Raw genomic sequence first — 110691 nt, 5'->3', positions numbered from 1 at the left:
CTGCGCGCCTGAATCAACTTGCAAGGAACTTCAGCTTCTTCGGTGCGCCCGTCGGTCTGTTTTTTGCCATTGATCGCCAGATGGAGCCCGGGCAATGGGTCGACCTTGGCATGTACATGCAATCCATCATGTTGCTCGCATTAGAAAAGGGGCTGAGCACCTGCCCGCAAGAAGCCTGGGCGCTCTGGCACAACACCGTTGCAGAATTCATCGAGTTGCCGTCCCACCTTATGCTCTTCTGCGGCATGGCTCTCGGTTACATGGATCGAGCACATCCGATCAATAGTCTGCACGCAGATCGTGCCGATTTGTCGGAATTCGCGACCATCAGCGGCTTTTGACTGTGAGTGGAGCCGAGTCATGGATCCAATCGCAGTTGGGAGGCGCTAAATTCGACGTGATTCAAATAAAGCAACCCGAAGATGCACCTGGTGCGTTCCAAACTGCCTGGAACGCTCACGACATGCAGGCTCTTGGAGAACTGCTTGGGCGCTGCAGATGACGGAACATGAACCGCCCTAATTGCCGGAGCTGCAACCAGGTCACCGACGTGTATCCTAAGCTCGTGCCTGAGCGAGACCCGTTCTCGTACCGCAGCGCCGCAACAATAACTTAGAAGATACTCAGCGCTCGGCCCTAGCGCTCAAAGATCCCCCGTTCTATGGGGCAAGACTTGTCCAATGAAACGTCCAACAAAACGTCCAACGTCAAAAGCTGTATATCCATCTAAGTAGTTGATTTTGCAAACAACGATAAATTTGGATCGGAGCGCTTCACCCGCTCCAATCATTTCAGGCACTTGGTATTTCCATTCGGACAGGCGGGCTTTTGTCAGCCGATCAGCGTGCCGCATTGACCGGACGGCATCGTCACTTCATTTCGGAAGGCATTCCACGTTGTACGCAATAATGATCTGCGCTGGGTCTCCCTTACCGATGCTTTTGAGGTCTTCCAGACCACTTCTCAGCTTGGCTCCCGCCTCGCTCAAGCTGGCTTCGAGCGTTGCCTTGGCCTTCTTGCACCGTTCTTCATCGGAAAACTCCTGAAACACCACGGTGGGGAGAAGCCTCCATTCCGCGCGGTCGCTCGTAGCGGCAGGACTGACCGAGTAGGAGAAGACGTACATCAACACCCACATCGGTTCCTCCGCTAACTATTCGATCCATCGAGCGGTCCGCACCCTTACTGACAGACCAGTACGGGGGTTTTCGCCTGCGTCAGCACCTTGTTTGTCACACTGCCGATCAGCAGCATCGAAAGTCCGCTGCGTCCGTGCGATGACATGACAATGAGATCGCAGCCTTTGTCCTCGGCTGCCGCGATGATGGCTTGATGGGGTTGCCCGCTCTCCGCTTGAATCGTCTCACAGGAGACCCCGGCCGCCTTGGCTGCATTTGCCGCGCGATCCAACACGCTCTCGGCCTGCTCCTTGCGCAGCTCGGCATAGGTCGCGACTGCTTCAAGGAACCGCCCCGACAATTCTGCAAACGGTTCCACAACGAAGATGACAGATACCTTGGCGCCAAGGGATTTCGCCAGCGCCAACCCGTGCGTCACCCCGTGCTCCGCCAGCTCAGACCCATCTGTCGGAATGAGAATATGCCGGTACATGCTTCACCTCCCGATTGTCCGGACGTATCGCTGCCCTTCGAAGGCAGGTTGGGCCGACGTTCCGGATACAACCTTGAGATAGATCAATCTATCGGCCCATCGCGCTGCGCGACCCGATGTGCGCAATCGGGGGCAAAGCGGATCAAGACTCGGGGATTGTCCATAACAGCCGAACCCGCTCGAGCTGGAGCCGACACGGACGCGGAGCCGCAACGACCGTCGCGGTGAGCTTCTAGCCAGTGTTCCTGACCGCCTCAGCCAGAATGGCGTAAAGCTGCCGTTTGCTGAGTTCCTGAGGCTGCTGTCTCTCTGTCACCTTTCGCGACACCTTCTTTGCCACTGGGTGGTCGCAGGCAGCCGACGATGCCGGCCTCAGCTTCGGGGCCGGCCTTATCTTGGGTCGCGCTGTTGGTGGCTTGTGGCCTCGCTTCAGGCCCGAACGGGTCAGCATGCCGCAGACCGCGTTGCGGCTACACCCGAGACGACGCGCGATCTGCGCCGCGCTCTGTCCTGCGGCCCAGAGTCTTTTGAGCAGTGCTACGTCTTCCGCATCCCAACCCATGGCAGACATTATAGCGCCGACTGCAAGGCTCACGCTAGTCTAGTCTTCGTCCGGCTCGCGCACGACCGCCGGTTCGTCGGCGTCATCCTCCTCTTCCTCCTCTTCGTCCTCCTCGTCTTCATCAGGATCGCGGGGCGGCATCGCGTTGCCCATGAGCACGAGCGACGTCCCGTCGATCGGTGCGGTGGAAAATGTTTCGGAGGTGTGTTGCTTCATGTCGTTGCTCCTCGAAAAATACGAGCAGTTGAACATTCCGGACGGACCACTGCGGATGTCCAGGGCGCGATCGCTCCAATGCGACGGCGATCGGGTCGTCTGCATGAGCAAAGGGGCGGCATCCCACGTAACCGGCGGCGTCTACGGGCACCTCATGCCGGAGGAGGCATCACGTTCGATGTTGACCAGAATTTCGCCGGCAATGATTTCGGGATCTCCAAGATCGAGGTCATGCAGGCTTGCTTGAACGAACTCCAGGACCTTGGCGTTCGCCGCGCTGGCGCTTTCGCGGTCCTCGAATATCATCACGGCGACGCCAACGCCGTCGCCCCCATCCAGCACATAGTAAGATCTGAACCCGGGCGATTGGCGTAGGATCTGTCCGATGCCGCTCTTGGCGCGGCGAGCAGCGTCCGCAACCGAACGAACCCTGGTGTACTTGCGAATGACCATGTACATGAGGCCACCACGCGTCAAAGTTCCTGTCCCCACGCATCAAAGCACATCGGATCCCTGCTGGACTAGGGCCTACTTCCGAGATGGGTCACGAGCGATGGGGCCAGCTCGTGTTCGGGACCGGCCCAATGAGCGATCCTCGCCCCGCAAGCGGGGCGAGGTGCTGAGGCTCAGGAGCCCTCGAACTTGAACGATACGTTGAGCTTGGCGCGATAGGCCTCTATTTTTCCCTTGGCATCCAGTTGCAGATCGAGTTTGACGACCTCTGCAACGCGAAGATCTCGGAGAGATTTTGCAGCTTGCTCGACCGCATTGGCGGCGGCCTTTTCCCAAGAGTCGCTGCTGGTACCGACCAGTTCAATGACCTTGTAGACGCTGTCAGGCATGTCGTTCTCCTGTCCGGTATGAAGCAGGAAGCAGGTGCTTCCTGCCGTCGCGGAATCTAGCATCAGGATATCGGCGCCGATACGGTCTGAGGGGCATCCCCCGGAGCCGAAGGGCTAATCGCCTTTGGCGGGGAGAGCGGCTCCTGGCATGGCTCAAGAATGCCCTGCCGGTTGTCCTGAGGGAAAAGGCTTGATCCATGTCAAGCTACGCGCCCAGCCGCGCGCCATCATGAGATCACGGTTGGCATGCCTCGAAATTCGGCGCCATGGATCAATGGTCGGGAATAAGGAAGGATGCCGTCAAGCTGCCGATGTGGCTTCGCATCGCAGTAGTCGCGGCCGTGGTTGTCCTTGGCGCAGGCGCAAGCCTGTTCGCGTACCGCTGGTATCTCCGGCCGGTGACGCTTTCGATTGCGGTCGGATCCTTCGACGGCGATGCCCCCAAGATTGTATCGGCGCTTGCAAGCAGGCTTGCGCTGAACAATGCGCCGGTGCGACTAAAGCTGGTTGAGACCTCCGGCCCCATCGAATCCGCGGCGGCCTTTTCATCGGGCAAGACGGACCTTGCCGTCGTCCGCGGAGACGTCGGCGACCTGTCGCAGGCGCAAGCCATCGTCGTCCTGGCCCAGGCCGTGGCCCTCCTCGTCGCACCGCCGGGATCGGCGATTACGGACATGGCTGGCCTGAAGCGCACGACGGTGGGGGTCGTCGGAGGCGACACCAATGAGAAGATCGTCGCCGTTTTGAGAGCGGCATACGACCTTGATCGCGCCAACGTCGTATTCAAGAACGTTGCGCTCGACCAGGTCCGCCATGCGCTCGAAACCAAGGAGATACGTGCCGTCCTCTTCGTCATGCCACTGAGCGACAAATACCTGTCGCTGGTGCGAGGGCTTTTCCCCCAGAATGCAAAGACCGCTCCGATTCTGATCCCGATCGAGAATGCCGGGGCGATTGCTGAGAAGGAGCACGCTTACGAAAGCTTCGACATCCCCAAGGGTACGTTGCGCGGATCCCCTCCCGTTCCCGACGATGATGTGACCACGCTGCAGGTTTCCTTCTATCTGGTCGGCAAGAAGAGCCTCGACAACGACCTGATTGCCGGCTTCACACAAGCCATAACGAGCGCACGCAGAGACATTTCGGCCGAATTTCCGATTCTTGCGCAGTTCAAGGCGCCCGATACCGACGCGGGCGCCTATCTTCCCGTTCATCCCGGCGCGGCAGAGTTCTACAATGGTAACCAACAAACGTTCCTGGATAAGTGGAGCAACGCGATCTTCCTGACGCCAATGGCGCTTGGCGCACTTGCCACGGTCCTCGCGGCGGCCTGGAAGTTTCTTCGATCCGGCGAGTTCAAGTCGAGCGAGCCGGCGCTGGATTCACTCTATGCCTTGGGACGAAGAATAAGGCACGCCGAAAACGAAACGGAGTTGTCGGAGATCGAAAATCAGATCGACGAGGTGCTGCGCGCGCAACGCAAGAGGGCGGACGAAGAAGAACACGCTCTTGATGCCGCGACCCTCAATGTCGCAGCCCACCGGCTTGAGAACCTGATCCATGATCGCAGGGCGGCGCTCGCCGCTCCAGGCTCCGAAGCGCCGCTCAAAGCAAAGTCGTGAGCGGTAAGAAACCGCACGCGGAGCTTGAGGCGCCGCGTGCGTGTGTTGGTCCGTGCCGGGCTAAGCGCCGCTGGGCGATTCGGTCGAGCCCGTTCCGCTCAATCGACCTTGATCGCGGCCTTCTCGATCACGCCCTTCCAACGCGTCGTTTCCGAGGCGATGTAGGCGGAGAATTCCTGCGGGTCCTTCGCGACCGCGATGGCGCCGAGCTCGGCCATCTTTTGCACCGTCTCCGGCTGCTTCATGAAGGCGCGGATTTCGTCCGCGAGCTTGTCGACGATCGGCTTCGGCGTGCCAGCCGGCACCAGGAAGCCGTGCCAGGCCACGGCCTCGAAGCCTGGCAGGAATTCGCTCATCGCCGGCAGCTGCGGATCGAAGGCGGCGCGCTCCGGTGTTGCGGTCGCCAGCATCACGAGATGTCCTTCTTTCGCCTGCGGCAGCAACAGCGGCACGTTGTCGAAGGCAAGGTCGATCTGACCGCTCAGCAGGTCGGTCAGCATCTGGCTCGATCCCTTGTAGGGCACGTGAACCATCTGCGTTCCCGTCATCTGCTGGAACAGCTCGCCGGCGAGATGCTGCGAAGTGCCGACTCCGGCCGAACCGAACGAGACCTTGTTCGGATTGGCCTTGAGATAGGCGATCAATTCCGGCACCGACTTCACCTTGAGCTTGGCCGGATTGACGACGAGAACGTTTGGCACGACGCTGATCTGCGCGACCGGGATCAGGTCCTTGTCGGGCCGGTACGACAGCTTCTCGCCATACAGCGTCGGGTTGATCGACAGCGCCGAGGTGCTGGCAAGGCCGATCGTCGCGCCGTCAGGTGCCGCGCGCGCCAGCCGGGTCACGCCCAAAATGCTTCCGGCGCCGCCGACATTCTCGACCACGAACGTGCCGCCCCAGGTCTTCTGCAGATGGGCTGACACCATCCGCGCGAAGATGTCGGCGGTCCCGCCCGCGGAAAACGGCACGATGACCGAGACCGGCTTGCTCGGATAACTCTCCTGCGCCTGCACCGGTGCAATCGCCGTCATCACACATAGCGACACTGCCGCCAGAAAAGCTCTGCGTTTCATCGTCTCTCCCTTGTCTTGATAGTTGGAAAGCTCGTACGCGCCGCCGTTCAGAACGCGGCTTCGTACATGGCAAGGATTTCGTCCTTGCCGAGATCGCGCGGATTGTTGTCGAGCAGGCGGCGAATGGCGTGCGCTTCGTTTGCCATCGTCGCAAGATCCTCGCGTGGCACGCCGAGCGTGGAGAGCCGCATCTGGACGCCGAGTTCCGCGCAATAGCGGTAGGTGGCGTCAAACGCCGCGCGCGGATCGTCGGTTGCCTCCAGCCCGAGCGCCTTCAGCACCTCGCGCGTCTTGTCGCGCACCGCCGGCATGTTGAAGGCAAGGGTATGCGGAAAGATCAACGCGCAGGCGAGGCCATGGGCGATGTGGTGGCGCGTCCCGAGCGGGTAGGCGACGGCGTGTCCGGCAGTGGTGTTCACCGGACCGAGGCAGAAGCCGCCATAGAGCGAGGCCAGCGACAGACCGGCGCGCGCCTCGCGATCCGAGCCGTCCGCGACGGCGCGGCGGAGATAGCGGCCGACGAGGCGGATGCCTTCGATGGCATAGAGATCGATGGCGGGATGCGCCTTGCGGCTGGTGAACGCCTCGACGCAATGGGCAAGCGCATCGACGCCGGTCGCCGCGGTGACCTGCGGCGGGACGGTCATGGTGAGGTCCGGATCGACCACCGCGAGATCGGCAAGCATAAAGCGGCTTTGCACCGCAAGCTTGTTCTCGGTGGCGGGGTCGGTGACGAGGGCACGGATGCCGCCTTCGCTGCCGGTGCCCGACGTGGTCGGCACCTGCACCAGCAACACCTCGCGGGAAGCAACCTGGTCGGGGCCGACGACGTCGTGGAGCTTCTGCCGGCCGCCTCCGAGCACGGCGACGAGTTTGGCAAGGTCCATGGCACTGCCACCGCCGAAACCGACCACGAGATCGGGGTTGGCCGTCTTCGCGACCGCCAGCGCCTTCTCCAGGTTCGGAATGTCCGGCTCCGGCTTGACTTCACCGAATACGACGACATCTCCGGGCAGGCCGAGCAGGTCGACACGCGCTGCGTTGAAGGCGTCAGCGACGACCAGCGGACGCTTGGCGCCCTTCTCACGCGCGAACTGCGCCACGCGCGCGATCGCTCCAGAGCCGAACGCGACGATCTCGGGCTGGATGAGTTCGATGGGGGCGGCAAGGGTGGTCATGGTGTCTCGTTTCGAAGGTGTGGTGGTGGCTTGGTGCGATCACGCCTGCGCAGCGCCGGCGGCAAGCCGCTCGGCATATTCGATGGCCTCGATCAGGCTGCGCTCGTTGGCGATGCCCTTGCCGGCGATATCGAAGGCGGTGCCGTGATCGACGGAGGTGCGGATGATCGGCAGGCCGAGCGTGATGTTGACGCCGGACAATTCCTGCCAGCGGCCCGTGGCGGGATCCACCTCGAAGCCGAGCAGCTTGACCGGGATGTGGCCCTGGTCGTGATACATCGCGATCACGGCATCATACTGGCCGGCGCGCAGCTTGACGAAGACGGTGTCGCCGGGAACGGGCCCGAGCACGTTGAGCCCGTCGGCGTTGGCCTTCGCGATGGTCGGCTCGGAGACGTCGATGTCCTGCCGGCCGAACAGCCCGCCTTCGCCGGCGTGCGGATTGAGCGCGGCGACGGCGATCTTCGGCTGCTTCAGGCCAAGGCCGCGCAGCGCCTTGTCGGTGAGATCGATGACGTAGCGTAAGCGCTCCGGCGTCAGCCGCTTCGGTACGTCCTGCAACGCGACGTGGGTGGAGACATGGCTGACGCGCATGTTGCCGTGGGCCAGCATCATCACCGAGCCCTTCACGCCGGTCAGCTCGGCCAGCATCTCTGTGTGACCGGGATAGTGATAGCCGGCCTTGTTGAGCGCTTCCTTGTTCAGCGGCGCCGTAACGATACCGCCAATGCGCCCGGCCTGCGCAAACCGCACGCCGTGCTCGACCGCCTTGAATGCAAAACGGCCGCCATCCGCCGACAGCACGCCGGGGCGGATCGGCTCGCCCTCGGCATCGGCCTGGAGGAAGCAGAGATTGGGCCAGCTAGCGTCGCCGGCACGAACCTCGGGAATGTCGATGCCAGCGTGCAGATGCGCGGCCGCATTCTTCAGCGCGCCTCCGCTGCCGATGACGATGAGGCGCAGATCGCCGGCATCGATGCGCGCGCGCAGGCGCTGGCAGGCCTTGATGATGATTTCCGGTCCGATCCCGGCGGGATCGCCCATGGTGATGGCGAGATGGCGAGCGGCGGTCATGAGGCGTCTCTCTCGATGAGCAGATGATTTTCCTGGAGCAGATGGCGCCAGAGGTCTGGTGCGCCGAAGGCGCCTGATTTCGATATCACCTCGACGCCGTCCCAGCGTCCGCCTTGAAGCACCGAGCGGGGAAGACCGGGCACGATGCGTCCGGTGACCCTGAGCGCGCTGGCGCCGAGCGCAAGGCAGGCCGCCTTCAAGGTCTCGCCGCCCGCCACGATCAGCGTGCCGGGTGGGTCGAGCGCCGATGTCAGCGAGGTGAGCTCGCGCGCGATTCGCTGCGCCGCTTCGCCGCGGGAGAGACCCTGCGCAAGGTCGAACCGCACCATGGCCACACGGTCATGCGTCAGCTTGCGGCGGACGATGCCGGCATTTCCGGCGTCCTGGTCCTGCAGCGTCACGACGGCGGGAGCGCAGGCTTCGAGCTGCGCCGCGGTTGCGGCCTGATCCGAGCCGAACAATCCCAGCACCGGCGCGCGCAGTATCTGCGGGGCGATGGCGGAATGGCCGCGCGTGAGCGCGCCGGCAAGGCCGCCGCTGCCGCACCAGAGGATCGGGAAGGGCGCCTGCCGGCCGATCCCGACCACACGCTCGAGATCGGCGTCGCTCTCGGCGTCGAAGACATGGATGCCGTCCGTCAGCGGCATATCCAGCCGTCCGGTGCGAGCCTCCAAGCCGTGCGCCGCAAGCTGCGCCAGCAGCGTGTCGCCGACGGGCGACCAGCGGCCGTCCTGTTCCAGTGCGTATTGCTGGCCGTTGCGGGTTCGTCGCCCCTGATAGGCGAAGGCGGGAGCAACGATGCAGGCTTTCCAGCGTCCGGTGCGCAAGGTTGCGGCGAGCTCGGCCGCCCATGCGCCGCGCAACAGGCTATCGACCTTCTTGTAGGCGATCTCAGCTTCGCCAAGCAGTGGCGCGAGCCGCTCGACGGTGGCGACGCTGTCGGCAAGGCTGCGCTCGCGGGTTCCGGTGTCGATCGCGAGGCACGAGGTCGCCTCGCTCGGCACCGCCGCGTCCCAAACCACATCGAACGGCCCACACAGGCCGACGAACTCGGCGGCCGTATCCAGCGCGCCGGTGAGATCGTCGGCAAGGAGGCGTAAGGATGTCATGTTGGACGACATGAGCGGTTCCGACATCTGTAGTCTAACCGTCCGCGAATATCTTGCCAGGGTTCATGATGCCAGCGGGATCGAGCAGGGTCTTGATCTCTTTCATCAGCTTGATCTCGAGGGGATCGGTCACCCGCGCGAGCCGGCCGCGATTGGTGATGCCGATGCCGTGCTCGGCGCTGATCGCACCGCCTTGCGCGGCGGTTTCGTCGTCGACGATCTCGTTGATCTCGCGTACCAGCGCCGCGGTCTCGTCAGTGTCCTCGCAGCGGGCGCGATCGAGGATCGCGACGATGTGGATGTTGCCGTCGCCGATATGGCCGTGCATGACGACGCGGGCGTGCGGCACCGCCGCCATGATCCGCCGCTCGACATTGGTGGCAAACGCGGCCTGCCGTTCCAGCGGAACGGCGCTGTCGTGCGACACCACATAGCCGCTGCGCTTATTGCCCTCGGAGACGCTGTGGCGCACGGCCCAGATCGCTTTGGCCTGCGCCTCGCTCGACGCCACGATGGCATCCTGGACCAAGCCATCCTCGAAAGCCTGCGCCAGAACAGCCTCCAGCGGCGCTTGCAGGTTGACGCCGGCAAGCGCGTCCGTGAGTTCGATGATGAGATACCAGGGCGTGTCGAGCGCGAACGGGATCGCGACGTCAGGCACGGTCTCGGCGATCACCTCGATCTGGCTGCGCGACATGATCTCGAGGCTGCCGAGCCGGTCACCGACGGTGCCCCGCAGGCGCTGCATCACCTGCAACGCCTGTTCGACGTCCTGCAACTTCAAAAGCGCCAGCGCCGAGCTGCGCCGCGGCGCGAACAGTTTCAGCACGGCGGCGGTGATGATGCCGAGGGTGCCTTCCGCGCCGATGAAGAGCTGCTTGAGGTCGTATCCGGTATTGTCCTTGCGCAGCGCGCGCAGGCCGTTGAAGACGCGGCCGTCGGGCAGCACGGTCTCGAGCCCGAGCACCAGCTCGCGGGTCGGGCCATAGCGCAGCACCGCGGTGCCGCCGGCATTGGTCGAGATGTTACCACCGATCTGGCAACTGCCTTCCGCACCAAGGCTCAAGGGAAAGTAGCGGTCGGTCGCGGCCGCTGCGGCCTGGATCTCCGCAAGAATGCAGCCGGCCTCGACCGTGATGGAATTGGCGAGCGGGCTGACGTTGCGGATGCGGCGCATCCGGTCGAGCCTGATCACGAGGTTTCGCGGGCCGGAGTCCGGCGTCGCGGCGCCGCACATGCCGGTGTTGCCGCCCTGCGGGACGATGGCGACGCCGCGCTCGGCGCAAAGTTTCACGACACCGGCGACTTCCTGCGTCGAGCCCGGCTTGACCACGGCGCGGGCCTTGCCACGATAGCGGCCGCGCCAGTCGACGAGATAGGAGTCCTGGTCGTGGCCGGGCGCGATGACGTGACGGTCGCCGACCACCGCTGCGAGATCATCCAGCAAGCGATCATCGGCCATATCCATCAGGCGGTTTCCTTGAGCGCGGGACCGGTCGCGAGCAGCTTGTCGATATTCTCCTGCGGCAGAGGCAGTAGCGGCGGCCGCACCCGGCGCCAGCCGTCTCGGCCGGTCTGATGGCCAAGGAGCACCTTGAGTGATGCGATTTGCGGGAACAGCGATGCACGCTCGCGCGCCTTGATGATGCGGTTTTGCGCGGCTTCGAGTGTTGCATCGCCGTCGTTGAAATGACGGAACACGTAGGCGAGGTCGCGCGCGACCAGGTTCGAGGTGGCGGTAATGCAGCCTGCGCCACCCTTCTTGAGTAGCGGCAGCAGCAGCGGATCGGCACCTGCAAGGACCGCGAGACCCGGGAACTTCTCGATCATCGCCGTCATGTTGGCGAAGTCACCGGAGGAGTCCTTGATGCCGACGAACACCGCCGGATACTGCGCGCGCAGGCGCGCGATCACGGCGTGCGAGATCGGCTGATGGGACATCTGCGGAATGTGATAGAGCACGACCTTGAGCCGCGGATCGGCGATGCGCTGCACGATCTCGCTGTAGGAGGCGTAGACGCCGTCGTCGGAAATGTCCTTGTAGTAGAAGGGCGGCAGCATCACGACGGTGGTGACCCCGAGCGACAAGGCGTGGCGGGTCAGTTCGATGGTCTCTGTCAGCGCCGTGACGCCGGTCCCCGGCAGCAGTTGCGAGGGCGCGACGCCGCTCTTGATGGCGCTTTCGAGCAGCGCCCGCCGTTCTGCGCCGGAGAACGAATTCGCCTCGCCGGTGGTGCCGAGCAACGCGATGCCGTCGCACCCTTGGTCGAGCAGATAGCGGCAATGACCGGCGAAAGCGCCGAGGTCCGGGGTCAGATCCGCATTGAGCGGCGTCAGCGCCGCGCAGAATACGCCTTTGGGCTGAAGCTCCACGAGGCTCCTCCAATGAGCCGCTTCCGTCTATTGATCGGAATGCGAACATTTGTTGCTGATTTCTTGATTTGTAGGGCGATCGCGCCCTTGCGTCAAGCGAGGGGGAGAATTCCGTTTCTCAGGAATCGTTGCGTCTGCTACCAATGCCCGCCGCGGCGGGAGCGCGGAGCCTGGCTCCAGCGCTCCGCCCGAACAACGCGAGTTTGCAGAATTGGCCAAGACCGCGGCTCCGGCCGACAATCCCAAGAACTTCGTCAATTCGGTCGGCAAGGCCTTTGCGGTCCTCAAGAGCTTCACGCCCGAGGAGTTCGAGCTCACCATCACCGAGATTGCATCGCGCGCCGGCATGGATCGCGGCACGACGTTCCGCCTGGTGCAGACGCTGGTCAAGCTCGGCTATCTCCATGCGATCGAAGAGACGCGCCGCTACCGGCTGAGCCTGGCCTGTCTCGATCTCGGCTACACGGCGCTCTCCGCCGGCAATCTGCGCGGGCAGGCCGAGCCGCTGCTGCGCGAGCTGGTGCCTGCCTTCGGCGATGCCGCTTCCCTCGGCGTGCTCGACGGCAGCGACGTCGTCTATCTTGCACGCGTGACCGCGGGCCTCGACCGGCACAAGATCGATCGCCGGCCGGGCAGCCGGATCAAGGCCTACGCTTCGGCATTGGGGCATGTGATGCTGGCCGGGCTGCCGAAGGAGGAGCAGGTCGAGCGGCTCGAGGCAAGCGAACGGATCAAGCTGTCCGAGCGGACCGTGACGGGGCTCAAGCCGCTGCTCGCGCGGCTGGAGCAAGTCCGCAAGCAGGGTTTTGCGGTGTCGGACGGCGAGAACGCCTACGGTTTGCGGACCATCGCCGCGCCGGTGTTCGACAAGGGCCGGTCGGTGGTCGCGGGCATCAGCCTGACCGTCGATGCCAATCGCATGGACATCAAGTCGTTCGAAAGGACTGGTCTGCCTGAAGTGCTGAAGATCGCGCGCGTGCTGAGCGAGACGGCCCTGAAGAGCGGTTAGAGATTTTCGTTGAGGACTGCCGTGGTCATCAATACCATGGCGAAGCATTGATGAGACAAGCATGCGACCGACGTGACCGGGATGGTGGCTGGTTCAAAGAGAGCGCGCGGAGGCAGCGGCCGCGTCAAGCTTGAGGAGGTCGCCCGCAAGGCCAACGTCTCGACCGCGACCGTATCGCGTGCCTTCAACGAGCCCGACAAGGTCTCTGAAGAGGTCAAGCAGCGGGTCAAAGAAGCAGCGCGCGCCCTGAACTGGATTCCGAATGCTGCCGGACGGGCGCTGGCCTCGCGCAGGACACATATTGCCGGCGCCATCATACCGACGCTCGACAACGAGATCTTTGCCCACCAGATCAGCGGCATGCAAACCGTCTTCAGTGCACGGGGCTTCACGCTGTTCCTGGGCTGCTCGAACTACGATCCGAACGAGGGCTTGCGGCAGGCCGATGCAATGCTGGCGCGGGGCGTGGAAGCGCTCGCCGTGGTCGGTGAGAATCATCCCCCCGAGCTCTTCGACGCGCTCAGCTCGAGGGGCATTCCCTACGTCGTGACATATTCCTACAACAAGCTGTCGCCGCACCCGTGCATCGGCTTCGACAATCGTGCCGCCTTCAATCGAATGACGGGCCACCTGCTGTCCTTGGGCCATCGTCGGTTTGCCGCTATTTTTCAGCCCGACACCAACAATGATCGCGTGAGGGAAAGGCTTCGCGGCGTACGCGAAGCGCTCGCGGCCGAGAGTCTGGAGATTGCCGCGCAGGATTTGATGATGGGCCCTTCGACGCTGGAATTCGGGGCGGCAAGCTTTGCAAGATTGATGGCGCAGGCGGACGACGCCCGGCCGACTGCAATTGTCTGTGGCAACGATAATCTGGCGCTCGGCGCATTGATGGCCGCGAAGGAATGCGGCCTTGAAGCGCCCAGGGATTTTTCAATTACCGGCTTCGACGATCTCGCGATTTCATCGCGTTTCTCTCCCACGCTCACGACGATGAAGGTCGACAACCAGCAGATCGGCGTGCTGGCGGCCAACGAGCTCCTCGCTGTGATCGCGGGCACGCAAGGGCAGGCGCAATCCCAGGAAATCATGCCTGTTCTGAAGATCCGGGAGAGTGCCGGCGAGGCGCGGGGCCGCTGAACCGCGAACGGCAACGGCCAGCGCCATCTCTTCGATAATCGCGCAAATTCTCCGGACGAGGGTCGCTTGACAGTCCGAATGTAAGCGCTTACATGCGTCCGCTTTGAAAGCCATGAAAGCAACCGGCGGTCCCATCGCCGGGATGGGACAGAGAGGAAGCAACAATGCGGAATAGCCTTTTTCAGTGGGTCAGAAACTGTTCGATGGCGGTTTCGCTACTCTTGCCCGTGATGGGGACGGCGAGCCCCGCAGCCGCTGAGGAGAAGCTCGTCGTCTGGTGGAACAAGGGCTACTACAAGGCCGAGGAAGACGCGCTGCTCGACGTCATCAAGAAGTTCGAGGCCAAGACCGGGGTCAAGGTCGAGCTGTCGCAATACGCGACGCAGGACATGATGCCGAAGCTGGTGGCGGCGCTCGATGCCGGCAGTCCGCCAGACGTCAGCTATGCGGACACCTATCATTTTCAGGGCGCCGGCAAGTGGGCCTCCGAAGGCAAGCTGGTCGACCTCGGCCCGGTCCTCGCCCCGATCAAGGGCGAGTTCTCCCCGCAGTCGCTCGAAACGGTCATGCTGTACAACGACAAGACCAAGGCGAAGGCCTACTACGCCTTTCCGTTGAAGCAGGCGACGCTGCATCTGCACTATTGGAAGGACATGCTCGAAGAGGGAGGTCTCAAGGAGACCGACATCCCGAAGGACTGGAAGGGCTTCTGGTCGTTCTGGTGCGACAAGGCGCAGCCGGCCGTGCGCAAGGCGTCCGGCAAGCGCATCTACGGCATCGGCCATCCCATGGGCGTCGACGCCACCGACAGCTTCATCTCGTTCCTGGTGTTCATGGATGCCTACAACGTCGTGCTCGTTGACGACAACGGCAAGCTCCTGGTCGACGATCCCAAGGTGAAGGCGGGTCTCGTTGCCGCCATGAAGGACTATGTCGAGATCGCCGCGAAGGGCTGCACGCCGCAATCGGCGACGAGCTGGAAGGATCCCGACAACAACGTCGCCTTCCACAACAAGACGACGATCATGACGCACAATTCGACGGTCTCGCTCCCCGGCAAATGGCTGGACGACGCCAGCAACGAGACGCTCACCGCCGAGCAGCGCGATGAGGCGAAGAAGAACTATTACGACCGCATCCGCACTATTGTCTGGCCCAACAAGCCGGATGGCACGCCGGTCCACACCCGCGCCTCCGTGGTGGTCGGCCTGATCTTCGAGCAGGCCAAGAACAAGGAGCGGGCCAAGGAGTTCGTCTCGTTCCTGCTGCGCGATGAGAACCTGCAGCCCTATGTCGAAGGCGCGCTCGGCCGCTGGTTCCCGGTCAAGACCGCGGCGCAGAAGTCCGCCTTCTGGGATGGCGACGTTCATCGCCGCGCCGTGCGCGACCAGTTTTTCGCTGGCGTTGGCAGCTACGAGATGAGCAAGAACTACAAGTTCACCACCCTCAACAACGAGAACGTCTGGATGAAGGCCGTGAACGCCATCGTCACCAACAAGGTGCCGGTCGAAAAGGCCGTCGACGACATGATCGCGCGCATCAAGGAAGTGGCCGGCAACTGACCGGTGGGGCGGGCATAAGGCTCTGACCTTCATCTCCGCCGTCATTCCGGGGCGATGCGACGGGACCACGCTACGCGTGGCCCGGAACATCGAACCCGGAATCCATCCAGCCACAAGATCCTTTCCTCAATGAATGCCGGCCTCGCGCCCAACCGGGCGCACCCGGAATGACGAACCGTGGAGATCGTGAGTCCATGTCTCTGATCACCGTCTTCGGCTCGATCAACGTCGACCTCGTCGCGCGCGTCGACACGATTCCGAGACCCGGCGAGACCGTTCTGGCGTCCGGTTACGCGACGCTCTGCGGCGGCAAGGGCGCGAACCAGGCGGTCGCCGCCGCGCGCGTGTCATCGGCGGGACGGGTGGTCATGGTCGGCCGGATCGGAGAGGATGCGTTCGGCGGGCTGTGCATGGACAACCTTGCGGCAAACGGGGTCATGGTCGATCGCGTCAGAGTAGGTGCAGAGCCGACCGGGTGTGCCTTCATCACTGTCAGTGCTGCTGGCGAGAACGCCATCACGGTTGCGAGCGGAGCCAACGCATCTCTCTCAGTCGACGCGATCCCTAAGGCCGAGTTTTCCGCGGCGACGACGCTCGTCCTTCAAATGGAGGTCCCGTTTGCAGCTTCCCTTACCGTTGCGCAACGCGTCCGCGCAAAAGGGGGCCGCGTGATCTGGAATCTCGCGCCAGTGCCGGACCGCCTGGGCGCGGCGGAGCTGCGCGCGCTGCTTGACGCGACAAGCGTTCTCGTCGTGAACGAGCACGAGGCCTGCGCCGCGGCAGCGCGATTGGGGTGGGTCGGTGACAGCTTTGAGGAGGCCACGGCCTTTCTCGCATCCACCGGCGGCGTGACCTGCATCGTGACGGCGGGAGCGCGAGGCGCGTGCGCCTTCCATCCGGACGGTGCGCGCCAGGCGGTCGCGGCGGACCGGATACGACCCGTCGATACGACCGGGGCGGGCGACACGTTCGTCGGCATTCTGGCGGCAGGGCTCGACGAGGGCCGCGACTGGAGCGAGGTGCTCGCGCGCGCCTGTCGCGGCGCCTCCCTGGCATGCCTGGAGCACGGCGCGCAAAAAGGCATGCCGACCGCCGAGGCCCTGTCGTGAGCGGCGCCGGCGGAGTTGCGCATTTGTCTTTCCGTGAGAGGCTTTTCACCGATTTCAAACTCTTGGGAGCTGACTCGTGACTGCAACCATCCAGGGCATCATTCCGGTGATGCTGACGCCGTTCACCGAAGCGGATGCAATCGACTATTCGGGACTTGAAAACCTCATCGAATGGTACATTGCGAATGGCGCCGATGCGCTGTTCGCCGTGGCTCAGTCGAGCGAGATGCAATTCCTGAGCCTCGAAGAGCGTATCGAGCTGGCTCGTTTCGTTGTCCGAAAAGCGGCAGGCAGGGTGCCGGTCATAGCCTCCGGCCACGTCAGTGAATCGCATGACGATCAATCGACCGAGCTGACCTCCATTGCCGCAACCGGCGTCGACGGATTGGTCCTGGTGACGAACAGATTCGATCCCAAGGGGCAGGGCGGCACAGTATTCATGGACAATCTGCGCAGCTTGCTCGATGCGCTGCCCGCCGATCTTCCGCTCGGACTTTACGAATGCCCGGCGCCCTTCCGCCGGCTCCTGAGCGATGAAGAACTGGCGTTCTGCGCCGAAAGCGGGCGCTTCGCGATCCTCAAGGATGTGTCGTGCGACCTTGCGACCGTGAAGCGCCGCGTGGCGCTGACCAAGAATTCCTCCCTCGCCATCGTCAACGCCAATGCAGCGATTGCCTTTGACGCCATGAGGTGCGGATCTGCCGGTTTCACTGGGGTGTTCACGAATTTTCACCCCGATCTCTACAAGTGGCTGCTGACGCACAGCTCCGAGCATCCGGCCCTGGCGGACGATCTCTCGGTCTACCTCGCGCTCGCCGCGATGGCTGAGCCGATGGGATATCCCAAGCTGGCAAAGCTGTATCACCAGAGGCTCGGCACGTTTTCATGCATCCGGAGCCGGGCCGTGGACTTCGATATTCGTGAGCGGTTCTGGGCACTGGACGCGCTCATCGACAAGATCATGCAGGGGCAGGCAGACTTCCGCGCAAGAATTGCAGCCGCGCGCTGATATGGCCGTTGCAAATCTCGATGATGTGAGGGCGATGGCCGCGCGACGGCTGCCAAAAGTATTCTTCGAATATATCGACGGTGCGGCCTTCAGTGAGGAGACGGCACGTCGCAACGTCGCGGACTTCCGGCGCATCGAGCTGCAGCAGCGCGTGCTCATTGACGTCTCGCGCCGCGATCTGCAGGTCGATTATCTCGGCCGGCGCCGGGCGCTGCCGATCGCGCTTGGCCCGGTCGGCTTCTCCGGCCTTTTCTCCGAACGCGGCGAGATCAAGGCCGCACGGGCTGCCCACGCGGCCGGCATCCCCTACTGCCTGTCGAGCTTCGCGATCACGTCCCTCGAGGAGCTGCGGGCTGCAACTCGTGGCACGCTCTGGTTCCAGCTCTATGTGCTCAGGGAGCGCGAGCTTGCCCGGCGGATGATCGAAACTGCGATTGCTGCTGATGTCGAGGCGCTGTGCGTGACCGTCGATACGCCCGTGGGCGGCTTGCGCGAAAAGGACGTGCGCAACGGATTCCGAAGTCTGACGAAGGTCACGCCGCGTCTCGCTCTCGCCTTGGCGCGCAAGCCGATGTGGTGCGCGCGGATTCTGCGCCATGGAATCCCTGAGATCGGCAATCTGGCCGGCCTGCCGGAGTATGGCAGCAACGCGCTCGAACAAGCCGCGCGGCTGGCGGCGCATATCGATGCCTCAATGACCTGGGAGAGCATCGCGTGGATTCGGAAGCTTTGGCCGCGAAAGCTCGTACTGAAGGGAATCCTGAATGCGATCGATGCGTCCGAGGCCGTTCGCGTCGGTGCGGATGCCATTGTCGTCTCCAATCACGGCGGACGCCAACTCGATTGCGCGTCGTCCACGATTGCGGCGCTGCCTCGCATCGCCGACGCGGTCGGGTCTGATATCGAGGTGCTGTTGGACGGCGGTATCAGGCGCGGGTCCGATGTTCTGAAGGCCCTTGCGCTCGGCGCGCGCGGAGTGCTGCTTGGCCGCGCCTACGCCTATGGTCTTGCCGCGGACGGCGAGCGCGGGGTCGCACGTGTGATCGAGCTGATTGCCACGGAATTGGACCTCCAGATGGCGCAGATGGGCCTATGTCACCTGCGCGACATGGCAAGCCGGCGCGACGAACTGTTGCGTGTTCGAGGCGACGTATCGGCGTGATCCTGACCGCTATGTCCGCTGGCCAACACTCTTCGGCACGGTGAGGACGATCGGCACTGCGAGGGCGAATATCGCGACTCCGACGATCCACACGAGCCCGGTCCAGTCCGGTCGCGACAGGGCGTAGATCCAACCGAAGATGAGTGGGCCGAAGATCGCGGCGAGGCTGACGAAGCTGGCGACGACGCCCTGCAATTGCCCCTGGCGCTCGCGATCGACCGCCTGCGACTGCAGCGATCGCAGCGCCGGCGCGCTGATTCCGCCGAATGCGATCAGTGGGATCAGGGCGTAGGCGATCCAGCTCACTTTCGCGAAGGCGAGGGTGAGGAGAGCGGCGGCTTCGCAGGCCATGCCGAGGAGGAGCGTGCCGCGCTCGCCGAGCCATCGTGTGACCGGACCAATGGCGAAGGCCTGGGTCACGGCCACGAGCAGCCCGAAAATGCCCAGCGAAAGACCGATATCGGTCCCTCGCCAGTGGAAGCGATCCGTGACGAAGAGCACCCAGACCGTGCTGTAGGTCTGGCCGACGAGACTGATCAGCAGGAAGACAGCTACTAGCGGGATGAGCGCGCGAAACGTGAGCGCCCAGCGCAGCGGTGCGAGCGGGTTCAGCGACCGCCAATCGAACGGCTTGCGCTCAGCTGGATGCGATTCAGGCAGAATGAACAGGGCAATGAAGAGATTCACGCCGCTCAACGCCGCGGCGGCAAGGAAAGGGGCGCGCAGCGAAATGTCGCCGAGCATGCCGCCGATGACCGGGCCGATGACGAAGCCGGCGCCAAAGCAGGCCTGGAACAGGCCGAAGCGGCGTGCGCGCATCATCTCCGGCGTGATGTCCGCGATGTAGGCGGTGATCATCGCCACGTTCGCCGCCGTCAGCCCGGCGATCGTCCGGCTTGCGAACAACAGCCACAGGTATGGCGTGAAGGTCATGACCAGATAGTCGATGGTCGAGCCGGCAAGGGCAAGGAGCAGCACCGGCCGGCGGCCAAAACGATCCGACAGGACGCCAAGCACCGGCGTGACGACGAATTGCGTGAGTGCGTGCAGCGCCAGCAGCACCCGGTACAGCGTGGACACGTTGTCCGCGCCAGCCATGGAGCGCAGCAGGTTTGGCAGGATCGGGAAGATCAGCGCGATGCCTGCGGCCTCGAGCGCGGTGCAGGCGAGGATCGCGACAAACGGCCGGCTCATGGGCTTTGCTCGATCAAGGGTGTTTGCGGCTTGTCAGGGTGTACCGGCTTGCTGCATGCGCACGACCGCGTGTCAGACGAGACTTTCCGCGAGCGCGGGCGATGAATGGAGCGGGGCATCCCGCCGAAGGTGATCGGCGATGCCAGATAACGTCCACTTCAAGCCCGCCTCTTCCACCGCCAGAGCCACGGCTTCGTCATCCCCGAGCACCGTCGCGGACAGGAGGTCCGGTCGCTGTCGTTGTGCGATCGCAAGGTAGGGATCATTGGGGATCGGGTGCCAGAGCCAATAGGCCGTAGGCAACTCGGCCGTGAACCCGTCAACAGAAACGGCGACCCTTTGCGTGAAGTCGGAAGCCGCGTCCCGAACGGGCATCGCTGCGCGGTAATCGATGGGGTCCAGGATGTTCATCGAAAAACCTTCGGCGTCACGGCGTGATGCAAAGGCGGGAAGGACCAGCGTTCCTGCGCGCGCATAGCGCGCCGGCCCAGGCGGATAGCGGAAGTCGGCGTCATGGGTCTTGACGGTTATTCCCGCGTATTTGGCGCTGGGATAGACATCCACGACCATGAACACGACGCCGTTGTTCTGAAGCACCCTGGAGATCTCGGCCCCGGTGTTCCTTCGCGCGAATGCAATCGGTGTGGCGCGCGTGGCACTCCGACCTCGATAGATCCATTGTTCGGTCGGTGTTGGCTTGTTGCCGATCGAATACACGAAGCCGACGTCGAATCCGCGGTCTTTGAGGTGTGCCGCGAACAGTTCGAGGCTTCCAATGTGGGGCACCGCAAGGATGCAGCCGTTGCGCGATTTCGAAAGAGCCTGAGCAAGACGGTCGAGCGCTTCGTCGGGGATCCCGGTCTTGAGGTCCATTGCCCTGTCCCGATCCTGCTGCAAATTGGCGAGATCGAAGAGGACAGTGACCCACGCGGCCAAACCGTCGACCACATGATCATGGGTCGCGGTGATACGGCGAATGATGCTTTGACGGACGAACATGTTGTTGCCCATCGAGCTGGGCATGCTTGCGATCACACTTGCGATGTCTCGCGCAACATCCGGCTGACGCGCGACGGGAACGACCGGCGCCACGCGGTCGACAAGGTTCACGACTGCCGTCTGGATGTCACCGTGCTCGCGAGGAAAGGAATTCTCTCTTGCGTCCCGTGACCCGATGTCGGCGACTGTTTCTTGAAATGTCACTTGAAGCCCAAAAACCGCATCTTAAGCTGGAAGGTTCGCGGAAATTCCATCATACAAGTATTGCTAGCTTCTATAGGTTGCCCACCAATGCTCCTTATGGGGTCGGTGGCAGAGACGTTCGCGACCCACCTAGGCAATTGCGTCAAATTGCATCGATCTTCGCGGTGGCGGTCGTCCCTGCGGCGGCCATGGTGTGATTTCCGTTAAGACCTCGCTGTTGTGTCACATTCTTGAAATGCTCCGCGGTGCTAGCTGATCCTCGATGCGACCGTGCGGGATCGCGTTCCGGACGGAGAGTTGACAGCGGCGGACGATGTGATGTTCGGGCAGACAGTATCCGGCCAGGTTGCCGACGCGCCGCCGGCGAACAATTCCCAACCCGACGTCGAAGGCGGATCCGGCCTGGGCCTCAAGGTCACGGCCGCTGCGATCGGCGTCCTCGCCGTTGCGGCCAGTGTCATGGTCGGTGCGGGGACGGCGGGCGTTCTTGGCGGCGGGCTGGCGCTGATCATGCTGGCGATCGCCATCACGGACGCCAGGTCATTCCTGATTCCGGATCCTCTCAACCTCGCCGCGGTCATGCTCGGCCTCGCCAGTGCAGCGGTTCTGGGACAGGGCGACCTCGCCGTGATGGCGGAGGCCGTGCTGCGTGCCGTTTTCGTTGCCGGCGCGTTCCTCGCCCTGCATCTCGCCTATCTTCGGCTGCGCCGGCGGCGTGGCATTGGTCTGGGCGACGTCAAGCTCGCAGCGGTGGCCGGCATCTGGCTCGACTGGCCAATCGTGCCGATCGCGATCGAGATCGCCGCTCTCTCGGCGCTCGCGACCTATGCGGTGCGCCGTTATGCGCTGCGCCACAGGCTGCGGCCGAGCACGCGTTTGCCGTTCGGACTGTTCTTCGCGCCGGCGATCTGGATCTGCTGGCTGCTTCAGACGACGCTGCCGAGCGGCTGGTGAGGGGCGGCTTTCGCTGTTCGCAGGGCTGTCAGAACGGCGATTCCTCGGGCCACCGCAGAGCATGCCACTGTCCGGCTGCGATCTGGCCGCGGCTCATCTTGGAGGCCACCGCATTGCGCAGCTTGGCAAAGTTCTCGCGCGTTCGCTTTGGTGCATGCGCGGCCGCGAGGTTGAGCCATTTATAGGCGGCGACGTCGTCCTGCGGTACGCCCTGGCCCTTGTCGTAGGCGAGGCCGAGCAGATATTGCGCCGTGGTGTCGCCTCGCTCGGCCGCGAGCCTGTACCAATAGCCCGCCGCATCATAGGACTGCGGAAGGCCTTGCCCCGTCGCGTACATGAATCCGACCATGGCCTGGGCGCGGGCATTCCCACGCTCCGCCTGCGGCAGCAAGAGGCGTGCGGCGCTGTTGTAGTCGCCGCGCGTGAACGCGGCGCTTCCTGCGCCGTCGGCACGGGCAGCGCCTGTTGCGGCCATTCCCAGGACCGTGGCGACGATGAGGAGGGCAGTCGGCCTGATCATGGTTACGCTCCTGCGCCGGTTGCGGCTCAGCGGTAGCTCGACGGCGCGCCCGGCTTCGGTCCGACCGCGTTGATGGTGCCGCGTAGCTTGGTCCGCAGCTCTTCGGCGACGAAATGCGCGTCTGCGCCGTCGCGGATGATCTGCGGACGGATGAAGATGATGAGCTCGGTGCGCTTGATCTGCTTGTCGGTCTGCCCGAACACGACCTCGCCGAGGCCAGGGATCTGATCGAGGCCCGGGATGCCCGAGCGGGCCCTGGTCTGGCTGTCGCTGATCAGACCTGCCAGTAGCACCGTCTGCCCGCTGGCGACTGCAACAGAGCTGCGCACCTTGCGGGTCGACACTGTCGGCGTCAGCGAGTTGGTCGAGGTCGAAGAGGAACCCGACGACGAGTTGCTGACGGGATTGGAGATCTCCTGCTCGACATCGAGCCTGACGTTTCCGTTGGCGTTGATCCGAGGCACCACGCGCAGGATGATGCCGGTGCTGCGATAATCGGTGGTGTTGGCGATCGTATTGCTGCCGGTCAAGACGGTCGCGCTCCCGGTCTGAATCGGGATCTCGTCGCCGACCTGGAGGGTGGCGATCTGGTTGTCGATCACCACGACGGACGGGTTCGACAGGACCTTGACGTCGGTGATCGCGTGCAAGGCGTTGAGCACCGCCCTCGGCGTCGAGGCGGAGCCGACGAGGAAGTTGAAGCCCGGGATCGCGCGCTGGAGCGCGACATCGGTCGCCGCGCTGAGCAGCGCGCTCGCGCCGTTGTAGCCGACGGAGCCGGTGTCGGGCTTGAGGCCAAGATCGCGGCTCATGATGTAGGACTGGACGCCGTATTGGAGATCGTCGGTCAGGGTCACCTCGGCGATGGTGGCGTCGATGGCGACCTGAAGCTGCGGCTGGTCGATCTCCTTGATGGTCTGCTCGATGATCCGGTACTGCTCCTGGCTTGCATAGATCAGAAGCGTGTTGTTGACGGTGTCGGCGGTGATGCGGACGCCATCAAGCACGTTGCCGGGACCCGCGCCGCCCCGTCCGGAGTTCTGCCCCGTGCCGGAATTGTCGAACAGGCTGCCGCCGCCCTGCGAGCCGGACGATGAACCGTAACTGGCCTGATTGCCGGCGGACGAATCCGTCGCGCCGCCGCTGCCTGTGGTCCGTCCGCTCGATCCGAATCCTCCGGTCGATTGATTGGGCGCAGCCGACAGGCGGCTGAGCGCGGAGCCGCCGCTCGAGTTGGACGACAGGCCCGATCCCGGCGCAACCTGTCCGCTCGGGCTGTCGAGCGGGGAGGAGGTCGAGCCACCCGAATTGCCGGCGCCGAAGACGTCATTGAGCACGCGCGCAATCTGCTTGGCGTCGCCGAACTTCACACGATAGACGTGGACGGCGGAGCGGCCGGTGTTGGTGGTGTCGAGGCGACGAATCCAGGTCTCGATCCGCTGCAGCAGCTCCGGCTTGCGCGTCACCGCGAGCACCGCGTTCATTCGGGCGATCGACTGGAACTTGATCAGATTCTGCGTCATGCCGCCTTCGCCGGAATCCACGATCTTCTCGAGCTCGGCGATGATCGGTCCGGGATTGCTGTTCTGCACCGGGAAGATGCCGACCGACTGCCCCTTCATGAAGTCTGCGTCAAAGCTCAGCACGAGATCGACCGCATTGCGCCGCTCGCTGCCCGAGCCCTGGATCAGGATCAGGTTGCGATTGGGGTCGGCGCGGATCATGCCGGGCCGGGTGGCAAAGCTGTCGACGAGCTTGATGACGGTCTGCGCGGAGACATATTGTAATGGCACAACCGTCACGCCGTAGCCCGGGGTCATGCGATCCGAGGCATCCGCTGCCCCGACGCCGACCGCATCGCCCTGGGGCATCAGCCGGTAGCCGGTATCGTCCCGCACCAATGCGACACCGCCGATCCGAAGCGCGTTTTCGAGCGCGAAGACCACGTCCGATTTCGGGATCGGCCGTCCCGAGGAGAGGCTGATATTGCCCTGGACGCGCGGATCGATGACGTAGCCGACGCCGAGGATGTCGCCGAGCACGACCTTGGCGACGGAGGCGACCGGCGAATTGTCGAAATTGAGCTCGAACCGGTCGCTGCTGACCGCGGCTTGCTGCGACGAGGTAGCTGGCGGAGCATCATCGCCGGGAATAGCGGCATAAACTGCATTTTTGGCGCGCGGGCCCGTGCTGAGCTCGCGCTGCGGCAACTGGTTCGGATAACGCGGCATGAGGTCGATCGACCGGACTTTGTCGAAAACGTCCGGATCCTTGGTGTCGGCGTCCGCAATGCCGCTTACCGTGTTGCACGATCCGAGCAGGGCGCAGACCATCGCGCATTGCACAACCAAGCCGATCCGGAACGCTGCTCGGCTCACTGTCTGCCCCACTCACGCGCCGCCCATTGTTGTCCCCGTCAATCCGGGTCGGGCCGAAGGCCGTTTGCTTAACCGCCTCATGTGACAGTCGTGTGTTACGAATGCTGCGAGACGCCTTCCGGCGCGCGAATGGAATTGTTGTTCCGATGCCGCGTGGCGCGATTAGCTCTGGAATCTCAACGCTGTTTTATCTCTGTCATGAAGCCGCGCAGTGCGGTCCGCAGCCGGCTTGGCAATTGCGTCACATTTCCAATCGGAGAACTAAGGTAAACGGCGCGCTCGCCGCGCTGCGGCCATCAGAGTTCTCCGGTCGACGTCCATGGCTTCTCCGAATGCGCACGAGTTTGCGGCTCGTTTCAGCCAGAAGGCCGGCCTGAAGACGGAAGTGGACAAGCTCGGCAGGCTGAACGGGACGGGCCCCGCCGAAGGCGGTCTGCGCAAGCTGTGGGAGATGAGCGAATTGTCGGCGAACGAGTTTGCCGACGAGGTCGCCGGCTTCTTCGAGCTCCCGCGTGTCACGCTCCAGGAGATGATGGCGGCGGAATCCCGGGTGCAGCAGTTTTCGCGCCGGTTTCTGCGGGAGATGGCGGTGTTTCCGTGCCAACCGGCAGGCGGATCGCCGGCCCTGATGCTCGCCGACCCGACCGACCGCGCCTCCATTCAGGCCGCCGCGATCGTGCTGGGGACGACGCCGGCGATCAAGGTCGCCTCATTCGAAGACATCGCCATCGCACTCGACCAGCGGCTCGGCGAGGAGGAGAGCGCCGACGTCGAGAACGCCGTCAGGGGCGGGGTGCAGGACGACGACATCGACAATCTGCGCGATCTCGCCAGCGGCGCCCCGGTCGTCCGGGCCGTCAACGACATGTTTGAAACCGCCGTCGAACTCCGCGCCAGCGATATTCACATCGAGCCGGGCCGCTCGTCGCTGGTGGTGCGGATGCGCATCGACGGATTGCTGCGCAATGTTCAGACGCCGAACGGCGTTCCACCGCAGGCCGTCATTTCCCGCATCAAGATCCTGGCCGGCCTCAACATTGCCGAGCGTCGCCTGCCGCAGGACGGCGGCGCGCGGGTGCGGGCCGCGCGCGCGGAGATCGACGTGCGCGTCGCGATCATGCCGACGCAATATGGCGAGTCCGCCGTCATCCGCCTGCTGCCGCGCGATCGCGCGTTGCTGTCAATCGACAAGCTCGGCTTCCTTGCCGGCGACCAGAGCAAATTGAAGCGCATGCTGGCGCTTCCGCATGGCATGGTCATCGTCACCGGCCCGACCGGCAGCGGCAAGACGACGACGCTCGCAACGGTCCTGTCGCTGCTCAACGAGCCGACCCGGAAGATTTTGACGATCGAAGACCCCGTCGAATACGAAATTCCCGGCGTCTGCCAGTCCCAGGCCAAGCCGTCGATCGGCCTGACCTTCGCCACCGCGCTGCGCGCCTTCGTCCGTCAAGACCCTGACGTCATCATGGTCGGCGAGGTCCGCGACTCCGAGACCGCCCATGTGGCGGTCCATGCCGCGCTCACCGGTCACCTCGTACTGACGACGCTGCATACCGAAACCGCGGCCGCCGCGGTGCCGCGCCTCCTCGATCTCGGGATCGAGGCATTCCTGCTGCGCTCGACCTTGCGCGCGGTGATCGCGCAGCGCCTGGTCCGCCAGCTCTGCGACCGCTGCAAGACCAGCCGGCCGCTGACTCACGCAGATATCGATGCCGACCCGCGCTATGCGGCGGTGGGCCTCGCGGTCGGCAACATCGTCTTCGAGCCGGTTGGCTGCGAACGCTGCGGCGGCGTCGGCTATCGCGGACGTATCGGTGTGTTCGAGATTCTGGAGATGAACGAGGACGTCCGCGCGCTCGTCGAGGAACAGTCCGACTGGGAATCCATCGACAAGGTCGCCATCCGCAACGGCATGACGACGATGATCGAGGACGGTCTGGCCAAATGCCTGTCCGGCATGACATCGGCGGCGGAGATTCTTCGCGTGACCACCGTACGGTGACGAGATGCCGAATTTCCGTTATCGCGCGCTGACGCAGAAGGGAGAGGTGGTCTCGGGTTCGATCGCGGCCGCTGACCTCGCCGAGGTGGCGCAGCGCATCGAATATCTCGGATTGGTCACGATCGATGCGGGCCCCGAGGAGGAAGCCAAGGGCTGGTCGCTGGCGTCGCTGACGCTGTCGAAACCCGGGCCGGCGGATGTCACCATCTTCACTCGCGACCTCGCCTTGCTGCTGAAGGCCGGTGCCCGTCTCAACGACGCGCTCGAGCTCCTTGCCAACGACATGGATGTCGGCCGGCTGCGCCCGGTCGTCAACGACATCAAGACGGCGATCCTGTCCGGAGAGAGCTTCGCTGAAGCGCTCGGACGCGAACCGGCGCTGTTTCCGGCCATGTATGTCGCACTGATCCGGGTCGGGGAGATGTCCGGTACGCTCGACCACATTCTGGAGACGATCGGGATCGAGCGCACGCGGGCCGAGGCGTTGCGGCGCAAGGTGACTGGTGCCTTGCAATATCCGGCCTTTGTGCTGCTCGCGGCCGGCGGCGTGCTGATCTTCTTCGTCACGTTCGTGCTGCCGCAGTTCTCGGCGGTGCTGCGCGACTTCAACGCGAAAACCGATCCGGTCATCGAAATCTTCCTCACGCTCTCGGATGTGCTGCGCGGTCACGGCTTCGAGGTCGGCGCCCTGGTCGCCATCGCAGTCATCGGAAGCTGGCTGGCCTGGCGAAGGCCCGCCGTGCGCGCGAGCATCGTGACCCAGCTCGCGCGGCTGCCGGTCATCTCGACCGTGGTGGAATTTCATCGGGCGGCACTGTTCTCGCGCAACCTCGGCATTCTTCTCGGCAGCGGCGTGACGCTGACGGCGACGCTGCGGATCCTGATCGACATCATGACCGCCACCGGCAACGTGACCGCCTGGGCGGCGATGGCCGACCGTGTCCGTCATGGCGGCCGGCTCGCCGACGCGCTTGCGGCCTCAGCCGTGCTGCCACCGGTCGCGGTGCGCATGCTGCGGCTCGGCGAGGAGACCGGCCAGTTGCCGACGCTGTCAGGCCGCGTCGCGGAATTCTACGAGGAGAAGCTGCAGCGGCAGCTCGATCGCGTCGTGGCCATCATCGGCCCGGCGGCGATCATCCTCATCAGTGTTGTCGTCGGTGGATTGATCGTGTCGGTCATGACGGCGCTGCTGTCGGTGACACAGGTTGTCGGATGAAAGGGGAAGGGCAGGTCATGGTCGGCTTTTCAAGGAAAGTGCCACGCAGCCGGCGCCGACGGCGCCACGGCGAGGACGGTTTCACGCTGGTGGAGATGCTGGTGGTCATCACCATCATCGGCATGATCATGGCGCTGGTCGGCCCCCGGGTGCTGAACTATCTCAGCGAGTCCCGTGTGAAGGCCGCGAAGATCCAGATCCAGAGTTTCAGCAGTGCGCTCGATCTGTTCTACCTCGACGCGGGTCGCTTTCCGACCAGCTCGGAAGGGCTCGATGCGCTCGCGCGTCCGGTCAGTGGTGTGGCGTCGTGGAACGGCCCATACCTGAAGGGCGGCAATGTTCCCAACGATCCATGGGGCAACCCTTATGTCTACAAGCAGCCTGCAGAACGCGCGCCCTACGAAATCCGCTCGCTTGGCTCCGACGGACAGGAAGGTGGCACGGGAACCTCTGCTGATCTCGTCTCCGGACAGAATTGACGCGGGCGAAGCCGGCTTCACCCTGATCGAAATGGTCTGCGTGCTCGCCATCGTCGCGATGATCGCGGCCGTCCTGTTACCGCGCTTTCCCTCGGCAACGTCGCGGCCGCGGCTCGAGGCCTATGCGATCGAGCTCGCGGCCTTGCTCAAGGCCGACCGCAACGCGGCACTGTCGCGTTACGACGCGGTGAACGCGGTGGTGGATGCACAGGCCCGCAGCGTTAGGTCAGGCTCGAGTCCCTGGATCATCCAGGTTCCGCAGGACGTGGTGTTCGATGCGCTGCTGCCGGAGCGCTGCAACGGCAGGCCGGCGCTGTCGACCATCAGCTTCTTTTCGAGCGGCATGTCATGTGGCGGCACGATACGCCTGACGCGGCTCGGCAATGCAGTCGAGGTGCGCGTGAACTGGTTGACGGGAGGCGTCGAAATTGTCGCGCAACAGGTCCTCTAGACGACGCACTGAGGCGGGCTTCACCATGATCGAGGCCGTGGTTGCGCTCGCGCTGGTGACGATCGTGCTTGCCGCGATCGGGACGCTGGTTGCGACCAACGCGCGCGGCGCTTGGAAACTCGAGCAGCGCGTTGCCTTGGTTGATACCGCGCGCCTGGTCGCATCCACGCTGCCGAGCGCCGGCGCGCCGATGTCCGAGGATTTGCGCGGACGCGTCGCCGGACATCGCTGGCAAATGCGTGTGACGCCGTTCCTGGACGACGTCCCGGTCGTGCCGGACTCGCGCTTCGTCCCGCAGCTCGTCGAGCTGCGCGTGCAATCGCCGAGTGGCGCCGTCCTGTCGCTGGAGACGGTGCGCCTGCAGGCGAGGAGCGGGGATCGATGATCCTGCGATACGTCGGGCAGCGCCGTGCGGAGCACGGCTTCACTCTGATCGAGGCGCTCGTCTCGCTGGCGCTCATGGGACTGATCCTCGGCGCGCTGGCCTCGGTCACGGGGCAATGGCTGCGAAACTGGAACCGCGGCATCATCCGCGCCCAGCGCAATGAGCAGGTCGCGGTCGCGCTGGATCGGCTCGCGGCGGATCTGTCGGCGGCCGACTATGTGACGCGCTCGGATAACATGCCGCTGTTCCGCGGCACGGAGCAGGGTGTGGTTTTCGTCCGTTCGGTGCTTGGCCCGAACGGCCGACCGGGGCTGGAGTTCGTCCGCATCTCCGAGGTGGCGGACAGCCGCGGTCCGGCACTGGTCCGCATGCGAGCACCTTTCATGCTGCTGCCGCCCGGCGATCCCAAGACTGATCTGATCCCCTTCGCCGATCCTGTCGTGCTTCTGCGTGCGCCTTACCGCATCAACTTCGCCTATGCTGCGGCAGATGGTAAATGGTTCAGCGCATGGCCCAGTTCGGGGGAATTGCCGACCTCGGTGCGCTTCGACATCAGGGATGTCGCGCGCGGAACCGTGATTTCGAGCGCAGCGCGGATTCGTATCGAGACCGGCGTGCCGCGGCCCGATCCGTCGGGCCAGCAGCAGGAAGCCACGCAGCCGCAGCCGGGTAAGGGGCCGACATGATGAGCGGTCCGAGGTCTCGACGTGACGGCAAATCGTGGCAAGACGGCTTCATTGTCGTCGCCACCTTGTGGCTGCTCGCCGGGCTGGCGACGCTTGCCACGGTCGCGTCCATCTATATCGCGCAATCGGCACATGCGATCGCGGCGCTCGACGTGGCGACGCAATGGGACATGTTGGGCTCGGCCGGCGTCGAGCTCGCCGCCTACGAGCTGTCTGCGCCCGCCACGGCTCGCCGTCCGACCCACGGCGGATTTGGCTTTCACCTGACGAATTCCACCGTACGCGTCGAGTACATGTCGGAGGCCGCGCGCATCAATCTCAACATGGCGCCGCGCCCGATGATCGCTGGCCTGTTCCAGGCGCTCGGTGCAGAGGCTGAGGCGGCCGACAGCTATGCCGAGCGGGTCGTCGCCTGGCGGCGCACGCCGAAGCAGGACGGGCAGGATACGGAGCAGGCGCTCTATGGCGCCTCTGGCGTGAGCTACGTCCCGCGGCAGGGGCCGTTCAGCAGCGTGGACGAACTCTGGCTGGTGCTTGGCCTGCCGGTCGCGCTCGTCGAGCGGGCGATGCCCTTCGTCACGGTCTATAGCGGCATGGCGGAGATCAACGTGCTGGATGCACAGCCGGAGGTGATCGCCGCGCTGCCGGGCATGACGCCGGCAAAACTCGACGCCTTCCTCAAGCAGCGCGCGGACCTTCCGCCCGACAATCCGGAATTCGTGATCGGTGCGCTTGGCGGAAAGCAGCCGGGTGCGACCGTCTCCGCGAGCGACGCCTACCGGATCCGCATCCGGATCACGCTTGCCGATGGCCGGCAGCGGACGCCGGAAGCGGTGATCCAGATTCCGGCGCCGGGCGAGAAGCAGGCATTCCGGATGCTGGCGTGGACGGACGAGATCGATCCGGAACGAGCAGGGCGGCCAAAGCCGATGGAGAGCCGATGAGTATTCCCAATCAGATCGCAACCGCGCTATCCCTATGGATCGACACGGTTGCACGCACGGTGACTGCGAGGCTCGACCGCGCGCGCGGCGCGCGGCAGATTGCGATCAGCGAGGATGATGAAGGTGTCCTCACCCTGCGGCTCGTCTCCAAAGCGAGTAAGGATGCCGATCTGCCGTCCTGCCGCATTCCCCTGGTCGAAGGCACGATCGGCGAGCCGTTGCCTGCGGAATGGTCCGCGGCCATGAAAGGGGCGATGGTCGATCTCGCGCTGAGGCCATCGCGCTTTGTGTTTCGGCCGCTGGAACTGCCCGGCCGCGCGGTCGAATTCCTCGACGGCATCATTCGCGCCCAGATCGATCGGCTCACGCCATGGTCGCCGGGCGATGCCGTGTTTCACTGGACATCGCCGCAGGCGACCGCCGACGATCATGTCGAGCTGACCGTGGTTGCGACGGCGCGCGCCGCGGTCACGTCGCTTGGGCAGGCCGTTCTCGATCTGGGTGCTGCCGCGGTCGAGATTTCGACCGTGGCTCCTAATGTGGAGCGGATTGCGGTCTACAACCAGCGCCTTGGTGGGCAAGCGGGCTCCAGCCGGCTACGGTTTGCGCTGATTGCGGTACTGGCGACGACCGGCGTGCTGGCCATGCTGTCGATCGGGCTCGGCGGGATCATCTCGGATTCATATGACTCCCAGCAACAGCAGATCCAGCGCCGGATCGCGGAGCGGCGAGCAATCGCGCGCGGCAGCCAGGGCGGTCCCGGCGGCTCCGCGCTGGAGCTGCTCGCGCGCCGCAAGCACACAATGCCGTCCGCCGTGGTCACACTGGAGGAATTGTCCGGCCTGCTGCCCGACCACACCTACGCGACCGAGCTGAGAATGGAGGGCGACAAGCTCCAGATCTCGGGCCTGACCCATGATGCACCATCCCTGATCCAGATCCTGGAGCAGTCGCCGCATTTCGCCAGCGCGGGCTTCTTTGCGCCGACGACGCGCGCCGCCAACGAGCCCGGCGAGCGCTTCCACATCGAGGCCCGGATCAAGCCGCAGTTCGGATCGGGCACATGATGAGCATGCAGAAGTTCGAGGGATATCTTGCCCGGTTTCCAATCGCCGCAGTCGCGGCTTACGTGGCGATGGTCGTGCTGTTCGCTTTCACGACGGTGCAGACCGTGGTCGAGATACTGAGCAGTCGCGACTCCGCGGCGTCGGCTGCGGAGATACTGCAAACCCTGGAAGCCCGGCATCCCGTGCAGCGTTCTGCGGCCCGAAGCGACGTCAGCGTGCCGACGGGATCGCCCTTCCTCGAAGGACAAACGGTGTCGGTCGCGAGCGCCATGCTGCTGCAAAGGGTGCTTGGGGCGACCAAGCGCGTCAATGGAAACACCTTGTCCTCGCAGGTCGATGTCCAGGGGCCGCTCGCCAAATCCGGCTTCGTCTCGGCGACGTTCAATATCGAACTCGCCGCCACATCCCTTCAGCCGCTCCTTTACGATCTGGAAGCCGGCATGCCGTTCCTGTTCATCGACGAGCTCGTGGTCCAGCCGACCGCAGGGAGCACCGACAATAGCAAGCTGCGCCTCGTGCTCGGCATCTCGGCGCAACGACAGAATACGAAGTAGCTGTCTGTCGCGGCTGGATCGCTGGCGCCGCACCTTTTGGATCCAGTGCTGCGTCCATCGATTCGCCTTGGGTTTCGGACTGAATTGTCGGGCGCCGGGACCTCGCGATCGGTGGCAAGCGAACGGCCTTCACCGATGCGAGTGCTGTTCAAAATATTCGAACATTCCGAATGTCTTACTTCCAGTTTGAAGCATCCGATGCGTGGCGATCGGCATTTGGCAGGGCCCGCGCGCGGTTTTTCGTGGGCTGAGCCGCCCCGCCGCCGCGTCCATCGGAAAAATTCCCGATCGCATTGCCGTATTGGGTTGACCCCGGCGGTCGATATGTCAAAGAAGGGCAAGGCTTTGAAGGGCAAGGCTTTGATTTGCAAGTAGAAGACAGCTCCCGTCGGAGAGCTGTCGTGGGAGCAAGTACTGTATATGGGTGAGCGCGTTGCTTTGATCACCGGCGTGACCGGACAGGACGGTGCCTATCTCGCCGAGTACCTGCTGTCGCTCGGCTATGTCGTGCATGGCATCAAGCGGCGCTCGTCGTCGTTCAACACCGCGCGCGTCGATCATCTGTATCAGGATCCGCATGTCGGCAACGTGCCGTTCCTGATGCACTACGGCGACATGACCGACTCGACCAATCTGATCCGGCTGGTGCAGCAGATCCGGCCGACCGAGATCTACAATCTCGCCGCCCAGAGCCATGTCGCCGTCAGCTTCGAGAGCCCCGAATACACCGCCAATGCCGACGCCATCGGCGTGCTGCGCCTGCTCGAGGCGATCCGCATCCTCGGCATGGAGAAGGAGACGCGGTTCTACCAGGCCTCGACCTCGGAGCTCTACGGCCTCGTGCAGGAGATCCCGCAGAAGGAGACCACGCCGTTCTATCCGCGCTCGCCCTACGGCGTGGCCAAGCTCTACGGCTACTGGATCACGGTGAACTACCGTGAGGCCTACGGCATGTTCGCCAGCAACGGCATCCTGTTCAATCACGAGAGTCCGATCCGCGGCGAGACCTTCGTCACCCGCAAGATCACCCGCGGCGTCGCCCGCATCGAGGTCGGGCTCGAGCAGACCCTCTATCTCGGCAATCTCGAGGCCAAGCGCGACTGGGGCCATGCCAAGGACTACGTCGAGGGCATGCACATGATCCTGCAGGCGGATGCGCCTGACGACTTCGTCCTTGCCACCGGCGAGATGCGCTCGGTGCGCGAGATGGTCGAGCTTTCCTTCGCGCAGGTCGGCCGCCGCATCGAATGGCGCGGCAAGGGCGTCGAGGAGACCGGCGTCGATGTCAAGAGCGGCAAGACGGTGGTGCGGGTCGATCCGACCTACTTCCGTCCCACCGAGGTCGAGCTTCTCATCGGTGACGCCAGCAAGGCGCGCGACAAGCTCGGCTGGAAGCCGAAGCGGACGTTTGCCCAGCTGGTCGAGGAGATGATGGCGAGCGATCTGGCCGAGGCCAAGCGGGACATCGCACATGGCAATCGTACCGTTTGAGCTGAGGGGCAAGAGCGTCTATGTCGCCGGCCATCGCGGCATGGTCGGCAGCGCACTGCTGCGCCGGCTGGCACGCGAGGACGTCAGGCTCGTCACGGTGGACCGGCATGAGGTCGATCTCTGCAACCAGGCCGCCGTGTTCGACTGGTTCGCGAAAATGCGGCCGCAGGTGGTGTTCCTCGCCGCGGCCAAGGTCGGCGGCATCGCCGCCAACGCCACGCTGCGCGCCGAGTTCATCTACGACAACCTCGCGATCGCGGCCAACGTGATCCACGCCGCGCATCAAAGCGGCGCCGAGAAGCTGATGTTCCTCGGCTCTTCCTGCATCTATCCGAAGCTCGCGGCCCAGCCGCTGCGCGAGGACTCGATGCTGACCGGCCCGCTCGAGCCGACCAACGAGCCCTATGCGATTGCCAAGATCGCCGGCATCAAGATGGCGGAGGCCTATCGCAGCCAGTACGGCAGCGACTTCATCAGCGTGATGCCGACCAACCTCTACGGCCCCGGCGACAATTATCATCCCGAGTACAGCCACGTGGTCGCCGCGCTGATCCGGCGCTTTCACGAGGCGAAGGTCGCCGGCGCGAAGACTGTCGCGGTCTGGGGCACCGGCACGCCGCGGCGCGAGTTCCTCCATGCCGACGACATGGCGGACGCCTGCGTGCACCTGATGAAGACCTATTCCGGCGCGGAGCTGATCAATATCGGCACCGGCGAGGACATCACCATCGCCGACTTCGCCGGCATGGTCGCCGATATCATCGGCTATCGCGGCGAGATCACTTTCGATACCGCGCGCCCCGACGGCACACCGCAAAAGCTGCTCGACGTCAGCCGTCTCGAAAGGCTCGGCTGGCGCGCGACGATCTCGCTCGAAGACGGCTTGAAGCGGGCCTATGAGGCCTTTCTGGCCGGCGCACCGGTTCCCGCGCAGTAGCCTTGCAGGGCTCGCGCCGCACTTGTCACATCTCTGATAAGTACGATGGCTATCGCTCGGGGTCGATCAGAGGCGGCCGGTGCCATGTCGATGCGCGTTTTCGTTGCTTTGCTCGCCAGCGTCCTTGCCATGGGAACTGTCCGGGCTTTCGCGGTCAGCGCGGCCGGGTCGATGGATCGGCTTCCCGCGGGCTCGCCCGACGACTTGTTTGAATCCAAGCCGGTCGCTCCGGCGCCGACCGTCGTATCACCGCCGCCTCAAGTCGAGCGGCCACCGGTTCCTGCATCCGCGCCCGGGGCGGTCAGCGACAATCCGCTGTGGGCGATTCCGCTCGGGCGTCTGACCGCGAGCCGCGAACGGCCGCTGTTTGCGCCGACGCGGCGTCCGCCTGCGCCCGCTGCGGTGGCAATGCCCGCCCCCGTGCAGGCGGCTCCGCCGCAAAAGCCGCCTGAACCCGAGAAGCCGCAACTGTCTCTGCTCGGCACCGTCGTCGGCAGCGAGAAGATCGGCCTGTTCATGGATTCGGCCAGCAAATCGGTAGTCCGGCTCAGGGCCGGAGAAAGCCACAAGGGATGGATACTTCGCGCCGTGGAGCGGCGTCAGGCGGAGTTCGCAAATGGGCTCGACACTGCGGTGCTGGATATACCGCCGGAGACGAAAGCGGGTGTGGCGCGGAGTGGCCCCATGCCGGGGGGGCCGTCGCCCGTTCCGGTCGCGCCTTCCCCAGGCGCGCCGCGGTCTGCCGCCAATATGAGCCCGCCGATCGACCGGGCGGCAGGCCCAGGAGGGCCGGGCACGCAGCCTGCCAATTTCAGGCTGCCTCCGGGGCTCGTCAATCCGCTTGAAAATTCGGGTTCGCGTTAGAACGTCCTTGCCACCACTTGTCGTGGCCCGTCGGCGATTATCGCGAGTGACGACTCTGCGCGTAATCTCAGCCGGTTCGCGCAATTACGATAATGCGATTCCTATTCTGCGCGGATCGAACGAAGTAAGGGTTCCCGGACTCTCTCCGCATCTGGAGGAGCAGATCTGCTTAGGAACCATCACTACGAGCACGAGTTGGCCGGTCGTGAGGGCGAGACATCACACGAGGCTGATCGTGCAAGAAGTTGTGCGCGTGCGCTCCACGGCGCAGATCGCAGGCCATCCCATTCATCCGATGCTGGTGCCGATTCCGATCGCATGCTTCATCGGCGCGCTGCTGACGGACATCGCCTATGTCGTCACCGCCGAGATGATGTGGGCGAATTTCTCCGCCTGGCTTCTGCTCGTCGGCGTTATCTTCGGCGTGCTGGCGGCCATCGCGGGCCTGACCGATTTCCTCGGCAATCACCTGGTCAGGGCACAGACCCCGGCCTGGCCACATCTGATCGGCAACGCCGTGGTGCTGATCCTGGCGATCTTCAACGCGCTGATCCATACGCGTGACGCCTGGACTTCGGTGTGGCCTTTGGGGCTCATCCTGTCGGTCCTCACCGTCCTCATCCTGCCCGTCACCGGCTGGCTCGGCTGGGCGATGGTCTATCGCCATGGCGTGGGAGTTGCGCAATGACGTCCACACTTGCCCGCCTATTGCTATGCGGTTCGCTGCTGTGTCTCGCCGGCTGCAATGACGGCAGCGGCGATCCCAAGGCGCAAATAGGTGCCAATCCGAGCCTGCCGGACATCCAGCAATATCTGCTGCCGCCGATGCACATCGCCCGCATCGTCGGGTGGAAGAAGGACGAGGCGCCGACCGTCGCGCAGGGCTTGCAGGCCAAGCCGTTTGCGACGGGGCTGCAGCATCCGCGCGTGCCCTACGTTCTCCCCAATGGCGACGTGCTGGTGGTGGAATCCAAGGCGCCGAAGGCCGCTGCGATCAAGCGGCCCAAGGAGATCGTGATGAACTGGGTCGAGTCCTGGGCGACCTCCGGCGGTGATACCGGCCCCAGCAACCGCATCACGCTGCTGCGCGACAGCAATGGCGACGGCGTACCGGATACGCAGAGCGTGTTTCTCGATCATCTCAATTCGCCGTTCGGCGTCGCGCTGGTCGGCAATGATCTCTATGTCGCCAACACGGACGCGATCGTCAGATATCCCTACACCGAGGGTGACACCAAGATCACCGCGCCCGGCACGGTGCTGACTCAGCTTCCGGGCGGCCCGATTGATCATCACTGGACCAAGAGTCTCGTGGCGAGCCCGGACGGTTCGACGCTCTATGTCGGTGTCGGCTCCAACAGCAACATCACCGAGAACGGCATGGAGGCGGAGCACAATCGCGCCGCGATCCTCCGGGTCGATCGTGCCACCGGCCGCTGGCGCATCTTTGCGAGTGGCTTGCGCAATCCGAACGGCCTGAGCTTCGAGCCGCAAAGCGGCGCTCTGTGGACGGTGGTGAACGAGCGCGATGAGCTCGGTCCGGATCTCGTTCCCGACTACATGACGTCGGTGAAGGACGGCGGCTTCTACGGCTGGCCCTACAGCTATTACGGCCAGCACGTCGATCCCCGCGTCAAGCCGGAACGACCCGACCTCGTCGCCGGGGCGATCGTGCCGGATTACGCGCTGAGCTCGCATGTTGCGCCGCTGGGCCTCGCCTTCTATACCGGCACCAGCCTGCCGGGCGCCTATCGCGGCGGCGCGTTCGTCGGCGAGCACGGCAGTTGGAACCGGCAAGTGCTGAATGGCTACAAGGTCGTGTTCGTGCCGTTCAGCGACGGCAAACCGAGCGGGCCGGCGCAGGATGTCGTCACCGGCTTCCTGAACAGCGACAACCAGGCCCGCGGCCGCCCCGTCGGCGTCGCCATCGACAAGTCCGGCGCGCTGCTGGTCGCCGACGACAGCGGCAATACCGTGTGGCGCGTCACCTCCGCGCAGTCGCAGGTCACGCAACGTTAAGCCCGATGCGGCGTTGTTGTGTCCAAAAGCCAAGCCAGGAGTTGGACAATGGGTCTCGCTCAATACGCCGTCGTGCCGATCCAGGATGAATGGGGCGTGCTGCACGACGGCAACGTCAACGGCAAATACGCAACCAAGGAATCCGCGTTCGAATCAGCGGTGGCAGCTGCCTCGCTGGCGCTTCGCCAGGGACACGAGGTTCACGTCAGCGTGCCCGGCCGCGAAATAGGCGAGAACGCGCTCGGCAGCTAGTGCGCCGAGATGTGCAGTAGGAGGCCGTGATGACCAAGCCCCGCGAGCCGAATGGCGTCGAGCCGGCCCGGTCCGAAGAGGACATTCAGCGGGACCAGCTCGGTCCGCGTGGCGTGCCCGGTGCGCCGGATCCCGCCAAGATGACCCCGCAGCGGGACAAGAAGACGCCCAGGCACATCGATCCCGGCCACACCTCCTGAGCGGTCCCGAAGGAGACATCGCTCGGCGGACCCGGTCTGCGGCTAACGCCGCGGTGCCATTCGGAACCGATATATTCCTGTTCGCCGAGTCTGCGGTTAGACATGCCTCATAGGCGTGATCTGCACCTTTGGGGCGGGCGACTGGCGGAATGCGGTTCTTGAAATCTGACGGCGGGCTCATCGGCGTCCTGCCGGTGCTCGCGATCACCCAACTCATCGGATGGGGAACGATAGGCCTTCCCGCGATCGTGGGCCGCGATCTCGCAGCCGATCTCGGCATGAGCCTGCCGACAGTCTTCTCCGGCACATCGGTCCTTTATGTCGCGATGGGGCTCTGTGCCCCCTGGCTCGCCAAGTCCTTTGCGCGGCACGGTGCGCGAAAGGTGATGATGGCCGGAACGGTCGTCGCAGCGCCCGGCTTCGTCTTGCTGTCCTTTGCGCGCGAGCCGATGCTCTATTTCGCGGCCTGGATCGTCCTCGGCATGGCAGGCAGTGCTACGCTGTCCACCGGCACCTACATCATGCTGAACGAGGTCGCCGGACGGCAGGCCAAGAGCGCCATCGGCGCGCTCATGCTGGTGACGGGATTGTCCAGCAGCATCTTCTGGCCGACCACCTCGTTTCTGAGCGGCCTCGTCGGCTGGCGCGGGACGTGCCTCGTCTACGCCGCGATGTTGATCCTCGTTTCGCTGCCGCTCTATGCTTTCGCGGCCCCGCGCCGGAGCGTCGCGAAGGACAACGGCGGTGAGCCGACGCAAGGCGTCGATGCGCCTGCGATTCCCCGCAGCACCTTCGGCCTCGTCGTCGCCGCGATCACGCTCAACGCCTTCGTCAATTTCGGCCTGAGCGCCGTTCTCATCGAGCTCCTTCGGGCGGAGGGGCTGGCGCCGGCGCAAGCCATTGCCTTCGGTTCGATGCTCGGCGTGATCCAGGTCAGCGCCCGCGGGCTCGATTTCCTCGGAGGAGGACGATGGGACGGGATCACGACCGGGCTCGTCGCAGGCACGGCGCTCCCGGTGGCGATGCTGCTGCTGATGGTGAGCGAGGGGGCGACCTGGGCGGTGGCGATCTTCATCCTGCTTTACGGCGCCGGCAGCGGCGCGATGGCGGTGGCGCGGGCAACGATCCCGCTCGTGTTCTACGACCAGGCCGAGTTCGCCAAGGCGATGTCGATGATCGCGCTGCCGCTCAATCTCGCCTCCGCCATCTCTCCGCCCGTGCTTGTCAGCTTGCTCACCCAGTTCGGCAGCCGCGGCGCGCTCGGTCTCACCTTTGCCTGTTCCTGTGCAACGGTGCTGATCCTTGTCCTGCTCAGTCGCCGGCGCCCGAGCATGGCTGCGGCAGCCGCGATCTGACGCACAGGCACGATATTCGCGGCGCGGAAATTCGGCGCCGCGAGAGCCGCTTCGGCTGCCGGGCTGGGGATGGTCGTATGCCGCCAGTGCAGTGCTCGGGACGCAAAAATGGTGTATCCGCAGAGAGTGCGGCCAGGGTTTCAGCTGCCGCGCCAAGATCAGTTCCCGGAGGAAACCTACATGTCGGCCTTGCCGCTTTCAGGCATCAAGATCCTTGATCTCACGCGCGTGCTCGCCGGGCCTTTGTCGGCCCAGATGCTGGGCGATCTCGGTGCGGAGGTCATCAAGATCGAGCGGCCGGGCACCGGCGATGACGCGCGCGCCTTCGGCCCGCCTTACCTGACCGACCCCGAGGGCAAGGCGAACAACAACAATTCGTTCTACCTCTGTGCCAACCGCAACAAGAAGTCAGTCACCGTCAACATCGCCAAGCCCGAAGGGCAGGAGATCATCCGGCAGCTTGCAAAGGACGTCGACGTCTTCATGGAGAACTACAAGGTCGGCGATCTCAAGCGCTACGGCCTCGACTACGAGACGATCAAGGCGATCAATCCCCGCATCATCTATTGCTCGGTGACCGGCTTCGGTCAGACCGGGCCCTACGCGCCGCGCGCGGGCTATGACGCTATCCTGCAGGCGATGGGCGGCCTGATGAGCGTCACCGGTCACATCGACGGCGAGCCTGGCGAGGGCCCGATGAAGGTCGGCCCGTCGATCGTCGACTACATGACCGGCATGAACACCTCGATCGGACTTCTCTCGGCGCTCTACCATCGCGACGCCAATGGCGGGGAAGGACAACACATCGACGTCTGCCTGTTCGATACCGTCATCGCATCGTTGTCGCACTGGCTGCAGATCTACCTCGTCAACGGCAAGACACCGCCGCGCCGCGGCACTTGGGGCAATGGTGGCATGCCGGCCGGTGTGTTCCGCTGCACCGATGGCGAACTGATGCTGGTGGTCGGCAATGACGGCCAGTTCCAGCGCACCTGCGCCGTGCTCGGCGAGCCCGAACTCGCGAGCGACAAGCGCTTCATCAAGAACAACGACCGCGTCGTGCACGGCAAGGAGATCATGGCGATCTTCGCTGGCCTGTTTCTGACGAAGCCGGTGGCCTATTGGCTGGAGAAGCTGGAGGAGGCCGGCGTGCCGTCAGGTCCGATCAACAATTTCGAGCAGGTGTTTAGCGATCCGCACGTGCAGTCGCGTGGCATGCGGGTGAAGGTCAACCATCCCTTCGAGCCCGATCTTTCGCTGATCCGCAACGCGCTGACCTTCTCGGAGACCCCAATCACGGACTACCGCGCGCCGCCGCTGCTCGGCGAGCACACCCAGGAGGTGCTCGGCGGCAAGCTCGGCTATGATGCCGGCAAGATCGAGGCGCTGAAAAAGCAGGGCATCATCTAGCGGCTCTCTTTTGCCCTCTCCCTCTGTGGGAAAGGGTGGCTCGCCGCATAGCGGCGAGACGGGTGAGGGGTCTGCTTCCGAAAATGAGATCGTGGTGAGAACCCCTCATCCGGCGCTCCGCGCCACCTTCGCCCACAAGGGCGAGGGGAAGGGGACCTGCGAAAACTACGGACAAGGGGCAACATCGCATGACCACCGGCAAGACCATCATCACCTGCGCGATCACCGGCAATCTCACAAAGCCCGAGCAGTCGCCATACCTGCCGATCACGCCCGAGCAGATCGCGACATCCGCGCTGGAAGCAGCCGAAGCCGGCGCTGCCATCGCTCACATCCACGTGCGCGATCCCGCGACGGGCCGTCCCTCGATGTCGATCGATCTCTATCGCGAGGTGATGGAGAAGATCCGCGCCCGCAACAAGAGCCTCATCATCAATCTCACGACCGGCCCGGGCGGCCGCTTTGTTCCGTCGATCGAGGATCCCCGCGTCGCTGGCCCCGGCACCACGCTGCTTCAGCCCGAAAAGCGTGTCGAGCATATCGAGCTCTTGAAGCCCGACATCTGCACGCTCGACCTCAACACCATGAACTCCGGCGGCGAAGTCGTGATCAACACCCCGCGGAACGTCCGTATCATGGCCGAGCGCATGAAGGCGGCCGGCGTGTTGCCGGAGATCGAGCTGTTCGATTCCGGCGATTGCCACCTCGCGCGCGACCTCTTTGCCGACGGGACGCTGAAGGGGCCGGGCCTGTTCTCGCTCGTGCTTGGGGTGAAGTACGGCTTCTCCGCAACGCCCGAGACGATGTTCTACGCCCGCGGCCTGCTACCGCCGGGCGCGATCTGGTCCGGTTTCGGCATCGGCCGCGCCGAGTTCCCGATGGTCGCGCAAGCTTACCTACTCGGCGGCCACGTCCGCGTCGGCATGGAGGACAATCTTTATATGTCGAAGGGCGTGCTGGCGAAGACCAACGCGGAACTGGTCACACATGCGGCAGGCATCTTGAAAAGCCTCGGTGCCTCCATTGCGACCGCACAGGATGCGCGGGCGCTACTCGGGCTTGCGTGAGGCTTGCCGGCAATCCCCAGATGAATCCGGTCCGTAGTCGACCCGGCTTCCACTTTTCGCCAGACTCTGATTCGATCTTGTCGTCTCTCGCATCAACGTTCGGGGGGAAGTCACGAATGTCCTACACGATCGGGTTCCAGGCCAAGAACCAGAAGGCGGTCCTCGCGACGGAGGCAGCCACGGCCAATCAGGCGGTCGCCGTTATCGCGGCGCTACAGAACAGCGCCAACGCCATCGAGTTCATCCGCTCGCCGCAGGAAGGCGACATGGGCATCGAGATGCTGCTGCTGCTCGCAAAGGAAGAGGCCGAGGAGATGCCGCAGCGGGTATAGCCCAGCGCGCGACCACAGTTCGAGCTCAAGCGAAGCATGCCGGGTGCATGACGACGTAGCCTGTTGCCATCTCGCTTGAACCGAGGGTGGCCGCCCATGAAACGCGAAGCGCTCCGCGTCGAACCGATCTCGACCTATCTCGATCGCTGGAAGGCGCCGGCCTCGCCCGTCACGCGCGCCGGCAACATGATCTTCGTCTCCGGCCTGCCGCCGTTCGACCCCGAGACGGGCGAGATCGCATCCGTTCCGATCGAGCGGCAGAGCGAATTGATCCTGGAGCAGATGAAGATGTGCCTTCAGACGGCAGGCGCCTCGCTCGACAACGTCATGAAGTGCAACGTCTACTGCACCTCGGCCCAACACTTCGCCGTCTTCAACGCGATCTATGCGCGCTACTTCCCGGAGCAGCCGCCGGCGCGGATCTTCGTCTGTATCCCCGAATGGACCGGGCCGTTCGACATCGAGATCGACTGCATCGCGATGGTCTGAGGTTTTAGCGCGCGTCGCGTGCGAGCGCGCGCGCCGGGGCCTTCATCTCCACCTTGCCGGCGGTCAATGCCATCGTTGCCACGCTGACCACACGCGCGATCACGTCCTCGACGTCGTCGAGATCGCATTTGCCCTCCGACAGTTTCGTCAGCCGCTCGCTCTCTCGGATGGTGTGGTGTGCCATCGCGAGCGCAAAATTCAGGCCCCAGTAGATTTCGACGTCGCTGCGGTCGGGAAGGGACCTGCGCATCGCGCCGACGAATTTCCGCAGATGGTCGATCTCGCGGTTCTTGATACGGCGGATCGGCGGCACGGATTCGATCGAGGCGCGGATCATGAAGCGCGCCGCGGTCGAGCGCTGGTTCTCAGGGCCAAGGCAGCCGCGCAGCGTCGGGCCGACGAGTGCGTGCAAGATCACCTCGATCGGTGCGATGCCGCCGCCTTGCTCTTCCGCCGCCTTCAGCTCGCGCAAGCGCTCGCGGTTGGTCGCGATCGAGCGCGTCACGAACAACTCCGCGATCAGTTCGTCCTTCGAGCCGAAATGATAGTTCACCGCAGCTAGGTTGACATTGGCGTCCGCGACGATGTCGCGCAGCGTGACGTCGCCGAAGCCGCGATCGGCATAGAGCCGTTCGGCGGCGGCGAGAATGGCGGTCCTTGTGTGATCGCTGGCCATGGTTGCCCTCGCAGGAGGGAGTTGCAATTCAAACAGTTGTATGAAACTATCGTTTGAAGGCCGGGAAAAGTCAATCCGCTTGATGGAATTGGGCCGCGCTCGCGGCGATGGTTCCGCGCCTCGCATCTGCAACTTGCCGAATGGCTTGCGGGGCGCGCGCGACGGGAGGACAGTCCGGCGCAAAACCGCTTTGCAAAGCAAAATCGCTTGGCAAACAAAGACGAGGAGCGTCCCATGGATTTCGATCTGTCGCCCAAGCAGAAGGAATGGCTCGATCGCGTGCAGTCGTTCATGACCAAGCACGTGCGCCCGGCGGTTCCGATCTACAACGAGCAGGATCACAGCGGCGAGCGCTGGAAGGTGATCCCGATCCTTGAGGATTTGAAGAAGAAGGCGAAGGCCGAGGGTCTGTGGAACATGTTCATGCCGCCGTCCGAGCATGAGGACGACGAATTCCGCGGCGCGGGATTGACCAATCTTGAATACGCGCTGCTGTCGGAGCAGATGGGCCACATCTCCTGGGCCTCCGAAGTGTTCAACTGTTCCGCGCCCGACACCGGCAACATGGAAGTGTTCATCCGCTACGGCACCAAGGAGCAGAAGCGGAAATGGCTGCGCCCGCTGATGGACGGCGAGATCCGCTCCGCGTTCCTGATGACGGAACCCGCGGTCGCTTCGTCCGACGCCACCAACATCGAGACCCGCATCGAGCGCGACGGCGATCATTATGTCATCAACGGCCGCAAATGGTGGTCGTCGGGCGTCGGCGATCCCCGCTGCAAGATCGCGATTCTGATGGGCAAGACCGATCCGAAGGCCGCAAAGCATCAGCAGCAGTCGCAGATCCTGGTTCCGCTCGACACGCCCGGCATCAAGGTCGAGAAGATGCTGCCCGTGTTCGGCTTCGATGACGCGCCGCATGGCCACGCCCAGGTGCTGCTCGAGAACGTCCGCGTTCCCGCGTCCAACATCCTGCTCGGCGAAGGCCGCGGCTTCGAGATCGCGCAGGGCCGCCTGGGACCTGGCCGCATCCATCACTGCATGCGCACCATCGGCAAGGCCGAGGAGGCGCTGGAGAAGATGGTGAAGCGGCTGACATCGCGCACCGCCTTCGGCAAGAAGATCGTCGAGCACTCCGTGTGGGAGCAGCGCATCGGCGAGGCCCGTACCAACATCGAGATGACGCGTCTGCTCTGCCTCAAGGCGGCCGACATGATGGACAAGGTCGGCAACAAGACCGCGCAGGCCGAGATCGCGATGATCAAGGTCGCAGCCCCCAATATGGCGCTGAAGATCATCGACGAGGCGATTCAGGCCTTTGGCGGCGCCGGCGTCTCTGACGAGGCCGGGCTTGCCAAGGACTATGCCGGCATCCGCACGCTGCGGCTCGCCGATGGTCCGGATGAGGTGCACAATCGCGCCATTGCCAGACTTGAAATCCGGAAGTATGCAAACTCTCCCGGTCATTAAGAGCGTTTTCCAGCGAAGTGGACACCGGTTCGCGCTAAGAAAACGCGTCAAAACAAGAATCTAGAGATTCCGTTCCGATTTGTCGGAACGGAATCTCTGGGAGGGAGAGCTCCTTTGGCGCTCCCGACTTGAAGATACGACAGGGCATGATCCGCTTCGGTGACCGCTTGACGCAAGTGCGTCAGGCGTGACCGGGTAGCATGCACCGAGTGAAGAGGGAGCGTCATCGTGGCTGACGGCGTCAGGAAAGACGAGGAGTTCTCGGGCACCAAGCCGGTCGAGGAGCGGCATCGTTTCGACGAGCTGCGCCTGGATGCCTGGATGCGCGACAACGTCGAAGGCTATGAGGGCCCGCTGGTCGTCCTGCAGTTCAAGGGCGGCCAGTCCAACCCGACCTATCGGCTGAACACGCCGAACCGGTCCTACGTGATGCGCCGCAAGCCGTTCGGCAAATTGCTGCCGTCGGCGCACGCGGTCGACCGCGAATACCGGGTGATTGCAGCGCTCGGCAAGCAGGGCTTTCCGGTCGCGCACGCCTATGCGCTCTGTCAGGACGACAGCATCATTGGCGCCGCCTTCTACATCATGTCGATGGAGGAGGGCCGCGTGTTCTGGGATCCGGCTCTTCCCAGCCAGGACCCCGATGCGCGGCGCAAGATTTTCACCAGCAAGATCGAGACGCTGGCGAAGCTCCACATGTTCGATCCCAACGCGATCGGCCTTAGCGACTTCGGCAAGCCCGGCAATTATTTCGCGCGCCAGATCGACCGCTGGACCAAGCAGTACCGGGCGTCCGAGACCCAGCACATTCCGGAGTTCGAGAAGGTCGCCGAATGGCTGCCGAAGACCGTGCCGGAACAGGCGCGCGTCTCGATCGTCCATGGCGACTATCGCCTCGACAACATGATTTTCCACGCGACGGAACCTCGCGTGCAGGCCGTACTGGACTGGGAGCTGTCGACGCTCGGCGATCCCATGGCCGACTTCACCTATCTGTTGATGCAGTGGATCATGCCGGGCCTGCATGGCGTCGACCTGAAGGCGCTCAACATCCCGAGCCTGGAAGAAGCGGCGCAGATCTACTGCAACGTCACCAAGATGAACGTGCCGGATCTCAACTGGTACTTCTCCTACAATCTGTTCCGGCTCGCGGGGATCACCCAGGGTATCGCCGGCCGCATCCGCGACGGCACCGCCGCCAACGCCAAGGCCCTCGAATCCGCCAAGCGCACCGTGCCGCTGTCGAAGGCCTCATGGGAATACGCGCAGAAGGCGGGCGCGGTTTAGGGAATGCAAAGGCGCGGCCGGTTGGGCCGCGCTTTTTTGTTACGCGCCTCTCGTGTCCCGGACGCGGTGCAGCACGAAGTGCTGCTCCGCAGAGCCGGGACCCAGTCACGTCGCCAGGGAATTCAGCTCATCAGTCAGATCGCGCCAATCAGGATTGAGCTCTTCAATCAGCTAGAGCTTCCAGGCGCGCCGCCAACGCTTAAGCGAATGTTCGCGCGCCCGAGCTTCAAGGACCGAGTCGAAGGTCTCTAAATAGACGAGCAACGTGACGTCGTACTGCCGCGTGAAGCCGGGTATGAGTTTGGCCTTGTGCTCCGCCATTCTGCGAGGAAGGTCGTTGGTGACGCCGACATAAAGCGTTCCATTTCGCTTGCTCGCGAGGATGTAAACGAAGAAAGGCATGTCCATGCAACCGGCGTTGACGAACGTCACGACCTAGGATTGCATATTTGGGCGGTGCCGCCAATCCCTCTGGGTCCCGGCTCTGCGGCGCGTCACTTCGTGCCGCACCGCGTCCGGGACACGCGATACTGCATACACCAAGGCTTCGTAGGTCGGGCACGGCTCGTTGTGCCATCTGACGGTCTAATCTGGCCAACGCAGAAGCGCCGCTTCGCGCGCTATAAGGTTTTGACAAGGGCTGGTTGCAAGGTCGCGCGCCCAAGCTTGGGCTTCGTCGATCTTGGGCCGCAAATCGGCCCGTGCCTGTGCCTGCCAGTGGATTCGATCGTGGCCGAGCGGGAGTGCATCGGTTTCCGAGTCAATTCCGACAAACGGCAGAATGTCGGCGTCGTCTTCGAGTTTCGCTTTGAACCGACACCCCGCGATGATGCGCGCCCCCTCGATCGCAGAAGCCTTTCCGGACAACACGCGCTTTGCCGTTTCAAGAATTTGCCAGCGCGCTCCAATAATTTCGGATTGGTTCCAACTCATCGGAGTTTTACGCGACGCCCTCAGCGCACTTTGCGATTAGCCTATCCACGAACCCCGCACACTTCTCCAGCTCCGCCATCTCCACGAACTCGTCCGGCGTATGCGCCTGTGCGATCGAGCCTGGGCCGATCACCACTGACGGCACGTCGGCCATGCTGACGAACAGGCCGGCCTCGGTGCCGAAGGCGACCTTGGCGTGGTCGTTGCGGCCCGCGAGGCTCTTGGCTAGCGTGACGATCGCGGCGTCAGCGCTGGTGTCGAGCGCGGGGTAGTCGAGGATCTCCTCGAAATCGATGCCGCACTCCGGATGCGCCTTCTTCATCGCTGGCTCGAGTTCGGCTCTCGCCCAGGCAATGATCGCGTCCGTCACCTGCTTGGACTCGGTGATGCCGATGCCGCGGCATTCGAACTCGACCGTGCAGTGATCCGGCACGATGTTGAGCGCGGCGCCGCCGTGCGCGATGCTGGTGAGCAGCGTGGTGTGCGGGACGTCGTAGAGATCGTCGCGCGCACCATCGCTCGCAAGCTTTACCGCGCGGCGGCGGATTTCGGTGATCAGCTCGGCTGCGTATTCGATCGCGTTGACGCCGTCCGGCGCGATCGAGGAGTGACGCGCAAGGCCGCGGAAGGTGGCGCGCACGCCGTGCTTGCCCTTGTGGCCGATGATCACCTGCATCTGCGTCGGTTCGCCGACGAAGCAGCCAAGCGGCTTGACCTTCTTCTTGGCGACCCCGCCGAGCATCGGCCGCACGCCGACGCAGCCGATCTCCTCGTCGTAGGAGATCGCAAGATGGATCGGTGTTGTCAGCTTGGCTTCCAGCATCTCCGGCACCATGGCAAGGCACACCGCGACAAATCCCTTCATGTCGGTGGTGCCGCGGCCGTAGAGCCTGCCATCGCGCTCGACCAGCTTGAACGGATCGTGGCTCCAGTCCTGGCCCACGACAGGGACCACGTCGGTGTGTCCGGACAGCACGAGGCCGGGGCGATCGGCGGGGCCGATCGTGACCCACAGCGAGGCTTTCTGCCCGGTGTCATCGACGATCCGCTCGAAGCTGACGCCGAGGGCCGCAAGGTAGCTCTCGATATGTGCGATCAGGGGCAGGTTGGAACGATCGCTGACGGTGTCGAAGGCGACGAGGTCGGCGAGGAGTTTGCGGATTCGGACGGGTCTTGGGCTTTGCATCATCAATTCACGGAACGGGAGGAGGTTTGCCGGCAGCGCGCAGCATAACAACAGCTTGTCCTGACGGGCAAATGTCAGCGCCTGGCCCTGGTCCCAGCGAGCTGTTCCACCGCGGAAAGATCGCGCGGCAAGATCTGCTTGAACAACGCGAGGGACCGACGGCCTTCCGGAGGCGGCAGGGTGATCGCATGACGTACCGCGGCTGCGATCAGCACCATGGTCAGTTGCGAGAACGAGGTGAGGGTGGCAATCGGTACCTTCGGCGCGATCCGCTGTAGTGCGTCGCCGACCAGGCCGGCGAGATAGGCGACATCCTCCTCGTCGATCTTCTGCACGATCGGATCGGCTTGCGTCGCCTCCACCATCGTCCGCAATAACATCTCCCTGTGGTTATGGGTCCTTGCTTTCGCCTGGACGACATCGGAGATGTTGCGGCGTGGTGCCGGACGTCGGGTGCATGAATGGCCGGGTCGAGTCCGGCCATCATCGATGCGGAGAACGCCCGTGTTAGACCGGCTTGCCCGTATACGGCATCGATGCCGTGAGGCCGCCGTCGACAGGAAACGCCTGCCCATTCACGTACGACGCTTCGTCGCTGGCCAGGAACAGGCCCATCGCCGCGAGTTCGTGCGGCTGGCCGGGGCGCTTCAGGGGATTGAGCTGGCCGATCTTGTCGGAGGTGCCGCGCTCCTTGGCGCGGTCGAAGATCGGTTTCGTCATCCCGGTTTCGATCAGGCCGGGGCACACCGCATTGATGCGCACGCCGGTGCCGGTGAGCGAATAGGCGGTGGTCTGCACCAGGCTGATCACGCCAGCCTTGCTCGCGGCGTACGGATGTCCGCTCGCGCCGGCCTTCAGGCCCGCAACCGAAGCGGTCAGCACGATCGCGCCGGACTGCTGCTTCACCATGTGCGGCATCGCGTACTTCACCGCGAGGAACGGTCCGATCAGGTTGACGCGCAGGATCTCCTGCCAGTGCTCCACCGTCTGCTCGGCCAGCGGAACGAGTCCGCCGGAGACGCCGGCATTGGCCCAGATCACGTCGAGCCGGCCATGCGTCTTCACCGCCTTGTCGATGACGGCGATGACGTCCGTCTCGGAGCCCGCATCCGCGATCATCGCTTCGGCGGTGCCGCCGGCTTTCCTGATCTCCTCGACGGTGTCCTTCACCGCCTCGGTGCGATCGACCGCGATCAGTTTTGCGCCTTCCCTGGTGAACAGCAGTGCAGCCGCGCGTCCGATGCCGCTGCCGGCGCCAGTGATGATGACGGATTTGCCTTGCAGGCGGCCCATGCGCTTCTCCCTTGTGCTTCGCGCGCGACGCCTGCCGCGCGACGGAATTTCAAACAGAATTTCAAACGGCCAAGAAGTCTTAAAACGGCAAAGTGTCTTGAGACACGTTCGCCACTCACGTACAGCGACATCACACGGGATGGAAGGGTTTCGATGATGTCCGACTCCGGCAAGTCCAAAGTGGTCACGACGCGGTGGTGGTGGGTCCGTCATGCGCCGGTGCGCAACGACGGCGGCAACATTTACGGGCAGAGCGACATCGCCTGCGACACCAGCGATACTTATGTGTTCGAGGCGGTCGCAAAGGTGCTGCCGCGCGATGCGGTCTGGTATTCGAGCAATCTGATGCGCACGCATCAGACCGCAGAGGCGATCTGGGCGGCCGGCTTTCCCAAGCCTGCGAACATGCCATGGGAGGCGGATTTCGCCGAACAGCATCTCGGTCGATGGCAGGGCATGAACCGCGCGGCGTTCGTCGCGAGCCGGCCCGCCGGAACGAGCTGGTTCGCCGACATCAACGAGCCGGCGCCGGGCGGTGAAAGTTTCATGGACCTTTACAACCGCACCTGTCGCGCGATCGATCGGATCAATCGTGAGCACGCGGGCCAGGACGTGATCGCGGTCGGCCATGGCGGTACCATCAAGGCGGCCGTGGGGCTCGCGCTCGGTGGTCTGCCGGAGCAGGGGCTCGCGTTCGACATCGACAACGTGTCAGTGACACGGCTCGATCATTACGCGACCGCGGAGCGGGTCGTCTGGCGCCTGCCGATGGTGAACCAGCAGCCATGGATCGCGGACCCTGCGCACGCCGCCATGCATCAGCCGGCGGGACCGGAAGTCAAGAAGCTCGCCTGACGCCGTTGTCGGCGCGCGCGAGCGCGGCATAAGCTTTGAGCCAATCAAATCGCACTCTGGGAGAGAAACATGACCTTGTTCGACATGAAGGGAAAAGTCGCCGTCATCACCGGCTCGACGCGCGGCATCGGGCTCGCGATCGCCGAGCGCATGGCCGAGCACGGCGCCAAGGTCGTGATCTCCTCGCGCAAGGCCGATGTCTGCGATGAGGTGGCGAAGGGCATCAACCACAAATTCGGGAAGCATACCGCCGTCGCGATCGCCGCGAACATCTCCTCGAAGGAGAACCTGCAAAACCTCGTCGACGAAAGCAATCGCGCCTTCGGCAAGATCGACGTGCTGGTCTGCAACGCGGCCTCGAACCCGTATTACGGTCCGCTCGCGGGCATCTCCGACGATCAGTTCCGCAAGATCCTCGACAACAACATCGTCGCCAACAACTGGCTGATCTCGATGGTGGTGCCGCAGATGATCGAGCGCAAGGATGGTTCGGTCATCATCGTGTCCTCGATCGGCGGCCTGAAGGGCTCGACCATCCTCGGCGCCTACGCGATCTCGAAGGCCGCCGACATGCAGCTCGCCCGCAACTTGGCTTGCGAATACGGCATGCACAACATCCGCGTGAACTGCATCGCGCCCGGCCTGATCAAGACCGACTTCGCGAAGGCACTGTGGGACAATCCGGAGAACCTGAAGGCCTCGACCTCGCGCTCGCCGCTGCTGCGCATCGGCATCCCCGACGAAATCGCCGGCGCCGCGGTGTTCCTGGGATCGAAGGCCGGCGACTTCATGACCGGCCAGACCATGGTGATCGACGGCGGCGCGACGATCAGTTGACGCGGTCGGGATGCCCCGGTCAAGCCGGGGCATGACAGCGAATGTGGGGACGCGGTGTTGCCTCAATCCACCGCCGCGTACACCAGATTCCGCACCAGCGTGCGCGTGTAGTCGCGCTGGCCCGGGCCCTGGCTCATGAACACCGCGAACAGATCCTCCCTCGGGTCGATCCAGAAGAACGTTCCCGCAATGCCGCTCCAGAAATACTGGCCGACGCTGCCGGGGAACGGCGCGATGCCGGCGTCCCTTCGCACCGCGAAGCCGAGGCCAAAACCATGGCCAGGGGAGAGCAGGGTGCCGTTGGCCGGAACGCCGGGGCCGAGATGATCCGAAGCCATCAGCTCCAGCGTCTTGCGGCCGATGATCCTGTTGCCGTCGAGCGTGCCGCCGTTGCGCAGCATCATGCAGAAGCGGGCATAGTCCATCGTGGTCGACACGAGCCCGCCGCCACCGGACTCCATCGCTGGCTGTTCCAGCATGTTGAAGAGCGCGACCTTGTCGCCGGTCCAGGGATCGGCCGGGAACGCCTCGGCGAGCCGGCCGGCATTGGCCTCATTGGTCGAGAACCCCGTTTCGGCCATCTGAAGCGGCGCAAGGATGCGGTCGGCGAGGTACGCGCCGAGCGACTTGCTGCTGATGACCTCGATGATGCGGCCGAGGATGTCGGTGGAGCGGCTGTAGTTGAACTCCGCGCCGGGATGACAGACGAGGGGAAAGCTTGCGACGAGGGTCGCGTGCTCGGCGTTGGTGATCTTGCGGCTGCGCACCCGTGAGTCCTGGTAGATCTTGTGCACGGGACCGTCGCCCTGGTGCTCATACGTCAGACCCGACGTGTGACGGAGCAGGTCCTGCACCGTCATCGCCCGCCGCGCCGAAACCAGTTCCAGCTTGCCGCCGTCGACGACGCCGACCTTCTGGTCGGCGAACTCCGGAATGAATTTTGCGACGGGGTCGCTAAGGAGGAGGTGCCCATCCTCGATCAGTGCCATCACGCCGACGGACACGATCGGCTTGGTCATCGAGAACAGGCGGAAGATCGAATCATGAGCCATCGGTGCGGAGCCGGCCGGGCTCTGCCGTCCCAGTGCCTCGAACCAGCCGACCTTGCCGCGCCGCGCGACCAGCACGGTGATGCCGGGCACGGTTCCCTTGTCGATCTCGCGCTTGAAGGCGTCCGACATCGCCTGCAGGCGGGGACGCGACAGGCCCAGCGTTTCCGGCTTCGCCTCGGGCAAAGGCGGCGCTTTCGGTGTGATCGCGGCGTGAGAAGCGGTTTGGGCAGTCATAGGCACTCCCGGTTGCTCTTTATTGTCGGGAATGAACTGTTGCCCAGAAGCCGCGGCACAAACAAGCGAAGCCAGCGCGCTTCTCCCTTGCAATCCGGCTGCCCCCTGTGCTTGAAAGCGCACCTGACCTCGCGGCGACGCGGGTTCGTAGGAGTGTAGCTCAATTGGTAGAGCACCGGTCTCCAAAACCGGGGGTCGCAGGTTCGAGCCCTGCCACTCCTGCCAGCGATTTCAAGCACTCACAGCCTTGCAGCGGAAAGATGCGGCAGGATTAGTCGCAGATGAGTCGCCGCGTGCAACTCACTAAAACCTGCTACATCGAACTCGCTCGTCGTGCACCATGCGGTACTCGATGGGACGCTGCACGACGGTTGCCGCCCAGATCAGCGCGCCGAGCCAACCGAAGAAGGTCCAGCCGAAGAACAGGTTGAGCAGGAAGATCGCCAGCGTATTGTGATGGCCGCGCAGCAGGGCGATGATCGCCGGGAAGAAATAGGCGGCGATCAGAATGCCGATCGCCATCAGGCCGGCCACCGCGTCGGCGCCATCCGACGGCGTTGCGGCAAGAGCGGGGTGCGCAACGAGCGTCACTGCGAGCGCGGCAGTCCAAGTTAGCAGTCTCATGGTAGTCCTCGCGGGGAGCAGATCGGGTAATCATTGCAGACCGGGCTTCTTGACCGGCGTCATCTCGAGTTCACGCCCATCCCTTGGTGTCACCCTTCCAACGGCCGGTTCGAAGCTCGGATCGTGCTTCATTCCGGCCGGATAAGTCCTTGATCCTGATTGGCTCTCGCGCGCAGGGCTGGAGAGCGGCGCTTGCCGGGGAGGGCTTGCCCACACCTTGACCTTTGGCCCCATCCGCAGTATCTACCCGACACCTGCAGCCGGCCCGTTAGACGCGGATTTCCGGCGCGGCTTTAAATCCCGAACACGCGAGCCCGGTTTCCGGCTCATCCTTCACGCGAGGGTTGGGCCAAAGGCGGCTGTTCGGATCCCTGAAATCTTTTCTCGTCTCACGACGGACTTTGGACATCAAACGATGGCAGTCAGCCCGTTCAAGTTCTTGCAGGAAGTGCGCTCGGAGACCGCCAAGGTCACCTGGCCGACCCGCCGCGAGACGACGATCACCACGATCATGGTGTTCGTCATGGTCGCCCTGGCCTCGATCTTCTTCTTCGCCGCCGACCAGATCATCCGTTATCTCGTCACCCTTCTTTTGGGCATTCACTGATGGCAACAGCCACCGCAATTCAATCGTCCGACAAGCGTTGGTACATCGTCCACGCCTATTCGAACTTCGAGAAGAAAGTCGCCGAATCCATTCGCGAGCAGGCCAAGCAGCGCGGGCTCGAGGAACTGTTCGAGCAGGTCCTGGTTCCGATCGAGAAGGTCACGGAAGTGCGCCGCGGCCGCAAGATCGATGCCGAGCGCAAGTTCTTCCCGGGCTATGTGCTGGTGAAGATGAAGCTGACCGACGAGGCGTTCCATCTGATCAAGAACACGCCCAAGGTCACCGGCTTCCTCGGCGCGGAAAACAAGCCGATGCCGATCTCGGAATCGGAGGCGATGCGGATCCTGAACCAGATGCAGGAGGGCGTGGAACGTCCGAAGGCGTCGGTGTCGTTCGAGATCGGCGAGAATGTGCGCGTGGCCGACGGCCCGTTCGCCTCGTTCTCGGGTGTGGTCGAGGAAATCGACGAGGCGCGCTCGCGCGTGAAGGTCGCGGTGTCGATCTTCGGCCGCGCCACGCCGGTGGAACTGGAATTCGGTCAGGTCGAGAAGGTCTGACCGGGTAACGCGTGAAGCCACAGGTTTCGCGCGAAGAGAGGCCGTGGGAGGGAGAGGGCGGTCGCCAGCCGCATCCGACCCAGACCACGAACCTGAAACCGCCGGCAATATGCCGGCACAACAGGAGTGATACATGGCAAAGAAAGTGACCGGATACCTGAAGCTTCAGGTCCCGGCCGGTGCGGCGAATCCTTCGCCCCCGATCGGTCCCGCGCTCGGTCAGCGCGGTCTCAACATCATGGAGTTCTGCAAGGCGTTCAACGCCCAGACCCAGAAGGAAGAGAAGAACACCCCGATCCCGGTGATCATCACCATTTATGCGGACCGTTCCTTCACCTTCGAGATGAAGACGCCGCCGATGTCCTTCTTCCTCAAGCAGGCTGCAAAAATCCAGTCCGGCTCGAAGGCGCCGGGCCGTGACAAGGCCGGCAAGGTGACCAAAGCGCAGGTGCGCGAGATCGCCGAGAAGAAGATGAAGGATCTCAATTGCGACACCATCGAGTCGGCCATGAAGATGGTCGAGGGCTCCGCCCGCTCGATGGGTCTGGAAGTTGCGGGGTAAGCGGTCATGGCAATCGGAAAGCGTTTGAACAAAGCCCGCGAAGGCGTTGACCGCGAAAAGCTTTATCCGCTCGCGGACGCCATCAAGATGGTCAAGGAACGCGCCAAGGCGAAGTTCGACGAGACCATCGAGGTCGCGATCAATCTCGGCGTCGATCCACGTCACGCCGACCAGATGGTCCGCGGCGTCGTGACCCTGCCGAACGGCACCGGTCGTACCCTCCGCGTCGGCGTGTTCGCCCGCGGCGCCAAGGCCGATGAGGCCAAGGCTGCTGGTGCCGACGTCGTCGGCGCCGAGGATCTGGTCGAGAAGGTGCAGAACGGCACGATCGACTTCGACCGCTGTATCGCCACTCCCGACATGATGCCGCTGGTCGGCCGTCTCGGTAAGGTGCTCGGCCCGCGCGGCCTGATGCCGAACCCGAAGATCGGCACCGTGACCATGGACGTCACCGGTGCGGTGAAGGGTGCCAAGGGCGGCTCGGTCGAGTTCCGCGTCGAGAAGGCCGGCATCGTGCAGGCCGGTGTCGGCAAGGCCTCGTTCTCCGAGGACAAGCTGGTCGAGAACGTCAAGGCGCTCGCGGACGCGGTTGCCAAGGCGAAGCCCGCCGGCTCCAAGGGCACCTACATCCAGCGTGTTGCGGTGTCCTCGACCATGGGCCCCGGCGTGAAGGTCGAGCCGGGCACCATCCTCGGCTAAAGGCTCTGCGGGAATAAAGAGATGAGGCGAGGGGCGGAATTGGGCAACCGAATCCGCCCCTTCCGTTTGTGAGGCGAGGCTCAACGGAAACAAGAACAATGGCTGACAAGGTCCTGATCTACTCGCGCTTCCCCAAAACGATGATGGCGCGCTTCGCCGAGCGGTTCGAGCTGCTCGACACTGGCGGCAAGCCGGCGCAGGAGATGTTTTCGGGTGGCGAGCTCGCAGGCGTCCGCGCGCTCCTCACCGCCGGCGGCTCGCCGCTCGGGGCGGAGGCGATGGACCTGCTGCCGAAGCTCGGGGCGATCGTCTGCTATGGCACCGGCTATGACGGTGTTGATCTGAAGGCCGCCGCGGCCCGCAACATCGCGGTCGGCCACAGCCCGGGCGCGAATGCGGCCTCGGTCGCCGACATCGCGATGACCCTGATGCTGGCGACGACCCGGCGGATCCTGGTCGCCGATCAATATGTCCGCAGCGGCGGCTGGGCCGCGTCAAGGCAGTCGCCTATGATGCGGCCGCAGGCGGGCCTGCCCGGCCGCCGCATCGGCGTCTATGGCATGGGCGAGATCGGCCGCAAGATTGCAGCACGCTGCGCCGCGTTCGAGGCCGAGGTCGGCTATTTCAGCCGCACCCAACACGATCTGCCCTATCAATATTTCCCGTCGCTGGAGGCACTCGCCGAGTGGTGCAGCGTGCTGATGATTGCGGTCCGTGCCGGCGTCGAGACCCAACATGTCGTCAACGCGGACATTCTCAAGCGCCTCGGGGAGGACGGCTATGTCGTCAACATCTCCCGCGGCTCGGTGATCGACGAGGCGGCCCTCGTTGCGGCCTTGACCGACAAGTCCCTCGCGGGGGCCGGCCTCGACGTCTACGACAAGGAACCGCACGCGCCCGACGCGCTGACGGCGCTGCCGAACGTCGTGCTGTCGCCCCATATCGGCGGCCACACCCTGGACTCCCACGTCGCGATGCAGAACTGCGTGCTGGCGAACCTGACGGCGTTTTTCGAGGGACGGCCACTGCCGCATGCGGTCAAAACGGCCTGAATCGGTCCTTTCGGGTCGCGTCAAGCGTCCCGTGCAATGGATTGGAACTGGTGTGAATTTTGCTCTTGGCAAGCAGGTCAAGAGCGGTTAAAGAACCATCTCCGGACGTGCTGGCGAGTTGCTGGCGCGTCCGTGCACGCATTCCGAAAACCCGACGCGTTAGGAGATCATTCCTTTTCAGGACGTCCGTAAGGATTTGCCGGAAAAGGAAGGGAAACCCTTCGGTTGGTGGATGCGAGCAGAGGTCAGGCGGTTCGCCGGCTGGCCTTGTCCTGTCCAAGACTGCAGGCGCCTGCGGGGAATTTAGATTTCCCAACGGCTTAATCGCATGGCCTGCATAGACGGGTGAAGACCGGATTTCACTTCGCATCCAGCTTTTGGGCAGATGTGGAATGGGTTTGGTTCGGACCTCGACACGCCGTGGGCTCTATCGGGCTCCCGGAGGGCAGGCTTTGAATTGTCGTCTTGCCCGGCGTGTCCGAAGGGTTTGACCCGGAGGTTCAGGTTTGGGTGGGACGATGGGTGCAACCCGGCGGTCCCGCTCTTTTGCGACGACCGCCAACCGGAGAGAGCTTGCTGTGGAACGAGCGGCAAAAAAAGAGGCGGTCGAGCAGCTCAATGAGGTCTTCAAGACCACGAGCGTCGCGATCGTTGCTCAATATTCCGGCCTGACCGTTGCCCAGATGCAGAAGCTGCGCATGCAGATGAAGCAGGCTGGCGCCTCGGTGAAGGTCTCGAAGAACCGTCTCGCCAAAATTGCTCTTGAAGGCACTGACGTCGTTGCCATCGGCCCCATGCTGAAGGGACCGACCGTGATCGCCACTTCGAACGATCCGGTAGCGGCGCCGAAGGTCGCCATCGAATTCGCCAAGGCGAACGAAAAGTTCGTCATCGTCGGCGGCTCGATGGGAAAGACCGTCCTGAATGTCGACGGCGTGAAGGCGCTTGCCTCGCTGCCGTCGCTTGACGAACTGCGCGGCAAGATCGTCGGCCTCATCGTGGCCCCGGCGACCAAGCTGGCCCAGCTCGCCAACGCGCCCGCGGGCAAGCTCGCGCGCGTCATCCAGGCTCATGCCTCAAAGGGCGAAGCGGCCTGACGCCCTTCGCAAAACTCAAACCCGAACCAGACTTACACTCAAGGAAACTGAACAATGGCTGACTTGCAGAAGATCGTTGACGACCTCTCGAGCCTTACCGTGCTCGAAGCTGCTGAACTGGCGAAGCTCCTCGAAGAGAAGTGGGGCGTGTCCGCCGCTGCTGCCGTCGCGGTGGCCGGCCCGGCTGCTGGTGGCGCTGCTGCCGCTCCGGCCGAAGAGAAGACCGAATTCACGGTCGTTCTCGCCTCTGCCGGCGACAAGAAGATCGAGGTCATCAAGGAAGTCCGCGCCATCACCGGCCTGGGCCTGAAGGAAGCGAAGGACCTCGTCGAGGGCGCTCCGAAGCCGCTGAAGGAAGGCGTGAACAAGGAAGAAGCCGACAAGATCAAGGCCCAGCTCGAGAAGGCGGGTGCGAAGGTCGAACTCAAGTAACCATTGGTTACCTGAGCGAGGTCCCGGGCGAGCGTCAGCGAGACCCGGGATCCTGGCCCGCGACGCAGGTGGCCGCTTTCGGCTTCGGCGGACGGGCTGATGCAAAAGGCGTGCGACGGAACAGCCCGACGCGGGCCGAACACGAAAAAGTGTGGGGATTTGAGGGTTTACCCCTCGAATCTCCGCTATTATCGCCCCATATCGGGTCGACAGCACGAAAGCGCGGTGGACAGGGACGCCGGAGTTTCCTGTAAACCGTTGGGAGAGCAGGCTATTTCGGGCTTTTGCAGTCCGTGAAGACAATCGTTGTGACGGGCGGGTGCGCTCCAGCGCCCCGCACGTCGTTTTGCGTTTTGAAGGTCTGAAGAACAGATTCAGGACATCGCGGCCTGAAACTGGGCGTCCGGCCCCAAAACGGGTTCGAAAAATTCAACCCGGGGAGCGGTGGCAGCCGCGTCCTGGACGGCGCGCCCAGAGCGGGCGACGAAATGAGAGGCCACGATGGCGCAGCAGACATTCACCGGTCGCAAACGCGTTCGCAAGTTCTTCGGACACATCAAGGAAGTCGCCGAGATGCCGAACCTCATCGAGGTTCAGAAGGCGTCCTATGACCAGTTCCTGATGGTCGACGAGCCGACGGGCGGCCGGCCGGATGAGGGCTTGCAGGCGGTGTTCCGCTCGGTGTTCCCGATTTCGGACTTCTCCGGCACATCGATGCTGGAATTCGTCCGCTACGAGTTCGAGCCGCCGAAATATGACGTCGACGAGTGCCGCCAGCGCGGCATGACCTTCGCTGCGCCGCTCAAGGTGACGCTGCGCCTCATCGTGTTCGATATCGACGAGGAAACCGGCGCGAAGTCGGTGAAGGACATCAAGGAGCAGGACGTCTACATGGGCGACATCCCGCTCATGACGATGAACGGCACCTTCATCGTCAACGGCACCGAGCGCGTCATCGTCTCCCAGATGCACCGTTCGCCCGGCGTGTTCTTCGACCACGACAAGGGCAAGACCCATTCCTCGGGCAAGCTGCTGTTCGCCGCCCGCGTGATCCCGTATCGTGGCTCCTGGCTCGACATCGAGTTCGACGCCAAGGACATCGTCTATGCGCGTATCGATCGTCGCCGCAAGATTCCGGTGACGTCGCTGATGTTCGCGCTCGGGCTCGACGGCGAGGCGATCCTCAACACTTTCTACAAGAAGATCCTCTACAAGCGGACCAAGGAAGGCTGGCGCGTTCCGTTCGACGCCAACCGTTTCCGTGGCTACTCGACCATCAACGACCTGATCGACGCCGACACCGGCAAGGTCGTGCTCGAGGCCGGCAAGAAGCTCACCGTGCGCGCCGCCCGCCAGCTCCAGGAGAAGGGGCTGAAGGCTCTGCGCCTGGCCGATGAGGAACTGGTCGGCAATTATCTCGCCGAAGACCTCGTCAATCCGAAGACCGGCGAGATCTACGCGGAAGCCGGCGAGGAAATCACCGACAAGCTCATGAAGGCCCTCAACGAGCAGGGCTACAAGGAACTGCCGCTGCTCGACATCGACCACGTCAATGTCGGCGCCTACATTCGCAACACGCTCTCGGCTGACAAGAACATGACGCGCGAGGACGCGTTGTTCGACATCTACCGCGTGATGCGTCCGGGCGAGCCGCCGACGCTGGATTCGGCGCAGGCCATGTTCCAGTCGCTGTTTTTCGACGCCGAGCGCTACGACCTCTCCGCGGTCGGCCGCGTCAAGATGAACATGCGCCTCGACCTCGATGCGCCCGACACCCAGCGCACGCTGCGCAAGGAAGACATCCTCTCCGTCATCAAGACGCTGGTCGACCTGCGTGACGGCAAGGGCGAGATCGACGACATCGACCACCTCGGCAACCGCCGTGTGCGTTCGGTCGGCGAGCTCATGGAGAACCAGTACCGCATCGGCCTGCTGCGTATGGAGCGCGCGATCAAGGAGCGCATGTCCTCGGTCGACATCGACACGGTCATGCCGCAGGACCTGATCAACGCGAAGCCCGCGGCTGCCGCCGTGCGCGAGTTCTTCGGCTCCTCGCAGCTCTCGCAGTTCATGGACCAGACCAACCCGCTGTCGGAGATCACCCACAAGCGGCGCCTGTCGGCGCTCGGACCGGGCGGTCTGACCCGCGAGCGCGCCGGCTTCGAGGTGCGCGACGTGCATCCGACGCATTACGGCCGCATCTGCCCGATCGAGACGCCGGAAGGTCCGAACATCGGTCTGATCAACTCGCTCGCCACCTTCGCGCGCGTCAACAAGTACGGCTTCGTCGAGACGCCGTACCGCAAGGTGAAGGACGGCCGCGTCACCGACGAGGTCGTGTACCTCTCGGCGATGGAGGAGGGCCGCTACACGGTCGCGCAGGCCAACGTGCCGCTCGACCCGAAGGGCCGCTTCACCGAAGACCTCGTGGTCTGCCGTCACGCCGGTGAAGTCTTGCCGGTGACGCCGGACAAGGTCGACTACATGGACGTGTCGCCGAAGCAGCTCGTGTCGGTCGCCGCGGCGCTGATCCCGTTCCTCGAGAACGACGACGCCAACCGCGCGCTGATGGGCTCGAACATGCAGCGCCAGGCGGTGCCGCTGGTTCGCGCCGAGGCGCCGTTCGTCGGCACCGGCATGGAAGGCGTGGTCGCCCGTGACTCGGGCGCTGCGATCGCGGCCCGCCGCTCGGGCGTGATCGACCAGATCGACGCCACCCGCGTCGTCATCCGCGCCACCGAAGATCTCGATCCGACCAAGTCGGGCGTCGATATCTACCGTCTCATGAAGTACCAGCGCTCCAACCAGTCGACCTGCATCAACCAGCGTCCGCTGGTGAAGGTCGGTGACGTCGTCAAGAAGGGCGACATCATCGCCGATGGTCCGTCGACCGATCTCGGCGAGCTCGCGCTCGGCCGTAACGTACTGGTCGCGTTCATGCCGTGGAACGGCTACAACTTCGAAGACTCGATCCTGCTCTCCGAGCGTATCGTGAAGGACGACGTCTTCACCTCGATCCACATCGAGGAGTTCGAGGTCATGGCCCGCGACACCAAGCTGGGCCCCGAGGAAATCACGCGCGACATTCCGAACGTCTCGGAAGAAGCGCTGAAGAACCTCGACGAAGCCGGCATCGTCTATATCGGCGCGGAAGTGCGTGCCGGCGACATCCTGGTCGGCAAGATCACGCCGAAGGGCGAGAGCCCGATGACGCCGGAAGAGAAGCTTCTGCGCGCCATCTTCGGTGAAAAGGCCTCCGACGTTCGCGACACCTCGCTGCGCGTTCCTCCGGGCGTGCAGGGCACGATCGTCGAAGTGCGCGTGTTCAACCGCCACGGCGTCGACAAGGACGAACGTGCGCTGGCGATCGAGCGGGAAGAGATCGAGCGTCTGGCCAAGGACCGCGACGACGAGCAGGCGATCCTGGACCGCAACGTCTACAACCGTCTCGCCGAGCTCCTCGAGGGACGGCAGGGCATTGCGGGCCCGAAGGGCTTCAAGAAGGACACCAAGATCACCCGTGCGGTGCTCGAGGAGTATCCGAAGTCGCAGTGGTGGCTGTTCGCTTCGCCCAACGACAAGCTGATGGCCGAGATCGAGGCCATGCGGAAGCAGTACGACGAGTCGAAGAAGGGGCTCGAGCAGCGCTTCCTCGACAAGGTCGAGAAGCTCCAGCGCGGTGACGAGCTGCCGCCGGGCGTCATGAAGATGGTCAAGGTCTTCGTCGCGGTGAAGCGCAAGATCCAGCCCGGCGACAAGATGGCCGGCCGCCACGGCAACAAGGGCGTGGTGTCGAAGATCGTGCCGATCGAGGACATGCCGTTCCTCGAGGACGGCACGCACGCCGACATCGTGCTCAATCCGCTCGGCGTGCCCTCGCGCATGAACGTCGGACAGATCCTCGAGACCCATCTCGGTTGGGCCTGTGCCGGCCTCGGCAAGCGTATCGGCCAGACGGTCGATGCCTATTTGTCGAAGCAGGACATCAAGCCCCTGAAGGAGACCTTGAAGAAGGTCTACGGCGAGGACGAGACGATCAGGTCGCTCAACGATGGCGAACTGATCGAGCTCGGCCGCAATCTGAGCCACGGCGTGCCGATCGCGACGCCGGTGTTCGACGGAGCCAAGGAGGCAGACATCGAGGAGATGCTCAAGCTCGCCGGTCTCGACGCTTCGGGTCAGTCGACCGTCTATGACGGCCGCACCGGCGATCCGTTCGACCGCAAGGTGACGGTGGGCTACATCTACATGCTCAAGCTGCACCATCTCGTCGATGACAAGATCCATGCGCGTTCGATCGGTCCGTACTCGCTCGTCACCCAGCAGCCGCTGGGCGGCAAGGCGCAGTTCGGCGGTCAGCGCTTCGGCGAAATGGAGGTGTGGGCGCTCGAGGCTTACGGCGCGGCGTACACGCTCCAGGAAATGCTGACCGTGAAGTCGGACGACGTCGCCGGCCGTACCAAGGTGTACGAGGCGATCGTGCGTGGCGACGACACCTTCGAGGCCGGTATTCCCGAATCGTTCAATGTGCTGGTCAAGGAAATGCGCTCGCTCGGACTCAACGTCGACCTGCACAATTCCAAGATGGGGCCGGCGCCGACGTCGGAAGCGGCCGAGTAGCGCGACCATTCATGCCCGGCCTGAAACGGCCGGGCATCGGCGCCCGGCCTGGAGCCTTGAGGGCAGGGCGCCCCGCGAATTGAGATTTTCGAATTTGCTGCCGGCAGGCGACCGGCACGCGAGGAGAAGACGATGAACCAAGAGATTATGAATCTTTTTAACCCGACGACGCCGGCTCAGGTCTTCGACCAGATCCGGATCTCGATCGCGTCTCCCGAGAAGATTCTGTCCTGGTCGTACGGCGAGATCAAGAAGCCGGAGACCATCAACTACCGTACCTTCAAGCCCGAGCGCGACGGCCTGTTCTGCGCGCGCATCTTCGGGCCGATCAAGGATTACGAATGCTTGTGCGGCAAGTACAAGCGCATGAAGTACAAGGGCATCATCTGCGAGAAGTGCTCGGTCGAGGTCACGCTGTCGCGCGTCCGGCGCGAGCGCATGGGCCATATCGAGCTCGCCGCGCCCGTCGCCCACATCTGGTTCCTGAAGTCGCTGCCCTCGCGCATCGGCCTCCTGCTCGACATGACGCTGAAGGATCTCGAGCGGATCCTCTACTTCGAATACTACGTCGTGCTGGAGCCGGGCCTCACCGCGCTGAAGGACCGTCAGCTCTTGTCGGAAGACGAGTATCTGAAGGCGCAGGACGAGTACGGCCAGGACTCCTTCACCGCCATGATCGGCGCCGAGGCGATCCGCGAGCTGCTCAAGGGCATGGACCTCGAGAAGCTCGAGGCGACCTTGCGGCTCGAGATGCAGGAGACCGACTCCGACATCAAGCACAAGAAGCTCGCCAAGCGCCTGAAGATCGTCGAGGCGTTCCGCCACTCCGGCAACAAGCCGGAATGGATGATCATGACCGTGATCCCGGTGATCCCGCCGGATCTGCGTCCGCTGGTGCCGCTGGACGGCGGCCGCTTCGCGACCTCGGACCTCAACGACCTCTACCGCCGCGTCATCAACCGCAACAACCGCTTGAAGCGGCTGATGGAGCTGCGCGCGCCGGACATCATCATCCGCAACGAGAAGCGCATGCTTCAGGAGGCCGTCGACGCGCTGTTCGACAACGGCCGCCGCGGCCGCGTCATCACCGGCGCCAACAAGCGCCCGCTGAAGTCGCTCGCCGACATGCTCAAGGGCAAGCAGGGCCGCTTCCGTCAGAACCTGCTCGGCAAGCGCGTCGACTATTCGGGCCGTTCGGTGATCGTGGTCGGTCCCGAGCTGCGCCTGCATCAGTGCGGCCTGCCGAAGAAGATGGCGCTCGAGCTGTTCAAGCCGTTCATCTACTCGCGGCTTGACGCCAAGGGCCTGTCCACCACCGTGAAGCAGGCGAAGAAGCTGGTCGAGAAGGAGCGGCCCGAGGTCTGGGACATCCTGGACGAGGTGATCCGCGAGCATCCGGTGCTGCTCAACCGCGCGCCGACGCTGCACCGCCTCGGCATCCAGGCGTTCGAGCCCGTGCTGATCGAGGGCAAGGCGATTCAGCTTCACCCGCTGGTCTGCGCCGCGTTCAACGCCGACTTCGACGGCGACCAGATGGCCGTGCACGTTCCGCTGTCGCTTGAAGCGCAGTTGGAAGCGCGCGTCCTGATGATGTCGACCAACAACATCCTGCATCCGGCGAACGGCCAGCCGATCATCGTGCCGTCGCAGGACATCGTGCTCGGTCTCTACTACCTCTCCATCCTGCGCGAAGGCATGCCCGGCGAAGGCAAGGTGTTCGGCGAGATGTCCGAGCTCGAGCACGCACTGCATTCGAAGGTCATCCACCTCCACACCAAGATCAAGTACCGGTGGGTGGGCGTCGGCGAGGACGGCAAGCCGGCGCGCCGCTGGATCGAGACCACGCCCGGCCGCATCATGCTCGGCAACGTGCTGCCGAAGAGCCCGAAGATCTCGTACGACATCATCAACAAGCTGATGACCAAGCGCGAGATCTCCGGCGTGATCGACCAGGTCTATCGTCACTGCGGCCAGAAGGAGACGGTGATCTTCTGCGACCGCATCATGGCGCTCGGCTTCTACAACGCCTTCAAGGCCGGCATCTCGTTCGGCAAGGACGACATGGTCGTACCGCACGGCAAGTGGAAGATCGTCGACACCACCCGTACGCTGGCGAAGGATTTCGAGCAGCAGTACAACGACGGTCTGATCACCCACGGCGAGAAGTACAACAAGGTCGTCGACGCCTGGTCGAAGGCGACCGAAGAAATCGCCAAGGCGATGATGAAGGAGATCTCCGCGACCAAGAAGACGGCGGGCGGAGCCGATGCTGACATCAACTCGATCTACATGATGGCCCACTCCGGTGCGCGTGGTTCGCCGGCGCAGATGCGTCAGCTGGCCGGCATGCGCGGCCTGATGGCCAAGCCGTCGGGCGAGATCATCGAGACGCCGATCATCTCGAACTTCAAGGAAGGCCTCTCGGTGCTCGAGTACTTCAACTCGACCCACGGCGCCCGCAAGGGCCTCGCGGACACCGCGTTGAAGACCGCGAACTCCGGCTACCTGACCCGTCGTCTGGTCGACGTGGCGCAGGACTGCATCATCACGCAGGACGACTGCGGCACCAAGCTCGGCATCAAGATGCGCGCCATCGTCGATGCCGGCACCGTGGTGGCCTCGCTCGGCTCGCGCATCCTGGGCCGCGTGGCCTGCGATGACGTGCGCGACGGCTCGGGCAAGGTGATCGTCAAGCGCGGTACGCTGATGGAAGAGAGCCACGTGGATGCCATCCACCAGGGTGGTGTCCAGGAGGTGAAGATCCGCTCGGCGCTGACCTGCGAGCTCGTCAACGGCATTTGCGGCAAGTGCTACGGCCGCGACCTCGCCCGCGGCACGCCGGTCAACCACGGCGAAGCGGTCGGCGTCATCGCGGCGCAGTCGATCGGCGAGCCGGGCACCCAGCTCACAATGCGCACCTTCCACATCGGCGGTGCGGCGCAGCTCAACGAGCAGTCGTTCGTCGAATCCAACTTCGACGGCAAGATCGTGATCAAGAACAAGGCCATCGCCCGCAACGGCGAAGGTCACCTGATCGCGATGGTGCGCAACATGGTGGTGGCGATCGTCGATGCCGACGGTACCGAGCGTGCGACGCACCGTATCCAGTACGGCTCGCGCCTGCACATCGACGAGGGCGACATGGTCAAGCGCGGCCAGCGCATCGCCGAGTGGGATCCGTACACCCGTCCGATTCTCACCGAGGTGGAAGGCACCATCGGCTTCGAGGATCTGGTGGAAGGTCAGTCGATCTCGGAAACGCTCGACGAATCCACCGGTATTGCCAAGCGCGTGGTCATCGACTGGCGCTCGACGCGCGGCGGCTCGGATCTGCGTCCGGCCATCGTGATCAAGGGCAAGGACGGCAAGGTGCTCAAGCTCGCCCGTGGCGGCGATGCCCGCTACATGCTGTCCGTCGATGCCATTCTCTCGGTCGACATCGGAGCCAAGGTCCAGCCGGGCGACATCCTCGCCCGTATCTCGACCGAAAGCGCCAAGACGCGTGACATCACGGGCGGTCTGCCGCGCGTGGCGGAACTGTTCGAGGCACGGCGTCCGAAGGACGCGGCGATCATCGCGGAAATCGCGGGCACCATCCGGTTCGGCCGCGACTACAAGAACAAGCGCCGCATCTCGATCGAGCCGATGGACAAGACGGAAGAGGCGCGCGAGTACCTGATCCCGAAGGGCAAGCACATCCACCTTCAGGACGGCGACGTCGTCGAAAAGGGCGACTTCATCGTGGAAGGCAACCCGGCGCCGCACGACATCCTGGCGATCAAGGGCATCGAGGAACTCGCGGCCTATCTGGTCAACGAGATCCAGGAGGTCTACCGGCTCCAGGGCGTGCTCATCAACGACAAGCACATCGAGGTGATTGTCCGTCAGATGCTTCAGAAGGTGGAAATCACCGACCAGGGCGACACGGACATGATCTCGGGCGAGCAGGTCGACAAGATCGAGTTCGACGCGCTCAACGAGAAGGCCAAGGAAGAGGGCAAGAAGCCCGCCACGGGTACGCCGGTTCTGCTCGGCATCACCAAGGCGAGCCTCCAGACCCGCTCGTTCTTCTCGGCGGCTTCGTTCCAGGAGACCACCCGCGTCCTCACGGAGGCGGCGGTCAACGGCAAGATCGATCCGCTCGAAGGCCTCAAGGAGAACGTCATCGTCGGCCGGCTGATCCCGGCAGGCACCGGCGCCTCCATGGCCAAGATCCGCGAAGTCGCCATGAAGCGCGACAAGCTGATCCTCGACGAGCGCGAGAAGCAGGCCTCGGTCGTCTCGCCGGCTCCGGAAGCGGAGCCGATGGCGCTGCCGCCCGCGGAATGATGCTTCATCCGTAAGAATACCGAGGACAATGAAAAGGCCGGCGTTTGCCGGCCTTTTTGCTGCTTTCTTTCCTTGCTGCGATGCGGGGACCGCGTTTGTTCATCTTTCCTTCAGCCTGAAAAGCGCTTTTGCTAGGGCAGCTTAGACCGGAGGTCCCGACACGGGGGGCGGCCGGAGACCACGGAACTCACATGCTTGATCTCGCAATCGTAGGCGGCGGCCCAGGCGGGCTGATGAGCGCCTGGTATCTGAAGCGCAAGCTCGGCGATCTCTGCCGCATCACCATCTTCGAGGCGTCCGACCGGCTCGGCGGCAAGATCGTTACGCGCAAGTTCGATTCCGCGCCCGCGATGTACGAGGCCGGCGTCGCCGAGATCTACGACTACTCGATGACCGGCCCCGATCCGCTGCGCGAGCTGATCCAGCATTTCGGCCTGCAGACCATTCCGATGGATGCGGAGCAGGTCCATCTCGGCGGCGAGCTCCTCAACGACGTGCCCGGCATGCGCCGCAAATACGGCGCCAAGACCGCGGCGGCGATCGAGACGTTCCGCAAGCGCTGCGCCGACCTGATGTCGCCGATCGAATATTACGAGGGCGTCGGCGCGCACGACAACGAGAACCCCTGGGCCTTCAAGACGGCCGAGCAGGTGCTCGACGAGGAAGTCGAGGACGAAACCGCAAAACGATTCTTCAAGGTGATGGCGCGCTCCGACATCGCAACCGAAAGCCACAACACCAACGGGCTCAACGCGCTCAAGAACTACCTGATGGATGTCGACGGCTATATCGGCCTCTATTCCATCCAGAACGGCAATGAGCAGCTCGTCGACTGCCTCCAGTCCGAGGTCAACGCCGACATCCAGCTCAATCACCGCGTGCTCACCGTCGGCAAGGCGCCGACCGGCCGCTACCAGCTCAAGATGATGAACGGCAAGGGGCCGGAGACGCGCGACTTCGATCTCGTGCTGGTCTGCCTGCCGCATTCATGGCTTGCGACCGTCGGCTGGGAAGGCGAGCAGCTCCGCAAGTCGATGGTCAAGCACGTGTCCTACTTCGACCGTCCCGCGCACTATCTGCGCGTCTCGATCCTGTTCGATGCGCCGTTCTGGGGCGAGAAGATCCCGGGCGCGTGGTTCATGTCGGAAGCCTTCGGCGGCTGCTGCGTCTACAACGAAGGCGCGCGCCACGACGTCGGCAAGCACGGTGTGCTGAACTGGCTGATTCCCGGCTCCGATGCCCTGGCCTTCGCCAACCTGTCGGACCAGGAACTGATCGACGCCGCACTGAAATCGCTGCCGGCGTCGCTCGGCGATGCGCGTGAGCATTTCATCGAAGGCAAGATCCATCGCTGGCTGTCGTCGGTGAACGCGCTGCCGGGCGGCTTGCCGGTGCGCGACGTCATGACCAATCACCGGCCCGAGCCGAAGGAGCATCCCGGCATCGTGCTGGTCGGCGACTATCTATTCGACTCGACGCTGAACGGCCTGCTCGACTCGTCGGATGCGGCGACCGACATCATCGTGACCGAGATGATGCGCCTGCGCCGCGAGCGTGAGCAGGGCGAGAAGCCGGTGGCCGACAAGATCGACCGCGCCTATTTCGAGAACTATCGCGGCGTCGGTCCCTATCACGAGGTGTGGCGCCAGTTCACCGATCCCGATTATCTCGCCAGGCTGATCGGCATCGTCTGGGGCAAGGCGAAGGGCTCCAAGCTGTTGATCGCCGGCTCCGCCAGCGGCGAGCTGGTGGGCGCGCTGCGCGAGCACGGCATCGATGCCTGGGGCATCGAGAACAACCGCGCCGTCCACGCCCGGACGCCGAAGGCGCTGAAGAAGTACAACAAGCTCGGCTCGATCGTCGACATGCCGTTCAAGGACGGTGCGTTCGATTTCGTGTTCGAGACCAGCCTGTGCCACGTCTCTCCGAAGCAGGTCGTGCGCGCGATCCGCGAGCTCAACCGCGTGGTCAAGATCGGGCTCGTGTTCGGCTCGATCACCTCGGACATGGCTCCGGCGCTGATCGACCGCTACGATCTGCTCCGCGGCGTCAAGAAGCTCGGCACCTGGTGGGAATGGTCCGAATTGTTCTTCGGCAACGGCTTCGACCTGTCGATGCACCGCAATGACTGCGCGGACGCGCTCTGGGAGGCAACGCTCGCCGCCGGCAGGGGCCCGGGCCAGTGGTACGCCGACGCCGACAGCCTGCGCTATTCCTTCTTCGACAAGGTCGAGGACGAGGACGACGACTAGCCTTGCTGGCTCACAAGACCCTCATGGTGAGGAGCGCGGATCGCGCGTCTCCGGACGATGCTTTGCATCGCCGGGCGAACCATGAAGGCCCGGACATCGCCCGCGGCCATCCTTCGAGACGCCCGCTACGCGGGCTCCTCAGGATGAGGAGCGGAGTGCAGAACCGGGACGCGCGAATTCGCCAATTGCTTTGCCGAATTCGTCCTGATCGCATAGAATCGGTGCAATAGCGGTTCGCCGCCGTTTTCCTGAATTCTCTGCGGTCATGCCGGCCGTCAGCATCGGTTGGTTTCATGGCATCCAGGCCTCTCTCGCCCGACAAACAGAAGCTCGCCGCGGAAGAAGCGGCCGAGCTCGAAGAAAAGCTCGCATCCGGCGCCAAGCCGGAGCTCGAAGACGACGAGGACGACGAGGACGAGGACGAGGACGACGAGCTGGAGCTCGACGACGACGATGAGGACGAGGATCTCGTCGTCTTTACCGCGCGCGAGGCCGCCGGCGCGCTCGCGACCATCTGGGGCTTCGTCAAACCCTTCCTTACGAACTACAAGCGCATCCTGTCCTTCGTGACGTTCGGTGTCGTCGTCGAGACGCTGTTCAACGTCATCATGCCGCTCAGCCTGAAATTCCTGATCGACGACGCGCTCGGCGAGGAGGATTTCCAGGCGCTCTACAAGATCCTCGGCGTGCTCGCGGTCGCCGGCATCTTCACCTCGATCGTCGCCGTCTGGTACGAGCGCTGGGACGCGCGACTCGCGGCGTGCATCATCTCCGACGTCCGCAAGCGGCTGTTCGAGCACGTCCAGGACCTGCCGGCAGCCTATTTCGGCCGCACCAAGCGCGGCGAAATCCTGTCGCGCTTCTCCGTCGACCTCTCGGCCTTCGAAGGCGCGGTCAAGACCTTCGCCAACAGCGCGGCGCTGCCGTTCTTTGAATTGATCGCCGGCATCATCCTGATGGTGTTCCTGAACTGGCAGCTCGCGGTGGTTGCGCTCTTGGTGTTTCCCATCACGCTGATCGGGCCGCGCATTCTCACCCCGAAGGCGGTGCAGGCCAATTACGAGCAGAAGCTGAACGAATCCGCCGTGCTCGGCATGGTGCAGGAGAACGTGGCGGCGCAGGCTGTGATCAAGGCGTTCAGCCTGCAGCGCAAGATGTTCGGCTTCTTCAGCTTCCGCAACGACGAGACGCGCAACAGGATCGCCGCAGCCGGGTTCCTGTCGACCATGGTGGAGCGGACGGTCACGATCTCGGTGCTGCTGCTGCATCTCGTCGTGCTCGCGATCGGCGCGTATCTGGCGACCAAGGGCCAGATCACCATCGGCACCTTCGTCACCTTCGAGAGCGCGTTCTGGGAGGTGTCCTACAACATTGCCCATGTCATGCATTTCATCCCGGTGTCGATCACCTCGGCCGCCGCGATCCGTCACATCCAGGAGCTGCTGGACGAGCCGACGCGCGGCGCCGATCGCCCCGGCGCGCCCGATCTGCCGCGGATCACCCACGACATCACCTTCGACCGCGTCACCTTCCAGTACGAAGGCAGCCAGACGCCGGTCGTCGACAATCTCAGCCTCAAGCTCAACGTCGGCAAGAGCATCGCCATCGTCGGCCCCAGCGGCTCCGGCAAGAGCACGCTGCTCAATTTGATCCTGCGGCTGTACGTGCCGGACGAGGGGCGGGTCACGATCGACGGTGTCGACATCCGCAAGGTGACGCTGGACTCGCTGCGCCGGAGCATGGCGGTCGTGTTCCAGGAGAACATGCTGTTCAACATGTCGATCCGAGAGAACATCCGGCTCGGCAAGGAGGGCGCGACCGACGAGGAGGTGGAGGAGGCGGCCAAGAAGGCCGAGATCCACCGCTACATCATGAGCCTGCCGCAGCGCTACGACACGCCGGTCGGTGAGCGCGGCGACACGCTCTCCGGCGGCCAGCGCCAGCGCATCGCGATCGCGCGCGCGATCATCCGCAATCCGTCGGTGCTGCTGCTGGACGAGGCGACCTCGGCGCTGGACCAGACCACGGAGGCCGCGATCAACCGCACGCTGCTGAAGGTCGCCAAGGGCCGCACCATGATCTGGTCGACGCACCGGCTGACCTCGGTGGTCGAGATGGACGAGATCATCGTGATTTCAGGGGGCAGGGCGATCGAGCGTGGCTCGCATGCCGCGCTGCTCGACAAAAACGGCACCTATCGCAAGCTGTGGGACGACCAGATGCACCAGCCGCATGGTGCCGCCGCTCACGCCGACGACGACAGCGACGATGACGACGAGGATGAGGACGATCTCGACGAGGATGATGAGGACGAGGACGACGAGGAGGAGTGACCGAGGAAGTTCGGCTCCAGGTCGAACGCGCCTCCAACTTGCCGCAACAGGCCCTGAGCCGACCAGGCGATGACGCGCGCCCAGCGCTGCGCCGCCCAATAGGGGCTCGTGCCGATCGAGACCGAGCGGAAGTCGAAGGCTTTCGCCGCCGACCAGTCATCACAGGCGCGTTTGACCGGATCATCGTAGAAGCCGGCGATCTTGTCCGCGTCCATGCCGTCGGAGGCGAGCCATTCGGGAACGTGGACGTTGCAGAGCCGCTCGACGTCGGTGAAGACCTTGTCGCAGCCGGTGCCCGCGACCGGGCAGGAGGTTGCAAAGGCGTCGCCGACCAGCACGACGCCGGGCACGCCGCGGGCATCATTCACATAGAGATCGGCAGGGCGGATCTTCATCTCGCCGGCGACGTTGAATGCGCCGGTGATGCGCGTCAGCCGCGGCAGCGCGGCCGTGAGCGTGGCGACCGGCGCGCGGCGCAGTTCGCGCAGCCAGGGATCGTCGAAGGCACGATAAACGAACAGGTTGGCGCGCATCCGCGCGCCGATCGGAAACAGCGCGATATAGGGGATGCGGTCGCTGGGCCGCTCCGAAAAGTAGGTCAGCGACGGGAAGTCGAAGGTTGATCGCCCGGACGGCACGATGTCGAACCCGATCGAGATTGAATGGCACGCGCTGATGACCTTGCGCGCAATGCCGAGCTGGTGGCGGAGCCCGACATTCAATCCATTGGCGAGCACGACCAGGCGGGCCGAGACCGTCTCGTCGTTGGAGAGCGTGATTTTCTGCCGCTCGGGGCTCGTTGCGACCGAGATGGCCTTGGCGCAGATGCGCGCGACGGTCTCGGGGATTTCGTCGCGAACCGCATTCACCAGGGAATCGTAGAGGATGTTGAACTGTCGGCTTGGCGCCTTGTCGAGGAGATGGCCGCCGCGCGCGATCCAGTTCTGGCCGGCAAAGGTCGCCCGGCGCAGCACCGATTCCCCGATTCCCGTCCTCAAAAAGCGCTCGACCTGCTCCGAGCCGCTGATTTTTTCGACTCGGAAATCGGCAGGATAGCTGTCATGCGGATCGATCAGCACTGCCGGAATCCCGGCACGCCCGAGCATTGCGGCGGCGGTCGAGCCGGAAAGTCCCCCGCCGATAATGGCAATGTCGGTGTACCGCATGGCGCTTGTCTCTGCCGAAGGCGGCAGATTGACCCCCGAACAGGAAAAAAAGCCTTAGTGAGGGTTATAAAAGTATATTTCATCCGGATATAAATCATTTCCGGGCTGGCAAAACGCGAGCTTGGTTCCCATATCCGCGTAGCGCGGTGAGGGCGCCAAACAGCGATTTCTACAGGCGCGAGAAGCGCTTTCTGACGTGGTTTCGCCTTGACTTGAGCGATTCTCACTTATAGAAAGCGCCTCACTTAACGACAGGCGGTGAGCATCGCCAACGTCGGAACGGGCTACCCGTTTGATCCTTTTGGGGTCGCTGAAACGGGCACCAACCTCGACGAATGCCGCTCAAACGCTGTCGATCATAGCTAGGCAATGCCAGGCGATTTTAGTTCTCTTGAGCACGTTCTCTTGAGATCGAACTCGGATGCATGACCTCGGTGCGTGGGCCGCGGCGTTTCGCTGATCGGTCTGGTTACTGCGGTCCTCTGTGCGTCGAAGCGCTTTCCGCTCAGCAATGGAGCGGTTGGCGCAATTTCGCTTTGCGCGGATTGTTCCGGGCAGTGCGGGCCCCGTCGGGCGGGTAGTCCGGCAGAAGAATTTGCGAACCTGATAACGGTTCGCGGCAAGACAGTGGTCCCGGCAACGGGCCGCAGCAGAAAAAGGGTGAAGGCCAGGATGCCGACGATCAACCAGCTGATCGCACAACCGCGTGAAGTTCAGAAGTCGCGCAAGAAGGTGCCGGCGCTGCAGCAGTCGCCGCAGAAGCGCGGCGTTTGCACGCGCGTCTACACCACGACCCCGAAGAAGCCGAACTCGGCGCTTCGTAAGGTCGCCAAGGTGCGCCTGACCAACGGCTTCGAGGTGATCGGCTACATCCCCGGTGAGGGCCATAACCTTCAGGAGCACTCGGTGGTCATGATCCGCGGTGGTCGCGTCAAGGACTTGCCCGGCGTGCGCTACCACATCCTCCGCGGCGTTCTGGATACCCAGGGCGTCAAGAACCGTAAGCAGCGTCGTTCGAAGTACGGCGCCAAGCGTCCGAAGTAAGCGGGAACCAGCTCAATGTCTCGTCGCCACTCAGCGGAAAAGCGCGAAGTCCTTCCCGATCCGAAGTTCGGGAACATCATCGTCACGAAGTTCATGAACTCGGTGATGTACGCCGGCAAGAAGTCGGTTGCCGAAGGTATCGTCTATGGTGCGTTCGGCATCATCGAAACCAAGACCAAGCAGAACCCGCTCGGCGTGTTCGAGCAGGCGCTCGAGAACGTCATGCCGACGATCGAGGTTCGCTCCCGCCGCGTCGGCGGCGCGACCTACCAGGTTCCGGTCGAGGTTCGCTCGACCCGCCGGCAGGCCCTGGGCATCCGCTGGCTGATCTCGGCTGCGCGCGAGCGCAACGAGAAGACGATGACCGAGCGGCTCTCGGCGGAGCTCCTGGATGCTTCGAACAACCGCGGCAACGCCGTCAAGAAGCGTGAAGACGTGCACCGGATGGCGGAAGCCAATCGCGCCTTCTCGCACTATCGCTGGTAACGGCGACACCTAACGGACTCGCAAGGAACGACCCATGCCCCGCCAACATGCCATCGAGGACTACCGTAACTTCGGTATCATGGCGCATATCGACGCCGGCAAGACCACGACGACCGAGCGCATCCTCTATTACACCGGCAAGAGCCACAAGATCGGCGAAGTGCACGAAGGTGCCGCGACGATGGACTGGATGGAGCAGGAGCAGGAGCGTGGCATCACGATCACCTCGGCTGCGACCACCGCCTTCTGGGCCGGCAAGCGCCTGAACATCATCGACACCCCCGGCCACGTCGACTTCACCATCGAAGTCGAGCGTTCGTTGCGCGTGCTCGACGGCGCCGTGTGCGTTCTCGACTCCAACCAGGGTGTCGAGCCGCAGACCGAGACCGTCTGGCGCCAGGGCGACAAGTACAAGGTTCCGCGCATCGTCTTCGCCAACAAGATGGACAAGACCGGCGCCGACTTCTTCAAGTGTCTGTCCGACATCGTCGACCGCCTCGGCGCCAAGCCGATCGCGATCCAGCTCCCGATCGGCGCCGAAAACAACTTCAAGGGTCTGGTCGACCTCGTGAAGATGAAGGGCATCATCTGGAACGACGAGTCGCTCGGCGCAAAGTTCGACTACGTTGACATCCCGGAAGATCTCGTCGAGCAGGCCAAGGAATACCGCGAGAAGATGGTGGAAGCCGCCGTCGAGCTCGACGACGACGCCATGGCTGCCTATCTCGACGGCAAGGAGCCGGACGAGGCGACCTTGAAGCGTTTGCTCCGTAAGGCGGTGCTGACCGGCGCGTTCTATCCCGTGCTGTGCGGCTCGGCCTTCAAGAATAAGGGCGTGCAGCCGCTGCTTGACGCGGTCGTCGACTATCTGCCGTCGCCGATCGACGTGCCCGCGATCAAGGGCACTGATGACCGGGGCGAGGAAGTCGTGCGCAAGGCGGACGACAAGGAGCCGCTGGCGCTGCTCGCGTTCAAGATCATGGACGACCCGTTCGTCGGCACCATCACCTTCTGCCGCATCTATTCCGGTATCCTGCAGAGCGGCACCGGCGTCGTGAACTCGACCCGCGAGAAGAAGGAGCGGATCGGGCGCATGTTGCTGATGCATGCGAACAACCGCGAAGACATCAAGGAGGCCTATGCCGGTGACATCGTCGCGCTGGCCGGCCTGAAGGAAGCGCGCACCGGTGACACGCTGTGCGATCCCGACAAGCAGGTGATCCTGGAAAAGATGGAATTCCCCGAGCCGGTCATCGAGATCGCGATCGAGCCGAAGTCGAAGGCCGACCAGGAAAAGCTGGGCGTGGCGCTGGCGAAGCTCGCCGCGGAGGATCCGTCCTTCCGCGTGTCGACCGACCAGGAGTCCGGCCAGACCATCCTGAAAGGCATGGGCGAACTCCACCTCGACATCAAGGTCGACATCCTCAAGCGCACCTACAAGGTCGACGCCAACATCGGTGCGCCGCAGGTGGCGTTCCGTGAGCGCGTCACCAAGAAGGCCGAGGTCAAGTACACTCACAAGAAGCAGACCGGTGGTACCGGTCAGTTCGCGGAAGTGTCGATCGTGGTCGAGCCGAACGAGCCCGGCAAGGGCTACGAGTTCGAGTCCAAGATCGTCGGCGGTGCGGTTCCGAAGGAATACATCCCCGGCGTCGAAAAGGGTCTCAACAGCGTGATGAGCTCGGGTGTCGTCGCGGGTTTCCCCGTGGTCGACGTCAAGGTTCAGCTCGTCGACGGCAAGTACCACGACGTCGACTCGTCGGCGCTGGCCTTCGAAATCGCATCGCGCGCGGCATTCCGCGAGGCCTTGCAGAAGGGCAAGTCGGTCCTGCTCGAGCCGATCATGAAGGTCGAGGTGGTGACCCCGGAAGACTACACCGGCTCGGTCATCGGCGACCTGAATTCCCGGCGCGGTCAGATCCAGGGTCAAGACATGCGCGGCAATGCCAACGTCATCAATGCGATGGTGCCGCTCATGAACATGTTCGGTTACGTGAACAACCTGCGCTCGATGAGCCAGGGTCGCGCGACCTTCACCATGCAGTTCGACCACTACGCAGAAGCGCCGGCGAACGTGTCGGCAGAAGTCCAGAAGAAGTTTGCCTGATTGTCGTCGGTCTAAAGCTGACGATTGAACGGAGAGTCAAATGGCCAAAGCAAAGTTTGAACGTAACAAGCCGCACTGCAACATCGGCACCATCGGTCACGTCGACCATGGCAAGACGTCGCTGACCGCGGCGATCACCAAGGTTCTCGCCGAAGCCGGCGGTGCGACGTTCACCGCGTACGACCAGATCGACAAGGCGCCGGAAGAGAAGGCGCGCGGCATCACCATCTCGACCGCGCACGTCGAGTACGAGACGCCGAACCGCCACTACGCCCACGTCGACTGCCCCGGCCACGCCGACTACGTGAAGAACATGATCACCGGCGCCGCCCAGATGGACGGTGCGATCCTGGTCGTGTCGGCCGCTGACGGCCCGATGCCGCAGACCCGCGAGCACATCCTGCTCGCCCGCCAGGTCGGCGTGCCCGCGCTCGTCGTGTTCCTCAACAAGTGCGACATGGTCGACGATCCGGAGCTGCTCGAGCTCGTCGAGCTCGAAGTCCGCGAGCTGCTCTCGAAGTACGAATTCCCGGGCGACAAGATTCCGATCATCAAGGGTTCGGCGCTGGCCGCTCTCGAAGACTCCGACAAGAAGCTCGGCCACGATGCCATCATCGAGCTGATGAAGAACGTCGACTCGTACATCCCGCAGCCGGAGCGTCCGATCGATCAGCCGTTCCTGATGCCGGTCGAAGACGTGTTCTCGATCTCGGGCCGCGGCACCGTCGTGACCGGCCGTGTCGAGCGTGGCGTGATCAAGGTCGGCGAGGAAATCGAGATCGTCGGTCTGCGTGCGACCCAGAAGACCACGGTCACCGGCGTCGAAATGTTCCGCAAGCTGCTCGATCAGGGCCAGGCCGGCGACAACATCGGCGCTCTGCTCCGCGGCACCAAGCGCGAGGAAGTCGAGCGCGGCCAGGTGCTCTGCAAGCCGGGTTCGGTCAAGCCGCACACCAAGTTCAAGGCTGAGGCTTACATCCTCACCAAGGAAGAGGGCGGTCGCCACACCCCGTTCTTCACCAACTACCGTCCGCAGTTCTACTTCCGCACCACCGACGTGACCGGTGTCGTGCATCTGCCGGAAGGCACCGAGATGGTGATGCCGGGCGACAACATCGCGATGGAAGTGCACCTGATCGTGCCGATCGCGATGGAAGAGAAGCTCCGCTTCGCGATCCGCGAAGGCGGTCGCACCGTCGGCGCCGGCGTCGTCGCCTCGATCATCGAGTAATTACGCGAATAAGGATTGGCGAGTAGCGAGTGGAAACATTCGCTATTCGCTGCTCGCCACTCTGCTCAAAGAAAGACCACGGCAATGAACGGCCAAAACATTCGTATCCGTCTCAAAGCGTTCGACCATCGTATTCTCGATACGTCGACCCGCGAGATCGTGAACACGGCGAAGCGCACCGGCGCGCAGGTCCGCGGACCCATTCCGCTGCCCACCCGCATCGAGAAGTTCACCGTCAACCGTTCGCCCCACGTCGACAAGAAGAGCCGCGAACAGTTCGAGATGCGCACTCACAAGCGTCTGCTCGACATCGTCGATCCGACCCCGCAGACCGTCGATGCTTTGATGAAGCTCGACCTGGCCGCCGGTGTCGACGTCGAGATCAAGCTCTAAGATTTTGGATCCCGTTCGCGCAAGCGGACAGAAAGAACAGGAAGCAAGCCGATGCGCTCCGGAGTGATCGCACAAAAGGTCGGGATGACGCGGGTCTTCACGGAGGCCGGCGAACATATCCCCGTGACCGTGCTGAAGCTCGGCAATTGCCAGGTCGTAGGCCACCGCACCGAAGAGAAGAACGGTTACGTCGCGCTCCAGCTTGGTTCTGGTGCCCGCAAGACCGTTTACATGCCCAAGGCAGAGCGCGGCCAGTTCGCGGTCGCCAAGGTCGAGCCGAAGCGGCGGGTTGAGGAGTTCCGCGTCACCGCGGACGCCATGATTCCGGTCGGCGCCGAGATCCAGGCCGATCACTTCGTCGTCGGCCAGTTCGTCGACGTCACCGGCACCTCGGTCGGTAAGGGCTTCGCCGGCGGTATGAAGCGCTGGAACTTCGGCGGTCTGCGCGCCACCCACGGTGTGTCGATCTCGCACCGCTCGATCGGTTCGACCGGTGGTCGTCAGGATCCCGGCAAGACCTGGAAAAACAAGAAGATGCCCGGCCACATGGGTGTCGACCGCATCACCACGCTCAACCTCCGCGTCGTTCAGCTCGATGTCGAGCGCGGCCTGATCCTCGTCGAAGGCGCCGTTCCCGGCTCCAAGGGCGGCTGGATCCGCGTGCGCGACGCCGTCAAGAAGCCGCTGCCTAAGGAAGCTCCGAAGCCCGGCAAGTTCAAGGTTGCTGGCGACGCGGAAGCCGCCCCGGCTGCGCAGGAGGCGTGAGATGGAATTGAAGGTCACCACCCTCGAAGGTAAGGAAGCCGGCTCCGTCCAGCTCTCCGACGCCATTTTCGGTCTCGAGCCGCGCGAAGACATCATTGCACGTTGTGTGCAGTGGCAGCTCAACAAGCGCCAGGCCGGTACGCACAAGGCCAAGGGCCGCGCCGAGATCTGGCGCACCGGCAAAAAGATGTACAAGCAGAAGGGCACCGGCGGTGCTCGTCACGGCTCGGCTCGCGTGCCGCAGTTCCGTGGCGGTGGCCGTGCCTTCGGTCCGGTGGTGCGTTCGCACGCCACCGACCTGCCGAAGAAGGTCCGCGCGCTTGCTCTCAAGCATGCGCTCTCGGCCAAGGCCAAGGACGGCGATCTCGTCGTGATCGAGAAGGCCGCGTTGGAAGCCGCCAAGACCAAGGCGCTGCTCGGTCATTTCTCGGGCCTGGGGCTCACCAACGCGCTGATCATCGACGGCGCCGAGCTCAATAACGGCTTTGCCGCTGCGGCCCGCAACATCCCGAACATGGACGTGCTGCCGATCCAGGGCATCAACGTCTATGACATCCTGCGCCGTCAGAAGCTCGTTCTGACCAAGGCCGCCATCGATGCGCTGGAGGCGCGCTTCAAATGACGAAGAACATCGAGCCTCGCCACTACGACGTGATCCTGTCGCCGGTCGTCACCGAAAAGGCGACGATTGCCTCGGAGCACAACAAGGTCCTGTTCAAGGTGGCCGCGAAAGCGACCAAGCCGCAGATCAAGGAAGCGATCGAGAAGCTGTTCGACGTCAAGGTCAAGAGCGTCAACACGCTGGTCCGCAAGGGCAAGACCAAGGTCTTCCGCGGCAATCTCGGTTCGCAGTCGAACAGCAAGCGCGCGATCGTGACCCTCGAAGAGGGCCACCGGATCGACGTCACCACCGGTCTGTAAGGTCGTACGACGATGGCACTGAAGACATTCAATCCCACGACGCCGGGCCAGCGGCAGCTGGTCATGGTCGATCGTTCGGCCCTCTACAAGGGCAAGCCGGTCAAGGCGCTCACCCAGGGCAAGAAATCCTCGGGCGGCCGCAACAACACCGGTCGCATCACCGTGCGCTTCCGCGGCGGCGGCCACAAGCAGACGCTGCGCACCGTCGACTTCAAGCGCGAGAAGGTGGACGTTCCCGCCACCGTCGAGCGGCTCGAGTACGATCCGAACCGCACCGGCTTCATCGCGCTGATCAAGTATCAGGACGGTGAGCAGGCCTACATCCTGGCGCCGCAGCGCCTGGCTGTGGGTGACACCATCGTCGCCGGCAACTATGTCGACGTGAAGCCGGGCAACGTCATGCCGCTGGGCAACATGCCGGTCGGCACGATCATCCACAACATCGAGACCAAGATCGGCAAGGGTGGTCAGCTCGCCCGTTCCGCCGGCACCTACGCCCAGCTCGTCGGTCGCGACCAGGACTACGTGATCATCCGTCTGAACTCGGGCGAGCAGCGCCTGGTGCACGGCCGCTGCCGCGGCACGATCGGCGCGGTGTCGAACCCGGATCACATGAACACCTCGATCGGCAAGGCCGGTCGCAAGCGTTGGATGGGCCGTCGCCCGCACAACCGCGGTGTCGCGATGAACCCGATCGACCATCCGCACGGCGGTGGTGAAGGTCGTACCTCGGGCGGTCGCCACCCGGTCACTCCGTGGGGCAAGCCGACCAAGGGCAAGAAGACCCGCACCAACAAGTCGACCAACAAATTCATTCTCCTAAGCCGCCACAAGCGGAAGAAGTAAGGAACGCCGGACATGGTTCGTTCAGTCTGGAAAGGCCCGTTCGTCGAGGGTTCTCTGCTCAAGAAGGCAGATGCCGCGCGCGCGTCCGGCCGTCACGACGTCATCAAGATCTGGAGCCGTCGCTCGACCATCCTGCCGCAGTTCGTCGGCCTGACCTTCGGCGTCTACAACGGCCAGAAGCACGTGCCGGTCGCGGTCAACGAGGAAATGGTCGGCCACAAGTTCGGCGAGTTCTCGCCGACCCGGACCTTCCATGGCCACTCCGGCGACAAGAAAGCCAAGAAGGCTTGAGGATTAAACGATGAGCAAACCTAAGCGCGAACGGAGCCTCGCCGACAACGAGGCCAAGGCGGTCGCCCGGATGCTGCGGGTGAGCCCGCAGAAGCTCAACCTGGTCGCCCAGCTCATTCGCGGCCGGAAGGCGTCTGCTGCGCTCGCCGACCTGCAGTTCTCGCGCAAGCGGATCGCGGTCGACGTGAAGAAGTGCCTGGAATCGGCTATCGCCAACGCCGAGAACAACCACGACCTCGACGTCGACGATCTCGTCGTGGCGCAGGCCTTCGTCGGCAACGGCCTCGTGATGAAGCGTTTCGCTGCCCGCGGCCGTGGCCGTTCGGGTCGTGTCTACAAACCATTTTCGCAGCTGACGATCATCGTTCGTCAGGTCGAAGCCGAAGCGGCCGCCTAAGGGACGCAGGAGAAAACGATGGGTCAAAAGATCAATCCGATCGGTCTGCGTCTCGGCATCAACCGGACCTGGGATTCCCGCTGGTTCGCCGGCAAGCAGGAATACGGCAAGCTGCTGCACGAGGACGTCAAGATCCGCGAGATCCTGCACAAGGAGCTCAAGCAGGCGGCTGTCGCCCGCATCGTGATCGAGCGTCCGCACAAGAAGTGCCGCGTCACCATCCACTCGGCCCGTCCGGGCGTGGTGATCGGCAAGAAGGGTGCCGACATCGACAAGCTGCGCAAGAAGGTGGCGGACATCACCTCGTCCGACGTCGTCATCAACATCGTCGAGATCCGCAAGCCGGAGCTCGATGCGACGCTGGTGGCGGAGTCGATCGCGCAGCAGCTCGAGCGCCGTGTGGCGTTCCGCCGTGCCATGAAGCGCGCCGTGCAGTCGGCGATGCGTCTCGGCGCGGAAGGCATCCGCATCAACTGCTCGGGCCGTCTGGGCGGTGCGGAAATCGCGCGCATGGAGTGGTACCGCGAAGGTCGCGTGCCGCTGCACACGCTGCGCGCCGACATCGACTACGGCGTTGCGACCGCGTTCACGACCTTCGGCACCTGCGGCGTCAAGGTCTGGATCTTCAAGGGTGAGATCCTCGAGCACGATCCGATGGCCCAGGACAAGAGAATGGCCGAAGGCGAGGGTGGTGGTAGCGGTGGTGGCCGTCAGCGCCGCGACGCGGCCGCGGCCTGAGCCAGCACAGGAATTTGAGGGCTTAAAGCCATGATGCAACCTAAGAAAACGAAGTTCCGGAAGGCGCATAAGGGCCGCATCCACGGCGTCGCGTCTTCGGGCGCGACGTTGGCGTTCGGCCAGTTCGGCCTGAAGGCGACCGAGCCGGAGCGCGTCACCGCGCGCCAGATCGAAGCCGCCCGCCGCGCGCTGACCCGCCACATGAAGCGCGCCGGCCGCGTCTGGATCCGCGTGTTCCCCGACGTTCCGGTGTCGAAGAAGCCGGCCGAAGTCCGCATGGGCTCCGGCAAGGGTTCGCCGGAATTGTGGGTCGTTCGCGTGAAGCCGGGCCGGGTGCTGTTCGAGATCGACGGCGTCAACACCCAGACGGCACGTGAGGCGCTGACCCTGGCGGCCGCCAAGCTGCCGATCAAGACGCGCTTCGTCGAGCGCATTGCGGAGTAATGGCCATGGCCCAGATGAAGATCGAAGACATCCGCGCGATGAGCCCCGACCAGCAGGATGACGCCGTCCTGAACCTGAAGAAGGAGCGCTTCAACCTGCGCTTCCAGCGCGCCACCGGGCAGCTCGAGAACACCTCGCGCCTGCGCGAGGCTCGCCGTGACATCGCCCGGATCAAGACCGTCGCCGCGCAGCAGCGCGCGAAGAAGAAGTAAGAGGCTTACGAAGATGCCGAAACGTACTCTGCAGGGCGTGGTCGTCAGCGACAAGCAAGCGAAGACCATCGTGGTGCGCGTCGATCGCCGCTTCACGCACCCGATCTACAAGAAGACGATCCGCCGTTCGAAGAACTATCACGCGCACGACGAGAGCAACGAGTTCAAGCCGGGCGACGTGGTGTGGATCGAGGAATCGAAGCCGATTTCGAAGTTGAAGCGCTGGGTCGTGATCCGGGGCGAGCACAAGAAAAGCGCCTGAGCTGCCGGCACTTAGCCGACTGACTTCAGGGAAATGTTGAGCGCAGCGCGTCTGCGCGAAGAGAAAGAGGACGAGGTGCATCAATGATTCAGATGCAGACCAACCTCGACGTGGCCGACAATTCTGGCGCACGCCGTGTCATGTGTATCAAGGTGCTCGGAGGCTCCAAGCGCCGCTACGCCACCATCGGCGACATCATCGTCGTGTCGATCAAGGAAGCGATTCCGCGCGGCAAGGTGAAGAAGGGCGACGTGATGAAGGCCGTCGTGGTGCGTGTCCGCAAGGACATCCGCCGCGCCGACGGTTCGGTCATCCGCTTCGACCGCAACGCCGCCGTCCTGATCAACAACCAGGCCGAGCCGGTCGGCACCCGTATCTTCGGGCCCGTGCCGCGCGAGCTGCGCGCCAAGAACCACATGAAGATCATTTCGCTCGCGCCGGAGGTGCTGTGATGGCTGCGAAGATCCGCAAGGGCGACAAGGTCGTCGTGCTGACCGGTCGCGACAAGGGTCGCACCGGCGAGGTGTTCGAGGTGCGTCCCGACGCCGGCACCGCGCTCGTGCGCGGCATCAACATGGTCAAGCGTCACCAGAAGCAGACGCAGGCCCAGGAGGGCGGCATCATCTCGAAAGAGGCGCCGATCCAACTGTCCAACATCGCGTATGTCGGCAAGGACGGAAAGCCGACGCGCGTCGGATTCAAGATTCTGGCGGACGGCAAGAAGGTTCGCATCGCCAAGAGCTCGGGAGCTGAGATCGATGGCTGAGACCGTTTACGTGCCGCGCCTGCGCGCGGAATATGACGCGAAGATTCGCGGCGCGCTGACCGAGAAGTTCGGTTACGAGAACGTCATGCAGGTTCCGCGCCTGGACAAGGTCGTGCTGAACATGGGCGTTGGCGATTCCGTCAACGACCGCAAGAAAGCCGAGAACGCCGCCGCCGAACTGACCCAGATCGCCGGCCAGAAGGCGATCGTGACCTATTCGCGTATCGCGATCGCGACCTTCAAGCTGCGTGAGAATCAGCCGATCGGCTGCAAGGTCACGCTGCGCAAGGCCCGTATGTACGAGTTCATCGATCGCCTGGTGACGGTCGCGCTGCCGCGCGTCCGCGACTTCCGCGGCTTGAACCCGAAGAGCTTTGACGGCCGCGGCAACTACTCGCTCGGCATCAAGGAGCACATCATTTTCCCCGAGATCGACTTCGACAAGGTCACGGAAGCCCGCGGTATGGACATCACCGTCTGCACCACGGCCAAGACCGACGAAGAGGCGAGGGCCTTGTTGACCGCTTTCAATTTCCCGTTCCGGCAGTGAGACGCTGACCTAAAGCCTCTCAAACGCGGATACCCAGGAGCCAAGCATGGCAAAGAAGAGTTCAGTCGAGAAGAACAACCGGCGCAAGCGGATGGTGAAGAACGCCGCCGCCAAGCGCGAGCGGTTGAAGGCGATCATCGCCGACAAGAAGCTGCCGATGGAGGAGCGCTTCGCTGCGACGTTGAAGCTGGCGGAAATGCCGCGCAACTCGTCGGCGACCCGCATCCGTCTGCGTTGCGAGCTGTCGGGCCGTCCGCGCTCGAACTACCGCAAGAACAAGCTGTCCCGTATCGCGCTGCGCGAACTTGGCTCCAAGGGCATGGTCCCGGGCCTCGTGAAGTCGAGCTGGTAAGGAGGGTCGTTTAGATGTCTACGCACGATCCAATCAGCGATCTCATCACCCGCATCCGCAACGCGCAGATGCGCTCCAAGACCAAGGTCTCCACGCCCGGCTCCAAGATGCGCGAGAACGTGCTCGAGGTGTTGAAGACCGAGGGCTACATCCGCGGCTACGCCACGCTCGAGCATTCCTCGGGCCGCAGCGAGATCGAGATCGAGCTGAAGTATTTCGACGGCGAGCCCGTCATCCGCGAGATCGAACGTGTCTCCAAGCCCGGGCGCAGAGTCTACGCCTCGGTGAAGAACCTGCCGCGGGTCAACAACGGGCTCGGCATTTCGGTGTTGTCGACGCCGAAGGGGATCATGGCCGACCACAGCGCACGCGACGCGAATGTGGGCGGTGAAGTCCTCTTCACGGTGTTCTGAGAAGGATTTTTGATCCATGTCACGTGTTGGCAAAAGGCCTGTGGCGGTGCCGTCGGGCGTTACCGCGACCGTCGATGGGCAGACCGTCAAGATGAAGGGGCCGAAGGGCCAGCTTCAGTTCGTCGTCCATGACGACGTCGAGGTGAAGCTCGAGAACGGCCAGGTCAAGGTCAAGCCGCGGCTCGAGACCAATCGCGCGCGGGCGCTCTACGGCACCGCACGCGCCCAGGTCGCGAACCTCGTCGAAGGCGTCACCAAGGGCTTCGAGAAGAAGCTCGAAATCACCGGCGTCGGCTACCGCGCCGCGATGCAAGGCAAGAACCTGCAGCTCGCGCTCGGCTACAGCCACGACGTGATCTATCAGATCCCGGAAGGGATCACGATCACCGTGCCGAAGCCGACCGAGATCACGGTGACCGGCAGCGACGTCCAGCGCGTCGGCCAGGTGGCCGCTGAGATCCGCGCCTATCGTCCGCCGGAGCCCTACAAGGGCAAGGGCGTGAAGTATGTTGGCGAATTCATCTTCCGCAAGGAAGGCAAGAAGAAGTAACGGAGCCGGTCATGTCGAAAGCCAAGGTTACGAATGCCCGGCGCAAGCGGAGTGTGCGGCTGAAGCTGCGCCGCTCCGGTGGTGGCCGTCCGCGCCTGTCGGTGTTCCGTTCGTCCAAGCACATCTACGCCCAGGTCATCGACGACCTGAAGGGCGAGACGCTGGCCTCTGCCTCCTCGCTCGAGAAGTCGATGCGCGACGGCGGCAAGACCGGCGCCGACATCGATGCTGCGAAGGCGGTCGGCAAGCTGCTGGCCCAGCGTGCCGCGGAGAAGGGCGTCAAGGAAGTCGTGTTCGATCGCGGCAGCTATCTCTATCATGGGCGCGTCAAGGCTCTTGCCGACGCGGCGCGTGAGAGCGGGCTGAGCTTCTAACAGAATTTGAGGATTGAGGCGTAAGCCTCTGAAGGATTGGAAAAACCATGGCAGGTGAACGCGAACACCGCGGCGGACGTGAACGCAGGGAGCGCGAGGAGCGCGACAGCGAGTTCGTCGACAAGCTCGTCCACATCAACCGCGTGGCCAAGGTCGTCAAGGGCGGCAAGCGCTTCGGTTTCGCCGCGCTGGTCGTGATCGGCGACCAGAAGGGCCGCGCCGGCTTCGGTCACGGCAAGGCGCGCGAAGTGCCTGAGGCGATCCGCAAAGCGACGGAAGCCGCCAAGCGCAACCTGACCCGTGTGTCGCTGCGCGAGGGCCGCACCCTCCATCACGACATCGCCGGCCGTCACGGCGCGGGCCGTGTGTACCTGCGCGCCGCTCCGGCCGGTACCGGCATCATCGCCGGCGGTCCCATGCGCGCCGTGTTCGAGACGCTCGGCGTCCAAGACGTGGTGGCGAAGTCGATCGGCTCGTCGAACCCGTATAACATGGTGCGCGCGACCTTCGACGCGCTCAAGCACCAGGATTCGCCGCGTTCGGTCGCAGCCCGCCGCAACATCAAGGTATCCACCCTGCAGGCCCGTCGCATCGGCGGCGATGCCGAGGCGGCTGCCGACTAACGGAAGCTTTTCGGAGTAGACTCCCATGGCCAAGGCCGCAAAGACGATCAAGCTCGAGCAGACCGGCAGCGCGATCCGCCGCCATCACTCGCAGCGTTCGACGTTGATCGGACTCAAGCTCAACAAGATCGGCCGCGTCAGCGAGCTGCCGGATACCCCGGCGGTCCGCGGCATGATCGAGAAGGTTCACCATCTCGTCCGCATCGTCGACGAGAAGTAAGACAAGGAGAAGGGCGATGAAGCTCAGCGATATCGCCGACAACGCCGGCTCGCGCAAGAAGCGCATGCGCGTCGGCCGCGGCATTGGTTCGGGCAAGGGCAAGCAGTCCGGCCGCGGCGGCAAGGGCCAGACCGCGCGTTCGGGCGTGCGCATCAAGGGTTTCGAAGGCGGCCAGATGCCGATGCATCGCCGTCTGCCCAAGCGCGGCTTCAACAACATCTTCCGCGTCGAGTTCGTCGAGATCAATCTCGACCGGCTCCAGGAAGCGGTCGATGCCAAGAAGATCGACGCCGGCAGCGTCGTGAACGTCGAGGCGCTGGTGAAGGCCGGCGTGCTGCGCCGCGCCAAGGCCGGTCTGCGGCTGCTCGGCCGCGGCGAGCTCAAGGCCAAGCTCAACATCGAAGTGCATGGCGCCTCGAAGTCCGCGATCGCGGCGGTCGAGAAGGCCGGCGGCTCGGTGAAGATCCTCGCGCCCGCCAAGGAAGAAGGCGAGGCGGCGTAACAACTGCGTCATTGGCCCGCGCCTCGCGGGCCTTTACGCATGCTGGACGTTGGACTTATCGAAGCCGAGCACCAGATAATGTCCGGCGTCCGCTAAAGTAGCCCGGCCGCGGGCATAACGGCGCAAAAGGCGGCGGGAGAAAGTCCAAGATGGTCTCAGCAGCGGAACAACTGGCAGCCAATCTCAATTTCGGCGCGTTTGCCAAGGCCGACGAGCTGAAGAAGCGCATCTGGTTTACCCTGGGTGCGCTGCTCGTTTATCGGCTGGGGACGTACATCCCGCTGCCTGGTATCGATCCCAACATCTGGGAGCAGGTGTTCCGCTCGCAGGCAGGCGGCATCCTCGGCATGTTCAACATGTTCGCCGGCGGCGGCATCCACCGCATGGCGATCTTCGCGCTGAACATCATGCCGTACATTTCGGCCTCGATCATCATCCAGCTTCTCACCACCGTTTCGCCGCAGCTCGAGGCGCTGAAGAAGGAAGGCGAGGCGGGCCGCAAGACGCTGAACCAGTACACGCGCTATCTGACCGTGATCCTGGCAGCGTTCCAGTCCTACGGTATCGCGGTGGGTCTCGAGGGCGCCGGCAACGTCGTCAGCGACCCCGGCATGTTCTTCCGTCTCTCCACGGCGATCACGCTGACCGGCGGCACCATGTTCCTGATGTGGCTGGGCGAGCAGATCACCTCGCGCGGCATCGGCAACGGCATCTCGCTGATCATCCTGTCCGGCATCGTCGCTGAGCTGCCCGCGGCGCTCGCCAACATGCTCGAGCTCGGTCGTCAGGGCGCGATGTCCACCGGCCTGATCCTGGTCGTGATCGTGATGGCGGTCGCCGTGATCGCCTTCATCGTGTTCATGGAGCGTGCCCAGCGCCGCCTCTTGATCCAGTATCCGAAGCGCCAGGTCGGCAACAAGATGTTCGAGGGCCAGTCCTCGCATCTGCCGCTGAAGCTCAACACCTCGGGCGTGATCCCGCCGATCTTCGCGTCGTCGCTGCTGCTGCTGCCGACGACGGTCGCGAACTTCAACGCCGGCAAGGGGCCGGAGTGGTTCCAGTGGATCACGACCCAGCTCGGCCACGGCCGTCCGCTGTTCCTGATCCTCTATCTCGCGCTGATCGTGTTCTTCGCGTTCTTCTACACCGCGATCGTGTTCAACCCGACCGAGACCGCGGACAATCTGAAGAAGCATGGCGGCTTCATTCCGGGCATCCGCCCCGGCGAGCGCACCGCGGAATACATCGACTACGTGCTGTCGCGCATCACCGTGATCGGCGCGATCTATCTCGCGATCGTCTGTTTGATCCCAGAGATCCTGATCTCCTACGCCTCGGTGCCGTTCTACTTCGGCGGCACGTCGCTGCTGATCGTGGTGAGCGTCACCATGGATACGGTCGCGCAGGTGCAGGGCTATCTGCTCGCCCATCAGTATGAGGGGCTGATCCGGAAGTCGAAGCTGCGCGGCGGTCGCCGTCGCTGACGCGCGGCGGCCGGTCAGACCGCCGATCGCTGCCACCGATTCGCTGCGCGCACGTAGCGCGCAGCGGCCACAAGGTCCGCGCCGAGCCGCGCGACTGCATCGGCAGAGCCGCTCTCACCACCACGCAATCGCTGATTTCACAGGGCTTCTTGGCCTCTGGGCACCCGCTCCCCTATGATATGGGTGGCGGTGCGGCGCTGATTGTGGTTTGCACTATTTCTTGATCTTCAAACACTGGTGCGCGACGTATCGCTCACCAATCCGGGGGGCGTACGCCGATGAGAATTATACTTCTGGGACCGCCGGGGTCGGGCAAGGGGACCCAGGCGCAACTGCTGGTGCAGCGCTACGGCATCGTCCAGCTCTCGACCGGCGAGATGCTTCGCGCTGCGGTTGCGGCCGGTACGCCGGTCGGGCTGAAGGCCAAGGAGATCATGGCTGGTGGCGGCCTCGTGCCCGACGACGTCGTGGTCGGAATCATCTCTGACCGGATCGACCAGCCGGATGCCAAGGCCGGTTTCATCCTGGACGGCTTCCCGCGCACCGTGCCGCAGGCCGAGGCGCTCGACGAGCTCCTCAAGCACAAGCACATGAAGCTCGATGCCGTGATCGAGCTCCGCGTCAACGAGAGCGCGCTTCTGAGCCGCGTCGAGACGCGCGTGGCGCAGATGCGGGAGCGCGGGGAGGAGGTCCGGGTCGACGACACCCCAGAGGTCCTGACCAAGCGGCTGGCCAGCTACCGCAGCCTGACGGAACCCCTGATTCACTACTATTCCGAGCGGCGCAAGCTCTCGACCATCGATGGCATGATGGCCATCGATGAAGTCACCCGTGCGATTCACCGCCTCCTGCTGGCCCTCGGGGCGGTCGAGCCCAAGACGCACGCCAAGGGGACGACCAAGAGCACGGTGAAGGGCGCCGCCAAGAAGGGGGCTAAAAAGGCCGCCAAGGTGGCCAAGAAACCGGCAAAAACGGCCAAAAAGGCTGCAAAAGCCTCCAAAAAGGCTGCCAAGGGCGCCCCGAAGACCACCAAGAAGGCCCTGAAGAAGGCGGTCAAGAAAATGGTCAAAAAGGCCGCCAAAAAGGGCCCGAAGAAGAGCGCAAAAAAGGTCACGAAAAAGCGAGCTAAACGCTAGCAGCGGTTGACGAAAGCCCCCTGAATCCCTTAATAAGCCCCGCATCCAAGTCGGATAGTTTCAGACGATGCCGGGCCCCAGGAAGACCGGGGGTGGGCGTCGTGTTCGCGTTTGTGAACACCTGCCCGAGAAAGCAAGCACTTAAAGCCTGATTCCTGACGAGGGATCGGCAACAGGAGAGAAGGCCGTGGCCCGTATTGCCGGCGTGAACATTCCCACCAACAAGCGCGTGCTGATCGCGCTCCAGTACATCCATGGCATCGGCCCCAAGATCGCCGGTGACATCATCGAGAAGGTGAAGATCCCCGAGGATCGTCGCGTCAATCAGCTCAGCGACGCCGAAGTGCTCCAGATCCGCGAAGTGATCGACCGCGACTATCTCGTCGAGGGCGACCTGCGTCGCGAGGTCGGCATCAACATCAAGCGTCTGATGGACCTCGGCTGCTATCGCGGCCTGCGTCATCGTCGCGGTCTGCCGGTGCGCGGTCAGCGTACCCACACCAATGCGCGCACGCGCAAGGGCCCGGCCAAGGCCATCGCCGGCAAGAAGAAGTAAGTCTTCGAATTCCATCGCGGCGTGTGGCGAACAGGGGATTGCCCGTTCGCCACGCGCCTTTCGTTCCACAGGTGTAGCCGCTGGCATTACGGCGGCGTTTGAGATCTTCAGGAAAGGGACTCAATGGGCAAGGAAGCCACCCGCGTTCGCCGTCGTGAGCGCAAGAACATCGCCTCCGGCGTCGCGCACGTGAACTCGTCGTTCAACAACACGACCATCACCATCACCGACGCGCAGGGCAACACGATTGCCTGGTCGTCAGCGGGCACCATGGGTTTCAAGGGATCGCGCAAGTCGACCCCGTATGCAGCGCAGGTCGCTGCGGAGGACGTTTCCAAGAAGGCGCAGGAGCACGGCATGCGCACGCTGGAAGTCGAAGTCGCCGGTCCCGGTTCGGGCCGCGAATCGGCGCTCCGCGCATTGCAGGCTGCGGGCTTCACCGTCACCTCGATCCGCGACGTGACCACGATCCCGCACAATGGTTGCCGGCCGCGCAAGCGCCGCCGCGTTTGATACGAAGTTGCGGGTGCATTGGCGCCCGTGATGACTTTTTGCGAAGCCGCGGGAATGATCTGCGGCCTTTCTCCAACGCCAGTATTTTGAACTTTCAAATTGACTGGCCTGTATGGGTGAAACAGTGACGATCCAGAAAAATTGGCAAGAACTGATTCGGCCGAACAAGCTCCAGGTCACGCCCGGCAGCGATCCGGCCCGTTTCGCGACCATCGTCGCCGAGCCGCTCGAGCGCGGCTTCGGCCAGACGCTCGGCAATGCGCTGCGCCGCATCCTTTTGTCCTCGCTCCAGGGCGCGGCGGTGCAGTCGGTGCACATCGACGGCGTGCTGCACGAGTTCTCCTCGATCGCGGGCGTCCGTGAGGACGTCACCGACATCGTGCTCAACATCAAGGACATCTCGATCAAGATGCAGGGCGAAGGCCCCAAGCGCATGGTCGTGAAGAAGCAGGGCCCGGGCGTGGTCACCGCCGGCGACATCCAGACCGTCGGCGACGTCACCGTGCTCAACCCGGACCTGCAGATCTGCACCCTCGACGAGGGCGCGGAGATCCGCATGGAGTTCACGGTCTCGACCGGCAAGGGCTACGTGCCCGCCGAGCGCAACCGGCCCGAGGATGCGCCGATCGGCCTGATCCCGGTCGACAGCCTGTACTCGCCGGTCCGCAAGGTCTCCTACAAGGTCGAGAACACCCGCGAGGGCCAGATCCTCGACTACGACAAGCTGACCATGACGATCGAGACCAACGGCGCGATCTCGCCGGACGACTCGGTGGCCTATGCCGCGCGCATCCTGCAGGATCAGCTCAACGTGTTCGTCAACTTCGAAGAGCCGCGCAAGGAGGTCGCCCAGGAGATCATCCCGGACCTCGCCTTCAACCCGGCCTTCCTCAAGAAGGTGGACGAGCTCGAGCTGTCGGTGCGTTCGGCCAACTGCCTGAAGAACGACAACATCGTCTACATCGGCGACCTCGTGCAGAAGTCGGAAGCCGAAATGCTCCGCACTCCGAACTTCGGCCGCAAGTCGCTGAACGAGATCAAGGAAGTGCTGGCCCAGATGGGTCTGCACCTCGGCATGGAAGTGCCGGGCTGGCCGCCTGAGAACATCGACGAGCTCGCCAAGCGCTTCGAGGATCACTACTGATCCGAACGTACGACAAGCCAAGGCGCGAATTCATCGCGCTTTAGCGGGCGAACGCAGGCAGCCCACCTGAGCAACATGTCCGACGAACCGTCGCGGCAGTTTTAACGTAAGGAATAGTCACATGCGTCACGGCAAGGTTCATCGGAAGCTCAACCGCACGGCCGAGCACCGCCGCGCGATGTTCGCCAACATGGCGGCCTCGCTGATCAAGCACGAGCAGATCGTCACCACGCTGCCCAAGGCCAAGGAGCTTCGCCCGATCGTCGAGAAGCTCGTCACCCTCGGCAAGAAGGGCGGCCTGTCGCTGCGCCGTCAGGCGATCGCCGAGCTGCGCGACGTCGACATGGTCAAGAAGCTCTTCGACACGCTCGCGACCCGCTACAAGGACCGCCAGGGCGGCTACACCCGCATCATCAAGGCCGGCTTCCGCTACGGCGACAACGCCGCGATGGCCGTGATCGAGTTCGTCGATCGCGACGTCGACGCCAAGGGCCAGGACTCCGGTCCGGTGCAAGAGAAGGAAGCCGAGGCGGCGTAAGCCGGACCGGCCATCAGGTTTCAAAAGCGGCGCCCCCCGGGCGCCGCTTTTTTGCTTTGAGCGTAGCTGTAGGGTGGGCAAAGGCGCGCGCTTGCGCGCGCCGCGCCCACCACTTGATCCCGCACGCTACGTCGAAATGGTGGGCACGCTACGCTTTGCCCACCCTACAAGCTGGCTTTCGCCAGGACGACGTGAGTGGCTGTGTCTTGCTTCCTCACGCATCGGTGAGCGGCAATTGCGGTGCGATCAAGGACGCCCGATATTCTCCACCGACATCAATGGAGGTGAGACATGAAGATCGACCTTTCCGGAAAGACTGCCCTCGTGACCGGCTCGACCGCCGGCATCGGCCACGCCATTGCCAGGGGGCTCGCGGGCTCCGGCGCGAGTGTCGTGATCAACGGGCGCGGCCAGGACAAGGTCGACGCTGCCGTCCGCAAGCTGGAAGGGACGGGCGCGAAGGTTCGCGGCATCGCCGCCGACGTCTCGACGGCCGCCGGCTGCAAGGCGCTTGTAGCGGCGCTGCCTGAGGTCGACATCCTCATCAACAACGCCGGCATCTTCGAGCCGAAGGATTTTTTCGAGATCCCCGACGAGGACTGGAGCCGCTTCTTCGAGGTCAACGTGATGAGCGGCGTGCGGCTGTCGCGCGCTTACCTGAAAGGCATGCTCAAGCGCAATTGGGGCCGCATCGTCTTCATTTCCTCGGAATCCGGGCTCAACATTCCCGTCGAGATGATCCATTACGGCATGACCAAGACGGCCCAGCTCTCGGTGGCGCGCGGGCTTGCGCAGCTCACCCGCGGCACCGGCGTCACCGTCAACGCCGTGCTGCCGGGCCCGACCATGTCTGAAGGCGTCGAGACCTTCGTGAAGGACCTCGCGAGGCAGAACGGACAGTCGGTCGACGAGGCCGCAGCCAATTTCGTCAAGCAGCACCGTCCGAGCTCGCTGCTGCAACGCTTCGCCAGCGTCGACGAGATCGCGAACATGGTGGTCTATGCCGCCTCCAAGGAAGCCTCCGCCACCAACGGCGCGGCGTTGCGGGCCGAGGGCGGCATCGTCAACACCATCGCATGAGGCGATGCACGTGCCAGCCTACGTGATCTCCGAGGTCGAGGCGCGCGATCAGGCCGCAATGCAGGCCTATCGCACACTCGCCGCCAAGACCATCGCGCAATATGGCGGCCGCTACCTCGCGCGCGGCGGCGCCGCCGAAGCGGTGGAGGGCGGCCCGCCGCCCAAGACCATCATCATCGTGGAATTTCCGACGATGGCGCGTGCGCGTGAATGGTACGCCTCGCCGGAATATGCGGAAGCGCTGAAGCTGCGACAAACGGCATTGGAGCGCCGGCTGATGTTCGTGGAGGGCGTGACGTCCGGGATGCTGTAGGGTGGCAAAGCGACTTGTCCGCCGTAGCTCGGAGAGCGAAGGCGGAAGCGTGCCCACCATTTCGGCCGGCCTGCGACGTCTTCCTCGCGCAACGATGGGTTGCTATGGTCGCTCCCGGACCCACCGGGAGAAAATAATGCTTAAGTCGCGATACAGAATTCTTTGTTTTCTTGTTGCTTTGTCGGCTTCATGGCCTCTTGCGTCCGTCCACGCAGACCAGCCGTTTCAACGATTTCTTCCGCTGCTGGTTGATCTGAGCGGTTGGCAAGGCAAGAAGCCGGACGGCATGTCGATGCAAATGTCCGATACGAGCATGACCACCGCAACGCGCGACTACGAGCGCGACTCGGCGCAGGTGCATGCCTCCGTGGTGGTTGGGCAGGCCGCCGCCGGAGCCATGGGTTCGATCGAGAGCGGGATGAACATCCAGACGCCGGAAGGCCACGTCATGTCGTCGAACATGCATGGCATGCAGGTGCTCAAGAGCTACAACAGCAAGGAGAAGTCCGGCACGCTCGTGGTGGCGCTGGGGCAGAATGCGCTGTTCAATTTCGTCTACCAGGGCCTGACCGAAGACGATGCAGTGGCGCTCGCGGAGAAATTCGACTGGAAGGCGCTCCAGGCCGCCGCCCAGGCCAAGTAGTCATCGTAGGGTGGGTTAGCCCTGCGACTGCGCGAAGCGCGGTTCGCTGGGCGTAACCCACCACTGTTCGTCTCCGTAGAAGCGAAAGAGGTGGGTTACGCTTCGCTAACCCACCCTACGCAGTTGTGGCTCCTACCACCCCTCCAGCACGATCTTGCCACGCGACTTGCCGCTCTCGAGCAGCGCATGTGCGCGCTTGAGGTTGCCGGCGTTGATCGTGCCAAAGGTCTGGTCGAGCGTGGTGCGCAGCACGCCCTTGTCGATGAGGTCGGCGACGTCGTTGAGCAAATGATGCTGCGCGATCATGTCCGGCGTCTGGAACGAGGAGCGCGTGAACATCGATTCCCAGTGGATCGAGATCGCCTTGCCCTTGAACGTGCTCACGTTGAACTCCGGCGGATCGTCGATCAGGCCGAAGCGGCCCTGCGGCGCCATGAACTCGGCGATCGCCTTGTAGTGCTGGTCGGTGAAGGTGAGGCTCGCCACCAGCGCGACGGGCGGCAGCTTCAGCTTCTCGATCTGCTCCTTCATCGGCTTGCCGTGGTCGATGACCGCATGCGCGCCGAGATCGAGGCACCATTTCCGCGATTCCGGCCGCGTCGCGGTCGCGAGCACCGTGAGCCCGGTGAGGCGGCGCGCGAGCTGGATCAGGATCGAGCCGACGCCGCCGGCGCCGCCCGTGATCAGCAGCGTGCGCGGATCGACGCTTTTGCCGGGCACGGCGCCGAGCCGATCGAACAGCAGCTCCCAGGCGGTGATGGAGGTGAGGGGAAGCGCGGCGGCTTGCGCGAAGGACAGGCTCTTCGGCTTGCGGCCGACGATGCGCTCGTCGACCAGATGGAATTCCGCATTGGTGCCCTGGCGCAGGATGGAGCCGGCGTAGAACACTTCATCGCCGACCTTGAACAGCGTGACGTCAGGGCCGACGGCATCGATCACGCCGGCCGCGTCATAGCCCAGAATCTTCACCTCGCCCTCGGGCGGGGCCGCGCGCTTGCGTACCTTGTAGTCGACCGGATTGGCCGAGATCGCCTTCACGGCGACGCGGATGTCGCGTCCCTTGGGCTCGGGCTTTGCGGTCTCGAAATCGATCAGTGAGTCCTGATCCTCGATCGGAAGTGATTTCTTGTAGCCGACGGCCTTCATGGCTTGTCTCCATCAGATGGCGTGGTCACCTGCCGCTCTAACTGTCGCCCTGGCTCCGGTTTGGCAAGTACTGTAAATTCGGGGATATAGTCCCTGTTTGGATACTATTGGGAAAATACGCATGAAACGGCGCAACTTCGCCCGTCGTCCCGGCTGCTCGGTCGAGGCGACGCTGGACCTGATCGACGGCAAGTGGAAGGGCGTGATCCTCTATCACCTCCAGAGCGGCACCCAGCGCTTCGGCGAATTGCGCCGCCTGATGCCGGGCATCACCCAGCGCATGCTGACGAAGCAGCTTCGCGCGTTGGAGGAGGACAAGCTCGTCATCCGCAAGGTCTATGCCGAGGTGCCGCCGCGGGTGGAGTATTGCCTCTCCGAACTCGGCGAGAGCCTGCGGCCGGTGATCGACATTCTCAAGGCCTGGGGGGAGAGCCATCAGCAGCGGCTGTCCTGCGCGCCGCCCCCGGTCGTCGTCAAGAAGCCGAAGCGCGCGGCCTGAAAGCAAGCGCGCGGCCCGAAAGAAGGAAGCCGGGGGCGGCCATGCCGCTCCCGGCTCTTGCGTCTCGTCGACGGAACGCGACTTCAGATCAGAAAGCAACCTGAGATCAGAAAGCGACTTCAGATCAGAAGGCGACTTCAGATCAGAAAGCGACTTGGGTGCGCATCGCTATCGCGTCGAACTTCGAGCCCGCATTCACCGCAGAGGTGGAACTCTGCTGCTTGGAGATGTCGCCATGCAGGTAGTCCAGCATGAAGCGGACGTTGTTGTTGACGTACCAGTTCAGCGCGGCGGTGTAGATGGTTTGCCGTCCACCCGCGATGCCGGCCGCCGTCGCGAGCTGATCGTTCAGGTTCATCGTGCTCACGCGTCCGGCGATTTCCCAGGCACCCCAGCCGCCGCCGGTGAGTGAGAACGGATTCGCCGGCTTGATGCCGCCGTAGGCGGCCGCCGCCGGATTGTAGGGATGCGTCTCGCCGGTCAGCACGTAGCCGACCTGCGCGTAACCGCCATCGAATTTCAGGCTCGGCGCGCCGAACGGCGGCAGGCCGGTATTCGCGGTGCGGTCGACATTGAACCAGTAATATTCGCCCTGCGCGATGAACGGGCCATAGGTCCCCGCCGCTTCGACGCCGTAGACCTGCGCCCCGGAAACGTTGGCGATCGCACCGGTCGATATCAGCGAGGTCGGATCGATCCGCAGCTCAGGCCGGTCACTGAGCGTGAGCGTCTGTGCCTGCGTCACCAGATTGCGCGGCGGCTGGATCAGCCACTCCGCGTCGGCGCCGATATGCAGCGAGTAGTCCTTGCCGCTGATGGGATTGCCGGCAATGCGGGCGGTGGCGCCATATTGTTCGGTCATCCCGGGCGGATTGATGCTGGACGCAGAGTGGATCGCGCCCGTCGTTGGCCCGGTGACATAAGCGCCGACCCAGAGCTGGTCATTCCACCAGCGGGTGCCGACGGCCGAACGGAAGTCACCGGCTGCGATATTTTGTGCGATGAGGCCAACCGAGGCACGCTCCATGAACAGGATGTCGTTGGAGCTGGTGGATTCGTCGAGCGTCCAGGCCAGGTCCATGATGCCGGCTTCGATCGCCATCTTGCCGCCGAATGGTTTGAGGCCGGTGTAGCTCAGATAGGCATTTTCGACGCCCGATGTCCCGCCGCCCGGAAGGAAGCCGACGGGGGTGCCGCCGGCCGAGGCGGTGCCGCCGAAGCCGTCCGACGAGCCGCCGAAGTCGTAGATCAGGGCGTAGTTCCAGTCGCCAAAGAACTTGCCGACGACGCCGATACGCGCACGGCGGAGGTTCTCGCCGCTGTCGAGCTGTTGCGGCGAGGTAAATGCCGTATTGGGGCGATAATTGTAACCGCCGACATCCCAGTGCACGCGGCTCGTGATTGCGATGCAGTTCTGTTCGTCCGCGGTGCAGATCGTCGGCCGGTTGTTCGGCATCGTCACCACGACACCGGATGCCGGCGCCGCCGCCTTCACCGGTACCGCCGCATTGGCGCTGGCGACCGCGGCCTTCGCCTCCGATCTCGCTTCGGCTTTGGCCTCGGCCTTCGCTTCCGCCTTGGCTTTCGCCGTAGCCGCCGTGTTCGCCGCGGTCTGGCTCTGGAGCTTGTCGAGCTTCTGCTCCAGCATCTTCAATTGCTGCTTGAGGAGTGCGATCTCCTGCTCGCTGCTGCTTGCCGATTGTGCCTGGGCCTGGGAGGCCGCCAGCGCGCCGGCGAGACCAATCGCCGTGGCTGCAATTCTTGTCCTGCTCACATCTTCACTCCATCGGTTGACGAACTTCCCCAAGTCGCAACGGGAGAGCCTAAGACTGATCGATGACTGACCCGCGACGGCGCGCCGACGGCTGCGGTTCCCACTGATGCAAATTCGCCGCAACCGAATCCGCCAGAGGACAGAATGGAGGATGATAGGCGTCATGCCAATCCACAGGCTTGGGCAAAAACGCCGCGGCGCACGCAGAGCCGGCAAGGTAGAGCAGGCGAGGAGGGGTGAATATTGCCGCTTGGCGCCCTTCTATTGGCGGGCGAACGCGCCTATATTCCGGCGTCTTTTCCGAGAGGTAGGAATGTTTCGATCGATCTGTACCGCGCTCATAACGGGATTTTGCATAGCCCTTTCGGGCAGCCCCGATCCGGCCTCCGCGCAGGATCGTCGTGTCCCGTCGTCGGCGGCGGAGCTGCGCCTGTCCTATGGTCCCATTGTGCAGCGGGTCCAACCGGCCGTCGTCAACGTCTATGCGGCCAAGGTGGTGCAGAATCGCAACCCGCTGCTGGATGATCCGATCTTCCGCCGCTTCTTCGGCGTGCCGGGCCAGCAGCCCGAGCAGATGCAGCGCTCGCTGGGCTCCGGCGTCATCGTCGATCCATCCGGCCTCGTCGTCACCAACGTCCACGTCATCGAGGGCGCCGATCAGGTGAAGGTGTCGCTGTCGGACAAGCGCGAATTCGAGGCCGACATCGTGCTGAAGGATTCCCGCAGCGATCTCGCCGTGCTGCGCATCAAGGATGCGAAGGAAAAATTTCCGACGCTCGACCTCACCAATTCGGATGAATTGATGGTCGGCGACGTCGTGCTCGCGATCGGCAATCCCTTCGGCGTCGGCCAGACCGTGACCCACGGCATCATCTCGGCGCTGGCGCGGACGCAGGTCGGCATTACCGACTACCAATTCTTCATCCAGACCGATGCGGCGATCAATCCCGGCAATTCCGGCGGCGCTCTGGTCGACATGAACGGCAGGCTCGCCGGCATCAACACCGCGATCTACTCGCGCTCGGGGGGCTCGCAGGGAATCGGCTTTGCCATTCCTGCCAACATGGTGCGCGTCGTCGTCGCCTCCGCCAAGAGCGGCGGCAAGGCGGTGAAGCGGCCGTGGCTCGGCGCGCGGCTGCAGGCGGTGACGCCCGACATCGCCGAGAGTCTGGGCCTGCGCTCGCCGACCGGTGCGCTGGTCGCAAGCGTCGTCCCGAACGGACCGGCCGCAAAGGCCGGACTGAAATCCTCCGACCTGATCGTCGCGATCGATGGTCAGACCGTGGATGATCCCAACGCCTTCGACTACCGCTTTGCGACGCGTCCGCTCGGCGGCACGGCCCAGATCGACGTGCAGCGCGGCGGCAAGCCGCAGAAGCTGACGGTGGCGCTCGAGATCGCGCCCGACACCGGCCGCAACGAGATCGTCATCACGGCGCGCTCGCCGTTCCAGGGTGCGAAGGTTTCGACCATCACGCCGGCCGTCGCCGACGAGCTGCATCTCGATGCCGACACCGAAGGCGTCGTCGTCACGGATCTCGGCGACGACAGCGCGGCCGCCAGTGTCGGCTTCCAGAAGGGTGACGTCATTCTGGCGGTGAACAATCAGAAGATCAGCAAGACCGGCGACCTGGAGAAGGCGGCGGGCGAACGCCCGCGGATCTGGCGCATCACGCTGGTGCGGGGCGGCCAGCAGATCAACGTCACGCTGGGCGGATGAGTCCGAAGCGACCACAGGAGACGCCAACTCTCTTTGCCGCGGCGGGGTTCGATCAAGAGGCCCCGCATCCGCTGCCGGACCGTCTGCGTCCGCGCACGCTGTCGGAGGTCGTCGGCCAGGACCACATTCTCGGGCCCGACGGCGCGCTGACGCGCATGCTGGAGACACGCACGCTCGGCTCGCTGGTGTTCTGGGGCCCGCCCGGCACGGGCAAGACCACGGTGGCGCGGCTGCTCGCGGATGCGACCGATCTGCACTTCGAGCAGATCTCTGCCGTGTTCTCCGGCGTTGCCGACCTGAAGAAGGCGTTCGATGCCGCACGCGCCCGCCGCGAGATGGGTAAGGGCACGCTGCTGTTCGTCGACGAGGTGCATCGCTTCAACCGCGCGCAGCAGGACTCGTTTCTGCCCGTGATGGAAGACGGCACGGTGGTGATGGTCGGCGCCACCACCGAAAATCCGTCCTTCGAGCTCAACGCGGCGTTGCTGTCCCGCGCGCGCGTCCTGGTGTTTCATTCGCTCGACGCTGCCGCGATCGAGAAGCTGTTCGCGCATGCCGAGGCGATCGAGGGCAGGAAGCTGCCGCTGGACGCGGAAGCGCGCGCCGTCCTGGCGCGCATGGCCGATGGCGACGGCCGTGCCTCGCTGACACTGGTCGAAGAGGTCTGGCGTTCGGCGCGCGCCGGCGAGATTTTCAACGCCGCACAGTTGCAGGACATCCTGCAGCGTCGCGCGCCGATCTACGACAAGTCGGCGGACGGTCATTACAACCTGATCTCGGCGCTGCATAAATCGGTGCGCGGCTCCGATCCGGATGCGGCGCTCTATTATCTCGCGCGCATGCTCGATGCCGGTGAGGATCCGCTGTTTCTGGCGCGCCGTGTCGTGCGCATGGCGGTCGAGGATATCGGGCTTGCCGATCCGCAGGCACTCGTCATCGCCAACGCGGCCAAGGACGCCTTCGACTTCCTCGGCCATCCCGAGGGCGAGCTCGCCATCGCGCAAGCGGTCGTCTATCTCGCCACCGCCCCGAAATCGAATGCGGTCTACACAGCCTTCGGCGCTGCCATGCAGACCGCAAAGCAGGCCGGCTCGCTGCTGCCGCCAAAGCACATCCTCAACTCCCCGACCAAGCTGATGAAGTCGGAAGGCTATGGCTCCGGTTACGAGTACGACCACGACGCGCCCGATGCCTTCTCCGGCCAGGACTATTTCCCGGAGGTCCTTGGCCGCCAGACCTTCTACGACCCGCCCGAGCGCGGCTTCGAGCGGGAGATCCGGAAACGGCTGGACTATTGGGCGAAGCTGCGGAAGGAGCGGGGCGGCTCGCGTTGAAAACGGCCATTTCGCCGTGACGGCAAGCCACTTTTAGGCTAGGCAGTCATTCATGAGCCGCCGCATCAAGAGAGCCAACCCAAAACCCCGCGCACGCGATGAGCGCAAGGAAGGGCGTCCGCATCAGGCGCGCAGCGCGCAAAAGGCCGGGCCGCGTCCGGGCGGCAAGCCGGGCGCGAAGCCACAGCGCTTTGCCGGCGAGCGCGCCGAGCGGCGTGCCCCTGAACCCGCGCCGGCAAAACCCGTCGAGGCGCTGCTGCCGACCAAGGTGCAGACCGTCACCGTCACGGCGGACGAGAACAACATGCGCGTCGACCGTTTCCTCGAAGCGCGTTTTCCGGGTCTGTCGTTCTCCCACATCCAGCGCGTCGTGCGCAAAGGCGAGCTGCGCGTCGACGGCAAGCGCGTCGACAGCAAGGACCGCCTCGGGGAGGGCCAGAGCGTCCGCATTCCGCCCCTGAAGCTCGACGCACCGAAGGTGCCGGGCGCGCTGTCGGAAGCCGCGCAGAAGACGCTTGCCGCGCTGAAGGACATGACGATCTTTGAGGACGACGACGTTCTCGTCCTCAACAAGCCCGCCGGCCTTGCCGTGCAGGGCGGCTCGGGTATGACGCGGCACATCGACCAGATGCTGGAGGTGATGCGCGACGCCAAGGGCCAGAAGCCGCGCCTGGTGCACCGGATCGACCGGGAGACGTCGGGGTGCCTCCTGATCGCCAAAACGCGCTTTGCCGCGAGCCATCTGACCGGCGCCTTCCGCTCGCGCTCGGCGCGAAAAGTCTATTGGGCGCTGGTGCCGGGTCTGCCGAAGCCGAAGCAGGGCCGCATCTCGACCTTCCTCGCCAAGGAGGAGGGCGAGGACGACACCATCATGCGCATCGCCCAGCATGGCGATGAGGGCGCGAGCCACGCGGTGACCTACTATGCGGTGGTCGAGACCGCCGGCAACAAGCTGACCTGGGTGTCGCTGAAGCCGGTGACGGGGCGCACGCACCAGCTCCGCGCCCACATGGCCCATATCGGCCATCCCATCATCGGCGATCCCAAATACTTCAACATCGAGAACTGGGAGCTGCCGGGGGGTCTGCAAAACCGGCTGCATCTCTTGGCACGCCGTATCGTGATCCCGCATCCGCGTGGCGGCGTCATCGACGCGACCGCGCCACTGCCGCCGCACATGCAGCAGTCATGGAACCTGATTGGTCTCGACGCCACCAGATTTGATCCGATCGAGAACGCACCTGAGGAATAATACCCAATGTCGTCCTGGCGAAAGCCAGGACGACACCGAGGAATTGACTGGCGATTGCCCACGCACCCCCTCAATTCCGAAACTGCTCCAGAAACATCCGCAAGCTGTCATGCGGGCTCTCGACATCCGTGATCAGCCAGCCCTCCGGTCCGTAGACGAGGATGAAGTTCAGCGTCACGCGCCGGCCGTGATTGTCGAAGTTCGCCGCGACATGGGTCTTGTCGTATTGCCTGCGCAGGACCGAGATCGCGACCGGGCCGAGCTTCCAGGTCGGGCTCTGCACCAGGAAATCGTAGGGCTCGGCCCTCGGACCGCTCCAGGCCTTGCGCAGGCTGGGATCGAAGAACTGCCGGGCGGTTGCCTCGTCGCGCGGCAGGCCCTTTGACTGCTCCGGGGAACCCTCACCGTAATGGGCATAGACGTTGCGGACGAGGGATTCCGGGGTGCGGAAGCCGGCCTCCGCCGCGGCCAGCGAGAACCCGGCGAACAGGCCCAGAACGCCCGCGATGTGCCTCATGCCTGCTGCTCGCTTTATCGGCCGCCGGTCTTATCTTAGAAGCCTAGCATTCAGGGACCGGGACCGAAAACGTCAGATGCGCGAATTGTTCGATGAGGTTGCGGGGCAGTCCCCGCTGGATCCGCGGGAATCGGCCCGCCAGGCCGCCCGCGCGCCGTTGCGCAAGCGCTTCTACAAGGAGGTCGGCGTGGCCGGGGCCGAAGGCGGCTTTGCCGTCACGCTCGACGGCAAGCCGATCCGCACGCCTTCGAGCCGCCAAGTGGTGATCCCGTCGCGCGCGCTGGCCGATGCGGCGGCCGCAGAATGGGAGGCGCAGAGGGAGGCGATCGATCCGATGACCATGCCGCTGACGCGGCTTGCCAACAGCGTGATCGAGGGTGTCGTCGATCGCGTCGAGCTCGTTGGCGACGACCTCGCAAAATACTTCCAGACCGACTTGCTGTTCTACCGCGCCGGCCATCCGGAGGGGTTGGTCGCGCGCGAGGCCGCGCATTGGGACCCGGTGCTGTTCTGGGCCGCCGAGACGCTGGGCGCGCATTTCATCCTGTCCGAAGGCATCATGCACGTGAAGCAGCCGGAGGAGGCGATCCAGGCCGCACGCGCTGCGCTGCCCCAGGATGCCTGGTCCGTGGCGGCGCTCCACGTGGTCACGACGCTGACCGGCTCGGCGCTGCTGGCGTTGGCGCTGGCGCACGGGGTACGCGATGCCGATCAGGTCTGGGCGGCCGCCCATGTCGATGAGGACTGGAACGCCGACCAGTGGGGTGTGGACGAGGAGGCCGCCGGCCGCCGCGCCGTCCGCCTGCGGGATTTCGAGGCCGCCGTGGCGGTGCTCGCGGCCGCGAAGCCGATCGGGACCCAAGGTCCTTAACGAGAGGTTTACGACAGCGGCTTAGGGTGGACGCGCGTTTCCCTGGGCCGCCTCTATGCCGACGCCGATAAGCTCGATCGTCCCTGTCAGTTCCGCCGGCCCCGTGGCCGATGCGGCAACACCCGGGCTCGTGCTCCAGGACGGCAGCGTCGTCGATGCCAGGGTCGTCAGCGTGCTCGCCGACAATCTGGTGCGGATCGCCATCGCCAATCTCTCCCTCGACGTGATGTCGGAAGTGGCGCTGTCGCCGGGCCAGAACCTCCAGCTCGCGGTGTCGCAGAATGACGGCACGATCCGGCTCGCCGTCGTCAACGGGGCAGGCGATGCCGCGGCCGATCAGGTCACGCTGACGCCGGCCGCCGCGTCGCGCATGGACAGCCCGCCGCTTGCGCCCTCCGCAAACGCTGTGCGCAATCCGTTGACGCCGGCCGAGCAGGTCGCGGTGACAATGGCCTCGGCCGAGGCCGTGACAAAGCAGGGCAGCCAGGCGCCGCTGTTTGCTGACCTCGCCGCGATCGTGACCGGCAGGAATCTGCCAGCCGGGCTGAAGCAGGCGGTGCTGGACGTGCTCGCACAGCAGACGCCGCTCAACGCTCAGCTCGATGGCGCCGACATCGAGTCCGCCTTCCAGAAATCCGGCCTGTTCCTCGAAGCTTCGCTCGCCGCCGGCGCAACGCCATCGTCCGGTGCCATGCCGGATCTGAAGGCGGCGCTGCTGGTGCTGCGTCAGACGCTGGTTGCGACCTCAGGCGCGATCGAGACTGGCGTGCCGCAAGTAGCCGTGCCTTCGGCGAACTCCGTTGCCACGTCCCAGACCACGGCCTTGGCGGCTCAGGCGGCAAGCGAGGCCGCGCACGCGGTGTTGCCGTCACCCGACGCGGATATCGCTCAAATGCCGCGCAGCGCCAATCTCGCAGCCGCGGTGCTTGCCGATGCTCTGCAAGCGGCGACCCCGCGGACAATGACCGCCGGGCTTGCCGCGAGCCTCCTGCAAGAGGTCGCGCAAAACCTGCCGCGCATGACCGGCAACGTGCCGGGCTCGAACAAAGCCGTACCTGATGGCCACGTCTTCGACGCGGCCGCACGAACGACCACGCCGCCGCCATTCCGCGGTGCGCTGCCGTCGCCCCAATCCATCGCAACGCCTTCGCTCGCACCCGATAGCCCGCTGACTGCGACCGTGCATCGTCTGCTCGACGACACCGATGCTGCGATCGCGCGGCAGACCTTGCTGCAGGTCGCTTCGCTCCCCGATCGCGTCGATGCCAGCGGCCACCGCATCGATCCGACCGTGCCGCAGTGGAATTTCGAGATCCCGTTCGCGACGCCACAGGGCATCGCGATGGCGCAGTTCGAGATCTCGGGCGATGGCGCTGGCGAGTCGGCCGATCCCGCCAAGCGCGCCTGGCGCGCGCGCTTCTCGCTCAATGTCGAGCCGGCCGGCCCCGTGCATGCGCTGATCACGCTGAACGGCGACAAGACTTTTGTGCGGATGTGGGCGGAGCGGCCCACGACAGCGCAGCAGCTCCGCGCCGGCGTTGGAGAGCTCAGCCAGGCGCTGACGAAAGCCGAGCTCAAGCCCGGCGACATCATCGTGCGCGACGGCACGCCGCCGCAGCCGGCACCGGCCCGCGCCGGCCATTTCCTGGATCGCGCGACATGAGCGACGACACCAAGCTTGCGATCGCGCTTCACTACGAGAAGGGCAGCGGCGCGCCGGTGGTCGTCGCCAAGGGCAGGGGCACGATCGGCGAGAAGATCGTCGAGATCGCCAAGGCCCATGACATCCCGATCGAGGAGAACGAAGTCCTGGCCGGCGCGTTGTCCAAGGTCGAGCTCGGCGAGGAGATCCCGCCGGATCTCTACAAGGCGGTCGCCGAAGTGCTGGTGTTCGTGCTGCGGCTGTCGGGCCGTGCGCGCTAGCAACTGTCATCGTTTCACCACGATAGCGGCTGCATGGTCGCGGCCACTTTCACCGTTCAACGGATATTGCACTTGCCCACCCGCCGTTCCGCCCTCGGCCTTCTTGCCGCAGCCGCCATCCTGCCGCAGCGTGCGCTCGCTCATGTCGCGCCGCCGCGCAACGAGATCCGCGAGAGTCTCGCCAAGCACTTCACCGATCTAGGGACGGCCGGCACCTTCGTCGGCTACAAGGTCGATGACTACCTGATCATCGCAAGCGACCGGGAGCGGTCAGGCGAGGGCAAGCTGCCGGCCTCGACCTTCAAGATCCCGAACTCGCTGATTGCGCTCGAGACCGGCGTGGTCGCCGATCCCGACAAGGATCTGTTCCCCTGGGACGGCGTGAAACGCCCGATCGAGGCCTGGAACAAGGACCACACGCTGCGCAGCGCCATCGCGGTGAGCGCAGTGCCGGTCTATCAGGAGATCGCGCGCCGCATCGGGCAGGAGCGGATGCAGAAATATGTCGATCTCCTCGACTACGGCAATCGCGACATCGGCGGCGGCATTGATCAGTTCTGGCTCACCGGAAATCTGCGCATCGACCCGGTCGAGCAGATCGATTTCGTCGACCGGCTGCGCCGCCGCGCGCTGCCGATCTCAAAGCGCAGCCAGGATCTCGTCTCCGAGATCCTGCCGGTGACCAAGGTCGGCGACGCCATCATCCGCGTGAAGTCGGGGCTTTTGGGCGCCGAGCGCGGCGAGCCGTCGCTCGGCTGGATGGTCGGCTGGGCCGAGAAGGGCAGCGCACACACCGTGTTCGCGCTCAACATGGATTGCCGCGAGCAGCGCCATATCGAAGCCCGCATGAGCCTGACGCAAGCCTGCCTTGCCGATATCGGCGCGATCTAGCGCAACTGCGCTGTGCTCGACTAGCATCCTCCGACCAACAAAAAGTCGGGAGGACAACAATGAACTCAACGCCGCTCTGGCTGTCATCGCTCACGCTCGCCGCCGCGGGCGGCTGGCTTGCCGCCACCATGTTCGCTGGCCCCGCCACCAGCAAGGAGCCGCGCTTTCCGCAGCTCACCATGGACCAGCTCGACGAGAAGCAGAAGCCGCTCGGCGAGCAGATCATGAAGGTCTCGAGCGTCGGCATCGGCGGCCCCTACAATCCGATGATCCGCAGCCCCGTGCTCGGCCAGCGCCTGTTCGACCTGTTCTATTACCTGCGCTGGCAGACGTCGGTGCCGACAAAACTCAACGAGTTCGCGATCCTGGTGATCGCGCGGCAGTGGCGCTCGCAGGTGGAATGGTTTGCCCATGCGCCGCTTGCGGCGAAGGCCGGCCTATCGGCGGACATGATCGCCGAGCTGAAGGCGAACAAGCGGCCGTCCGGGATGACCGAGGACGAGGCGGTGGTCTACGACTTCGTCACCGAGCTCACCGCGACCAGGAAGGTCTCTGACGAGACCTACGCGCGCGCCAAGAAGGTGTTTGGCGATCAGCAGATCGTCGATCTCACCGCGCTCGCCGGAAATTACGTGATGGTCGCGATGCTGCTTGCAATGGCCGAGGAGACCGTGCCGCCGGGCAAGGAGGAGCCGTTCAAGCCGGGCGAGCCGTAATTCCTATCCTAGCTTGAACAGTGCTTTCAGGAAATCCACCACGCGTCCGTCTCAGGCGGAGTCGGCGGTCTTCTTCGCCGCCAGCGCCTGGTCGATCGCAAAGCCGCCGATCTCGCTCATCGCCTGCGAGATGACATCCCCTTTGCCGGCAAAGCCGTTCGAGAGGTATTCGAACTGCGTTCGCGCCAGCCGCAGCGCCTCGATCGGCACGGAGACCACGGTATCGTTAAAGCTGTCGACGGAGGCGCGCAGCGTCTCCAGCTCAGTGGTCAGCTTGCCGATGTGGGTCTCGGCATCCTGCATCAAGCAGAGCAGCTTGCCGCGCTCGTCATTGAACGCGGTGCGGTCGGCCGCGGCCGCGGCGGTCACTTCAGTGAGCTGCGCCCGCAGCATCTCGATCTGTCCGATCATGGCATCGGTGGCGAGCTCGGCGGCCTCGCGCAGCACTGTATTACGCTTGCTCTCTTCCTGCGTCTCGTGAAACAGCCGCTCGGCCGACATCGCCCGCTGCGACAGCGATTGGATCAGGCTTGCTGCGCGCAGCAGCATCTCGCCGTTACGCCCCGACACCATGCTGGCCATCCGCCGCAGGAAGTCGATGGTCTCGGACGAGCTGTTCGGCGGCAGAGGGACGACCGTCGCGGACATGGGTGCTGCCAAAAAGGGCCAATCGGGCGCGATGACCGCCGCCGTACCGACTGAGCTCACGCTACATTCGGCGCCTGTCCGCTTCGGGCAGCAAGCCTGAATCGGCTCACGCGGTCAACGGAAAGCAGCGGCAAATTGCCGTCCCGCCCGGCGCCGAGGGCCGCTGCGTCAGGTCCTGTCCTGCCGCCCGATCCGCCCGAGATGGGTGAAGCCGAAGCCGGCGGAATATTTCAGGCCATAGCCGAGCGCCCGGTCGATGCCGATATGGGCGAGCCAGATCAAGGCGATGGATAGGGTGAGGGGCGAGGCGAAGCCGAAGCCCAGCGTCATCAGCGTCACGGGGGCCAGGTAGCTGTGAGCGGCGTTATAGACCATCGCGCCGAACTTCGGGCTCGACAGGTAGGCGAGGAAGCTCAAGTCCGGCACAAGGAAGAGCAGGAGGTAGAGCGTCCAGGAGCCACCCCAGGTCGCGTAGAGCAGCGTCATGCCAGCGAACAGTGTCAGCCCCTCCAGCCGCAAGAGCAGCCTGACGCCGCCGGTCGCCGCGCCGGTCTCAGTCACTGCCTCATCCATGGTCCGCCTCTCCATGCCAAAACTTTGTAATCGCTCACGCTTTCCGCACCGCCAGGGCAGCCCCGCGAAGCCGAAAGCCGCTTCCCGGCCCGCAAAATGCCGTGTTAGAACCCCCGGCAATCGCATTTAGGCTAAGAACTGGCGGGAGCAAATGAAACATATCCTGGACGCCCTTGAAGAACGCCGTGCCGGCGCAAAGCTCGGCGGCGGGGAAAAGCGCATCGAGGCGCAGCACGCCCGCGGCAAGCTGACGGCGCGCGAGCGTATCGAACTGCTGCTCGACAAGGGATCGTTCGAGGAGTTCGACATGTTCGTCGAGCACCGCTCCACCGAGTTTGGCATGGAGAAGACCAAGGTGCCCGGTGACGGCGTCGTCACCGGCTGGGGCACCGTCAACGGCCGCAAGACCTTCGTGTTCGCCAAGGACTTCACCGTGTTCGGCGGCTCGCTGTCCGAGACCCACGCGCTGAAGATCACGAAACTGCAGGACATGGCGATGAAGGCGAGGGCGCCCATCATCGGCCTCTATGACGCGGGTGGCGCCCGCATCCAGGAGGGCGTCGCGGCGCTCGCGGGTTATTCCTACGTCTTCCGCCGCAACGTGCTCGCCTCGGGCGTGATCCCGCAGATCTCCGTCATCATGGGCCCCTGTGCCGGCGGCGACGTCTATTCGCCGGCGATGACCGATTTCATCTTCATGGTGAAGAACACCAGCTACATGTTCGTCACCGGACCCGACGTGGTGAAGACCGTCACCAACGAGGTCGTCACCGCGGAGGAACTCGGCGGCGCTTCCGTGCACGCGACGCGCTCCTCGATCGCGGACGGTGCGTTCGAGAACGACGTCGAGACGCTGCTGCAGATGCGCCGGCTGATCGACTTCCTGCCGTCGAACAACACCGACGGCGTGCCGGAATGGCCGAGCTTCGACGACATCGGCCGCGTCGACATGTCGCTCGACACGCTGATCCCCGACAATCCGAACAAGCCTTACGACATGAAGGAGCTGATCCTGAAGGTCGTGGACGAGGGCGACTTCTTCGAGATCGCGGAAGCTTTCGCCAAGAACATCGTCACCGGCTTCGGCCGCATCGCCGGCCGGACCGTCGGCTTCGTCGCCAATCAGCCGATGGTGCTGGCGGGCGTGCTCGACTCCGACGCCTCGCGCAAGGCCGCGCGCTTCGTTCGTTTTTGCGACGCCTTCAACATCCCGATCGTCACCTTCGTCGACGTGCCGGGCTTCCTGCCGGGCACCGCGCAGGAATATGGTGGTCTGATCAAGCACGGCGCCAAGCTCCTGTTCGCGTATTCGCAGTGCACCGTGCCGCTGGTGACGATCATCACCCGCAAGGCCTATGGCGGTGCCTTCGACGTCATGGCGTCCAAGGAGATCGGTGCCGACATGAACTACGCCTGGCCGACCGCCCAGATCGCGGTGATGGGCGCCAAGGGCGCGGTCGAGATCATCTTCCGCGGCGACATCGGCGACCCCGACAAGATCGCCGCGCGCACCAAGGAATACGAAGACCGCTTCCTGTCTCCCTTCATCGCCGCCGAACGCGGCTACATCGACGACGTCATCATGCCGCACTCGACCCGCCGCCGCATCGCCCGTGCGCTGGCGATGCTGAAGGACAAGAAGACGGAAATGCCGGCGAAGAAGCACGACAATTTGCC

General features: G+C 64.0%; 118 protein-coding genes, 1 tRNA gene and 1 pseudogene (1 of these 120 only partly in view). 90 read left to right on the top strand and 30 right to left on the bottom strand.

Going from position 1 to position 110691, the window contains the following annotated elements:
* On the top strand, positions 1-341 hold the 3' portion of the coding sequence (locus tag AXW67_RS38685; protein ID WP_063682105.1) for a nitroreductase. 331 nt of this gene lie to the left of the window's left edge; only the last 341 of its 672 coding nucleotides appear in the window; the start codon falls outside the window, past its left edge; the stop codon is at positions 339-341.
* A 533-nt stretch (positions 342-874) separates the two neighbouring features.
* Here AXW67_RS38685 and AXW67_RS38680 read toward each other — a convergent pair.
* The 6 genes from AXW67_RS38680 to AXW67_RS38660 form a co-directional block, all read right to left on the bottom strand.
* Positions 875-1138 (bottom strand): hypothetical protein, encoded by a 264-nt coding sequence (locus AXW67_RS38680; protein ID WP_063682104.1) that lies wholly within the window; start codon positions 1136-1138, stop codon positions 875-877.
* Between the two features lie 44 nt (positions 1139-1182).
* Positions 1183-1611, bottom strand: a complete 429-nt coding sequence (locus AXW67_RS38675) for a universal stress protein (RefSeq protein WP_027554090.1) — start codon at positions 1609-1611, stop codon at positions 1183-1185.
* Positions 1612-1843: 232 nt separating this feature from the next.
* Positions 1844-2173 (bottom strand): GcrA family cell cycle regulator, encoded by a 330-nt coding sequence (locus AXW67_RS41345; protein WP_082908204.1) that lies wholly within the window; start codon positions 2171-2173, stop codon positions 1844-1846.
* Positions 2174-2212: 39 nt separating this feature from the next.
* A complete protein-coding gene (locus AXW67_RS43420) occupies positions 2213-2389 on the bottom strand; it encodes a hypothetical protein (protein WP_201723767.1) in 177 nt (58 codons plus the stop codon).
* 141 nt (positions 2390-2530) lie between these two features.
* A complete protein-coding gene (locus AXW67_RS38665) occupies positions 2531-2848 on the bottom strand; it encodes a hypothetical protein (protein WP_027554092.1) in 318 nt (105 codons plus the stop codon).
* A gap of 167 nt (positions 2849-3015) precedes the next feature.
* A complete protein-coding gene (locus AXW67_RS38660) occupies positions 3016-3231 on the bottom strand; it encodes a dodecin family protein (RefSeq protein WP_027554093.1) in 216 nt (71 codons plus the stop codon).
* 266 nt (positions 3232-3497) lie between these two features.
* On the opposite strand from AXW67_RS38660, the gene AXW67_RS38655 reads away from it, so the two are divergent.
* Positions 3498-4853, top strand: a complete 1356-nt coding sequence (locus AXW67_RS38655; protein WP_063682102.1) for a TAXI family TRAP transporter solute-binding subunit — start codon at positions 3498-3500, stop codon at positions 4851-4853.
* 98 nt (positions 4854-4951) lie between these two features.
* Here the strand turns inward: AXW67_RS38655 and AXW67_RS38650 are convergent, their stop codons facing one another.
* Genes AXW67_RS38650 through AXW67_RS38625 form a run of 6 tightly spaced genes read right to left on the bottom strand, consistent with a single transcriptional unit; the run spans position 4952 to position 11663 of the window.
* The gene (locus tag AXW67_RS38650) at positions 4952-5929 is read right to left on the bottom strand and encodes a Bug family tripartite tricarboxylate transporter substrate binding protein (protein ID WP_063682101.1); all 978 of its coding nucleotides are present in this window, start codon (positions 5927-5929) and stop codon (positions 4952-4954) included.
* 47 nt (positions 5930-5976) lie between these two features.
* Positions 5977-7107, bottom strand: coding sequence for an iron-containing alcohol dehydrogenase (locus AXW67_RS38645; RefSeq protein ID WP_063682100.1), 1131 nt, complete (start codon positions 7105-7107; stop codon positions 5977-5979).
* Between the two features lie 39 nt (positions 7108-7146).
* Entirely contained in the window at positions 7147-8181 is a 1035-nt protein-coding gene (pdxA, locus tag AXW67_RS38640; protein WP_063682099.1) for a 4-hydroxythreonine-4-phosphate dehydrogenase PdxA, read from the bottom strand.
* Positions 8178-9290: a four-carbon acid sugar kinase family protein gene (locus AXW67_RS38635; protein ID WP_063682118.1), complete on the bottom strand. Its 1113-nt coding sequence runs from the start codon at positions 9288-9290 to the stop codon at positions 8178-8180. Before AXW67_RS38635 ends, pdxA begins: the two co-directional genes overlap by 4 nt.
* Positions 9291-9324: 34 nt before the next feature.
* A complete protein-coding gene (locus AXW67_RS38630) occupies positions 9325-10758 on the bottom strand; it encodes an FAD-binding oxidoreductase (RefSeq protein WP_063682098.1) in 1434 nt (477 codons plus the stop codon).
* Positions 10758-11663 (bottom strand): dihydrodipicolinate synthase family protein, encoded by a 906-nt coding sequence (locus AXW67_RS38625; protein ID WP_027554100.1) that lies wholly within the window; start codon positions 11661-11663, stop codon positions 10758-10760. Before AXW67_RS38625 ends, AXW67_RS38630 begins: the two co-directional genes overlap by 1 nt.
* A gap of 211 nt (positions 11664-11874) precedes the next feature.
* Between AXW67_RS38625 and AXW67_RS38620 the strand changes: the two genes are divergently transcribed.
* From AXW67_RS38620 to AXW67_RS38595, 6 genes are all read left to right on the top strand, one after another.
* Positions 11875-12672 carry an IclR family transcriptional regulator gene (locus tag AXW67_RS38620; protein ID WP_063682097.1) on the top strand — a complete coding sequence of 266 codons (798 nt, stop codon included), beginning with the start codon at positions 11875-11877 and terminating at the stop codon, positions 12670-12672.
* 81 nt (positions 12673-12753) lie between these two features.
* Entirely contained in the window at positions 12754-13809 is a 1056-nt protein-coding gene (locus AXW67_RS38615; RefSeq protein WP_035685680.1) for a LacI family DNA-binding transcriptional regulator, read from the top strand.
* Between the two features lie 203 nt (positions 13810-14012).
* The gene (locus tag AXW67_RS38610) at positions 14013-15371 is read left to right on the top strand and encodes an ABC transporter substrate-binding protein (protein ID WP_082908201.1); all 1359 of its coding nucleotides are present in this window, start codon (positions 14013-14015) and stop codon (positions 15369-15371) included.
* 194 nt (positions 15372-15565) lie between these two features.
* Positions 15566-16480 (top strand): ribokinase, encoded by a 915-nt coding sequence (locus AXW67_RS38605; RefSeq protein WP_347336777.1) that lies wholly within the window; start codon positions 15566-15568, stop codon positions 16478-16480.
* 76 nt (positions 16481-16556) lie between these two features.
* Positions 16557-17489 carry a dihydrodipicolinate synthase family protein gene (locus tag AXW67_RS38600; RefSeq protein ID WP_082908200.1) on the top strand — a complete coding sequence of 311 codons (933 nt, stop codon included), beginning with the start codon at positions 16557-16559 and terminating at the stop codon, positions 17487-17489.
* A 1-nt stretch (position 17490) separates the two neighbouring features.
* Positions 17491-18651 carry an alpha-hydroxy acid oxidase gene (locus AXW67_RS38595; RefSeq protein ID WP_063682095.1) on the top strand — a complete coding sequence of 387 codons (1161 nt, stop codon included), beginning with the start codon at positions 17491-17493 and terminating at the stop codon, positions 18649-18651.
* A 9-nt stretch (positions 18652-18660) separates the two neighbouring features.
* On the opposite strand, the gene AXW67_RS38590 is transcribed toward AXW67_RS38595, so the two are convergent.
* Both AXW67_RS38590 and AXW67_RS38585 read right to left on the bottom strand, forming a co-directional pair.
* Positions 18661-19845, bottom strand: coding sequence for a TCR/Tet family MFS transporter (locus AXW67_RS38590; protein ID WP_063682094.1), 1185 nt, complete (start codon positions 19843-19845; stop codon positions 18661-18663).
* A gap of 72 nt (positions 19846-19917) precedes the next feature.
* On the bottom strand, positions 19918-20856 hold the full coding sequence (locus tag AXW67_RS38585; RefSeq protein ID WP_161491339.1) for a lysophospholipid acyltransferase family protein: 939 nt from the start codon (positions 20854-20856) through the stop codon (positions 19918-19920).
* Between the two features lie 510 nt (positions 20857-21366).
* On the opposite strand from AXW67_RS38585, the gene AXW67_RS38580 reads away from it, so the two are divergent.
* The gene (locus AXW67_RS38580) at positions 21367-22002 is read left to right on the top strand and encodes a prepilin peptidase (protein WP_245315862.1); all 636 of its coding nucleotides are present in this window, start codon (positions 21367-21369) and stop codon (positions 22000-22002) included.
* Between the two features lie 28 nt (positions 22003-22030).
* On the opposite strand, the gene AXW67_RS38575 is transcribed toward AXW67_RS38580, so the two are convergent.
* Together AXW67_RS38575 and gspD are read right to left on the bottom strand one after the other, a co-directional pair.
* Positions 22031-22522, bottom strand: a complete 492-nt coding sequence (locus AXW67_RS38575) for a tetratricopeptide repeat protein (RefSeq protein ID WP_027554109.1) — start codon at positions 22520-22522, stop codon at positions 22031-22033.
* A 26-nt stretch (positions 22523-22548) separates the two neighbouring features.
* Positions 22549-24855, bottom strand: a complete 2307-nt coding sequence (gspD, locus tag AXW67_RS38570; protein ID WP_063682092.1) for a type II secretion system secretin GspD — start codon at positions 24853-24855, stop codon at positions 22549-22551.
* A 364-nt stretch (positions 24856-25219) separates the two neighbouring features.
* On the opposite strand from gspD, the gene AXW67_RS38565 reads away from it, so the two are divergent.
* The 21 genes from AXW67_RS38565 (at position 25220) to AXW67_RS38470 (ending at position 43103) form a co-directional block, all read left to right on the top strand.
* On the top strand, positions 25220-26905 hold the full coding sequence (locus AXW67_RS38565; RefSeq protein ID WP_063682091.1) for a GspE/PulE family protein: 1686 nt from the start codon (positions 25220-25222) through the stop codon (positions 26903-26905).
* 4 nt (positions 26906-26909) lie between these two features.
* Complete coding sequence (locus AXW67_RS38560) at positions 26910-28121, top strand: type II secretion system F family protein (RefSeq protein ID WP_063682090.1); 1212 nt, start codon at positions 26910-26912, stop codon at positions 28119-28121.
* Between the two features lie 17 nt (positions 28122-28138).
* Positions 28139-28600: a type II secretion system major pseudopilin GspG gene (gene gspG, locus AXW67_RS38555; RefSeq protein WP_145928155.1), complete on the top strand. Its 462-nt coding sequence runs from the start codon at positions 28139-28141 to the stop codon at positions 28598-28600.
* Positions 28557-29051, top strand: coding sequence for a prepilin-type N-terminal cleavage/methylation domain-containing protein (locus AXW67_RS38550; protein ID WP_283806485.1), 495 nt, complete (start codon positions 28557-28559; stop codon positions 29049-29051). The genes gspG and AXW67_RS38550 overlap by 44 nt, the downstream gene beginning before the upstream one ends.
* Complete coding sequence (locus AXW67_RS38545) at positions 29029-29436, top strand: prepilin-type N-terminal cleavage/methylation domain-containing protein (RefSeq protein ID WP_082908198.1); 408 nt, start codon at positions 29029-29031, stop codon at positions 29434-29436. Before AXW67_RS38550 ends, AXW67_RS38545 begins: the two co-directional genes overlap by 23 nt.
* Complete coding sequence (locus AXW67_RS38540) at positions 29433-30122, top strand: PulJ/GspJ family protein (RefSeq protein WP_063682087.1); 690 nt, start codon at positions 29433-29435, stop codon at positions 30120-30122. Before AXW67_RS38545 ends, AXW67_RS38540 begins: the two co-directional genes overlap by 4 nt.
* Positions 30119-31066, top strand: a complete 948-nt coding sequence (locus AXW67_RS38535) for a type II secretion system minor pseudopilin (RefSeq protein ID WP_082908197.1) — start codon at positions 30119-30121, stop codon at positions 31064-31066. Before AXW67_RS38540 ends, AXW67_RS38535 begins: the two co-directional genes overlap by 4 nt.
* Positions 31063-32133, top strand: coding sequence for a PilN domain-containing protein (locus tag AXW67_RS38530; RefSeq protein WP_063682086.1), 1071 nt, complete (start codon positions 31063-31065; stop codon positions 32131-32133). Before AXW67_RS38535 ends, AXW67_RS38530 begins: the two co-directional genes overlap by 4 nt.
* The gene (gene gspM / locus AXW67_RS38525; RefSeq protein WP_082908196.1) at positions 32130-32687 is read left to right on the top strand and encodes a type II secretion system protein GspM; all 558 of its coding nucleotides are present in this window, start codon (positions 32130-32132) and stop codon (positions 32685-32687) included. The genes AXW67_RS38530 and gspM overlap by 4 nt, the downstream gene beginning before the upstream one ends.
* Positions 32688-33107: 420 nt before the next feature.
* Positions 33108-34178: a GDP-mannose 4,6-dehydratase gene (gene gmd / locus AXW67_RS38520; RefSeq protein WP_063682085.1), complete on the top strand. Its 1071-nt coding sequence runs from the start codon at positions 33108-33110 to the stop codon at positions 34176-34178.
* Complete coding sequence (gene fcl, locus AXW67_RS38515; RefSeq protein WP_063682084.1) at positions 34159-35115, top strand: GDP-L-fucose synthase; 957 nt, start codon at positions 34159-34161, stop codon at positions 35113-35115. The genes gmd and fcl overlap by 20 nt, the downstream gene beginning before the upstream one ends.
* 84 nt (positions 35116-35199) lie before the next feature.
* Entirely contained in the window at positions 35200-35979 is a 780-nt protein-coding gene (locus tag AXW67_RS38510; protein WP_063682083.1) for a hypothetical protein, read from the top strand.
* Positions 35980-36214: 235 nt separating this feature from the next.
* Positions 36215-36667 (top strand): DUF2231 domain-containing protein, encoded by a 453-nt coding sequence (locus AXW67_RS38505; protein ID WP_063682111.1) that lies wholly within the window; start codon positions 36215-36217, stop codon positions 36665-36667.
* Positions 36664-37998 (top strand): PQQ-dependent sugar dehydrogenase, encoded by a 1335-nt coding sequence (locus AXW67_RS38500; RefSeq protein WP_063682082.1) that lies wholly within the window; start codon positions 36664-36666, stop codon positions 37996-37998. The genes AXW67_RS38505 and AXW67_RS38500 overlap by 4 nt, the downstream gene beginning before the upstream one ends.
* A gap of 48 nt (positions 37999-38046) precedes the next feature.
* A complete protein-coding gene (locus AXW67_RS38495) occupies positions 38047-38250 on the top strand; it encodes a hypothetical protein (RefSeq protein WP_027554122.1) in 204 nt (67 codons plus the stop codon).
* Positions 38251-38279: 29 nt separating this feature from the next.
* Positions 38280-38450 carry a hypothetical protein gene (locus tag AXW67_RS43415; RefSeq protein WP_198024761.1) on the top strand — a complete coding sequence of 57 codons (171 nt, stop codon included), beginning with the start codon at positions 38280-38282 and terminating at the stop codon, positions 38448-38450.
* 149 nt (positions 38451-38599) lie between these two features.
* Complete coding sequence (locus AXW67_RS38490; protein WP_063682081.1) at positions 38600-39805, top strand: MFS transporter; 1206 nt, start codon at positions 38600-38602, stop codon at positions 39803-39805.
* Positions 39806-39985: 180 nt separating this feature from the next.
* Positions 39986-41215, top strand: a complete 1230-nt coding sequence (locus tag AXW67_RS38485; protein WP_063682080.1) for a CaiB/BaiF CoA transferase family protein — start codon at positions 39986-39988, stop codon at positions 41213-41215.
* A 188-nt stretch (positions 41216-41403) separates the two neighbouring features.
* On the top strand, positions 41404-42282 hold the full coding sequence (locus tag AXW67_RS38480; RefSeq protein WP_063682079.1) for a beta-keto acid cleavage family enzyme: 879 nt from the start codon (positions 41404-41406) through the stop codon (positions 42280-42282).
* A gap of 116 nt (positions 42283-42398) precedes the next feature.
* Positions 42399-42614 carry a hypothetical protein gene (locus AXW67_RS38475; protein ID WP_063682078.1) on the top strand — a complete coding sequence of 72 codons (216 nt, stop codon included), beginning with the start codon at positions 42399-42401 and terminating at the stop codon, positions 42612-42614.
* A gap of 96 nt (positions 42615-42710) precedes the next feature.
* On the top strand, positions 42711-43103 hold the full coding sequence (locus AXW67_RS38470) for a RidA family protein (protein WP_063682077.1): 393 nt from the start codon (positions 42711-42713) through the stop codon (positions 43101-43103).
* Between the two features lie 4 nt (positions 43104-43107).
* On the opposite strand, the gene AXW67_RS38465 is transcribed toward AXW67_RS38470, so the two are convergent.
* Complete coding sequence (locus tag AXW67_RS38465) at positions 43108-43779, bottom strand: TetR/AcrR family transcriptional regulator (protein WP_063682076.1); 672 nt, start codon at positions 43777-43779, stop codon at positions 43108-43110.
* A 234-nt stretch (positions 43780-44013) separates the two neighbouring features.
* On the opposite strand from AXW67_RS38465, the gene AXW67_RS38460 reads away from it, so the two are divergent.
* Both AXW67_RS38460 and AXW67_RS38455 read left to right on the top strand, forming a co-directional pair.
* The gene (locus AXW67_RS38460; protein WP_063682075.1) at positions 44014-45249 is read left to right on the top strand and encodes an acyl-CoA dehydrogenase family protein; all 1236 of its coding nucleotides are present in this window, start codon (positions 44014-44016) and stop codon (positions 45247-45249) included.
* A 228-nt stretch (positions 45250-45477) separates the two neighbouring features.
* Entirely contained in the window at positions 45478-46536 is a 1059-nt protein-coding gene (locus tag AXW67_RS38455) for a phosphotransferase family protein (RefSeq protein ID WP_063682074.1), read from the top strand.
* Between the two features lie 174 nt (positions 46537-46710).
* Here the strand turns inward: AXW67_RS38455 and AXW67_RS38450 are convergent.
* The 5 genes and pseudogenes from AXW67_RS38450 to AXW67_RS38430 form a co-directional block, all read right to left on the bottom strand.
* A pseudogene (locus tag AXW67_RS38450) lies at positions 46711-46944 on the bottom strand (GIY-YIG nuclease family protein); the annotation flags it as partial.
* A 177-nt stretch (positions 46945-47121) separates the two neighbouring features.
* Positions 47122-47469: a hypothetical protein gene (locus AXW67_RS38445; RefSeq protein WP_063682073.1), complete on the bottom strand. Its 348-nt coding sequence runs from the start codon at positions 47467-47469 to the stop codon at positions 47122-47124.
* A gap of 7 nt (positions 47470-47476) precedes the next feature.
* Positions 47477-48655, bottom strand: a complete 1179-nt coding sequence (gene argE / locus AXW67_RS38440) for an acetylornithine deacetylase (RefSeq protein WP_063682108.1) — start codon at positions 48653-48655, stop codon at positions 47477-47479.
* 74 nt (positions 48656-48729) lie between these two features.
* A complete protein-coding gene (locus AXW67_RS38435) occupies positions 48730-49020 on the bottom strand; it encodes a hypothetical protein (protein ID WP_063682072.1) in 291 nt (96 codons plus the stop codon).
* Positions 49021-49162: 142 nt separating this feature from the next.
* Positions 49163-49948, bottom strand: a complete 786-nt coding sequence (locus AXW67_RS38430; protein ID WP_063682071.1) for an SDR family NAD(P)-dependent oxidoreductase — start codon at positions 49946-49948, stop codon at positions 49163-49165.
* 153 nt (positions 49949-50101) lie between these two features.
* Between AXW67_RS38430 and AXW67_RS38425 the strand changes: the two genes are divergently transcribed.
* Together AXW67_RS38425 and AXW67_RS38420 are read left to right on the top strand one after the other, a co-directional pair.
* Positions 50102-50803, top strand: a complete 702-nt coding sequence (locus AXW67_RS38425) for a histidine phosphatase family protein (protein WP_371260851.1) — start codon at positions 50102-50104, stop codon at positions 50801-50803.
* A 69-nt stretch (positions 50804-50872) separates the two neighbouring features.
* The gene (locus tag AXW67_RS38420; RefSeq protein WP_063682070.1) at positions 50873-51640 is read left to right on the top strand and encodes an SDR family NAD(P)-dependent oxidoreductase; all 768 of its coding nucleotides are present in this window, start codon (positions 50873-50875) and stop codon (positions 51638-51640) included.
* Between the two features lie 62 nt (positions 51641-51702).
* On the opposite strand, the gene AXW67_RS38415 is transcribed toward AXW67_RS38420, so the two are convergent.
* Complete coding sequence (locus tag AXW67_RS38415) at positions 51703-52926, bottom strand: serine hydrolase domain-containing protein (RefSeq protein WP_063682069.1); 1224 nt, start codon at positions 52924-52926, stop codon at positions 51703-51705.
* Between the two features lie 149 nt (positions 52927-53075).
* Between AXW67_RS38415 and AXW67_RS38410 the strand changes: the two genes are divergently transcribed.
* A tRNA-Trp gene (locus AXW67_RS38410) sits at positions 53076-53151 on the top strand.
* A 78-nt stretch (positions 53152-53229) separates the two neighbouring features.
* Here AXW67_RS38410 and AXW67_RS38405 read toward each other — a convergent pair.
* A complete protein-coding gene (locus tag AXW67_RS38405) occupies positions 53230-53550 on the bottom strand; it encodes a superinfection immunity protein (protein WP_245315860.1) in 321 nt (106 codons plus the stop codon).
* A 415-nt stretch (positions 53551-53965) separates the two neighbouring features.
* Here AXW67_RS38405 and secE point away from each other — a divergent pair, with 415 nt between their 5' ends.
* The 11 genes from secE to AXW67_RS38350 all read left to right on the top strand — a co-directional run bounded on the left by secE (position 53966) and on the right by AXW67_RS38350 (position 72090).
* On the top strand, positions 53966-54157 hold the full coding sequence (gene secE / locus AXW67_RS38400; RefSeq protein ID WP_027520978.1) for a preprotein translocase subunit SecE: 192 nt from the start codon (positions 53966-53968) through the stop codon (positions 54155-54157).
* Complete coding sequence (gene nusG / locus AXW67_RS38395; protein WP_051310775.1) at positions 54157-54714, top strand: transcription termination/antitermination protein NusG; 558 nt, start codon at positions 54157-54159, stop codon at positions 54712-54714. Before secE ends, nusG begins: the two co-directional genes overlap by 1 nt.
* Positions 54715-54847: 133 nt before the next feature.
* Positions 54848-55276, top strand: coding sequence for a 50S ribosomal protein L11 (gene rplK / locus AXW67_RS38390; RefSeq protein ID WP_027554142.1), 429 nt, complete (start codon positions 54848-54850; stop codon positions 55274-55276).
* 6 nt (positions 55277-55282) lie between these two features.
* Positions 55283-55975 carry a 50S ribosomal protein L1 gene (gene rplA, locus AXW67_RS38385; RefSeq protein ID WP_035685698.1) on the top strand — a complete coding sequence of 231 codons (693 nt, stop codon included), beginning with the start codon at positions 55283-55285 and terminating at the stop codon, positions 55973-55975.
* Positions 55976-56073: 98 nt separating this feature from the next.
* On the top strand, positions 56074-57027 hold the full coding sequence (locus AXW67_RS38380) for a 2-hydroxyacid dehydrogenase (protein ID WP_063682068.1): 954 nt from the start codon (positions 56074-56076) through the stop codon (positions 57025-57027).
* Between the two features lie 578 nt (positions 57028-57605).
* Entirely contained in the window at positions 57606-58124 is a 519-nt protein-coding gene (rplJ, locus tag AXW67_RS38375; protein ID WP_027554145.1) for a 50S ribosomal protein L10, read from the top strand.
* A gap of 54 nt (positions 58125-58178) precedes the next feature.
* Positions 58179-58556 (top strand): 50S ribosomal protein L7/L12, encoded by a 378-nt coding sequence (gene rplL / locus AXW67_RS38370; protein ID WP_024342440.1) that lies wholly within the window; start codon positions 58179-58181, stop codon positions 58554-58556.
* Positions 58557-59057: 501 nt separating this feature from the next.
* On the top strand, positions 59058-63176 hold the full coding sequence (gene rpoB / locus AXW67_RS38365) for a DNA-directed RNA polymerase subunit beta (RefSeq protein WP_063682067.1): 4119 nt from the start codon (positions 59058-59060) through the stop codon (positions 63174-63176).
* Between the two features lie 132 nt (positions 63177-63308).
* Positions 63309-67505, top strand: a complete 4197-nt coding sequence (rpoC, locus tag AXW67_RS38360) for a DNA-directed RNA polymerase subunit beta' (protein ID WP_027554147.1) — start codon at positions 63309-63311, stop codon at positions 67503-67505.
* A 191-nt stretch (positions 67506-67696) separates the two neighbouring features.
* Positions 67697-69757: an FAD-dependent oxidoreductase gene (locus tag AXW67_RS38355; RefSeq protein ID WP_063682066.1), complete on the top strand. Its 2061-nt coding sequence runs from the start codon at positions 67697-67699 to the stop codon at positions 69755-69757.
* A 293-nt stretch (positions 69758-70050) separates the two neighbouring features.
* A complete protein-coding gene (locus tag AXW67_RS38350) occupies positions 70051-72090 on the top strand; it encodes an ABC transporter ATP-binding protein (protein WP_063682065.1) in 2040 nt (679 codons plus the stop codon).
* Here AXW67_RS38350 and AXW67_RS38345 read toward each other — a convergent pair.
* Entirely contained in the window at positions 72003-73256 is a 1254-nt protein-coding gene (locus AXW67_RS38345) for an FAD-dependent oxidoreductase (protein ID WP_063682064.1), read from the bottom strand. The two genes, AXW67_RS38350 and AXW67_RS38345, sit on opposite strands and share 88 nt — an antisense overlap.
* Positions 73257-73928: 672 nt before the next feature.
* On the opposite strand from AXW67_RS38345, the gene rpsL reads away from it, so the two are divergent.
* The 34 genes from rpsL (at position 73929) to AXW67_RS38175 (ending at position 95150) form a co-directional block, all read left to right on the top strand.
* Positions 73929-74300: a 30S ribosomal protein S12 gene (rpsL, locus tag AXW67_RS38340; protein ID WP_007603006.1), complete on the top strand. Its 372-nt coding sequence runs from the start codon at positions 73929-73931 to the stop codon at positions 74298-74300.
* Between the two features lie 15 nt (positions 74301-74315).
* Positions 74316-74786 carry a 30S ribosomal protein S7 gene (gene rpsG / locus AXW67_RS38335; RefSeq protein WP_027520967.1) on the top strand — a complete coding sequence of 157 codons (471 nt, stop codon included), beginning with the start codon at positions 74316-74318 and terminating at the stop codon, positions 74784-74786.
* A 34-nt stretch (positions 74787-74820) separates the two neighbouring features.
* Entirely contained in the window at positions 74821-76893 is a 2073-nt protein-coding gene (gene fusA, locus AXW67_RS38330) for an elongation factor G (protein WP_027554151.1), read from the top strand.
* Positions 76894-76933: 40 nt separating this feature from the next.
* On the top strand, positions 76934-78124 hold the full coding sequence (gene tuf, locus AXW67_RS38325) for an elongation factor Tu (RefSeq protein WP_027554152.1): 1191 nt from the start codon (positions 76934-76936) through the stop codon (positions 78122-78124).
* An 84-nt stretch (positions 78125-78208) separates the two neighbouring features.
* The gene (gene rpsJ, locus AXW67_RS38320; RefSeq protein WP_002712302.1) at positions 78209-78517 is read left to right on the top strand and encodes a 30S ribosomal protein S10; all 309 of its coding nucleotides are present in this window, start codon (positions 78209-78211) and stop codon (positions 78515-78517) included.
* 51 nt (positions 78518-78568) lie between these two features.
* Entirely contained in the window at positions 78569-79282 is a 714-nt protein-coding gene (gene rplC, locus AXW67_RS38315; RefSeq protein WP_027554153.1) for a 50S ribosomal protein L3, read from the top strand.
* A gap of 1 nt (position 79283) precedes the next feature.
* Positions 79284-79904: a 50S ribosomal protein L4 gene (gene rplD, locus AXW67_RS38310; protein ID WP_018647243.1), complete on the top strand. Its 621-nt coding sequence runs from the start codon at positions 79284-79286 to the stop codon at positions 79902-79904.
* A complete protein-coding gene (locus tag AXW67_RS38305) occupies positions 79901-80203 on the top strand; it encodes a 50S ribosomal protein L23 (RefSeq protein WP_008136362.1) in 303 nt (100 codons plus the stop codon). The genes rplD and AXW67_RS38305 overlap by 4 nt, the downstream gene beginning before the upstream one ends.
* A 12-nt stretch (positions 80204-80215) precedes the next feature.
* The gene (gene rplB, locus AXW67_RS38300) at positions 80216-81049 is read left to right on the top strand and encodes a 50S ribosomal protein L2 (protein WP_063682063.1); all 834 of its coding nucleotides are present in this window, start codon (positions 80216-80218) and stop codon (positions 81047-81049) included.
* 12 nt (positions 81050-81061) lie between these two features.
* Entirely contained in the window at positions 81062-81340 is a 279-nt protein-coding gene (gene rpsS, locus AXW67_RS38295; RefSeq protein ID WP_008136357.1) for a 30S ribosomal protein S19, read from the top strand.
* Positions 81341-81350: 10 nt separating this feature from the next.
* The gene (gene rplV, locus AXW67_RS38290) at positions 81351-81737 is read left to right on the top strand and encodes a 50S ribosomal protein L22 (protein ID WP_008549264.1); all 387 of its coding nucleotides are present in this window, start codon (positions 81351-81353) and stop codon (positions 81735-81737) included.
* Between the two features lie 18 nt (positions 81738-81755).
* Entirely contained in the window at positions 81756-82475 is a 720-nt protein-coding gene (gene rpsC, locus AXW67_RS38285) for a 30S ribosomal protein S3 (protein ID WP_027554155.1), read from the top strand.
* Positions 82476-82505: 30 nt separating this feature from the next.
* Positions 82506-82919, top strand: coding sequence for a 50S ribosomal protein L16 (gene rplP, locus AXW67_RS38280; RefSeq protein WP_027554156.1), 414 nt, complete (start codon positions 82506-82508; stop codon positions 82917-82919).
* Between the two features lie 5 nt (positions 82920-82924).
* A complete protein-coding gene (gene rpmC, locus AXW67_RS38275; RefSeq protein ID WP_027520957.1) occupies positions 82925-83131 on the top strand; it encodes a 50S ribosomal protein L29 in 207 nt (68 codons plus the stop codon).
* A 13-nt stretch (positions 83132-83144) separates the two neighbouring features.
* Complete coding sequence (rpsQ, locus tag AXW67_RS38270) at positions 83145-83393, top strand: 30S ribosomal protein S17 (protein ID WP_018647248.1); 249 nt, start codon at positions 83145-83147, stop codon at positions 83391-83393.
* Between the two features lie 83 nt (positions 83394-83476).
* Complete coding sequence (gene rplN, locus AXW67_RS38265) at positions 83477-83845, top strand: 50S ribosomal protein L14 (RefSeq protein ID WP_008549246.1); 369 nt, start codon at positions 83477-83479, stop codon at positions 83843-83845.
* The gene (gene rplX, locus AXW67_RS38260) at positions 83845-84159 is read left to right on the top strand and encodes a 50S ribosomal protein L24 (protein WP_011088142.1); all 315 of its coding nucleotides are present in this window, start codon (positions 83845-83847) and stop codon (positions 84157-84159) included. The genes rplN and rplX overlap by 1 nt, the downstream gene beginning before the upstream one ends.
* Positions 84152-84709 carry a 50S ribosomal protein L5 gene (gene rplE, locus AXW67_RS38255; protein WP_063682062.1) on the top strand — a complete coding sequence of 186 codons (558 nt, stop codon included), beginning with the start codon at positions 84152-84154 and terminating at the stop codon, positions 84707-84709. The genes rplX and rplE overlap by 8 nt, the downstream gene beginning before the upstream one ends.
* 46 nt (positions 84710-84755) lie before the next feature.
* A complete protein-coding gene (gene rpsN / locus AXW67_RS38250; protein WP_018322268.1) occupies positions 84756-85061 on the top strand; it encodes a 30S ribosomal protein S14 in 306 nt (101 codons plus the stop codon).
* 14 nt (positions 85062-85075) lie between these two features.
* Positions 85076-85474, top strand: coding sequence for a 30S ribosomal protein S8 (gene rpsH, locus AXW67_RS38245; protein ID WP_027554158.1), 399 nt, complete (start codon positions 85076-85078; stop codon positions 85472-85474).
* A gap of 16 nt (positions 85475-85490) precedes the next feature.
* Positions 85491-86024, top strand: coding sequence for a 50S ribosomal protein L6 (gene rplF / locus AXW67_RS38240; protein WP_027554159.1), 534 nt, complete (start codon positions 85491-85493; stop codon positions 86022-86024).
* A gap of 11 nt (positions 86025-86035) precedes the next feature.
* Positions 86036-86398: a 50S ribosomal protein L18 gene (gene rplR, locus AXW67_RS38235; RefSeq protein ID WP_027554160.1), complete on the top strand. Its 363-nt coding sequence runs from the start codon at positions 86036-86038 to the stop codon at positions 86396-86398.
* 47 nt (positions 86399-86445) lie between these two features.
* Entirely contained in the window at positions 86446-87021 is a 576-nt protein-coding gene (rpsE, locus tag AXW67_RS38230) for a 30S ribosomal protein S5 (RefSeq protein ID WP_027554161.1), read from the top strand.
* Between the two features lie 25 nt (positions 87022-87046).
* On the top strand, positions 87047-87241 hold the full coding sequence (gene rpmD, locus AXW67_RS38225; RefSeq protein ID WP_063682061.1) for a 50S ribosomal protein L30: 195 nt from the start codon (positions 87047-87049) through the stop codon (positions 87239-87241).
* Positions 87242-87257: 16 nt separating this feature from the next.
* Complete coding sequence (rplO, locus tag AXW67_RS38220; RefSeq protein WP_063682060.1) at positions 87258-87743, top strand: 50S ribosomal protein L15; 486 nt, start codon at positions 87258-87260, stop codon at positions 87741-87743.
* A gap of 149 nt (positions 87744-87892) precedes the next feature.
* On the top strand, positions 87893-89227 hold the full coding sequence (gene secY, locus AXW67_RS38215) for a preprotein translocase subunit SecY (protein WP_027554164.1): 1335 nt from the start codon (positions 87893-87895) through the stop codon (positions 89225-89227).
* A gap of 278 nt (positions 89228-89505) precedes the next feature.
* Positions 89506-90363 (top strand): adenylate kinase, encoded by an 858-nt coding sequence (locus AXW67_RS38210; RefSeq protein WP_063682059.1) that lies wholly within the window; start codon positions 89506-89508, stop codon positions 90361-90363.
* A 187-nt stretch (positions 90364-90550) separates the two neighbouring features.
* Complete coding sequence (gene rpsM, locus AXW67_RS38205) at positions 90551-90919, top strand: 30S ribosomal protein S13 (RefSeq protein ID WP_018647258.1); 369 nt, start codon at positions 90551-90553, stop codon at positions 90917-90919.
* Between the two features lie 123 nt (positions 90920-91042).
* Entirely contained in the window at positions 91043-91432 is a 390-nt protein-coding gene (gene rpsK / locus AXW67_RS38200; protein ID WP_007603045.1) for a 30S ribosomal protein S11, read from the top strand.
* A gap of 112 nt (positions 91433-91544) precedes the next feature.
* The gene (locus AXW67_RS38195; RefSeq protein ID WP_035685709.1) at positions 91545-92576 is read left to right on the top strand and encodes a DNA-directed RNA polymerase subunit alpha; all 1032 of its coding nucleotides are present in this window, start codon (positions 91545-91547) and stop codon (positions 92574-92576) included.
* 121 nt (positions 92577-92697) lie between these two features.
* Entirely contained in the window at positions 92698-93114 is a 417-nt protein-coding gene (rplQ, locus tag AXW67_RS38190; protein WP_063682058.1) for a 50S ribosomal protein L17, read from the top strand.
* 291 nt (positions 93115-93405) lie between these two features.
* The gene (locus AXW67_RS38185) at positions 93406-94194 is read left to right on the top strand and encodes an SDR family NAD(P)-dependent oxidoreductase (protein WP_063682057.1); all 789 of its coding nucleotides are present in this window, start codon (positions 93406-93408) and stop codon (positions 94192-94194) included.
* A gap of 10 nt (positions 94195-94204) precedes the next feature.
* Positions 94205-94507: a DUF1330 domain-containing protein gene (locus AXW67_RS38180; RefSeq protein WP_063682106.1), complete on the top strand. Its 303-nt coding sequence runs from the start codon at positions 94205-94207 to the stop codon at positions 94505-94507.
* Between the two features lie 313 nt (positions 94508-94820).
* The gene (locus AXW67_RS38175; protein WP_245315858.1) at positions 94821-95150 is read left to right on the top strand and encodes a hypothetical protein; all 330 of its coding nucleotides are present in this window, start codon (positions 94821-94823) and stop codon (positions 95148-95150) included.
* A 132-nt stretch (positions 95151-95282) separates the two neighbouring features.
* Here the strand turns inward: AXW67_RS38175 and AXW67_RS38170 are convergent, their stop codons facing one another.
* Positions 95283-96296 carry a zinc-binding alcohol dehydrogenase family protein gene (locus tag AXW67_RS38170; RefSeq protein WP_063682055.1) on the bottom strand — a complete coding sequence of 338 codons (1014 nt, stop codon included), beginning with the start codon at positions 96294-96296 and terminating at the stop codon, positions 95283-95285.
* Positions 96297-96417: 121 nt separating this feature from the next.
* On the opposite strand from AXW67_RS38170, the gene AXW67_RS38165 reads away from it, so the two are divergent.
* Positions 96418-96795 (top strand): winged helix-turn-helix transcriptional regulator, encoded by a 378-nt coding sequence (locus AXW67_RS38165; protein ID WP_063682054.1) that lies wholly within the window; start codon positions 96418-96420, stop codon positions 96793-96795.
* Between the two features lie 142 nt (positions 96796-96937).
* On the opposite strand, the gene AXW67_RS38160 is transcribed toward AXW67_RS38165, so the two are convergent.
* A complete protein-coding gene (locus tag AXW67_RS38160) occupies positions 96938-98569 on the bottom strand; it encodes an OprO/OprP family phosphate-selective porin (RefSeq protein WP_063682053.1) in 1632 nt (543 codons plus the stop codon).
* Between the two features lie 313 nt (positions 98570-98882).
* On the opposite strand from AXW67_RS38160, the gene AXW67_RS38155 reads away from it, so the two are divergent.
* Genes AXW67_RS38155 through AXW67_RS38145 form a run of 3 tightly spaced genes read left to right on the top strand, consistent with a single transcriptional unit; the run spans position 98883 to position 102875 of the window.
* Entirely contained in the window at positions 98883-100289 is a 1407-nt protein-coding gene (locus AXW67_RS38155; RefSeq protein WP_063682052.1) for a DegQ family serine endoprotease, read from the top strand.
* Positions 100286-101623, top strand: a complete 1338-nt coding sequence (locus tag AXW67_RS38150) for a replication-associated recombination protein A (protein WP_063682051.1) — start codon at positions 100286-100288, stop codon at positions 101621-101623. Before AXW67_RS38155 ends, AXW67_RS38150 begins: the two co-directional genes overlap by 4 nt.
* A gap of 52 nt (positions 101624-101675) precedes the next feature.
* Positions 101676-102875: an RluA family pseudouridine synthase gene (locus AXW67_RS38145; RefSeq protein ID WP_063682050.1), complete on the top strand. Its 1200-nt coding sequence runs from the start codon at positions 101676-101678 to the stop codon at positions 102873-102875.
* A gap of 70 nt (positions 102876-102945) precedes the next feature.
* On the opposite strand, the gene AXW67_RS38140 is transcribed toward AXW67_RS38145, so the two are convergent.
* Positions 102946-103392 (bottom strand): hypothetical protein, encoded by a 447-nt coding sequence (locus AXW67_RS38140; RefSeq protein ID WP_063682049.1) that lies wholly within the window; start codon positions 103390-103392, stop codon positions 102946-102948.
* Between the two features lie 76 nt (positions 103393-103468).
* Between AXW67_RS38140 and AXW67_RS38135 the strand changes: the two genes are divergently transcribed.
* From AXW67_RS38135 to AXW67_RS38115, 5 genes are read left to right on the top strand one after another with little or no spacing between them, the layout of a single operon-like run.
* The gene (locus AXW67_RS38135; protein ID WP_063682048.1) at positions 103469-104263 is read left to right on the top strand and encodes an ATP12 family chaperone protein; all 795 of its coding nucleotides are present in this window, start codon (positions 103469-103471) and stop codon (positions 104261-104263) included.
* A gap of 55 nt (positions 104264-104318) precedes the next feature.
* On the top strand, positions 104319-105926 hold the full coding sequence (gene fliK, locus AXW67_RS38130; protein ID WP_063682047.1) for a flagellar hook-length control protein FliK: 1608 nt from the start codon (positions 104319-104321) through the stop codon (positions 105924-105926).
* Positions 105923-106186, top strand: coding sequence for an EscU/YscU/HrcU family type III secretion system export apparatus switch protein (locus AXW67_RS38125; protein ID WP_027554180.1), 264 nt, complete (start codon positions 105923-105925; stop codon positions 106184-106186). Before fliK ends, AXW67_RS38125 begins: the two co-directional genes overlap by 4 nt.
* A gap of 33 nt (positions 106187-106219) precedes the next feature.
* Positions 106220-107077, top strand: a complete 858-nt coding sequence (gene blaOXA, locus AXW67_RS38120; RefSeq protein WP_063682046.1) for a class D beta-lactamase — start codon at positions 106220-106222, stop codon at positions 107075-107077.
* 59 nt (positions 107078-107136) lie between these two features.
* A complete protein-coding gene (locus AXW67_RS38115) occupies positions 107137-107793 on the top strand; it encodes a carboxymuconolactone decarboxylase family protein (protein ID WP_063682045.1) in 657 nt (218 codons plus the stop codon).
* Between the two features lie 51 nt (positions 107794-107844).
* On the opposite strand, the gene AXW67_RS38110 is transcribed toward AXW67_RS38115, so the two are convergent.
* Complete coding sequence (locus AXW67_RS38110) at positions 107845-108441, bottom strand: hypothetical protein (RefSeq protein WP_063682044.1); 597 nt, start codon at positions 108439-108441, stop codon at positions 107845-107847.
* Positions 108442-108609: 168 nt separating this feature from the next.
* The gene (locus AXW67_RS38105) at positions 108610-109014 is read right to left on the bottom strand and encodes a DUF4260 domain-containing protein (protein WP_063682043.1); all 405 of its coding nucleotides are present in this window, start codon (positions 109012-109014) and stop codon (positions 108610-108612) included.
* 151 nt (positions 109015-109165) lie between these two features.
* Here AXW67_RS38105 and AXW67_RS38100 point away from each other — a divergent pair.
* Positions 109166-110691: acyl-CoA carboxylase subunit beta (locus tag AXW67_RS38100; RefSeq protein WP_063682042.1), on the top strand; the 1526-nt coding region annotated here is incomplete at its 3' end.

The sequence above is a fragment of the Bradyrhizobium neotropicale genome (assembly GCF_001641695.1).
Lineage (GTDB): Bacteria > Pseudomonadota > Alphaproteobacteria > Rhizobiales > Xanthobacteraceae > Bradyrhizobium > Bradyrhizobium neotropicale.
The sequence above is the reverse complement of the archived record's forward strand: the minus strand, read 5'-3'. Positions and strand labels throughout refer to the sequence as shown.

Bases quoted from the DNA above. Each gene is read 5' to 3' on its own strand.
- AXW67_RS38680 (WP_063682104.1), bottom strand. From the start codon at position 1,138: ATGTGGGTGTTGATGTACGTCTTCTCCTACTCGGTCAGTCCTGCCGCT.
- AXW67_RS38675 (WP_027554090.1), bottom strand. From the start codon at position 1,611: ATGTACCGGCATATTCTCATTCCGACAGATGGGTCTGAGCTGGCGGAG.
- AXW67_RS41345 (WP_082908204.1), bottom strand. From the start codon at position 2,173: ATGGGTTGGGATGCGGAAGACGTAGCACTGCTCAAAAGACTCTGGGCC.
- AXW67_RS43420 (WP_201723767.1), bottom strand. From the start codon at position 2,389: ATGAAGCAACACACCTCCGAAACATTTTCCACCGCACCGATCGACGGG.
- AXW67_RS38665 (WP_027554092.1), bottom strand. From the start codon at position 2,848: ATGTACATGGTCATTCGCAAGTACACCAGGGTTCGTTCGGTTGCGGAC.
- AXW67_RS38660 (WP_027554093.1), bottom strand. From the start codon at position 3,231: ATGCCTGACAGCGTCTACAAGGTCATTGAACTGGTCGGTACCAGCAGC.
- AXW67_RS38655 (WP_063682102.1), top strand. From the start codon at position 3,498: ATGGATCAATGGTCGGGAATAAGGAAGGATGCCGTCAAGCTGCCGATG.
- AXW67_RS38650 (WP_063682101.1), bottom strand. From the start codon at position 5,929: ATGAAACGCAGAGCTTTTCTGGCGGCAGTGTCGCTATGTGTGATGACG.
- AXW67_RS38645 (WP_063682100.1), bottom strand. From the start codon at position 7,107: ATGACCACCCTTGCCGCCCCCATCGAACTCATCCAGCCCGAGATCGTC.
- pdxA (WP_063682099.1), bottom strand. From the start codon at position 8,181: ATGACCGCCGCTCGCCATCTCGCCATCACCATGGGCGATCCCGCCGGG.
- AXW67_RS38635 (WP_063682118.1), bottom strand. From the start codon at position 9,290: ATGACATCCTTACGCCTCCTTGCCGACGATCTCACCGGCGCGCTGGAT.
- AXW67_RS38630 (WP_063682098.1), bottom strand. From the start codon at position 10,758: ATGGATATGGCCGATGATCGCTTGCTGGATGATCTCGCAGCGGTGGTC.
- AXW67_RS38615 (WP_035685680.1), top strand. From the start codon at position 12,754: ATGGTGGCTGGTTCAAAGAGAGCGCGCGGAGGCAGCGGCCGCGTCAAG.
- AXW67_RS38610 (WP_082908201.1), top strand. From the start codon at position 14,013: ATGGCGGTTTCGCTACTCTTGCCCGTGATGGGGACGGCGAGCCCCGCA.
- AXW67_RS38605 (WP_347336777.1), top strand. From the start codon at position 15,566: ATGTCTCTGATCACCGTCTTCGGCTCGATCAACGTCGACCTCGTCGCG.
- AXW67_RS38595 (WP_063682095.1), top strand. From the start codon at position 17,491: ATGGCCGTTGCAAATCTCGATGATGTGAGGGCGATGGCCGCGCGACGG.
- AXW67_RS38590 (WP_063682094.1), bottom strand. From the start codon at position 19,845: ATGAGCCGGCCGTTTGTCGCGATCCTCGCCTGCACCGCGCTCGAGGCC.
- AXW67_RS38585 (WP_161491339.1), bottom strand. From the start codon at position 20,856: ATGGGCAACAACATGTTCGTCCGTCAAAGCATCATTCGCCGTATCACC.
- AXW67_RS38580 (WP_245315862.1), top strand. From the start codon at position 21,367: ATGTTCGGGCAGACAGTATCCGGCCAGGTTGCCGACGCGCCGCCGGCG.
- AXW67_RS38575 (WP_027554109.1), bottom strand. From the start codon at position 22,522: ATGATCAGGCCGACTGCCCTCCTCATCGTCGCCACGGTCCTGGGAATG.
- gspD (WP_063682092.1), bottom strand. From the start codon at position 24,855: ATGGTCTGCGCCCTGCTCGGATCGTGCAACACGGTAAGCGGCATTGCG.
- AXW67_RS38565 (WP_063682091.1), top strand. From the start codon at position 25,220: ATGGCTTCTCCGAATGCGCACGAGTTTGCGGCTCGTTTCAGCCAGAAG.
- AXW67_RS38560 (WP_063682090.1), top strand. From the start codon at position 26,910: ATGCCGAATTTCCGTTATCGCGCGCTGACGCAGAAGGGAGAGGTGGTC.
- gspG (WP_145928155.1), top strand. From the start codon at position 28,139: ATGGTCGGCTTTTCAAGGAAAGTGCCACGCAGCCGGCGCCGACGGCGC.
- AXW67_RS38540 (WP_063682087.1), top strand. From the start codon at position 29,433: ATGATCCTGCGATACGTCGGGCAGCGCCGTGCGGAGCACGGCTTCACT.
- AXW67_RS38535 (WP_082908197.1), top strand. From the start codon at position 30,119: ATGATGAGCGGTCCGAGGTCTCGACGTGACGGCAAATCGTGGCAAGAC.
- AXW67_RS38530 (WP_063682086.1), top strand. From the start codon at position 31,063: ATGAGTATTCCCAATCAGATCGCAACCGCGCTATCCCTATGGATCGAC.
- gspM (WP_082908196.1), top strand. From the start codon at position 32,130: ATGATGAGCATGCAGAAGTTCGAGGGATATCTTGCCCGGTTTCCAATC.
- gmd (WP_063682085.1), top strand. From the start codon at position 33,108: ATGGGTGAGCGCGTTGCTTTGATCACCGGCGTGACCGGACAGGACGGT.
- fcl (WP_063682084.1), top strand. From the start codon at position 34,159: ATGGCAATCGTACCGTTTGAGCTGAGGGGCAAGAGCGTCTATGTCGCC.
- AXW67_RS38510 (WP_063682083.1), top strand. From the start codon at position 35,200: ATGTCGATGCGCGTTTTCGTTGCTTTGCTCGCCAGCGTCCTTGCCATG.
- AXW67_RS38500 (WP_063682082.1), top strand. From the start codon at position 36,664: ATGACGTCCACACTTGCCCGCCTATTGCTATGCGGTTCGCTGCTGTGT.
- AXW67_RS38495 (WP_027554122.1), top strand. From the start codon at position 38,047: ATGGGTCTCGCTCAATACGCCGTCGTGCCGATCCAGGATGAATGGGGC.
- AXW67_RS43415 (WP_198024761.1), top strand. From the start codon at position 38,280: ATGACCAAGCCCCGCGAGCCGAATGGCGTCGAGCCGGCCCGGTCCGAA.
- AXW67_RS38490 (WP_063682081.1), top strand. From the start codon at position 38,600: ATGCGGTTCTTGAAATCTGACGGCGGGCTCATCGGCGTCCTGCCGGTG.
- AXW67_RS38485 (WP_063682080.1), top strand. From the start codon at position 39,986: ATGTCGGCCTTGCCGCTTTCAGGCATCAAGATCCTTGATCTCACGCGC.
- AXW67_RS38480 (WP_063682079.1), top strand. From the start codon at position 41,404: ATGACCACCGGCAAGACCATCATCACCTGCGCGATCACCGGCAATCTC.
- AXW67_RS38475 (WP_063682078.1), top strand. From the start codon at position 42,399: ATGTCCTACACGATCGGGTTCCAGGCCAAGAACCAGAAGGCGGTCCTC.
- AXW67_RS38470 (WP_063682077.1), top strand. From the start codon at position 42,711: ATGAAACGCGAAGCGCTCCGCGTCGAACCGATCTCGACCTATCTCGAT.
- AXW67_RS38465 (WP_063682076.1), bottom strand. From the start codon at position 43,779: ATGGCCAGCGATCACACAAGGACCGCCATTCTCGCCGCCGCCGAACGG.
- AXW67_RS38460 (WP_063682075.1), top strand. From the start codon at position 44,014: ATGGATTTCGATCTGTCGCCCAAGCAGAAGGAATGGCTCGATCGCGTG.
- AXW67_RS38445 (WP_063682073.1), bottom strand. From the start codon at position 47,469: ATGAGTTGGAACCAATCCGAAATTATTGGAGCGCGCTGGCAAATTCTT.
- argE (WP_063682108.1), bottom strand. From the start codon at position 48,655: ATGCAAAGCCCAAGACCCGTCCGAATCCGCAAACTCCTCGCCGACCTC.
- AXW67_RS38435 (WP_063682072.1), bottom strand. From the start codon at position 49,020: ATGGTGGAGGCGACGCAAGCCGATCCGATCGTGCAGAAGATCGACGAG.
- AXW67_RS38430 (WP_063682071.1), bottom strand. From the start codon at position 49,948: ATGGGCCGCCTGCAAGGCAAATCCGTCATCATCACTGGCGCCGGCAGC.
- AXW67_RS38425 (WP_371260851.1), top strand. From the start codon at position 50,102: ATGATGTCCGACTCCGGCAAGTCCAAAGTGGTCACGACGCGGTGGTGG.
- AXW67_RS38420 (WP_063682070.1), top strand. From the start codon at position 50,873: ATGACCTTGTTCGACATGAAGGGAAAAGTCGCCGTCATCACCGGCTCG.
- AXW67_RS38415 (WP_063682069.1), bottom strand. From the start codon at position 52,926: ATGACTGCCCAAACCGCTTCTCACGCCGCGATCACACCGAAAGCGCCG.
- AXW67_RS38405 (WP_245315860.1), bottom strand. From the start codon at position 53,550: ATGAGACTGCTAACTTGGACTGCCGCGCTCGCAGTGACGCTCGTTGCG.
- secE (WP_027520978.1), top strand. From the start codon at position 53,966: ATGGCAGTCAGCCCGTTCAAGTTCTTGCAGGAAGTGCGCTCGGAGACC.
- nusG (WP_051310775.1), top strand. From the start codon at position 54,157: ATGGCAACAGCCACCGCAATTCAATCGTCCGACAAGCGTTGGTACATC.
- rplK (WP_027554142.1), top strand. From the start codon at position 54,848: ATGGCAAAGAAAGTGACCGGATACCTGAAGCTTCAGGTCCCGGCCGGT.
- rplA (WP_035685698.1), top strand. From the start codon at position 55,283: ATGGCAATCGGAAAGCGTTTGAACAAAGCCCGCGAAGGCGTTGACCGC.
- AXW67_RS38380 (WP_063682068.1), top strand. From the start codon at position 56,074: ATGGCTGACAAGGTCCTGATCTACTCGCGCTTCCCCAAAACGATGATG.
- rplL (WP_024342440.1), top strand. From the start codon at position 58,179: ATGGCTGACTTGCAGAAGATCGTTGACGACCTCTCGAGCCTTACCGTG.
- rpoB (WP_063682067.1), top strand. From the start codon at position 59,058: ATGGCGCAGCAGACATTCACCGGTCGCAAACGCGTTCGCAAGTTCTTC.
- rpoC (WP_027554147.1), top strand. From the start codon at position 63,309: ATGAACCAAGAGATTATGAATCTTTTTAACCCGACGACGCCGGCTCAG.
- AXW67_RS38355 (WP_063682066.1), top strand. From the start codon at position 67,697: ATGCTTGATCTCGCAATCGTAGGCGGCGGCCCAGGCGGGCTGATGAGC.
- AXW67_RS38350 (WP_063682065.1), top strand. From the start codon at position 70,051: ATGGCATCCAGGCCTCTCTCGCCCGACAAACAGAAGCTCGCCGCGGAA.
- AXW67_RS38345 (WP_063682064.1), bottom strand. From the start codon at position 73,256: ATGCGGTACACCGACATTGCCATTATCGGCGGGGGACTTTCCGGCTCG.
- rpsL (WP_007603006.1), top strand. From the start codon at position 73,929: ATGCCGACGATCAACCAGCTGATCGCACAACCGCGTGAAGTTCAGAAG.
- rpsG (WP_027520967.1), top strand. From the start codon at position 74,316: ATGTCTCGTCGCCACTCAGCGGAAAAGCGCGAAGTCCTTCCCGATCCG.
- fusA (WP_027554151.1), top strand. From the start codon at position 74,821: ATGCCCCGCCAACATGCCATCGAGGACTACCGTAACTTCGGTATCATG.
- tuf (WP_027554152.1), top strand. From the start codon at position 76,934: ATGGCCAAAGCAAAGTTTGAACGTAACAAGCCGCACTGCAACATCGGC.
- rpsJ (WP_002712302.1), top strand. From the start codon at position 78,209: ATGAACGGCCAAAACATTCGTATCCGTCTCAAAGCGTTCGACCATCGT.
- rplC (WP_027554153.1), top strand. From the start codon at position 78,569: ATGCGCTCCGGAGTGATCGCACAAAAGGTCGGGATGACGCGGGTCTTC.
- rplD (WP_018647243.1), top strand. From the start codon at position 79,284: ATGGAATTGAAGGTCACCACCCTCGAAGGTAAGGAAGCCGGCTCCGTC.
- AXW67_RS38305 (WP_008136362.1), top strand. From the start codon at position 79,901: ATGACGAAGAACATCGAGCCTCGCCACTACGACGTGATCCTGTCGCCG.
- rplB (WP_063682063.1), top strand. From the start codon at position 80,216: ATGGCACTGAAGACATTCAATCCCACGACGCCGGGCCAGCGGCAGCTG.
- rpsS (WP_008136357.1), top strand. From the start codon at position 81,062: ATGGTTCGTTCAGTCTGGAAAGGCCCGTTCGTCGAGGGTTCTCTGCTC.
- rplV (WP_008549264.1), top strand. From the start codon at position 81,351: ATGAGCAAACCTAAGCGCGAACGGAGCCTCGCCGACAACGAGGCCAAG.
- rpsC (WP_027554155.1), top strand. From the start codon at position 81,756: ATGGGTCAAAAGATCAATCCGATCGGTCTGCGTCTCGGCATCAACCGG.
- rplP (WP_027554156.1), top strand. From the start codon at position 82,506: ATGATGCAACCTAAGAAAACGAAGTTCCGGAAGGCGCATAAGGGCCGC.
- rpmC (WP_027520957.1), top strand. From the start codon at position 82,925: ATGGCCCAGATGAAGATCGAAGACATCCGCGCGATGAGCCCCGACCAG.
- rpsQ (WP_018647248.1), top strand. From the start codon at position 83,145: ATGCCGAAACGTACTCTGCAGGGCGTGGTCGTCAGCGACAAGCAAGCG.
- rplN (WP_008549246.1), top strand. From the start codon at position 83,477: ATGATTCAGATGCAGACCAACCTCGACGTGGCCGACAATTCTGGCGCA.
- rplX (WP_011088142.1), top strand. From the start codon at position 83,845: ATGGCTGCGAAGATCCGCAAGGGCGACAAGGTCGTCGTGCTGACCGGT.
- rplE (WP_063682062.1), top strand. From the start codon at position 84,152: ATGGCTGAGACCGTTTACGTGCCGCGCCTGCGCGCGGAATATGACGCG.
- rpsN (WP_018322268.1), top strand. From the start codon at position 84,756: ATGGCAAAGAAGAGTTCAGTCGAGAAGAACAACCGGCGCAAGCGGATG.
- rpsH (WP_027554158.1), top strand. From the start codon at position 85,076: ATGTCTACGCACGATCCAATCAGCGATCTCATCACCCGCATCCGCAAC.
- rplF (WP_027554159.1), top strand. From the start codon at position 85,491: ATGTCACGTGTTGGCAAAAGGCCTGTGGCGGTGCCGTCGGGCGTTACC.
- rplR (WP_027554160.1), top strand. From the start codon at position 86,036: ATGTCGAAAGCCAAGGTTACGAATGCCCGGCGCAAGCGGAGTGTGCGG.
- rpsE (WP_027554161.1), top strand. From the start codon at position 86,446: ATGGCAGGTGAACGCGAACACCGCGGCGGACGTGAACGCAGGGAGCGC.
- rpmD (WP_063682061.1), top strand. From the start codon at position 87,047: ATGGCCAAGGCCGCAAAGACGATCAAGCTCGAGCAGACCGGCAGCGCG.
- rplO (WP_063682060.1), top strand. From the start codon at position 87,258: ATGAAGCTCAGCGATATCGCCGACAACGCCGGCTCGCGCAAGAAGCGC.
- secY (WP_027554164.1), top strand. From the start codon at position 87,893: ATGGTCTCAGCAGCGGAACAACTGGCAGCCAATCTCAATTTCGGCGCG.
- AXW67_RS38210 (WP_063682059.1), top strand. From the start codon at position 89,506: ATGAGAATTATACTTCTGGGACCGCCGGGGTCGGGCAAGGGGACCCAG.
- rpsK (WP_007603045.1), top strand. From the start codon at position 91,043: ATGGGCAAGGAAGCCACCCGCGTTCGCCGTCGTGAGCGCAAGAACATC.
- AXW67_RS38195 (WP_035685709.1), top strand. From the start codon at position 91,545: ATGGGTGAAACAGTGACGATCCAGAAAAATTGGCAAGAACTGATTCGG.
- rplQ (WP_063682058.1), top strand. From the start codon at position 92,698: ATGCGTCACGGCAAGGTTCATCGGAAGCTCAACCGCACGGCCGAGCAC.
- AXW67_RS38185 (WP_063682057.1), top strand. From the start codon at position 93,406: ATGAAGATCGACCTTTCCGGAAAGACTGCCCTCGTGACCGGCTCGACC.
- AXW67_RS38175 (WP_245315858.1), top strand. From the start codon at position 94,821: ATGACCACCGCAACGCGCGACTACGAGCGCGACTCGGCGCAGGTGCAT.
- AXW67_RS38170 (WP_063682055.1), bottom strand. From the start codon at position 96,296: ATGAAGGCCGTCGGCTACAAGAAATCACTTCCGATCGAGGATCAGGAC.
- AXW67_RS38165 (WP_063682054.1), top strand. From the start codon at position 96,418: ATGAAACGGCGCAACTTCGCCCGTCGTCCCGGCTGCTCGGTCGAGGCG.
- AXW67_RS38155 (WP_063682052.1), top strand. From the start codon at position 98,883: ATGTTTCGATCGATCTGTACCGCGCTCATAACGGGATTTTGCATAGCC.
- AXW67_RS38150 (WP_063682051.1), top strand. From the start codon at position 100,286: ATGAGTCCGAAGCGACCACAGGAGACGCCAACTCTCTTTGCCGCGGCG.
- AXW67_RS38145 (WP_063682050.1), top strand. From the start codon at position 101,676: ATGAGCCGCCGCATCAAGAGAGCCAACCCAAAACCCCGCGCACGCGAT.
- AXW67_RS38140 (WP_063682049.1), bottom strand. From the start codon at position 103,392: ATGAGGCACATCGCGGGCGTTCTGGGCCTGTTCGCCGGGTTCTCGCTG.
- AXW67_RS38135 (WP_063682048.1), top strand. From the start codon at position 103,469: ATGCGCGAATTGTTCGATGAGGTTGCGGGGCAGTCCCCGCTGGATCCG.
- fliK (WP_063682047.1), top strand. From the start codon at position 104,319: ATGCCGACGCCGATAAGCTCGATCGTCCCTGTCAGTTCCGCCGGCCCC.
- AXW67_RS38125 (WP_027554180.1), top strand. From the start codon at position 105,923: ATGAGCGACGACACCAAGCTTGCGATCGCGCTTCACTACGAGAAGGGC.
- blaOXA (WP_063682046.1), top strand. From the start codon at position 106,220: ATGGTCGCGGCCACTTTCACCGTTCAACGGATATTGCACTTGCCCACC.
- AXW67_RS38115 (WP_063682045.1), top strand. From the start codon at position 107,137: ATGAACTCAACGCCGCTCTGGCTGTCATCGCTCACGCTCGCCGCCGCG.
- AXW67_RS38110 (WP_063682044.1), bottom strand. From the start codon at position 108,441: ATGTCCGCGACGGTCGTCCCTCTGCCGCCGAACAGCTCGTCCGAGACC.
- AXW67_RS38105 (WP_063682043.1), bottom strand. From the start codon at position 109,014: ATGGATGAGGCAGTGACTGAGACCGGCGCGGCGACCGGCGGCGTCAGG.